Source organism: Rosettibacter firmus (genome assembly GCF_036860695.1).
Taxonomy (GTDB): domain Bacteria; phylum Bacteroidota; class Ignavibacteria; order Ignavibacteriales; family Melioribacteraceae; genus Rosettibacter; species Rosettibacter firmus.
In genome coordinates, this window is record NZ_JAYKGJ010000003.1 from 230,685 (window position 1) to 346,027 (window position 115,343).

At 30.4% G+C, this 115,343-nt stretch carries 90 protein-coding genes and 1 riboswitch (2 of these 91 cut by a window edge); of the genes, 34 read left to right on the top strand and 56 right to left on the bottom strand.

The annotated features are described in order from the left end of the window. Both VJY38_RS11400 and VJY38_RS11405 read right to left on the bottom strand, forming a co-directional pair. Positions 1 to 218, bottom strand: partial view of a cytidylyltransferase domain-containing protein gene (locus VJY38_RS11400; RefSeq protein ID WP_353680836.1) — the beginning only. Its footprint begins 604 nt before the window's first position; only the first 218 of its 822 coding nucleotides appear in the window; the start codon lies at positions 216 to 218; the stop codon falls past the left edge of the window. Positions 219 to 280: 62 nt separating this feature from the next. Next, positions 281 to 1,288 carry a CDP-glycerol glycerophosphotransferase family protein gene (locus tag VJY38_RS11405; protein ID WP_353680837.1) on the bottom strand — a complete coding sequence of 336 codons (1,008 nt, stop codon included), beginning with the start codon at positions 1,286 to 1,288 and terminating at the stop codon, positions 281 to 283. Positions 1,289 to 1,450: 162 nt separating this feature from the next. Here VJY38_RS11405 and VJY38_RS11410 point away from each other — a divergent pair, with 162 nt between their 5' ends. From VJY38_RS11410 to VJY38_RS11450, 9 genes are all read left to right on the top strand, one after another. After that, on the top strand, positions 1,451 to 2,377 hold the full coding sequence (locus tag VJY38_RS11410) for a metallophosphoesterase family protein (RefSeq protein WP_353680838.1): 927 nt from the start codon (positions 1,451 to 1,453) through the stop codon (positions 2,375 to 2,377). 186 nt (positions 2,378 to 2,563) lie between these two features. After that, complete coding sequence (gene rsxC, locus VJY38_RS11415) at positions 2,564 to 3,883, top strand: electron transport complex subunit RsxC (protein WP_353680839.1); 1,320 nt, start codon at positions 2,564 to 2,566, stop codon at positions 3,881 to 3,883. A 135-nt stretch (positions 3,884 to 4,018) separates the two neighbouring features. After that, the gene (locus VJY38_RS11420) at positions 4,019 to 4,978 is read left to right on the top strand and encodes an RnfABCDGE type electron transport complex subunit D (protein WP_353680840.1); all 960 of its coding nucleotides are present in this window, start codon (positions 4,019 to 4,021) and stop codon (positions 4,976 to 4,978) included. Then, positions 4,975 to 5,538: an RnfABCDGE type electron transport complex subunit G gene (locus VJY38_RS11425; RefSeq protein ID WP_353680841.1), complete on the top strand. Its 564-nt coding sequence runs from the start codon at positions 4,975 to 4,977 to the stop codon at positions 5,536 to 5,538. The genes VJY38_RS11420 and VJY38_RS11425 overlap by 4 nt, the downstream gene beginning before the upstream one ends. Further along, on the top strand, positions 5,535 to 6,221 hold the full coding sequence (gene rsxE, locus VJY38_RS11430) for an electron transport complex subunit RsxE (RefSeq protein ID WP_353680842.1): 687 nt from the start codon (positions 5,535 to 5,537) through the stop codon (positions 6,219 to 6,221). The genes VJY38_RS11425 and rsxE overlap by 4 nt, the downstream gene beginning before the upstream one ends. A 21-nt stretch (positions 6,222 to 6,242) precedes the next feature. Further along, the gene (gene rsxA, locus VJY38_RS11435; RefSeq protein WP_353680843.1) at positions 6,243 to 6,815 is read left to right on the top strand and encodes an electron transport complex subunit RsxA; all 573 of its coding nucleotides are present in this window, start codon (positions 6,243 to 6,245) and stop codon (positions 6,813 to 6,815) included. Position 6,816: 1 nt separating this feature from the next. Then, positions 6,817 to 7,779, top strand: a complete 963-nt coding sequence (locus VJY38_RS11440; RefSeq protein ID WP_353680844.1) for an FAD:protein FMN transferase — start codon at positions 6,817 to 6,819, stop codon at positions 7,777 to 7,779. Positions 7,780 to 7,781: 2 nt separating this feature from the next. After that, positions 7,782 to 8,594, top strand: a complete 813-nt coding sequence (locus VJY38_RS11445; protein ID WP_353680845.1) for an RnfABCDGE type electron transport complex subunit B — start codon at positions 7,782 to 7,784, stop codon at positions 8,592 to 8,594. Between the two features lie 4 nt (positions 8,595 to 8,598). After that, a complete protein-coding gene (locus VJY38_RS11450; protein ID WP_353680846.1) occupies positions 8,599 to 9,030 on the top strand; it encodes a SoxR reducing system RseC family protein in 432 nt (143 codons plus the stop codon). Positions 9,031 to 9,219: 189 nt separating this feature from the next. On the opposite strand, the gene VJY38_RS11455 is transcribed toward VJY38_RS11450, so the two are convergent. From VJY38_RS11455 to VJY38_RS11490, 8 genes are all read right to left on the bottom strand, one after another. Further along, on the bottom strand, positions 9,220 to 12,651 hold the full coding sequence (locus VJY38_RS11455) for a PAS domain S-box protein (RefSeq protein WP_353680847.1): 3,432 nt from the start codon (positions 12,649 to 12,651) through the stop codon (positions 9,220 to 9,222). Positions 12,652 to 12,877: 226 nt separating this feature from the next. Beyond that, entirely contained in the window at positions 12,878 to 14,494 is a 1,617-nt protein-coding gene (locus tag VJY38_RS11460) for an Ig-like domain-containing protein (RefSeq protein ID WP_353680848.1), read from the bottom strand. 300 nt (positions 14,495 to 14,794) lie between these two features. After that, complete coding sequence (locus VJY38_RS11465) at positions 14,795 to 17,089, bottom strand: cohesin domain-containing protein (protein WP_353680849.1); 2,295 nt, start codon at positions 17,087 to 17,089, stop codon at positions 14,795 to 14,797. A 316-nt stretch (positions 17,090 to 17,405) separates the two neighbouring features. Continuing rightward, positions 17,406 to 19,124, bottom strand: coding sequence for a cohesin domain-containing protein (locus VJY38_RS11470; protein ID WP_353680850.1), 1,719 nt, complete (start codon positions 19,122 to 19,124; stop codon positions 17,406 to 17,408). 71 nt (positions 19,125 to 19,195) lie between these two features. Continuing rightward, a complete protein-coding gene (locus VJY38_RS11475) occupies positions 19,196 to 26,227 on the bottom strand; it encodes a FlgD immunoglobulin-like domain containing protein (protein ID WP_353680851.1) in 7,032 nt (2,343 codons plus the stop codon). 894 nt (positions 26,228 to 27,121) lie between these two features. Continuing rightward, positions 27,122 to 27,502, bottom strand: coding sequence for a GxxExxY protein (locus VJY38_RS11480; protein ID WP_353680852.1), 381 nt, complete (start codon positions 27,500 to 27,502; stop codon positions 27,122 to 27,124). Between the two features lie 97 nt (positions 27,503 to 27,599). Next, complete coding sequence (gene rpiA, locus VJY38_RS11485) at positions 27,600 to 28,334, bottom strand: ribose-5-phosphate isomerase RpiA (RefSeq protein ID WP_353680853.1); 735 nt, start codon at positions 28,332 to 28,334, stop codon at positions 27,600 to 27,602. 206 nt (positions 28,335 to 28,540) lie between these two features. Next, positions 28,541 to 30,583 (bottom strand): M13 family metallopeptidase, encoded by a 2,043-nt coding sequence (locus tag VJY38_RS11490; RefSeq protein WP_353680854.1) that lies wholly within the window; start codon positions 30,581 to 30,583, stop codon positions 28,541 to 28,543. A gap of 860 nt (positions 30,584 to 31,443) precedes the next feature. Between VJY38_RS11490 and VJY38_RS11495 the strand changes: the two genes are divergently transcribed. Beyond that, positions 31,444 to 31,728, top strand: coding sequence for a GIY-YIG nuclease family protein (locus tag VJY38_RS11495; protein WP_353680855.1), 285 nt, complete (start codon positions 31,444 to 31,446; stop codon positions 31,726 to 31,728). Positions 31,729 to 32,716: 988 nt separating this feature from the next. On the opposite strand, the gene thiE is transcribed toward VJY38_RS11495, so the two are convergent. The 7 genes from thiE to VJY38_RS11530 all read right to left on the bottom strand — a co-directional run bounded on the left by thiE (position 32,717) and on the right by VJY38_RS11530 (position 41,125). Then, positions 32,717 to 33,343 carry a thiamine phosphate synthase gene (thiE, locus tag VJY38_RS11500; RefSeq protein ID WP_353680856.1) on the bottom strand — a complete coding sequence of 209 codons (627 nt, stop codon included), beginning with the start codon at positions 33,341 to 33,343 and terminating at the stop codon, positions 32,717 to 32,719. Beyond that, on the bottom strand, positions 33,331 to 34,131 hold the full coding sequence (gene thiD, locus VJY38_RS11505) for a bifunctional hydroxymethylpyrimidine kinase/phosphomethylpyrimidine kinase (protein WP_353680857.1): 801 nt from the start codon (positions 34,129 to 34,131) through the stop codon (positions 33,331 to 33,333). The genes thiE and thiD overlap by 13 nt, the downstream gene beginning before the upstream one ends. 8 nt (positions 34,132 to 34,139) lie before the next feature. Beyond that, positions 34,140 to 35,207, bottom strand: a complete 1,068-nt coding sequence (locus VJY38_RS11510) for an AIR synthase family protein (RefSeq protein ID WP_353680858.1) — start codon at positions 35,205 to 35,207, stop codon at positions 34,140 to 34,142. 2 nt (positions 35,208 to 35,209) lie between these two features. Then, positions 35,210 to 36,508 (bottom strand): phosphomethylpyrimidine synthase ThiC, encoded by a 1,299-nt coding sequence (thiC, locus tag VJY38_RS11515; RefSeq protein WP_353680859.1) that lies wholly within the window; start codon positions 36,506 to 36,508, stop codon positions 35,210 to 35,212. A gap of 69 nt (positions 36,509 to 36,577) precedes the next feature. Next, positions 36,578 to 36,693: riboswitch (TPP riboswitch) on the bottom strand. Between the two features lie 55 nt (positions 36,694 to 36,748). Then, positions 36,749 to 37,813: a glycosyltransferase family 9 protein gene (locus tag VJY38_RS11520; RefSeq protein ID WP_353680860.1), complete on the bottom strand. Its 1,065-nt coding sequence runs from the start codon at positions 37,811 to 37,813 to the stop codon at positions 36,749 to 36,751. Positions 37,814 to 37,979: 166 nt separating this feature from the next. After that, the gene (locus VJY38_RS11525; protein WP_353680861.1) at positions 37,980 to 40,856 is read right to left on the bottom strand and encodes a protein O-mannosyl-transferase family; all 2,877 of its coding nucleotides are present in this window, start codon (positions 40,854 to 40,856) and stop codon (positions 37,980 to 37,982) included. A 29-nt stretch (positions 40,857 to 40,885) separates the two neighbouring features. Continuing rightward, positions 40,886 to 41,125 carry a hypothetical protein gene (locus VJY38_RS11530; RefSeq protein WP_353680862.1) on the bottom strand — a complete coding sequence of 80 codons (240 nt, stop codon included), beginning with the start codon at positions 41,123 to 41,125 and terminating at the stop codon, positions 40,886 to 40,888. Positions 41,126 to 41,217: 92 nt separating this feature from the next. Between VJY38_RS11530 and VJY38_RS11535 the strand changes: the two genes are divergently transcribed. The 3 genes from VJY38_RS11535 to VJY38_RS11545 all read left to right on the top strand — a co-directional run bounded on the left by VJY38_RS11535 (position 41,218) and on the right by VJY38_RS11545 (position 44,463). Beyond that, complete coding sequence (locus VJY38_RS11535) at positions 41,218 to 41,868, top strand: glycosyltransferase family 2 protein (RefSeq protein ID WP_353680863.1); 651 nt, start codon at positions 41,218 to 41,220, stop codon at positions 41,866 to 41,868. 390 nt (positions 41,869 to 42,258) lie between these two features. Beyond that, entirely contained in the window at positions 42,259 to 43,188 is a 930-nt protein-coding gene (locus VJY38_RS11540) for an ABC transporter ATP-binding protein (RefSeq protein ID WP_353680864.1), read from the top strand. Positions 43,189 to 43,197: 9 nt separating this feature from the next. Further along, positions 43,198 to 44,463: an ABC transporter permease gene (locus VJY38_RS11545; protein ID WP_353680865.1), complete on the top strand. Its 1,266-nt coding sequence runs from the start codon at positions 43,198 to 43,200 to the stop codon at positions 44,461 to 44,463. 83 nt (positions 44,464 to 44,546) lie between these two features. Here VJY38_RS11545 and VJY38_RS11550 read toward each other — a convergent pair whose 3' ends face one another. Then, positions 44,547 to 45,080: a hypothetical protein gene (locus tag VJY38_RS11550; protein ID WP_353680866.1), complete on the bottom strand. Its 534-nt coding sequence runs from the start codon at positions 45,078 to 45,080 to the stop codon at positions 44,547 to 44,549. An 89-nt stretch (positions 45,081 to 45,169) separates the two neighbouring features. Between VJY38_RS11550 and VJY38_RS11555 the strand changes: the two genes are divergently transcribed. The 3 genes from VJY38_RS11555 (at position 45,170) to VJY38_RS11565 (ending at position 48,897) form a co-directional block, all read left to right on the top strand. Then, the gene (locus VJY38_RS11555) at positions 45,170 to 46,096 is read left to right on the top strand and encodes a DUF362 domain-containing protein (RefSeq protein ID WP_353680867.1); all 927 of its coding nucleotides are present in this window, start codon (positions 45,170 to 45,172) and stop codon (positions 46,094 to 46,096) included. 73 nt (positions 46,097 to 46,169) lie between these two features. Beyond that, on the top strand, positions 46,170 to 47,675 hold the full coding sequence (locus VJY38_RS11560) for a 4Fe-4S dicluster domain-containing protein (protein ID WP_353680868.1): 1,506 nt from the start codon (positions 46,170 to 46,172) through the stop codon (positions 47,673 to 47,675). Between the two features lie 73 nt (positions 47,676 to 47,748). Continuing rightward, positions 47,749 to 48,897, top strand: a complete 1,149-nt coding sequence (locus tag VJY38_RS11565; RefSeq protein ID WP_353680869.1) for an iron-containing alcohol dehydrogenase — start codon at positions 47,749 to 47,751, stop codon at positions 48,895 to 48,897. Between the two features lie 160 nt (positions 48,898 to 49,057). Here VJY38_RS11565 and VJY38_RS11570 read toward each other — a convergent pair whose 3' ends face one another. Further along, the gene (locus VJY38_RS11570; protein WP_353680870.1) at positions 49,058 to 49,435 is read right to left on the bottom strand and encodes a response regulator transcription factor; all 378 of its coding nucleotides are present in this window, start codon (positions 49,433 to 49,435) and stop codon (positions 49,058 to 49,060) included. A gap of 284 nt (positions 49,436 to 49,719) precedes the next feature. Between VJY38_RS11570 and VJY38_RS11575 the strand changes: the two genes are divergently transcribed. After that, positions 49,720 to 50,556, top strand: coding sequence for a radical SAM protein (locus VJY38_RS11575; protein WP_353680871.1), 837 nt, complete (start codon positions 49,720 to 49,722; stop codon positions 50,554 to 50,556). Between the two features lie 25 nt (positions 50,557 to 50,581). On the opposite strand, the gene VJY38_RS11580 is transcribed toward VJY38_RS11575, so the two are convergent. Further along, the gene (locus VJY38_RS11580) at positions 50,582 to 51,568 is read right to left on the bottom strand and encodes a DUF1028 domain-containing protein (protein ID WP_353680872.1); all 987 of its coding nucleotides are present in this window, start codon (positions 51,566 to 51,568) and stop codon (positions 50,582 to 50,584) included. Between the two features lie 135 nt (positions 51,569 to 51,703). On the opposite strand from VJY38_RS11580, the gene bamJ reads away from it, so the two are divergent. Beyond that, on the top strand, positions 51,704 to 52,402 hold the full coding sequence (bamJ, locus tag VJY38_RS11585) for a BamJ family beta-barrel-assembly machinery protein (RefSeq protein ID WP_353680873.1): 699 nt from the start codon (positions 51,704 to 51,706) through the stop codon (positions 52,400 to 52,402). A gap of 70 nt (positions 52,403 to 52,472) precedes the next feature. On the opposite strand, the gene hemL is transcribed toward bamJ, so the two are convergent. Further along, positions 52,473 to 53,780 (bottom strand): glutamate-1-semialdehyde 2,1-aminomutase, encoded by a 1,308-nt coding sequence (hemL, locus tag VJY38_RS11590; protein WP_353680874.1) that lies wholly within the window; start codon positions 53,778 to 53,780, stop codon positions 52,473 to 52,475. Between the two features lie 295 nt (positions 53,781 to 54,075). Between hemL and miaB the strand changes: the two genes are divergently transcribed. Both miaB and VJY38_RS11600 read left to right on the top strand, forming a co-directional pair. After that, positions 54,076 to 55,380 carry a tRNA (N6-isopentenyl adenosine(37)-C2)-methylthiotransferase MiaB gene (gene miaB, locus VJY38_RS11595; RefSeq protein WP_353680875.1) on the top strand — a complete coding sequence of 435 codons (1,305 nt, stop codon included), beginning with the start codon at positions 54,076 to 54,078 and terminating at the stop codon, positions 55,378 to 55,380. Positions 55,381 to 55,555: 175 nt separating this feature from the next. Continuing rightward, positions 55,556 to 56,062, top strand: a complete 507-nt coding sequence (locus tag VJY38_RS11600) for a PaaI family thioesterase (RefSeq protein WP_353680876.1) — start codon at positions 55,556 to 55,558, stop codon at positions 56,060 to 56,062. Here VJY38_RS11600 and VJY38_RS11605 read toward each other — a convergent pair whose 3' ends face one another. The 24 genes from VJY38_RS11605 to VJY38_RS11720 all read right to left on the bottom strand — a co-directional run bounded on the left by VJY38_RS11605 (position 56,063) and on the right by VJY38_RS11720 (position 86,011). Next, the gene (locus VJY38_RS11605; RefSeq protein WP_353680877.1) at positions 56,063 to 57,328 is read right to left on the bottom strand and encodes an MFS transporter; all 1,266 of its coding nucleotides are present in this window, start codon (positions 57,326 to 57,328) and stop codon (positions 56,063 to 56,065) included. It abuts the gene before it with no gap. Between the two features lie 74 nt (positions 57,329 to 57,402). Then, positions 57,403 to 58,389 (bottom strand): porphobilinogen synthase, encoded by a 987-nt coding sequence (hemB, locus tag VJY38_RS11610; protein ID WP_353680878.1) that lies wholly within the window; start codon positions 58,387 to 58,389, stop codon positions 57,403 to 57,405. Between the two features lie 122 nt (positions 58,390 to 58,511). Further along, the gene (gene pgl / locus VJY38_RS11615; RefSeq protein ID WP_353680879.1) at positions 58,512 to 59,267 is read right to left on the bottom strand and encodes a 6-phosphogluconolactonase; all 756 of its coding nucleotides are present in this window, start codon (positions 59,265 to 59,267) and stop codon (positions 58,512 to 58,514) included. Then, a complete protein-coding gene (zwf, locus tag VJY38_RS11620) occupies positions 59,264 to 60,778 on the bottom strand; it encodes a glucose-6-phosphate dehydrogenase (protein WP_353680880.1) in 1,515 nt (504 codons plus the stop codon). The genes pgl and zwf overlap by 4 nt, the downstream gene beginning before the upstream one ends. A gap of 95 nt (positions 60,779 to 60,873) precedes the next feature. Then, complete coding sequence (hemG, locus tag VJY38_RS11625) at positions 60,874 to 62,238, bottom strand: protoporphyrinogen oxidase (protein ID WP_353680881.1); 1,365 nt, start codon at positions 62,236 to 62,238, stop codon at positions 60,874 to 60,876. Positions 62,239 to 62,268: 30 nt separating this feature from the next. Further along, positions 62,269 to 64,365: a M3 family metallopeptidase gene (locus tag VJY38_RS11630; protein WP_434968571.1), complete on the bottom strand. Its 2,097-nt coding sequence runs from the start codon at positions 64,363 to 64,365 to the stop codon at positions 62,269 to 62,271. A gap of 300 nt (positions 64,366 to 64,665) precedes the next feature. Then, entirely contained in the window at positions 64,666 to 65,619 is a 954-nt protein-coding gene (gene hemH, locus VJY38_RS11635) for a ferrochelatase (protein ID WP_353680883.1), read from the bottom strand. 35 nt (positions 65,620 to 65,654) lie between these two features. Next, positions 65,655 to 67,031, bottom strand: a complete 1,377-nt coding sequence (gene hemN, locus VJY38_RS11640; protein ID WP_353680884.1) for an oxygen-independent coproporphyrinogen III oxidase — start codon at positions 67,029 to 67,031, stop codon at positions 65,655 to 65,657. A 20-nt stretch (positions 67,032 to 67,051) separates the two neighbouring features. Beyond that, positions 67,052 to 68,092 carry a uroporphyrinogen decarboxylase gene (hemE, locus tag VJY38_RS11645; protein WP_353680885.1) on the bottom strand — a complete coding sequence of 347 codons (1,041 nt, stop codon included), beginning with the start codon at positions 68,090 to 68,092 and terminating at the stop codon, positions 67,052 to 67,054. 17 nt (positions 68,093 to 68,109) lie between these two features. After that, on the bottom strand, positions 68,110 to 68,892 hold the full coding sequence (locus VJY38_RS11650) for a uroporphyrinogen-III synthase (protein WP_353680886.1): 783 nt from the start codon (positions 68,890 to 68,892) through the stop codon (positions 68,110 to 68,112). Between the two features lie 3 nt (positions 68,893 to 68,895). Beyond that, entirely contained in the window at positions 68,896 to 69,834 is a 939-nt protein-coding gene (hemC, locus tag VJY38_RS11655; RefSeq protein ID WP_353680887.1) for a hydroxymethylbilane synthase, read from the bottom strand. Positions 69,835 to 69,836: 2 nt separating this feature from the next. After that, entirely contained in the window at positions 69,837 to 71,132 is a 1,296-nt protein-coding gene (hemA, locus tag VJY38_RS11660) for a glutamyl-tRNA reductase (protein ID WP_353680888.1), read from the bottom strand. A 52-nt stretch (positions 71,133 to 71,184) separates the two neighbouring features. After that, positions 71,185 to 72,009 carry a cytochrome C assembly family protein gene (locus VJY38_RS11665; protein ID WP_353680889.1) on the bottom strand — a complete coding sequence of 275 codons (825 nt, stop codon included), beginning with the start codon at positions 72,007 to 72,009 and terminating at the stop codon, positions 71,185 to 71,187. Between the two features lie 121 nt (positions 72,010 to 72,130). Beyond that, positions 72,131 to 73,129 (bottom strand): CxxxxCH/CxxCH domain c-type cytochrome, encoded by a 999-nt coding sequence (locus VJY38_RS11670; protein WP_353680890.1) that lies wholly within the window; start codon positions 73,127 to 73,129, stop codon positions 72,131 to 72,133. A gap of 18 nt (positions 73,130 to 73,147) precedes the next feature. Then, positions 73,148 to 74,347: a cytochrome c3 family protein gene (locus VJY38_RS11675; RefSeq protein ID WP_353680891.1), complete on the bottom strand. Its 1,200-nt coding sequence runs from the start codon at positions 74,345 to 74,347 to the stop codon at positions 73,148 to 73,150. Between the two features lie 5 nt (positions 74,348 to 74,352). Then, positions 74,353 to 75,615 carry a hypothetical protein gene (locus VJY38_RS11680; protein ID WP_353680892.1) on the bottom strand — a complete coding sequence of 421 codons (1,263 nt, stop codon included), beginning with the start codon at positions 75,613 to 75,615 and terminating at the stop codon, positions 74,353 to 74,355. Between the two features lie 18 nt (positions 75,616 to 75,633). Then, positions 75,634 to 76,179 (bottom strand): cytochrome c family protein, encoded by a 546-nt coding sequence (locus tag VJY38_RS11685; RefSeq protein WP_353680893.1) that lies wholly within the window; start codon positions 76,177 to 76,179, stop codon positions 75,634 to 75,636. Positions 76,180 to 76,252: 73 nt separating this feature from the next. Next, positions 76,253 to 78,697 carry a cytochrome c3 family protein gene (locus VJY38_RS11690; RefSeq protein ID WP_353680894.1) on the bottom strand — a complete coding sequence of 815 codons (2,445 nt, stop codon included), beginning with the start codon at positions 78,695 to 78,697 and terminating at the stop codon, positions 76,253 to 76,255. Between the two features lie 224 nt (positions 78,698 to 78,921). Next, positions 78,922 to 80,064, bottom strand: a complete 1,143-nt coding sequence (locus VJY38_RS11695; RefSeq protein WP_353680895.1) for a response regulator — start codon at positions 80,062 to 80,064, stop codon at positions 78,922 to 78,924. A gap of 20 nt (positions 80,065 to 80,084) precedes the next feature. Then, positions 80,085 to 80,864, bottom strand: a complete 780-nt coding sequence (locus VJY38_RS11700; protein ID WP_353680896.1) for a response regulator — start codon at positions 80,862 to 80,864, stop codon at positions 80,085 to 80,087. After that, complete coding sequence (locus tag VJY38_RS11705) at positions 80,861 to 82,744, bottom strand: ATP-binding protein (protein WP_353680897.1); 1,884 nt, start codon at positions 82,742 to 82,744, stop codon at positions 80,861 to 80,863. Before VJY38_RS11705 ends, VJY38_RS11700 begins: the two co-directional genes overlap by 4 nt. Further along, the gene (locus tag VJY38_RS11710) at positions 82,741 to 83,874 is read right to left on the bottom strand and encodes a cytochrome c3 family protein (protein ID WP_353680898.1); all 1,134 of its coding nucleotides are present in this window, start codon (positions 83,872 to 83,874) and stop codon (positions 82,741 to 82,743) included. The genes VJY38_RS11705 and VJY38_RS11710 overlap by 4 nt, the downstream gene beginning before the upstream one ends. Next, positions 83,874 to 85,109, bottom strand: a complete 1,236-nt coding sequence (gene nrfD / locus VJY38_RS11715; protein WP_353680899.1) for an NrfD/PsrC family molybdoenzyme membrane anchor subunit — start codon at positions 85,107 to 85,109, stop codon at positions 83,874 to 83,876. Before nrfD ends, VJY38_RS11710 begins: the two co-directional genes overlap by 1 nt. Then, positions 85,109 to 86,011 carry a 4Fe-4S dicluster domain-containing protein gene (locus VJY38_RS11720; RefSeq protein WP_353680900.1) on the bottom strand — a complete coding sequence of 301 codons (903 nt, stop codon included), beginning with the start codon at positions 86,009 to 86,011 and terminating at the stop codon, positions 85,109 to 85,111. Before VJY38_RS11720 ends, nrfD begins: the two co-directional genes overlap by 1 nt. A 285-nt stretch (positions 86,012 to 86,296) precedes the next feature. Between VJY38_RS11720 and VJY38_RS11725 the strand changes: the two genes are divergently transcribed. Next, positions 86,297 to 88,369 (top strand): bifunctional 3-deoxy-7-phosphoheptulonate synthase/chorismate mutase, encoded by a 2,073-nt coding sequence (locus VJY38_RS11725; RefSeq protein ID WP_353680901.1) that lies wholly within the window; start codon positions 86,297 to 86,299, stop codon positions 88,367 to 88,369. A gap of 43 nt (positions 88,370 to 88,412) precedes the next feature. On the opposite strand, the gene VJY38_RS11730 is transcribed toward VJY38_RS11725, so the two are convergent. Next, positions 88,413 to 88,949: a hypothetical protein gene (locus VJY38_RS11730; protein ID WP_353680902.1), complete on the bottom strand. Its 537-nt coding sequence runs from the start codon at positions 88,947 to 88,949 to the stop codon at positions 88,413 to 88,415. A gap of 268 nt (positions 88,950 to 89,217) precedes the next feature. On the opposite strand from VJY38_RS11730, the gene VJY38_RS11735 reads away from it, so the two are divergent. Together VJY38_RS11735 and VJY38_RS11740 are read left to right on the top strand one after the other, a co-directional pair. Continuing rightward, positions 89,218 to 89,472 carry a glutaredoxin family protein gene (locus VJY38_RS11735; RefSeq protein WP_353680903.1) on the top strand — a complete coding sequence of 85 codons (255 nt, stop codon included), beginning with the start codon at positions 89,218 to 89,220 and terminating at the stop codon, positions 89,470 to 89,472. Between the two features lie 9 nt (positions 89,473 to 89,481). Further along, the gene (locus VJY38_RS11740; protein ID WP_353680904.1) at positions 89,482 to 89,754 is read left to right on the top strand and encodes a co-chaperone GroES; all 273 of its coding nucleotides are present in this window, start codon (positions 89,482 to 89,484) and stop codon (positions 89,752 to 89,754) included. Between the two features lie 55 nt (positions 89,755 to 89,809). Here the strand turns inward: VJY38_RS11740 and VJY38_RS11745 are convergent, their stop codons facing one another. Then, the gene (locus VJY38_RS11745) at positions 89,810 to 90,148 is read right to left on the bottom strand and encodes a cupin domain-containing protein (protein WP_353680905.1); all 339 of its coding nucleotides are present in this window, start codon (positions 90,146 to 90,148) and stop codon (positions 89,810 to 89,812) included. Continuing rightward, positions 90,145 to 91,305 (bottom strand): thiamine pyrophosphate-dependent enzyme, encoded by a 1,161-nt coding sequence (locus VJY38_RS11750; protein ID WP_353680906.1) that lies wholly within the window; start codon positions 91,303 to 91,305, stop codon positions 90,145 to 90,147. The genes VJY38_RS11745 and VJY38_RS11750 overlap by 4 nt, the downstream gene beginning before the upstream one ends. Before the next feature lie 192 nt (positions 91,306 to 91,497). Here VJY38_RS11750 and VJY38_RS11755 point away from each other — a divergent pair, with 192 nt between their 5' ends. The 7 genes from VJY38_RS11755 (at position 91,498) to VJY38_RS11785 (ending at position 103,285) form a co-directional block, all read left to right on the top strand. Beyond that, entirely contained in the window at positions 91,498 to 93,336 is a 1,839-nt protein-coding gene (locus VJY38_RS11755; protein WP_353680907.1) for a peptidylprolyl isomerase, read from the top strand. Positions 93,337 to 93,340: 4 nt separating this feature from the next. Beyond that, a complete protein-coding gene (locus tag VJY38_RS11760; protein ID WP_353680908.1) occupies positions 93,341 to 94,654 on the top strand; it encodes an extracellular solute-binding protein in 1,314 nt (437 codons plus the stop codon). Between the two features lie 24 nt (positions 94,655 to 94,678). Next, a complete protein-coding gene (locus VJY38_RS11765; RefSeq protein WP_353680909.1) occupies positions 94,679 to 96,148 on the top strand; it encodes an ATP-binding protein in 1,470 nt (489 codons plus the stop codon). Positions 96,149 to 96,160: 12 nt separating this feature from the next. After that, positions 96,161 to 97,621: a sigma 54-interacting transcriptional regulator gene (locus VJY38_RS11770; protein ID WP_353680910.1), complete on the top strand. Its 1,461-nt coding sequence runs from the start codon at positions 96,161 to 96,163 to the stop codon at positions 97,619 to 97,621. A 182-nt stretch (positions 97,622 to 97,803) separates the two neighbouring features. Further along, entirely contained in the window at positions 97,804 to 100,596 is a 2,793-nt protein-coding gene (gene uvrA, locus VJY38_RS11775; protein WP_353680911.1) for an excinuclease ABC subunit UvrA, read from the top strand. A gap of 62 nt (positions 100,597 to 100,658) precedes the next feature. Beyond that, positions 100,659 to 102,809 (top strand): alpha-glucuronidase family glycosyl hydrolase, encoded by a 2,151-nt coding sequence (locus VJY38_RS11780; RefSeq protein WP_353680912.1) that lies wholly within the window; start codon positions 100,659 to 100,661, stop codon positions 102,807 to 102,809. Positions 102,810 to 102,823: 14 nt separating this feature from the next. Further along, positions 102,824 to 103,285: an EVE domain-containing protein gene (locus VJY38_RS11785; RefSeq protein ID WP_353680913.1), complete on the top strand. Its 462-nt coding sequence runs from the start codon at positions 102,824 to 102,826 to the stop codon at positions 103,283 to 103,285. 119 nt (positions 103,286 to 103,404) lie between these two features. Here the strand turns inward: VJY38_RS11785 and VJY38_RS11790 are convergent, their stop codons facing one another. Both VJY38_RS11790 and VJY38_RS11795 read right to left on the bottom strand, forming a co-directional pair. Further along, positions 103,405 to 105,489: an ATP-binding protein gene (locus VJY38_RS11790; protein ID WP_353680914.1), complete on the bottom strand. Its 2,085-nt coding sequence runs from the start codon at positions 105,487 to 105,489 to the stop codon at positions 103,405 to 103,407. A gap of 1 nt (position 105,490) precedes the next feature. Then, positions 105,491 to 106,267, bottom strand: a complete 777-nt coding sequence (locus VJY38_RS11795) for a hypothetical protein (RefSeq protein WP_353680915.1) — start codon at positions 106,265 to 106,267, stop codon at positions 105,491 to 105,493. A gap of 171 nt (positions 106,268 to 106,438) precedes the next feature. Here VJY38_RS11795 and VJY38_RS11800 point away from each other — a divergent pair, with 171 nt between their 5' ends. Continuing rightward, positions 106,439 to 106,705 (top strand): deoxyribodipyrimidine photo-lyase, encoded by a 267-nt coding sequence (locus VJY38_RS11800; RefSeq protein ID WP_353680916.1) that lies wholly within the window; start codon positions 106,439 to 106,441, stop codon positions 106,703 to 106,705. 220 nt (positions 106,706 to 106,925) lie between these two features. Here VJY38_RS11800 and VJY38_RS11805 read toward each other — a convergent pair whose 3' ends face one another. The 4 genes from VJY38_RS11805 to VJY38_RS11820 form a co-directional block, all read right to left on the bottom strand. Further along, complete coding sequence (locus tag VJY38_RS11805; RefSeq protein WP_353680917.1) at positions 106,926 to 107,492, bottom strand: sirohydrochlorin chelatase; 567 nt, start codon at positions 107,490 to 107,492, stop codon at positions 106,926 to 106,928. Between the two features lie 19 nt (positions 107,493 to 107,511). Then, positions 107,512 to 108,105 carry an HmuY family protein gene (locus VJY38_RS11810; RefSeq protein ID WP_353680918.1) on the bottom strand — a complete coding sequence of 198 codons (594 nt, stop codon included), beginning with the start codon at positions 108,103 to 108,105 and terminating at the stop codon, positions 107,512 to 107,514. A 15-nt stretch (positions 108,106 to 108,120) separates the two neighbouring features. After that, positions 108,121 to 110,403 carry a TonB-dependent receptor gene (locus VJY38_RS11815; protein WP_353680919.1) on the bottom strand — a complete coding sequence of 761 codons (2,283 nt, stop codon included), beginning with the start codon at positions 110,401 to 110,403 and terminating at the stop codon, positions 108,121 to 108,123. A gap of 101 nt (positions 110,404 to 110,504) precedes the next feature. Further along, positions 110,505 to 111,146 (bottom strand): response regulator transcription factor, encoded by a 642-nt coding sequence (locus VJY38_RS11820; RefSeq protein ID WP_353680920.1) that lies wholly within the window; start codon positions 111,144 to 111,146, stop codon positions 110,505 to 110,507. 118 nt (positions 111,147 to 111,264) lie between these two features. Between VJY38_RS11820 and VJY38_RS11825 the strand changes: the two genes are divergently transcribed. Next, positions 111,265 to 112,614, top strand: coding sequence for a deoxyribodipyrimidine photo-lyase (locus VJY38_RS11825; protein WP_353680921.1), 1,350 nt, complete (start codon positions 111,265 to 111,267; stop codon positions 112,612 to 112,614). After that, complete coding sequence (locus tag VJY38_RS11830) at positions 112,611 to 113,810, top strand: purple acid phosphatase family protein (RefSeq protein WP_353680922.1); 1,200 nt, start codon at positions 112,611 to 112,613, stop codon at positions 113,808 to 113,810. Before VJY38_RS11825 ends, VJY38_RS11830 begins: the two co-directional genes overlap by 4 nt. A gap of 21 nt (positions 113,811 to 113,831) precedes the next feature. Here VJY38_RS11830 and VJY38_RS11835 read toward each other — a convergent pair whose 3' ends face one another. Together VJY38_RS11835 and VJY38_RS11840 are read right to left on the bottom strand one after the other, a co-directional pair. Further along, on the bottom strand, positions 113,832 to 114,320 hold the full coding sequence (locus VJY38_RS11835; RefSeq protein ID WP_353680923.1) for a TlpA family protein disulfide reductase: 489 nt from the start codon (positions 114,318 to 114,320) through the stop codon (positions 113,832 to 113,834). Between the two features lie 2 nt (positions 114,321 to 114,322). Then, positions 114,323 to 114,904: a thioredoxin family protein gene (locus VJY38_RS11840; protein ID WP_353680924.1), complete on the bottom strand. Its 582-nt coding sequence runs from the start codon at positions 114,902 to 114,904 to the stop codon at positions 114,323 to 114,325. 158 nt (positions 114,905 to 115,062) lie between these two features. On the opposite strand from VJY38_RS11840, the gene VJY38_RS11845 reads away from it, so the two are divergent. Beyond that, positions 115,063 to 115,343, top strand: partial view of a PQQ-dependent sugar dehydrogenase gene (locus VJY38_RS11845; protein WP_353680925.1) — the 5' portion only. It continues 1,150 nt past the right edge of the window; only the first 281 of its 1,431 coding nucleotides appear in the window; the start codon lies at positions 115,063 to 115,065; the stop codon falls past the right edge of the window.

Sequence of the window (115,343 nt, forward strand, 5' to 3'; positions counted from 1 at the left end):
CCTCTAAAGCAATTTAAATTATTTTCAAGACAGAGATTTTCAATTTTATCGTCTTCTGGATTAGTTGAAGTTGCTATAACAAGTTCACCAATAAATTTTGCTCTTTTGACTCTTTCGACCATTCTGATCAATAGTGGCTTTCCAAGAATTGGAAGCATTACCTTTCCAGGTAATCGTGTTGAAGACATCCTTGCTTGAATTACAGTTACTATTTTCATTTTTTATATTAATTTTTTTGATGTCTTCATTATTAAATATGAACTCATGATGTTTACTTTAATTATATCGCTTTCAGTTCATATTGTTCATGAATTTCTTCCAGAGAATAATTTGAAGATTCAAGAAGATGAATACCTATTCTTGCAATTCTCTCTGCAGAAGTTCCATTATTCTGAATCGGCATCAATTGTTTTAAAACGTTAATATCAAATGATGAATAAACTTCTTTCCCGAGTGCAAGTCCAATATAAACTACCGATGAATATTTAGTAATTAGTACATCACAATTAGCAATCATGTGATTCGTATTCCCATTTTGAAATACAATTGCACCTGGAGCATATTTATTTATTTCTCGAATTGCCCTATCGTATTTTTCATTTGGATGAAGCTTAAAAATTAATTGACGACCATTTGCAATTCTAACACATTCTTTAATAAACTTTTTTCGATTTTCATATTTAAATGTCTCTCGCATATCCGATGTAGCCACTAAAACAAAATTTTTATATGGAAAATCATTATTTAAATATTGTTTGGCATTATCAAAATTCGGAATTCCAGTAACAATTATTTTTTCTGGTTTTGCCCCTTTTTTTATGAATAATCTTTTATAACCTTCTGAAGCTACACAAAAAATATCATACATATTCGACATTCCCATTGCAGCTGTGCTTGCAGCCCAACGTGGAAAATTGAAATATTTAACAAGATAAAACAAAAAGTTTTCTGGGTCTGTCATTCCTTCCTGAACAAGAATTACTTTTTTGTTTCGAATATTTTTTGGCATAATTAAATCAGCACAGGTATAAACCAGATCATAATTATTACTTAATCCTTTGTAATCTACTTTCAATTCATTTTTTCTTAGATATTCTTCGGTCTGTTTTTTGAAATTCCCACCAAGAATTGTAAAATCAAGAATTCCATTTTTTGCAAGCCAGTCCAAAAATCCATCTGCATAGTATGGAGTGAAATAACAATCATAATCTTTGAAATGCAACGAAATTTTATGCATCATTGTTGTTTGATTGAGAGAACCACAGATAAATAAAACTTTCTTTTTCATAATAACTCGTTTTTAGAATACAATTTTATGAAAAAAAATATTTTTTTGATGTTATGCTATTATTACCTTTTAATTAACAAATTGTTAAGTAAAATATAATCCTTAATAATTATTTAATATACAGTTTAAATTCTCTTAACATTCAACTTGTAAATTGCATATATGGAAAAAATAAAAATAGCCCACATTTCGGATTTACATATTTGTCTAAAGCACAAAAAGCACAATATTAAGCGTGTTCGCAAGCTTATTAGATTAGCTCTTAAAGAAAATGTTGACCATTTAATCATCACTGGTGACATATCAGATAATTCTAATGAAAATGACTACCTAATACTAAAAAAGATTCTTGAAACAAACAACCTTCTTAAGAGTGAAAAAACATCCATTATAATTGGTAACCACGATATATTTGGTGGTGTTCAAACAGTAAGTGATATCACAAATTTTCCGTCTAAATGTTCAAATACAAATTATAATGAAAAGTTATTAGTATTTATTTCTCACTTTAAAGAACTATTTGATAAAACTATTACAATTTCAAAAAATGTATTCCCATATGCAAAAATATTTGGGAATATTGCATTGATAGGAATTAATTCTATTGATAAATATTCTAAAATAAAAAATCCTTTCGCTTCAAATGGAAAAGTAAACAAAGAGCAAAGAAAAGAATTAAAAAAATTATTGAACTTACCACACTTAAAAGAAAAACTGAAAATAGTATTGATTCATCATCACTTTTATAAAAATAATATTAATGCATCAAGTTCATTCAATGCTTTCTGGAATAAAATTGAAAACTATACCATGAAATTAAGGGGCAAGAAAAAATTGATAAAATTATTTAAGAAAAATAATATTAAATTAGTATTGCATGGACACAGTCACGAATTAAAAGAATATTATCGCAAAGGGATAAGATTCATTAATGCTGGTGGCTCAATTGAAAGTGATTATTATTCACAGCCTGGTTTATATATAATAGAAATACAAAATGATATTATAAATACCAGCTTAAAGTTCTTACAATCCGAAGAAATAATCTCAGAAAACAAAAAAGAAGAGCTTGAATCCATAATCGTTTAATTCTCAAAAAGTCAAATAATTTTTTCATTTCTGAAAACTAAAATCAATTCTATCTCCGATTAGCTTATTAAACATTGCATTCAATAGAATATTTCAAGAATAATTATGTTATAAAATAATTATCAAAGAAAAAAGATGGCATAGATTATGTCTTAACTCTCATTCTATAATTACTAAGGCACGGTTATGCTATTCTTTAATCAAAAGAAAACATTTAGAGGTGGAATTCATCCCAATACTTATAAAGAATTAACAGAAGATCTTTCTTTTGAAATTATGCCTCCTCCAAAACAGGTAATAATTCCTCTCTCACAACATACAGGAAAACCAGCTAAACCATTAATTAACAAAGGAACTAAAGTTAAAACTGGCGAACTTATTGCTGAACAAGATGGATACATTTCAGCAAACATTCATAGTTCTGTTACAGGGAAAGTCATAAAAATCTCTTCTGCTGTAAATGTAAATGGATTTATTAAAGAATCAATTTTTATTGAAACAGATGAAAACGAAGAATTTTGTAAAATGCCCTCTTTAAATATTGAAGCAATAACCGCAGAAGAAATTAAAACAAGAATTAAAGATGCTGGAATAGTTGGACTTGGTGGAGCAGCATTCCCAGCATATGTAAAACTTTCACCTCCAGATAAAAAAATTGATTATGTTATTCTAAATGGTTGTGAATGCGAACCTTATCTTACAAGAGATTATCGTTTAATGATAGAAAGAACGGATGATATTATATCTGGCTTAAAATTAATTATGAAAGCTGTTAATGCCAGCAAAGGAATTATTGGAATTGAAGACAATAAAATTGAAGCTATAAATAAACTAAAAAAAGCACTCTCAAATTATTCTGATATATCTATTATTCCACTTAAAACAAAATATCCTCAGGGTGCAGAAAAAATGCTAATTAAGGCAGTTATTAATCGTGAAGTTCCTCCTGGTAAACTTCCATTTGATGTTGGTTGCATTATTCATAATATCGGGACTACAATTTCTATTTACGATGCAATATCTAAAGGAGAACCACAAATAACAGCCGCTATTACTGTATCTGGCAAAGGTATTAACAAACCAAAAAATTTAATTGCAAGAGTTGGAACGCCATTAATCGATATAATAAACTTTTGCGGTGGAATAAAAAGTAATACTAAAAAAATTATCGTTGGTGGTCCAATGATGGGCATTGCTCAGTACGATTTATCTGCTCCTGTTACAAAAGCAACTTCGGGAATCCTTGTTTTAAATGATGAAGAAGTAACTAATTTCAAAGAAACAAATTGTTTAAGATGTGGAAAGTGCGTTGAAGTTTGTCCATTAAATTTAATACCAACTCGTCTTGCTCGTTTAACACAATTTAAAAAGTATGAAGATGCTAAGAATCTTGGTATAACAGTTTGTATGGAATGTGGGACCTGTACATATAATTGTCCAGCAAATATTCCACTTGTTCAATGGATTAGATTGGGTAAACAAAAAGCTATGAGTATAATTTCTTAAGTAAACCATTTTGGATAATAGTTTAATTAGATTTATAACTTATAACAGATGATCAAAAGAAGCTTTAATGCTATTAAAATAAAATTGCTTTTTATTTTTTATCCGTATAAAAATTTAAAATAAAAATAAAATATTATGATCTCACTCGAATTTTCAAACAAATTAGAATTAAGCAGCTCACCACATATTCATTCAAAATGGTCTACAAAAAAAGTAATGTGGTTTGTTGTGCTTGCTTTAATGCCTTCTTTAATTTCTGGTATAATATTTTTTGGAACTTATCAATTACTTATTGTACTTGTAAGTATTTTCTTTTGTATTACAACAGAATTCTGTATAAAAAAAATTAGAAAATCAAAAGTTACTATTGATGATGGTAGTGCTGTTGTTACAGGCATTTTACTTGGATTAATTCTTCCACCGAATTTTTCGTTAACTGCAACTGCTTTAGGAGCAATATTTTCAATTGCAATTGGGAAGGAATTATTTGGTGGACTTGGATTTAATATTTTTAATCCTGCACTTATAGGAAGAGCATTTTTACAAGCTGCTTATCCAGTAGCTATGACTACTTGGTCTAAACCAAATTTTTCCGTTGACACAATTACTTCGGCAACTCCACTTGCTGCTTATAAATTTGATAAAGTATTAACACAACTCAAGCCTATGATTATTGGTAATATCGGTGGCTCAATTGGAGAGACATCTGCTATTGCAATTTTACTGGGTGGATTTTTTTTAATTGCAGTAAAAATAGTAAACTGGAGAATTCCACTTTCTATGATATTCGGAATGATTTTATTTAGTGGAATTCTCTGGTTAATTGATCCATTAAAATATGCAAATCCATTATTTCATCTTTTCGCAGGTGGATTTTTATTTGGAGCATTTTTTATGGCAACTGACTGGGTTACTTCTCCCATCACTTCAAAAGGAATGTGGATTTTTGGTTTTGCTATTTCTTTAATAATTGTTGTAATAAGAACTTTTGGTGGTTTGCCAGAAGGTGTTATGTATGCCATCTTGATTATGAATGCTTTTGTTCCATTGATTAATCGATTAACAAAACCAAAAATCTTTGGAGAACAAAAATGAGAAAGACTTTTCAAATAATTGCTACCTTAACTATAATTGGAATATTATCAGGTGCATTATTAACAAAAGTTAATAAATGGGCTGAGCCTTTAATTGCAGCTAATAAAAAAGCTGAAACCGAAAAAGGAATTTTTCTTGTTCAACCAGAAGGAAAATTCTATGAGAAAATTAATACAACAGAAATTGATATCTACAAAGTATTTGACTCGAACAAGAAATTAATTGGCTACTCTTTAGCATACGAAGGAAATGGTTTTCAAGGAAAAATTAGATTAATTGTTGGTCTCTCTCCAGATTTAAATAAAACTACATCACTCGAAATTTTAGAGCAAGTTGAAACTCCAGGTTTAGGAACAAAAATAACTGAAGAACCTTTTAAGAATCAGTTCAAAGGATTACAAACTTTTCCAAAAATAAACTGGGTAAAAGGAAAAGAACCAGAAAATCCAAATGAAATTCAAACAATAACTGGTGCAACCATATCTTCTAAATCTGTTGTTTCAATAATAAATGAAGGTATTCAAAAAGTGCGAAGTTTAAGGGATAGAGGTTTATTATGAAAAAACAAGTAAGCTACTGGCAGGAATTTTTTAAGGGCATCTGGGAAATTAATCCAACATTTAAACAAATTTTAGGAATGTGCCCAACTCTTGCTGTTACAGTATCTGCACTTAATGGAATTGCAATGGCTCTTGCAACAACTTTTGTTCTTGTCTTTTCAAGTTTTTTAATATCATTGGTTCGCAAACTCATTCCAGATCAGGTTAGAATTGCATCATATATTGTAATTATAGCAACCTTTGTTACAATAGCAGATTTAGTAATGAAAGCTAAATTTCCTGAGCTAAGTAAAGCACTCGGTCCTTTTGTGCCTTTAATTGTTGTTAATTGCATAATACTTGGTAGAGCCGAAGCATTTGCTTCTAAAAATACACCTTTAAGATCAATTCTGGATGCACTTGGCAATGGTACAGGTTTTCTAATTGCTTTATTCATTATGGGAAGTATAAGAGAACTACTGGGTTCAAGAACAATTCTTGGTTATCAGATTCTTCCTGATTCTTTTGAACCTTTACTCATTATGATTTTACCACCAGGAGCTTTTATAACTCTGGGATTATTAATTGGTTTTGCTAATCAATTTATTGAAAGGAAGAAAAAACTCGAACATAATTCTTTAATTAAGAAATATCGAAACAAATTGACTTCAGTTCAATTGAATGAAGAAAATTTATCTGCATAAGATATCAAGCAGGAGGTTTTGATGGATTTATTAATAATCTTTATATCAGCTGCTGTTGTAAACAATTTTGTATTATCAATGTTTTTAGGAATATGTCCTTTTATAGGTGTATCAAACAAAATTTCTTCTGCACTTTCTATGGGAATGGCAACAACTTTTGTTATGACATTAACTGCTACAGTAAGCTGGATTTTATATTTCCAAATTTTGATCCCATTCAATCTTGAATTCCTTCAAATACCATCTTTTATTCTTGTAATTGCATCTTTAGTTCAGTTTGTTGAAATGGTTATTAAAAAAATAAGTCCACCGCTTTATCGTGCTCTTGGAATATTTCTACCATTAATTACAACTAATTGTGCTATACTTGGATTAGCATTAATTTTATCAATGAGAAATTATACTTTTCTACAGAGTTTATTTTTTGGAATTGGTGCAGGAACTGGTTTTACATTAGCATTATTAATAATGGCTGGAATAAGAGAAGAACTCGAACTGGCTGACGTACCTAAAGCTTTTCGTGGAGCACCTATAACTTTAATAACAGCTGGACTTTTAGCTCTTGCTTTTATGGGCTTTGCAGGAATGATTTAATATGAAAAACTTTTTCATTTACATATTACTAATAATTTTGCTTGTTTCATGCAGCAAAGAAAAAACATATAAGCGAACAATTATCGCAATGGGTAGTACTGTAGAAATTCAGGTTCGTGGAGTTAACGAAGTTACAGCAAATAATGCTATCAATGCAGGATTCGAAGAAGTAAGAAGAATTGATACATTGTTTTCTACATACTTAATTGGCAATCCCATGTGGAAACTTAACAATACAAATGCAGATGAAATTATTATTGATAGAGAAACTTTCAACGTATTAAAAAGATGCGATGAATTCTGGAGAATAACCGAAGGAGCATTCGATGTAGCACTTGGTAATTTAATTGAATTAATTGGATTCGATAAAGGTTCGCCAGAAATACCACCACCTGAAAAAATCAAAGAAGCCGTAAAAAAAATTGGATGGGAACATATTCATCTAAAAGAGCCAAATATTTTAATAAAACCTGCAAATATTAAACTAAATTTTAATGCCTGCATTCCAGGCTATGCAGCAGATAGAATTGCAAATATTCTCTCAAACTTTGGAATTAAAGAATATTTGATAAATGTTGGTGGAGAAGTTTTTGCAAGAGGAAAAAACTGGCATATTGGTATTCAACATCCAAGAAAAGAATTTGAATTGATTGCTACAATTAAAGTTGATGGCAAAGGTGTTTCTACTTCTGGAGATTATGAACAGTTTATCAAAAAAAATGGAAAAACTTTTACACATATTTTTAATCCTATTACTGGCTATCCTGCAAATGAATGTCAATCAGTTACAGTTATTGCTAACGATGCAATGACAGCCGATGCTCTCTCAACTGGAATTTTTGTATTAGGACCTAAAAAAGGAATACAATTAGCAGAATCTTTGAAAAATGTTGAGGTTATGATTATAGATTCATCTGGCACAACTTATCAATCTTCAAACTTCAGCAAATATTTAGTGAGGTAAATATGGAACTAACTTTGATCATTGCAATAGCAACTATGGGTGGACTGGGATTTTTATTTTCAAGTGGATTAGCTTATGCAGATAAAAAACTTCGTGTTGAAGAAAATCCTCTAATAGGAAAAATTAATGATTTATTACCTGGAGCAAATTGTGGTGCATGTGGAAATGCGGGATGCTATGATTTTGCTGTTAAAGTTGTTGAAAGAAAAATTCAACCAGATGGTTGCCCGGTTGGAGGTGAAGAAACTGCAAATATGATTGCAGAAATTCTTGGACTTGAAAAATCAAATAGCACAAAATTAATCCCTCGAATTTTATGTAATGGAAATAAATTTAATGCTTTCAAAAAAGATGTTGTTTATAATGGACCCGAAAGTTGTTCTGTGAAAGCTATTGTTTCTGGGGGAGACAAGTTATGTTATTATGGATGTCTCGGTGGTGGAGATTGTGTTAAAGCTTGCCCTTTTGGTGCTTTAATTATGAATGAGAATGAATTACCTGAAGTAATTGAAGAATTATGTACTGGTTGTGGTCTTTGTGCTAAAGCATGTCCACGAAATATTATAGAAATGCATCCAATCGATAGAACTGTTTTTGTATTTTGTAAAAATCAGGATGAACCTAAACGTGCAAAAGAAGTTTGTTCTGTTTCATGTATTGGTTGTGGTATATGTGCTCGTAAATCTGATGGCGGAATCGAAATGATTAATAATCTTGCTTATATCAATTACGATAAACTGGATGAAACTAAAATCCCATTCGATAAGTGCAGTACAAAAGCACTAAAAAAATTAAATTCAATATCATTTAATTAATAAAATGCTAAACGAAGAATTAATTGAAGAAGGAATTGTTATTTCATCTTCAAATGGATATGCAGAAGTTTTACTAAATAAAAATGATAATTGCAAAGAATGTGCAGCTAATATTTTGTGTAAACCTGCTGATAATAACTCTCTCACACTTAAAGTAATTGATCCATTCAATACAAAACCAGGTGATTACATTAAAATTAAACTTCGTGGTACAACGATATTAAAATATTCTTTTCTTTTATATGGTATATCATTAATACTTTTTTTACTGGGAATTATTGCTGTGGACTTTTTCTTTTATGATTATAAATATGTTGAAGTTATCTCTTTTTTTGCGGGTATAATATTAGTTTTTTTATATTCTATAATTCTAAGGAAAATTCGTGCTATCACAATTATTCCTAAAATTATTTATGTTAAAAGACAAAGCAAATAAAATTAATAATTTTAAATTCTTCCAGAGTAATTAAATCATTATCATCACATAAAAACTATAATTAAAACCTTCCTATCAAAAGTAAAACTAAGAAACTATATAACTTTGCGTTCTTTGCGGTTTTTGCTATATGAAATCCAACTTTTTAATTAACTGTTATAATCACAGAAGTAATCCAAAAATTTTAAACTACACTCTCCCTTTGCAATGAAAAATAACTTTAAAATTACTTCCAACATTCTTTTTAGATTCAACAATTATTGAAGCATTGTTCAACTCACAATATTTTTTAACTAGTGCCAGTCCAAGACCATTCCCTTCATATGGTCTGCTGTAACCCTGTTCTTCCTGTACAAATGGTTCAAACAAATGTGGCAAAAACTCTTCATTAATTCCAATACCGGTATCCTTTACCTCAACAATTTTTTCCCTGTTATTACCTTCTGAAAGAACTATCTCAACAAATCCTTCTTTTGTATATTTAATTGCATTATCTATTAAATTAGCAAATATTTGTGTTACACAATATTCGTCAGCAATTATATTAGCATCTTTTACTTTATAATTTTTTAAAAGTTTTAATCCTTTATTCTCAGCCAGGCGTACATATTCATTAAATAAATTTTCAAGTACATCATTTTTTAAATCAATTAATTTTGGATTAATCTGAAATGCACCAGCCTGAAGCTCGGACATATTCAAGATCTGATCAATTGTTCTAATAATTCTCATAGATGCTGAATCAATACTACCAAACAGTTGTCTATATTCTTGATCAACATAATCATATACAGAATCTTTAATCAAATTTGCACTGCTTACTATTATATTTATTGGGGTTCTTATTTCATGTGATACCTGAGCTAAAAATTCTGTTTTAATTTTATCTGCCTGTTCTGCTTTTTCTTTCGCCCTAATTAATGCTTCTTCAACCTGTTTTCTTTCATCAATGTCAATATGAACACCTAATGCTCTTAAAGGTTTACCATTAATATCTCTCTCTATTATTTTACCTACATTTAAAATCCATTTCCAATTTTTATCTTTTGTAAGCATTCTACATTCAACACTAAATGTTTCCATTCTCCCTTCCTCATGTTCTCTTATCTTTTCTTTCACAAGGGGCAGGTCATCAGGGTGTACTAAATTAATGAAAGCATTAACATCAGATTCAATTTCTTCAAGTCTATAACCAAGCATCTCTGCCCATTGCCTATTTCGGATTATCTTTCCAGTAACAAAATTCTGATCCCATAAACCAATATTTGCATTTTGAATTGCCATATTCAATCTTTCTTCGCTTTCCTTTAAAGCTTTTTCAGCTTTTCTTTTCTCTGTTATATCAATGTAAATTACTAAGTATTGTTTTTGATTATTCCAGATAATTTCTTTTCTGTATACATCAAGATCTCTAATTTCGCCATCTTTACGTATAATACTTATTTCATAATGTGGTGTTTCAACTCCCTGTTTTCTTAATTCTCTTCTTTTCTTAAATTCTTCATAACTTTCTTTTGTATAACGATTTGAAACAGAAGTATTCAAAAGCTCATCAATACTATTATAACCATAAATATCAAGTAATGATTTATTTGCATAAATAGTTTTTCCTTCTTCATTTACAATTCTTAAACCTACAGGGGAGTTATCAAATGAATGTCTAAAATTTTCTTCTGCCTGTTTTAACGCCATTTCTGCTTTCTTTCGCTCAGTAATATCTATTAAAGTTCCAATAACTGCTGGTTTATCTTTATATATAATTCGTACACCGTGAACTTCAACAAATATAGCTTCGCCGTTCTTCTTAAATCCCTTAAATTCATATCGAATTTCTTTAACTTCATTTTCTATTCTTTTCCTAATATTTTCAGCAACAGTTTTTCTATCTTCAGGGTGAGTAAGATCTAATGGACCTAACTTTTCAATTATTTCATCAACTTCATATCCAAAAGTTTTTGCTAAAGAAGGATTGACATATTTAAATACATTATCCTGAATAAGATATACTCCTACGAGAGCAGATTCAGAAAGTTCTCGGAATTTTTCTTCACTTTCTTTGATTGCTTTCTGGATTTTTCTTTCTTCAGTCTGATCTCTGAAAACTAAAACAACTCCAATAATATTTTTGTTATCATCAAAGATTGGAGCTCCAGAATCTGCAATTGGAAATTCTCTTCCATCCTTAGATATTAAAACTGTATGATTTGCCAGACCAACTACTATGCCTTCTCTTAAAACTCTTCTTACAGGATTTTCAACTTTATTTCTTGTTTCTTCATTTATGATATTAAAAACTTCTTCAAGTGGTAATCCTATCGCTTCATTTTCTTTCCATCCAGTTAGATTCTCAGCAACAGAATTCATCATTGTAATCATTCCGTCTGCATCAACAGCTATTACTCCATCACCTATGCTATAAAGTGTAGTCCTTAGTTGAGATTCTCTTATTCTTAATGATTCTTCGAGTAATTTCCTTTCCGTAATATCTTCGTATGTTCCAAGCACACCTTTAATATTACCTTCAGAATCAATTAATGGAACTTTACTTGTTTTAAGCCATATTGTTCTTCCATCAGGAGTTGTTTGAGGTTCTTCGTAATTCAATTTTGGTTGTCTTGTTTCAATTACAAATTTATCATCCATTCGATATAAATCAGCCTGTTCTTTCCATGCCATATCGTAATCACTTTTCCCAATTAAATCTTTAGGTGAATTCAATCCAGAATCAAGAGCAAAAGGTTTATTACATCCCAGATAATTAAGATTCACATCTTTCCAGAATACTCTTACTGGAATAGTATCTAAAATTAATCTTAGCATTTGACTTGTTTCTTTAAGTTGTTTTTCTGCTTCCAGTCTTTTCTCTTCATCATCAAAATGCTTTAATGCATAAGCTAAATCCATTACCAGTTCTTCCAGTAACTTTACCTCATCTGTATTAAAAAAATTATTCTGTGATGAAACTAAGTTAACAGTGCCAAAAAATTTATTATCAACTAAAATAGGAAAAACAGCGTACGAGATTAAGCCCAGTTCCTTTGCCACAGACTTTTTATTAATATCATTTAATGAAGCCTGAATATCGTTACAAATTATCTTTTCCCCTTTTATAAGCCTCTCAATATTTTCAAATTCTTCATTGAATTCTTTTGTAAGCCTTATTATTAAATTTTCTTTTTTCTCTTTGAAATTTTTTATGATAAATTTATTAGTATTATAATAGACACTCAACCAGCAAGCATCATAATTACCATCATAAACAACAATTTTACAGATATCATTTATAAGTTTATCTCTCTCTTTAATTCTTACTATTGCCTGATTAACATCACTCAAAACTTTATATAATCTATTTAAGCTTCTTATTGTCTCTAAACTTTTTTGTTCAATTAATTCTTCTTCCTTTTCTTTCGATTTAATTAAATAATTGACAATTATTAATATTATCGATAGTAATAAAACAATAATAACAAAAAATGATTCAGATTTAATATTCAGAGTGGATATTGTGGAATGTTCTGAAAGAAAGAAGTGAATACCCAGAATAATTAATAAAATAATAACAATTAAATAAAGTATCCCCAGATATAAGCGTTCATAAAATTTAATATTCTTAAACATGATTCATTCATACTCCACATTATCTCCATAAAAAAATTTACACATTACATTTGTAATAAAATCGCTAATAATGGGAAAAGTAGATAAATAGAATTAATTAAAAAAACTCTACCTACTATTGTCCCTTACAAAACTCTTTCTATTCATACTATTCAGTTATTATTATCGATAAAAAAGAATAATAGTTTAAAGCATCCCCTCTATGATTGAGTACAGAACAAATCACTTACTTTAAAAGTATCATTTTCTTGATTAATGTAACTTTTTCGGTTTCTATTTGATATAGATAAACACCACCGGATAAATTATTAGCATTAAAATTAACCGAATGATAACCGGCTGGTAAGATTCGATTAATTAATGTTGCAATCTCCTCACCGTAGATATTAAATATTTTCAAACTAACATGAGATTCTTCGGGCAATGCAAAACTAATTGTAGTTGTAGGGTTGAATGGATTTGGATAATTTTGATAGACTTCAAATTTCTTGGGTACTCCAGTTTCTTCTTTTACATCAACAAGTGGACTTGTTTTAACAGTAGTAGTATCATAAGTAATATTATTATGATTATCCATTACTGCAATAATTATTCTGAATGTTTTATTTGCCTGGTCCTGAGTAGGTATCCATGTAAATAATCCACTTGATGTTATACTTGCATTTGAAGGGACTTCAACCTGAGCAAATAACAATGGATCTCCTTCAGCATCAGTTGCTTGATATTGAAATGTAAAAGCTACTGGTACATTATGAACTAAAACAAGTGTGTCTTTTGGAATTTTCTTTGTAAATACTGGGGGTTGATTTGCATCTGCTACATTTATTACTAATGTTTTAGAATCTGTAGCATTATATTCATCAGTTACAGTAAATGTAATTAAATAACTACCTGCTTGTGTATAATTTGGTTTCCATGTAAATAAACCTTCTGCTGTTACTTCTGCTCCTGCTGGAAGGCCTGTAGCATAAAATAAAAGTGTTGCACCTGAGTCTGGATCTGTTGCTGTTAATTGCAAACTATAATTTTGACCTTCACTTATATTTACAGGGCTTGTTGTATTTAGATTTAATACTGGTGGTCTATTAACATTAACTACTGTAATTGTAACTGTCAAAGTAACTGTATTAACTCCATCACTTACTGTAAAAGTAACAGCATAACTCCCTTGTTGATTAAAATTTGGTGTCCAGGTAAATGTTCTTGTAGATGCATTAAAATCAGCTCCCGATGGTTTATTAATAATACCATAAGTTAAAACATCATTTTCTGGATCTGTTGCACTTACTGTAAATGTAAGTGTTTCTCCTTCATTGACTGATTTATCATTAACTGCAGTAAATACTGGTGGATTATTTGTTGTACTTACTGAAGCAGTTCCATTTATCCAGCTTACCTGTAAACCTTGTGGTCCAAACATCTTAGGATTCACATTACCATTATCATAAACAATATCGCCAAACTCTAAGTTAGTTGTACCACTACCTTTAAATTTTATTCTGATATTAAATAAAGTTCCTGAGCCGTTTAAGGGATATGCACTTGCCCACACTACTCTTAAATAACCATTGACTGTGTCTATTTTTGTACTAACACTTCCTGCACCACTTAATAATGTTCCAGTTAAACTAATGTTTGTTAGTAATGCAACATTTTTATTATAATTTATCTGAAATTGAAATGATGTTACATTTTGGTTTGTTAAATCTGATACTATAACAGGGAACAAATTTTCGCTCCCTGGTGCTCCTATTGCAGTAGGTAATGTTATTGTAACTTGTGCTAATGTTAATTTTGACCAGATAGCTAAAATTAATATGAAAAAATTGATTTTTATCTTCATGTTGTGCCCTGATATTATTATAATTTTATCAATAAATATAAAATAAAATTACAGCTTTAACAAAAGAAAATTTTCATTATAAATTAATTTGTGACTATGATCTTAGAAAGTTCAATTAAACCGCAAAGGTCGTTAAGATTTATTCTCTGTGTCCTCTGGGTTATAAATTATTACTAAACAGCCAAGAACGCTAAGAAACTGTTAAGAATTTTTCTTTGCGTCTTCCTGGCGTTCTCTGCGGTTAAATCATAAAAAAGCCCCTTATTCAGGGGCTCTTAAACTTCAAATGTAATATAATTTTTATTTTACATAGAGCATCTTCTTCATCGATACAAAATCATCTGCTTGAATTTTATAGATGTACATTCCAGTATTTAATTCTGATGCATCAAATTTAACAATATGATATCCTGCACTCATGAAACCATTAACCAATGTCATAATTTCCTGTCCAAGTATATTGTAAATTGTAAGTCTAACATTAGAATCTTTCGGTAATCCAAATTTAATTGTTGTTGATGGATTAAATGGATTTGGATAATTCTGTAAAAGAACATAATCAGAAGGTATAACTTCACTTTCTTCTACACCTGTTACAGTACCACTTACTTTAATGGTTCTTCTTGAAGTAGCTTTTAATGTACCATCTGATACTTCTACAATAAGAATAAATGTCATTCCTGCTTGAGATGGTGTAGGTGCCCATGTATAATAACCATCTGTTGAAATTTCGCCTGGACCACTTACTATTTTAAATGTTAAAGGATCACCATCCGGATCCTCTGCTTTATATATAAATTCATACGGTACAGGAACATTATGTACTGGAACAACCTGTCCATCTGGAATTTCAGCTGTAAATGAAGGTGCTCTATTAACATTATTTACAGTGATGTTAACATCGATTGATGCAGATAAACCACCTTTATCAGTTACTTTAAATGTTACAGTATAGCTTCCAGCCTGAGTAAAGCTTGGTTTCCATGTAAATACATTATTTGAGAAAGTTGCACCTTGTGGAAGATTAGTAGCAGAATAAGTTAATACATCTCCAGTATTTGGATCTGAACCAGTTACATTAATTGTAATAGTTTCATTTTCATTTACAACATAAGGACCTGCTGGTGATACTGCTATTGATGGAGCTACATTTGCTTCGCCTACAAATACTTGTGCTGGTTCAGCAGTTGATATTGGTGTACCGGTATTAAACTTAAATGATGTAAAAACAACTTCTGTAGAACCGGTTGCTTTTGCTTTACCAGTTAATTTTAATAATACACCGCTTCCTTCAATATAAGAACCTTTTGCTAATGAAAAACTAATTGTACCTGCATTATTATCAACATTAATTGCTGCTAATCCACCTTCACTCAGTGTCGAAGTTAAATCATAATTATTAATTTCAATAACATTTTTATCAAATGTTGCAGTAAAATCATACGATAAAACTTTTTTATCTGCAGTAATTTCTGTTGTTAGAATTGGAATTACAATGTTATCCCCTTCAATTGCAGAAACAGAACCACCCTGAACCAATACTTCTGTAGTTTTAATCACACCACCTGATACATTTGCTCCAGGGATACCAAGATTAAATTTAAGAGTGTTTGCTAAGTCAAGATTTGTAATTCCATAATTCTTAAATTTTATTTTCAGTTTTATTAATGAGCCTTCGCCAACAAGAGCAGGATATCCCGCCCATGCTACTGTAACCTTACCAGCTGCTACATCTGGATTTGCAGAAAATATTCCTTTACCTTCCAGTATTGTACCTTCAGTTGTAGCTTCTGTAATTTCTATGATATTATTATCATAACTTAAAACAAATTGAAATGCAGTAATATTTTTACCACTGACATCATCAACTACAATATCTGCTGTCTTTTCAGAATTTAATGTGCCTGATATGACTGGTAATTTAAAGTTTACTGGTGCATTCGATGCAGTTATTTCTGAAGTATATCCATTAATTTTTACATCCTGAACTAATAGATATTTTGATGTTGATGGTGATGATTCATACCATGGATAAACTCTAACATATAATGTATCTCCAGGATAAACATTCTTATTAATATTAAAAGTAAATTGTGTTAGAACATTATTTAGAAGAGCAACAGGTTCTGAATTTAATTTTACAGGGTAACTAAAAGATGCACGAGTATCATAATAAATATTTACTTTCATAAAACTTGTTGCACCACCACCTAAATATAGAGTGATATTATCTGCATGTAAAATTCTTCCGCTCTTTGGAGTAACACCAAATTGAACATATCGATTATTATTCTGTTCAGTTTCATTTCCCCATGAAATTGCTGCTGATCCATCATTGGGCCACCAGCGTTGTGTTGGTCCAAGTGGACCATTTGCACCTGTATAACTTCTTACTCTAAAAATTGATGTTCCTGTTTCATTAATACCTGTTACAAATTGATCTTCATAAGAAACTTTCTGGCTATCTGGTACAATACATTTCCATTGAACAAGTACCTGAGACTCTTCTTGTCTTTCCATTAAATATTCTGCATTTACAAAACTTGAAAAAACTATTACTATAAATAATATGATTAGTTGTAATATATTTTTCATTTGCACCTCCAGGGTGTTTATGTTTTTTTAATTTCTATTTTTTATCGTTTACTTAATCAAATTTATTCAACTATTTTTTGTTTTGCAATTAAAAAGTTTAAAAGTATTAAAATTATTTTTATAGCAGAATATAAAAATGGTAAAAGAATTTTTAATTACCTTATCTTTACTAAGTGTTTGAAATTAAAACCGCTAAGTACGCTAAGTTATTGATAAGAATTTTTACTTTGCGCCTTTTTTGCGTCCTCTGCGGTTAGAACATAAAAAAAGCCCCTTATTCAGGGGCTTTAAACTTATTCAGTCCTAACAAAATTTATTACTTCACATACATCATCTTTTTCATCGATACAAAATTATCTGCCTGAATTTTATAAATGTACATACCTGTATTTAATCCAGAAGCATCGAATTTAATTGTATGGTATCCTGCATTCATAAATCCATTAACAAGAGTTGCTACTTCCTGACCAAGAATATTGTAAACAGAAAGTTTAACATGTGAATCTTTTGGAAGAGCAAATTTAATTGTTGTTGATGGATTAAATGGATTTGGATAATTCTGCATAAGTGAATATTCTTTAGGCATTCCAACTTCCTCTTCAACACCAACTACAACATCACTTACTTTAACTCTTCTCGTAGAAGTAGCTATTAAAGAACCATCAGAAACCTCTACAACTATATCGAACTCTTTGCCAGCTTGTGCTGGAAGTGGAGCCCATAAATATTCACCTGTAGTTGAAATTGTACCTGGACCAATTACTAATCTAAATGTCAAAGGATCACCATCTGGATCACTTGCTTTATAAATAAATTCAAATGGAACAGGAACGTTATGTACAGGAATTACCTGATTATTTGGAATTTCTGCAGTAAAAACAGGTGCTCTGTTTACATTATTCACAACAATTGCTACTGTCTTTGAAGCAGATAATCCCCCCTTATCAGTTACTTTAAAAGTAACAGAATAAGCACCAGCCTGATCATATGTTGGTTTCCAGGTAAATACATTATTTACTAATGTTGCACCTTGTGGTAGACTTGTTACTGAATATGTTAACACATCACCAGTATTTGCATCAGCACCAACAAGTGTAATAGTTAATGTTTCATTTTCATTAACTGCAAATGAAGTTTGATTTGGATTTAATGTTAACGTTGGAGCAACATTAGCTTCTGCTACAACTATTAAAGCTGGATCAGCTGTTGCACCTGGTGTTCCTGTATTGAATCTAAAAGAATTAAATACTAATTCAGTACTTCCAGCTGCTTTTGCTTTCCCTTTTAATTTCAAGAGAGTTCCACTACCTGTAATATATGAACCACTTGCAAGTGAAAAGCTAACTGTTCCAGCATTATTATCAACATTAATAGCAGCAAGTCCACCAGCACTTAATGTTGATTCTAAGTCGTAGTTATTAATTTCAATTACATTTTTATCAAATGATGCTGTAAATTCATATGATAATACTTTTTGAGCTGCAGTAATTTCTGTTGTTAAAACTGGAATTTCAATATTATCACCAGCAGTTGCACTAACAGAGCCACCCTGAATTAGAACAGCGGCTGTTTGTAGTGAACCAGCTGTTACATTAGCTACGGGATTACCATTATTGAATTTAAAAGTACCACCATCACTTAATGTAGTAGTTCCCGAGCTAACAAATTTAACTTTTAATTTAAGTAAAGTCCCCTGTCCGCTAAGATAGGATCCACTTGCCCATGCTACGGAAAGAGTACCGTTTGCTGTATCAGCATTTACTGTAAGTATTCCTTTACCTTCTACCAGTGTACCGGCTTGTTCTACCTCGGCTATTTTTACAACATTTTTATTATATGATAGAGTAAATTGAAATGATAATACATTCTTGCCGGTTAAATCACCTACAGTAATTGCGCCTAACTTTTCAACTCCTGATGCACCACTTACGCTTGGTAATGTTACACTAACCTGTGCAAACGTACTCGTTCCTAACATAAGCATTGTTACAAGAAGACCGAGAAACTTTACAACGCTTATTTTTATTCTTCTCATTTACGACCTCATTTTTATTAACAATTTTTTAATTGGGGTAGACATTTCTGTCCACCCCTTAATTAGCGCAATTACTTCAATAAATTCATCTTCATGGTAGAAGTATACTTACCAGCAATTATTCTATAGATATAGATACCGGAAGATACTTTGCTACCAAAGTCATTTGTTCCATCCCATCTAACTGTGTAGTAACCAGCTTCCTGTTCTTGATCAACTAATGTCTTAACAACCTGACCTAACATATCATAGATAACAAGAGTTACTCTTGCATCCTGTGGAATTGCATATTTAATGCTGGTTGTTGGGTTAAATGGGTTTGGATAGTTCTGACTGATTGAGAACTCAGCAGGTATTTCTTTTACTTTTACATTCATCATACCGAATGATTGATCATTCAACTTAGCGCTTGCTGATAAGTTAACCTGAGCTTCTTTATCTTTTAATGCTAAGTTAATCATTGCAACGTTACCATCTTTCAATGGAGTTGTACCAGCCATTGCTATCTTAAGAACGCCGTTAGCAAAGTTGGAGTAAGCAACCCATCCTTCTGGTAACGAAGTAGAAACACCTTTGAATTCAATAGCATCAGTCAATTGAACTTCTGTATAAACTGAAACTACACCACTCGTTTTCTTTAATGTTATTGGCAATGAAATTATACCTTTTTCACTTGAAGCTCTATCAAATTCAACAGTACCCATAGCTGCACTAATCTTAGCTGTTGGCCAGCTACCATTAGCTACATAGTAGAGAATCCAAGCAGCATCATAAGCACCAACTTCACCATCACCATTAACATCAGCAGCATAAACTTTTTCTGGATCTGTAATTAATGCTGATCCAACAACATGTTTCAATATATCAGAAGCATCTGTTGCATCAGGCATTCCGCTACCATTTATGTCACCTTTAGCTAATGTATGAGTTACAGTAACTTCTGTTGTTGTTGTTGCTGTGCTATTAGAAGCATCTTTAGCTTCGATTGTAAATGTAATCACTTTACCAGCATCAGCAATAGCAGGAGTAAATGTTAATGTACCAGTTGAAGCTGATATATTATATGTACCTGATGGAGCTGGAGCTACACTTGCAATTGAATATGTTAATGCATCACCATCTGCATCAATTGCAGTATATGTGAATGTAAATACTTCTGTATTCTTTACAGTAGCAGTTGGTCTTGTTGCAGCACCACTTGCAGTAAAGCTTGGAGCTCTATTTACATTAACTACAGTTACACTTACAGTCTTATCTGCTGTTTGACCACCAGAATCTGTAGCTCTAACTGTAATTGTATAAGGTTGTGTTCTACCGTCTGCGTATCCTGGTTTAACCTTTATTAAACCATTAGCACCAAGTGTAGCAAATGATGGAGCTGAAACTAAACTATATGTTACTGTTTCACCAACATCCTGAGGATCAGCAGTAAATTGAATTTCTAATGAATCTGCTTCGTTAACTGAAAATGAAGCTGCTGTTGGAGCTGTAAACACTGGAGCTCTTGTTGGTACACCAATTGCAAAACGGCTACCTTGTGTTACAAGTCCACCCTGAGATGATGTTGTTCTTACTACTACTGTTGTGTCTGTACCAGATACAACTTGATAGTTAGAATAATTTGGAGCTGTACCTTGCAAGAACCATCCATTGCTTTCAGCATTTCCATCCTGTCTTCTAATTATTCTTAATTGAGCATCACTTGTATATGGATAACCAATATTATTTGCCTGTAATTCAATATCAAAGTTCTGTGTAGCTGTTAAGCTTGTTGGTGTTGTAGATATTAACCAGTAGAATTTTGCATAATTACCAACTTTAACACCATTTCCACCATCCAGTGGTAAATTAACTGTTCCCTGTGGTGAACTATTAACGTGGGAAACAACTATACTTGTTGGGTTACCTACTGGATATGATGGTGTAAAGGTAATTGCTAATGGTCTATATTGTCCATCTAATGTACCTACAGGGAATTCAAAACGTCCATTAGTGCCAGTCTGACCATCACCAGCATTAGCCTGCCTTTGTACTTTACCAACTACATGTCCTACATTTGTACCAGTAACAGCTGTTCTATCATAACCCAATCCATCTGGTATAGCACTTGGTCTTCCTAATACTAAAGTATTATTACCCATATTAAGTATACCATTAACAAATATGAGTTTACCTGTTGCTGGTATTGTTAAGTTTCCTCCAGTAACATTCAATACTGGATTTGTTCCTGGCATATCAAGTTTCATGTATGCTATTGTTTGATTACCACCTAATACTAAATTCTGGCCACTTGCACCACCAAATACTAAAGGAGCTGTAGCTGCAAATGTAACCACAGGATCTGTTGCATTTGTATAATTATCTTTTTCTATTTTAACTGCACCTTTTGCTGTAACCTGTGCAGTTGCTGTTAAATCGTTTCTTATTAATAATGAATCATTTACTGTAGTAGCTGTACTTACTGTAATAACAGCATTTCCAACATTAGCACTTCTTGTGATAATTAACTTACTTAATTCGCTTGGTAATTCTATACCTGTAACCATATCACCACCAGCAGATGCAGCAGTAGGTTGATAAACTACCGTTACATTTTTATCTGCAGGGAATGAAATTCCACCAGTCGTTTTTGTTACAGATGCATTCTCTGTTCTATAAATTTTTGTTCCACTTACTAATGTTAATGTATTTGCGCCAAGAGCAAGTGTACCCCGTTTCAAATCTAATACTTGATTAACGGTTCTGCTACCGGGCAAACCAACTGTATTACCAGCCGCTGCACTATTTACAACGAATGTATTAACCAATGTAGATGGTGAACTTGGCCAAACATTTGCTGGTATATTATTACCACTCGTTACATTAAGAGCAACCAATTTAATTGAACCAGCATATGTAGGTGCTGCACTTAAACCACCACTTGTATAATTAACTGTTGCACCATCTGCAACTGCTAACTTACCATTGGTAGTTAAAGTTTGTGCACCTAATTGCATATCTAAATTATTGGTAACTGTAACAGTACCTCTTCCTGCTGCATTACTTAACGTTAGATTATTAGCTGTGCTTGCTGTAAATCTTAAATTTGGTATTGAAAAACCATCACCTTGGTCTATTGTCCACGCAGCATTTGCATCAAAAATCATATAACCAGTTGTTGCAGTATAAGAACCAGCTGTTCTTGTAAATGCTGACTGGAATGTTAAATCTCTACTACCAAAATTCAGTACACCACCATCGTGCGTGAATGAAGTTGTAATGGTTAATCCCGTACCTGTACCAGCTAAATTAACATCATTACTGATTCTTAAATTACTTATACTTGGCGTACCTGTATAACTAAATGTCAATGGAGGATTAGCTGCATTTAATCTAAGTACACCAGCACCAGCAACTGAACCATTTGATGTTAATGTAAAATTCGAACCTGTAACAGTTAAATTTTGTCCTAATGTAAGCATTCCTTTTGTAACTGTTAAATTACCTGCAGCTATTAAATTATTGCCACCAGCAAGAGTAAATGCTGTTCCTGCTGCACCTAAATTAATATTAACATTAGCTGCAATTGTTACATCTGAAGTATTTAAGGTTAATGTCGTTGCACCTGTAGAAGTACCATTACCAAATACTAAATCACCATTAGTTGTTAACGCACCACCTGTAATAGCCGGGGTTGTTCCTAAGTGTGTTAATGTTTTTCCATTCAAATCTATGGTACCTGCTACATGGTTTAAATTACCCGACATTTGAATATCAGAACCAAGTACTAATGAATTATTAGCATTTGCTGTTGTTATACTTCCTAAATCTGTTCCATCAAATGCAACACCAGTTAATGTTAAATTTAGCCCTGCTGAACCATTTCCAAAGCTTAAGTTACCATTTGCAGAAGTTGTTGCTGGATCAAAATCATCACCACCACCACGTTCATTATCTGCACCAACTAATTGATTTATTAAAGCTTTAGGACCATTAATTACATTACCTGTTGAATTAGCAGCAATCTGAATTGGTGGTAGATAACCAGAACCTGTAATTGTTGTACCTGTAGCAGCTGCTAATACTAACTTACCAGCACCTTCATTAGCAATATCACCATTCAATACTATAGAAGCACCTTTCATTGTAAGATCAACTGCATCAATCAATAAAGTTTGATCTGTATTTACAGTAATAGTACCATTTACAGTTGTTGCTGTGCCAATAGTAACAACACCTTTTAATGCAACATTGTTTGTACCATTAGCACCTGTAGTTGTAGCAACTGTTAAATTATTTAATTTATCTGCAGCTGTTGGTACTTCATTACCAGATGATTTATCGCCACCTATATATGTAACATTAACCATCGAATTAAATGTAGGAGCTACGTCGAAAGAGCCATTATTTCTAACTATAGTAGGATAATTTGTTGAATTATCAATAGTAATTAAATTACCAGTATGTGTAACTAACCCATTAGTTAAGTAAATGTTCCCTTTTATTGTAACAGGGCTTGTTGTGCTAATACCAGAACCATTATTAAACTCAATAGTACCAAAATTACCAGCTCCACCAAAGGTCTGAGCAGCGGAGCCTGCAAGTGTCACTCTACCCTGTTCAGTAGTTTCATAACCACCTGTATTTGTAAAGCTTGCTCCTTTTACTACCAAATTAGCTACATCTGAAATCAATACTTTACCAGAAGTAAATGATAATGTACCGTTTATATTCAGTACACCACCAGTAAATTTAACTGCTTGAGCAAGACCAGTTGTATTATTAACTTGCAAATTACCTGCAATTACAGGGTTTAATGACCCAATATTCACAGTAACTAATTGTGTTGGAGTTGGATTACCAATTACAATAGGTTCACCTGAAAATGTAGGATTAGAACTAGCCCCACCAATTGTAATGGAAGCACTATTGAGTAAAATCGAATTTCTATTTGTTGTTGTTATTGTACCACCAGTAAACGATGCATTACCGGTAATTGTCAGATTTTGAGCCGCAGTTGATGATAAATTAACTGTCCCTCCTGAAATATTCACCGCACCATTAATTGTTAAAGCAGCATTATGATTGGTTAAACTAACAGTACCGCTTGACACAACCAACCCACCTAAGGTAATAGTACCAGTAGATGCTGCTCCTGCTGTAAACTGAATTTGACCAGTACCAGTGTTTTCTACTCTACCAGTTACACTTACAACATCATTATCTGAAATATTTAAAACAATATCACTTTTACCTGTATTCTGAATGTAACCGCCTACTGTAATTGTAACAGTAGTAAGTGCTACAGTATTACTTACAATATCAGCACCAGTATCTGTTCTATTACTTACTATATTTCCAGTAATATCGATTTTGTGATCACCAAAAATAATATCACCACCTTTACCTGCACTACCTTGAGTAATATTAGTACCATAAAAATCTCCAGTAGATGCACTTCTAAAATCAATTACACCATTTGTAGCTTCTGTAGAAGTTGATGTATTTACAACATTACCAGTTCTATTAGTAGATGTACCAATTTTTCCTGTTGTTCTTGCTGTAAATACAATCACTCCATTTCCACCTGTTGTAGCACCAACAGGACCTATCGATGATGAATTTGAAAATCCACCAGAAGCTACAACATCACCTGTAGTATTTGCAAATGTAATTCTCATATTATTTTGTACGGTTGTACCAGCAGTAGTTCCACTTGCAGTAGAAGTAGCTGCATTCGATACAACTCCTGAAATTGTAACAGTTGTTGTAGTGTTAGAAAATCTTATTTCACCGTTATTTGTAAAGTTAGTATTAGCAGGAGATGTAGCTACTGACCCACTTAATGAACCATTTACTGTAACATTACCGTTAATTGTTAAATTTTGATTTGGCAAAATAATTACACCAGCGTTACTAACTGCAGCACCACTTAATGCAATACCCGCACTATTTGTAACATTACCATTTATAGTTAAAGCTGCAGCTACAGTAGATAAATCAATTTGAGCAGCATTGTTAGTTGACAGATTAGTAGTATTTAATAAAACATTTCCATGTATAGTAGTTAAAGCAGTTCCTAAGCTCACTGTACCAGTACCACTCAATACAAGAGCATTCCCTGTATAGCCTGATGTACCAACAACATCAACACCATTATTCGAAGAAGTAACACTTGCAAGCTGGTTTACAGTTAGCGAGCCTGCAATTGTTATAACCCCTGTTCCTTGACCTTTAATATCCAATGTACGTGCAGTTGATGTACTAGTTGTAGCTATAACATGTGGTAATTTTACATTTGTATTATTTGTAGGTTGTAAAGCAACATTACCTCCACCCATGCTAAATGTTAGTGTACCATTTGTTACATCACCACCAAAAGTATGTGTCGGAGTCCCAGAAGCATTTGCAACTGTCCATGTATTTCCACCTAAATTAAGTGCACCTCCTGTAGTAATAGTACCATTAACCGTAATATTTGCACCACTCTTTACTGTTAATGCAACACCAGCCCCTGTAGTCAAATTATTAATACTTCCACCTGTATTAGGGAATTCATCTCCCGTTGTATAATTCGCGTTATATTGCCAATTAACACTACCACTAAAAGCTAATTGTCCAGTAACCTTTGTAGTTGTTGCTATTGCACCAACTGTTATAGTACCACCACTAACGGTTACAAGTCCATTCGGATTATCTAATGTACCCTGTGTTAATGTTAAACCACCTTTAAGTGTAAATTGTCCAGAGTTAAAAATTGCTTTTTTAGCAAGTGCTGAAGTATTGATTTGCAACAAAGAAGCAATATTAACATTTCCACCGGTAGATTGAAATGTTAGCTGTTTATTTACAACTATAGTAGCAGGTTCACCACTTACTGTACCATAATCCGTTCCGGTGTTAGCCACAACGATTATATCACCTTCATTTGATTCGGCGATAGCAACAGCGATGGTTCTCTTTGGTCCTGTTACTCCGTCATCAGGATCTGGTATCGTTGGAGATAAACCATTACGGCCGTCGTTACCGCTAAAATTATTGACGTACCAGGTTACTTGTGCAAACGCCGTAGTTCCAAGTAGAACTAAAAACGTTAGCATCAAAAATAATTTGTTTAACTTCATTTTTTTCTCCCTTATTGGTTGAGAAATTGTTTTTGATTAAAAGAAAAGTTGTAATCAAAATTAAGATTACTTTTCACACACACAAACAAACTTACTGGATTGCAAGCCCTCGTCCTTAAGTAGGTATCGGTTTTTTCATGCGTTGTTACCTCCTTATTTAGTTTGTAAATATTGTTATTACTTGTTTCGTTCATTTGTTTTTTCATTATGGTTTTCAAAATATCATTTATGTCATTCTGAACGAAGTAAAGAATCTCAGATCCTTCCTCCTGCCTAAAGCAGGACTCAGGATGACGAAGTAATTCATATTATCAAAAAACTTATATTGTCATTCTGAGCGAAGCGAAGAATCTCTTTTTAGTTCCTTCGTCCTGTCAAAAGCAGGGCTCAGGATGACTCCGTCAGATTCTTCGGTCACTTCGTTCCCTCAGAATGACAACTTCATCATTACCTGTCATTCTGAGCGAAGCGAAGAATCTCTTTTTAGTTCCTTCGTCCTGTCAAAAGCAGGACTCAGAATGACTTCGTTAGATTCTTCGGTCGCTACGCTCCCTCAGAATGACTTTGTAAATTTTCATTTGTCATTCTAAGCGAAGCGAAGAATCTCAGATTCTTCAGAAATTCTTATTTGTCATTCTGCTTCTTTTAAGTGCAAAGAAGAATTTTTTAAAAACATTAACTAAAGAACACAATGTAAATCAATAACTTACAAAAATCATATAGAGTTTTGGTTTAAAATAAGAGTTAGCCTCAAACTTGTCAACAAAAATTTTAAATAAAATTCTTTTCCTGTTAAGTAAGTTACACATTTCAAATCAACCTGTCAAATTTTTTCTCTGCGTTTTCTTTGCGACCTCTGCGGTTTAAGTATTTAACCGCCAAGAACGCAAAGAATTATAAATTATGGACAACTCGTTTAATTCCATTCTTAAGCAACTTAACATTGAAATTTATCAAGTATCCTAATTTACATCCTGATAGTTTCAAATAAGTTATTAATTGAGCCATATGGACTTCATTTAATGCTTCTACAGATTTTATTTCCACTACTACTTTATTATTAATCAGCAAATCAAGACGATAGCCAATATCAAGTTTTACATCTCTGTAAATAACAGGTAATTCTTTTTGCGATTCAACGTATAAACCTGATTTAATCAACTCATACTTCAAACATGCTTCATAAGTCGATTCTAAAAGTCCAGGTCCGAGTTCCTTGTGCACAATTAGCGCACAATCAATCAATATTTTCCCTATTTCATTTTCTGTTAACATATTTAAAATTTTTCTTTGCGCCTTCTCTGCGAACTCTGCGCCTTCCTACCGCAGGCAGGGTTAAATTATATTGAAACCGCCAAGAACGCAAAGCATGCTAAGAGACGCTGAGAATTTTTATTCCATTATGTGAAGAACAATAAACTTTATCAACAAGTTTGTTTAAGAAAATACCATGTTCAACAATTCCAGCTCTTTCATTTAGAATAGAGCTAAGCTCAGCTGGATTTTCAATTTTTCCAAAATAAACATCAAGTATAAAATTTCCTTCGTCTGTTAAAAATGGTTCATCATTATTTTTTCTTAAAACTACTTTTGCACCAAGTGATTCAAGAAAAGATTTTTCACTTTCAAGTGCAAATTGTAAAACTTCAACAGGCACAAAAAATTTTTCACCTAATTTATCTGAAAGCTTTGATTCGTCAACTACTACAAGAAAACTTTTTGTATTCTGAGCAATTACTTTTTCACGCAATAATGCCCCACCACCACCTTTAATTAAATTTAATTCCGAATCTACTTCATCAGCTCCATCAATTGTAATATCGATTGGTTTTAGATCGTTAATATTTTCACTGGACAATTTTTTATAACATTCATTAAGTGAAATTACAGGTATTCCGAGTTGAATGGCTAATTCTTTAGTTTTATTTGATGTTGGAACACCGTAAATATTTTTCAATTTACCTTCCTTAATTTTTTTTGCCAGACTTTCAATTGCGAATTTAGCAGTAGAACCAGTGCCCAGACCAACAATCATTCCGTCCTTAATTTCTTCAACTGCATTTTCTGCAGCTGACTTTTTCAATATTTGAGTTTCTGAATTTTCCATATAAAATCTCGAGCTAATTTTTAAAGAAATAATTGTGCCAGCAAAAATATCTTTGTTTTTGATAAATAAATTTAGGATTATTTTTTGAGTGATGCGAATATTTTTCGCATTCAGGTGAAAAAGTTACTAATTGTTATATTGAAACCGCCAAGAGCGCAAAGATTATGCAAAGAGTTACTGGCGTTCTTAGCGGTTTCAAAATATTATTACCAGATTTTTACAATTTTATCTTCTGGATTACGCATTGGGTCGCCAGGTTTAACATCGAATGCTTCAAAAAATTCTGGCATATTCATAAGTGGTCCATTAACTCTTTGAACAGAAGGAGAATGCACATCAGTTTTAACCTGAAGTTTTAATGCTTCCGGTCGAATATTTGTAGCCCATACCTGAGCCCATCCAAGGAAGAATCTTTGTGCAGGTGTAAATCCATCAATCAATTCACCTTTTTTATATTGCTCTGTTTTCTTAAATGCAGCAAAAGAAATTGTAAGTCCACCTAAGTCTGCAATATTTTCACCAAGTGTTAGAGCACCATTAACTCTAAATGTATCAATTACAACAAAGTTATTATAATGTTCAATCAGTTTTTGTGCACGTGCCTGAAATTTTTCGTTATCTTCTTTTGTCCACCAATCTTTTATATTTCCTTTTTCATCATATTTTCTTCCCTGATCATCAAAGCCATGAGTAATTTCGTGACCAATGACAGCTCCCATTGCACCATAATTAATTGCATCATCAGCCTGTGGATTAAAGAATGGTGGTTGAAGAATTCCAGCTGGAAATGTTATTTCATTTTTGGTTGGAGAATAAGATGCATTAACAGTTTGTGGTGTCATTCCCCATTCTGATTTATCAACTGGTTTACCAAGTTTTTTTAGATTCTCTTTTCTTGCCCATGTAGCTGCTCTTCTTAAATTTTTGAAATAAGAATCTCTTGCAATTTCGAGTTCAGAATAATCTTTCCATTTATCTGGATAACCAATTTTAACTCCAAATGTACTTAATTTAGTAAGAGCTTTTTGTTTTGTTTCATCACTCATCCAGTCGAGATTCTTTATACTTTCTTCCATTGCAACAAGAAGATTATTCACAATTGCTTTTGCTTTTTCTTTTGCTTCTGGTGGAAAAACTTTAGCAACATAAATTTGTCCAAGTAATTCACCAACAGTTCTGTTCAATACTCCAATTACTCTTTTCCATCTTGGTTCAATAACTTTTTGACCTCTTAAAAATTTACCTTCGAACTCAAATTGTTCATTTACAAAAGGAGAACTGAGTGCAGAAGCAGATGAACGCAAAACATTCCACTTAAAATAAATTTTCCAGTCGTTTAATGAAATTTCATCAATTAATTCCGATGCACCTTTAATAAATTTAGGTTGATTAACCACAACAACATCAATCTTATCAATTCCTAAATTTGTAAAGTATTTATCCCAGTCAATATTTTCAGAGATTGATTTCAAATTATCATAAGTCATTTTATTATAAGTTTTATATGGGTCACGATTTTCCAGACGAGTATTAGAAACCTTTGCTAATTTAGTTTCGATATCCATTACAATCTGGGAATAGCGATTTGCAGTTTCTTCATCAACATCAATAAGTTTAAACATATTGGTAACATGTTTTACATATCTTTCACGAATTTCTTTTGAACGGGCATCGTCTTTAGTATAATATTCAACGTCTGGCAAGCCAAGTCCACCCTGTGAAATTATACCAACATTTAAATCACTTTTCTTTGCATCTGCATTTACAAAAAAGTTAAACAATGCAGGAATTCCAGTTGAATGAAATTCTGAAATTAGTTTAAATAGATTTTTCTTATTATCAAGATTATCAATCTGTTGTAAGTAAGGTTTAATTGGATTGTAACCAGCTTTTTCAATACGAATAGAATCCATTCCAGTTGCGTAGAAGTCACCAATTTTTTGTTGTGGTGTTCCTTTATTTAAATTTTTATTTGCTGCAAGTTCTTCTACAATTTCTTTAAGTATTTTATTATTCTGCTCTTCGAGTATAGAAAAAGAAGCCCAGCGAGTTTTGTCATCCGGGATGGGATGATTCTTTGACCAGTTGCCCACAGCAAACTGATAAAAATTTTGTGCGGGAGATACACTTCGATCCAGACTATTTAAATCAAAGGCTTTTGATTTATTATTGTCTTCACCAAATGCAAAGACATTAAAAGAAAAAATTGAAGTAAAAATTAATAGCAGGAATAGAAATCTTTTTTTCATAAAAACTCCTATAAAATTTTTTGAACATTAATTAAGACGATTTTTACTTACAATCGTTTTACTTTTAAGTAAAATTAATACAATTATTTTTTGTTAAAAAATTATTTATTAGGTAATGAATTGTTATTTTGAGTTTGGGAAAGTATGATTGCCAGAGAATCTGACAAAGTCATTAAATGATTTAACAAATATTTAGTAAGAGATACTTCATGCCGCTTTTTGCGTAATTCAGGATGAGACATAATGAACCTACACTGTAATTCTGAGAAAGTGAAACGATTAAAGAATTTTAGATTCTTCACTTCGTTCAGAATGACAAATGAGAATTTATAAAGTCATTCTGAGTCCTGCTGTAGAAAGGATGAAGGGTCTCAAGAAAGAAAAATAAACTTTGAGATTCTTCGCTTCGCTCAGAATGACAGGTAATGATGAAGTTGTCATTCTGAAGGAGTTTAGTGACTGAAGAATCTGACGAAGCAAACATAAGCCTGAGTGAAATAAAGATAAAGAAACAAAAAAGAGATTCTTCACTTCGTTCAGAATGACAATTGTAATGATGAAGTTGTCATCCTGAGTCCTGCTATAAGCAGGACGAAGGATCTATTGAAAGATTCTTCACTTCGTTCAGAATGACAGATGAGAATTTATGAAATCATTCTAAGCTTTGCTTAAAGTTAGGGCTTTGTGTTATTGATTATTAATGTGGCTAAAGCAGGATTATTCTTTGTAATTTTTTTGACTAAACGCATTTGAAGCAGCAAGGTTCAAGTGGAATTTTTTATTCACATATTCTATTTTTTCATTGTCATTCTGACCCCGCTGAAGGCGGGGGAAGAATCTAAATATACAACAAGTAAAACATGAAATCATATTACGTATATATAATGGCAAGCAAAAGTAAGGTTATATATACAGGTGTAACGAATGATATAAAAAGAAGAGTATATGAACATAAGAAAAAAATAATTCCCGGTTTCACAAGCAAATATAACACAACAAAATTAGTATATTATGAAGAGACTAAAGATATAAAAACAGCACTTGCAAGAGAGAAACAAATAAAAGGTTGGTTAAGAAGAAAGAAAATAGAATTAATAGAAAAAGAAAATCCTTTATGGGAAGACCTTAGTAAAGATTGGTATTAAAAAATTTTCTTTGAGAAAAAATAGAATAACAAATAGAAACCGACACTGTAATTCTGAGAAAGTGAAACGACTGAAATATTTTAGATTCTTCACCTCGCTCAGAATGACAATTGTAATGATGAAGTTGTCATCCTGAGTCCTGTTGTAGATGAAGGAGCTAAAAAGAGATTCTTCGCTACGCTCAGAATGACAGGTAATAATTAGTAAATGAATGATTGATAAAATAAAATTGAGCTTTAATCCCATTGATTGTTAATGTGGCTAAAGCCTTTTTTATTTCTTTCTTTTCTTCTCGGTTCACTAAAATGAACTGCAATTTTTAATATTAAATAATTTTTTTATTGCGGTTTGCTTTAGCAAACTGTTCATTGATTTAAATTGGAATCTCAGGCTTAAGTCTCATTTATTCTCAATTATAACTAAAGCAAATTAATTATGATAATTTTAGATTCTTCGCTACGCTCAGAATGACAGATGAGAATTTATAAAGTCATTCTGAGTCCTGCTGTAGATGAAGGAGCTAAAAAGAGATTCTTCGCTACGCTCAGAATGACAATGGTAATATTCATAATGCTATAAATTGATAATGTCACTCTGCGGGAGTGAAACAAATGAATAATCTTAGATTCTTCCCCTGCTAAAGCGGGATTCAGAATGACACGATAATGTCGATAAAATGATATGATAAAGTTGACGCAGTCATCCTGAGGGAATCCGACGAAGTCGGATGACGAAGGATCTGACAAAGTTATTAAAAGTATTATAAGAATTAACAAAGTTAAAATGAAATGCATAGTAAGAGATCCTTCACTCCGTTCAGGATGACAGACGAGTACTTGCGAAGTCATTCTTAGGGAATTCGATAAAGTTGGATGATCGAAGAATCTAATAAAAGAAATAAAGAGATCCTACCTCCTGCTAAAGCGGGATTCAGAATGACATGGTAGAATTGATAAAGTAGAAACAAAGTGATTGAAGATTCTAACGATCATTCCAAACAAAATTTTTTTGCATTAATATATGGATTGCCATTAAACAAAGCAGAGACTACTGCAATAGCATCAACATAATCAATTATTAATTTATAATTATTTTCATTAATACCACCAATTGCAACAACTGGAATTTTTAATTTCTTTTTTGCTTTCTTAAAAAAATCGATTGAGTTTAATACTGGTTCTGATGGTTTAGTTGGAGAAGCAAATACAGCTCCAAAAGCCACATAATCTGCACCTAATTTTTCAAACATTATAGCTCTTTCAAGATCATCGTAACAGGAGATACCTATAATTTTATTCTTTAATATTTTTCTAATTTTATTAAAGCTATCGAATTCATTATTACCAAGATCTTCTTTACCAAGATGAACACCATCTGCATTACTCTCAAGTGCAACATAAGGATCATCGTTAATAATTAATGGAATTTTATATTTATCTGTAATAGATTTAATTCGCTTTGCTCTTTCTAATCTTTTTTCGAAGCCAAAATATTTATCTCTTAATTGAACTAAATTTACTCCTCCTAATATCGCCTGCTCAATCATTTCTTCGAGTTTATCATCAGGAATTAGATTTTCATCTGTTATTGCATAAAGACCTTTTATTCTTTCCATAACCACCTGTGATTTAATGGACCAAAACCTTTTCCAATTTTAATTTCGTTTTGAAGAGCAGATTGAATATAATTTCTTGCATTTTTAATTGAAGAAATAACATCATAGCCTTTAGCTATAAAAGCTGTGATAGCTGCAGAAAAAGTGCAACCAATACCATGAGTGTTGATGGTATTGATTCTTGGATATTCTAAAAATTCAATTGTATTTTCTGAAAAAATCAAATCGAAAACTTTTTCATTTATTAAAAGATGACCACCTTTGATCACAATATATTCTGGACCAAGTTTTATAAGTTTCTCTGCAACTTTTATCATATCATCTTTTGTTGAAATTTCTATTCCAGAAAGTAATTGTGCTTCAGAAATATTTGGAGTAATAACTAAAGCAAGTGGTAAGATTTTTTCTTTAAAATCATTTAATGAATTTCTTTTCAATAATTCAGAATTATCTTTTGAATGAAGGACTGGATCAACAATTAGTTTGTCCAAATGAAAATCTTTAATTGCCAATGCAACATTATCAATTATCTCAGCATTTGAAAGCATACCAGTTTTTACAGCATCAATTTTAATATCATCGGCAATTGATTTAATTTGCCTGTAAACGAGAAAACCAGGCAGGTCATATATTTCATTTATGCCAGTGGTGTTTTGAGCAGTAATGGAAGTGATAGCAGATACACCATAAACATTTAGAGCCATAAAAGTTTTTAAATCTGCCTGAATACCAGCACCAGCACTGCTATCACTTCCAGCTATTGTTAATGCAACAGGTAATGAATTCAATTTTTTACCTAATTTAATTTCATTTCAAAAGCTTTTGCAATTGCCTGCCAGAATGGATCTACTCTTGGATGTTCTAATTTTTTTGTTTCATTATTTTCAACAATCCATCTACCTTTTTCTTCTGGAAGAATTTCTCCAACTACAGCAGACTCAATTCCTTTATTTTTTAATTCATTAATTAACAGATCAACTTTGTGAGGTCGAACTGTTATGACCAAAGTTCCTTCGCTAATTGAAATGTAAGGATCCATATCAAATAAATTGCAAACGGCATTAACTTCGGGAAGTACAGGAATTTTATCTTTATAAATAATGATTCCTTTTTTACTTGCTTGAGCCACTTCGTAAACACCACCTATCACACCGCATTCAGTTGCATCGTGCATTGAAGTAACGCCATCATCTTTAACACCAATTTTAACAGCTGTTAAAGCATCATCTACAGTACTCATTTTATAGAATAAATTTTCGGCTTTAGAAAAAATTTCTTCTCCTAATTTTTCTTTAATATAATTTTTGAAAGTATTAGAAAAAATGCCAACAGCTTCTATTGCTGCTCCTTTAGTAATAACAACGTAATCACCTTCCTGTGCAAATTGTGGTGTTAAATATTTATCTTTTGGTCCAATAGCAATAAAAGTAGCACCACCAACCATAGGATAATCTGTTCCGGTATAACGAGCTGTGTGACCGGTTATTACAGATGTTCCATATTTTTCACATTCCTGATGAATAACTTTCCAAACTTTTTCAAATTCATCTTCTTGAATACTCATTGGAAGATTAAAATCAAAAATAGCATAAGCTGGAGGGAATCCACTTGTTGTAACATCACTTGCTAAAATATGCCATGCAAACCATGCAGCTTTTTCCCATCCATATTGTGGTACAATATAAATTGGATCGGTTGTAACTGCCATTACTGTATTATCTGCTACCTGAACAATTCCAATATCAACTCCATGATTTGGAGGTACCAGCACATCATTTCTTTTTGCACCAAGTTGTGGATAAATATAGTGATTAAAAAATTCTGGACTAATTTTTCCAATTGCAGGAAATTGAGCTTTATTCATATTTACACCTCAATTAATTTGTTATTACGAATTGTGTGTTCAACAAGATTCATCGGGCAGAATGGACCGCACATTGAGCAGGCTTCTGTTTTAGAAGCTCTTTTTTCAAAAATCTTTTTTGCTTCGTTACCATAGAGAGCCAGTTCAAATTGTTTATCCCAATCAAGTTTATATCGAGCTTCACTCATTTTTTTATTTCTTTCAATAGCATTTTTATTTCCTCTTGCTATATCTGCAATGTGAGCTGCAATCTTAAAAGCAATAACTCCATCTTTTACATCATCAACGGTTGGAAGTCCTACATGTTCAGCTGGAGTAATATAACAGAGCATATCGGCACCATACCAGCCTGCAAGTGCACCACCAATTGCTCCAGCAATATGATCAAATCCAGCAGCAATATCCGTAGGAAGCATTCCAAGAATATAAAATGGAGCTCCTTTTGTAAGCTTTTTCTGAATCTGAACATTTGTTTGAATTTCATTAAGAGGTATATGACCCGGACCTTCGACCATTACCTGAACACCAGCTTTACGTGCTCTTTCTACCAGTTCGCCAATAATCATCAATTCTGCAATCTGTGCTCTATCTGTCGAATCGTTAATACTGCCCGGCCTTAAACCATCACCCAGTGATAAAGTTATATCATATTCGTGGGCTATTTCGAGAAGGCGATCGTAATATTTATACAAAGGATTTTCTTCTTTATTTTTTAATATCCATGCAGCAATTAGTCCACCACCACGAGAAACAATTCCAGTGGTTCTATTTTCATTCTGATATCTTCGCAGGGTTTCTATTGTAATTCCACAATGAACAGTTATGTAATCGACTCCCTGTTTTCCATGTTCTTCAATTACATTAAAAATATCATCTGGAGTCATATCATAAATTGAAGATCTCTTAGCCACTTCAAATTCTGCTTCGTAAATTGGAACAGTACCGAGTGGAACTGTGCAAACATCAAGAATTGCATTACGTATAAATTTCAAATCGCCACCTGTTGATAAATCCATAAGAGTATCGGTTCCATATTGAATTGCGACTTTTGCTTTTTCAATTTCTTCTTCAACATTGATATAATCATAAGAAGTACCAATGTTTGTATTGACTTTTACAGAAAGGGATTCACCAATTCCTGTAAAGTTTGTAAGATTTGTATGATTTATATTAGCTGGAATTATTACTCTGCCAAGTTTTACAAGTTCAAGGATTTCAGCTGGAGATTTATTTTCCTTTTCGGCAACATATGCCATAGCATCTGTAATTTTACCAGCACGTGCAAATTCTAATTGAGTCATACTACCTCCATTGTTAATGATTTAATAAATCACCGAAGGAAGTATGGGGAGGGTTAACAGGCTATATGAAAGGATTTAATTTAACCTTCCCTACGCCGGTATTACCCGGATCAGGTTCAAAAGGCCGAAGTCGCATTCTAGACTTCCTCTCAGCCGGGTTGTCCCCAACTTCCTCGGTTTTTACAAATATTAATAATTTTTTTTACAGAATCAAATCAATTAACAAATTTTCTTTTTCAACTAATCAACATGTATAAACTTTACTACCTGACTATAAACATGTTCCACTCCAAGTTCTTTTATGCATTTAAATTTAATATCTTTTCTTGTACAGGTTAATGGTTTGGGTGAATAATAGAAACATGGAGAACATTCAAGTTCTAGTGAAGCAATTTTATAGTTTGTTTTCCATGGATGAATATAATTTTTATTTGTTGGACCAATTATCGCAACAACATTCAATCCCAGTGCAGATGCAATGTGCATTAGACTTGAATCGTTCGTAACAAAAATGTTACATCTTTTCATTACTGTTGCTGTGTGAATTAATGATGATGTATCTACACTTATTGCTGAAGTGGAGTTGATTTTATTTACAACTTCTTCTTTTATGATTTTTTCTTCTGGTCCACCAAATATTAAAATTTTTGCTTTGTGTTCTTCGATTAATTTTTTACCAAGTTCAGCAAACTTATAAGTTTCCCATCTTCTTTTGTCATGATTTTTTAATGTTGAACATCCAGGATGAAAACCAATTATTAATTCATTTTCACTGATATGATTTTCCTTTAGAAAATTTTCACCAAACTCTAAATCTTCGTTTTTGAAATTCAGGATTAATTCAGGTATATCACTAAATTTTTTATTTGTAACTAATTCACATAATCTTATATTTTCTTCGACATTGTGAAGACTATCATCTTCTTGAACTCGGAGATTATTAAGAAAGCCAAGATTCTGAAAATCTTTTCTAAGATATTTAATAGCTACTCTTTCTTGTGCTCCAATTAAAAAATTAATCAGGTTATATTCTTTTCTGTTTGATGGATAAACATTAATGGAAATATCATATTTATTTCTTAAACTCAATACAAAGAGTAATGATTTTAATTTTTTTTCTTTCAAGAATTCCCAGTAATGAATCTTAGATATTTCAGGAAGTCTTTCATAAATTTCCTTTACACCTTTATACATTACAAGGGCATCAATTTGAGAATCGGGGTAATCTTCTTTGAGTTTTTTTAATGCAGGAGTAAACATTAATGCATCGCCAATGCCAGATAAAGCATTAATTAGAATTTTCATAAAATGATTTTTCAACTTAAGATTTATGTTTTATTGAAACTATAGAGATCTGTGCGATTAAAGTAAATTAAAACCGCAAAGGGCTCAAAGAGAGCAAAGTTTTATTTCTTTGCATCCTCTCTGAGTTCTTTGCGACTGCCAGCAGCAGGCAGGGTTTCAATATATCTTAATTACCTTTATTTCCTTCTGCAAGTCTTTTGAACTTATCAATTAAACTTTTTACAGTTACATCATTAGGCAAATAAGTTGACAATTGATTTAATACTTCGAGAGCTTCTTTATACATTTTCAAATTTTCATAATGAGTAAGAAGAACATCATATGGATTATTCCAGCTCGAAAAATCCTGTGGATTTATCTTAAGCATTTGCTTTGCAGTTTTAATTACATCTTTTGCATAAATTGTATATTGTTTCATATCACCTGCAGCATAATAAAGTCGAGCAACATCATGTTCAATTCTATAATCTAAAGGAATAACATCACGTGGAATTTTTTTCTCCATCATATTAAGAGTTTCAATTGCTTTAGAGCTATCTTTCAGATGGTACAAATAATGAATTGCAAGTCTTAAGAAAGTATTTCTATAATTTTGAGTAAGTCTTTCATGATTTTCATCAAAGAAAATAGTTTTATCATTTAAGCCTCTGAACTTAAATCCAGGTCTATAAGTTTTACTAAAGCCTTCAGGTTCATCAAATAATTGTTTTCTTACAATAGGTTCATTAATATATTCAAATGATTGTGCATCAAATTTTTTTGGAACAACTCTTAAAGCAACACCTTCCATCTGTAAATAATCTTCCAGACTCAATTTACTATCTTCAGAGCATGTCATAGCAAAATAAACCGGTCGTTTCCATTTACTTTGCATAATAATATCGAGCACAGCAAGATCCTGAACACGGATTGCTTTAATATTTCCGTATTGAACCGGATTCTTCATTATCCAGGAAATTTTTTTATGTTTTATAACGGCTGTATCGGTAATTCCCCATTCTTTAATTACATCATCAGTTACTGGAATAGATACTTCAACCGGTTCCCATCTTTGCACTGTAAGCTGGTCAATTTCTTCGTCTGTAAAACTCATTGCAACTTTTTCTGCACCATAAGGGGATGTATTCTTAAGTTGTTTAATATACCATGGTGTATTCAAGAGACTCAAATTAGCAATTCTAACATCTCGCCTTACACCTTCGACATCCTGTAAATACCATAATGGGAATGTATCGTTATCGCCATTAGTGAATAATATAGCATTAGGAGCAACACTTTGTAAAAGATTATATGCATAATCCCATGGCACATAATTTTTAGAGCGATCATGTTCAAAATAATTTGCACGATACATATTAGCAGGAACAACAATAAAACCTGCAAGCAAAAGAATAATTGTAGCAGGTTTAAGATTTTTTATTTTATCAAATTTTTCATGAAGTAATTCAATTAAACCACGCATTCCAAGAGCAATCCATAAAGAAAACACAAAGAAAGCTCCAACATAGAAATAATCTCTTTCTCGTGGTTGTGGTTCCTGCTGATTTTGATAAAATGCAGTTAAATAGCCAAGAAAAATAAACATCACCAGAAAGACCGAAGCCATCTTCCAGTCTCTTCTAAAATGAAAATACAAACCAAATAAACCAATAAAAAATGGGATTCCATATAAGTCCTTCCAATCAACTCCACTATCCTGATAAGTCGATACTCTTCCAATATAATTCCAGAATAAATATCTATTAAACATATGATCCATTTGATATCGAAGTAGAAAATCTAAATCACTCGAATAGTTAGTATAAATTAATTGCTGATGTGGTTCGTTTGAATATCTTCTTTTGAAAATTGGGAAATCGCCATATTGTTCACGATTTAAATAAGATTCTAATTCTGTAAATGTTTTTGGACTATTCATATTTATCGGAGTTTCTTGATTGGCACGGATTATAATCATTGCATAAGTTGTAATTCCAATCATTGCATAGAAAATACATTTAAAGATCAGGTTAAAAGTTGGTTTATTATTTTTTGATGACCAATAAATTGCTCCTCCTAAAACTGCAAATAATAATACAGAAACAATTATGTTCATTGTAAAATCGTTCCCGGATAAAATTGTTATAAGTTTAGGTACATATTTAACTATTCCGGGATAAACACCAATTAAAGCAATTCCACCAATGATAATTGGGATATAAAATGAACTTCTTTGAAATATTTTTTTATACAAAGCTCCCATAAATAAAATACTGATCACAATAAACACCATCCAGAATCTTGAATCAATCTGACGAAATTCTTCGTATGAAGGTGGAGTAGATTCATTTTGAGAAGCCCACATTGCAAAAGCAACAAGAATAATAATCACAGAATGGATTATAAAAATTATCCCGGTTTTTTTAAGTACTTCCTCATCGGTTACATATTTTCTAAAGACAACAACCATTACAATAGGAACAATTGCAAGAACAGACATCAGATGAACACCGGTAGAAAGTCCAATTAAATAAGCAATTAGAATAAGATATTTTTCGTTATCTGGTTTATCTGCTTTTTCGTTCCATAAAATCATTAACCAAATTACAAAAGCAATAAAGAAAGTTGAAAATGCATAAACTTCTGCTTCAACAGCATTAAACCAGAAAGTATCGCTAAAAGATAAAGAAAGGGCACCAATTGCTGCGGAAAAATATATTGCTAAAGCATCAATTAAATTATCTGGTTCTTTCTTTCTATAATTTTGAATCAATTTAACAGCAATTAAATAAAGGAGCATCACAGTAAAAGCACTCGATAAAACAGAAATCATATTTACACGAAGACCAATATTCTCAGCAATTGGAAGCATAGAAAATAATCGTCCAAGAATTAAAAAGAATGGAGTGCCCGGCGGATGTGGAACCTGCATTGCATAAGATGATGCAATAAATTCACCACAATCCCAGAAAGATACCGATGGTTGTACTGTAGATATAAAAACTAATAGGCTAATAAAAAATACAATAGCAGCAATTATGCGATTTAATATTTTATAACTCATTTTTACCACCACAAAATTTTTTTGGAAGATTAACTGTTTGAGTCATTATCAGCTGGTTTTTTAAAAAGATTATCGTAATTCTTTTTTTCTCTATTGACATGATATTTAGTATAAAGTGCTTTTAATTTTTCCATCGATAATCTATCGAGATCTTCATCGTCTTTGTGTCTCTTAAGTAGCATCTTGTACTCTTCTAATTCTTTCGAATCGAATTTTCTTTCGTATCTTTTTAATATTTCAAAGTAATTCTTTTGCTCTTTAGAGCTCATTTGTATTTCCTGTAATTAAATTAATTAGTTAAATTAAGTAAAAATTTAGTTTAATAAAAAGTTATATTTGAAGAAAAGTTTATTATTTTTTTATGATACAGGTTTACAATAATTTTAATCCAGTTGTTTCAATTATTCTTCCAACATTCAACAGAATAAATTATCTCGAAAGAGCAATTAATTCTGTACTCAAACAAACATTTAAAGACTGGGAATTAATAATAGTTGATGATGGTAGCACAGATAATTCAATAAAACTTATTGATAATTTTATTTTAAAGCATGAAAACATTAGATACTTAAGACATTCTAATAGAAAAACACCTCTTTCGACTAATGCTGGCATTTTAGCATCAACAGGTAAATTTATAACTTTTCTAGGAAGCGATGATGAATATAAATCCGAACACTTAAAACTTAGAGTTGATTTTATGAACAATAATACTGATGTTGATTTAATTCATGGTGGCGTTGAAATTATTGGTTTCCCTTATGTAAAAGACAAAAATGATTTAAAAAAATTAATTCACTTATCTGAATGTGTAATTGGGGGAACATTCTTTGGAAAAAGGAATGTCTTTTTTGAACTTGGTGGTTTCAGAAATTTAAGATACAGCGATGATTCAGATTTTTTTGAAAGAGCTCAGGAAAGATTTAAAATTATTAAAGTTGATTATCCAACTTATATTTATTACCGTGATACGCCAGATAGTATTTGTACAACAATTGATGATAATACATAATTAGTTTATTGATAAAAATATTTTTCTTATAAAGTCTAATAAAACACTTCCTCTATTACCTTTGAACCCCAAAAAATTTTAAGAAGAATTTGTTAAGTATTCTTGATAGCATTGTAACTCCCGAAGAATCTAACGAAGTGACCGAAGAACTTCTTATAGTGAAGTAACCGAAAACTCTGAGATTCTTCGCTTCGCTCAGAATGACAGATGAAGACTTATGAAGTCATTCTGAGTCCTGCGTGAAACAAGACGATCTCAAAAGAGATTCTTCACCTCCCCTTTAGTGGATTTCAGAATAACAAAAGAATAAACAGAGATTATTTAAAATGACATAATAATTTTTATATTGCCATATCTTCTTTAATTAACTTTGTAAAAAAGAGGGAGAATATGAACCATTCACTTGAAGTAAAAAATCTAACAAAAAGCTTTAACGGCTTAGTAGCTGTTAATAATGTTTCTTTTGAAGTTCCCGATGGTTCAATCTTTGGACTTATTGGAAGAAATGGTGCAGGCAAAACTACAACTATTAGAATGATGATGGGAATTTATTTACCAGACAATGGAGAAGTAATTCTTCGTGGTACTAAAGTAGGACAGGAATTTAAGAACAATGTAGGTTATCTGCCAGAAGAAAGAGGACTTTATAAAAAAATGAAAGTGCTCGATACACTTCTTTACTTTGCAGAACTTAAAGGAAAAACTGGACGAGAGGTTACAAAAAAGGCTGAAGATTATCTAAAAAAATTTGAGCTGTATGACAGAAGATTTTCTAAAATTGAAGATCTTTCCAAAGGGAATCAACAAAAAGTACAATTCATTGCTACAATACTTCATGACCCGGAATTTATAATACTTGATGAACCATTCGCAGGACTTGATCCGGTTAACACAAATATCTTAAAAAATATCATTCTTGAAATGAAAGAAAAAGGGAAAGTTATAATTCTATCAACACATCTAATTGACTATGCAGAAAAAATGTGCGACTACATTGCAATAATTGATTCTGGTAAACTTATACTCAAAGGTTCTCTATCAGAAATTAAATCGAAGTATGCACAAAGAAATGTAAGCTTATCTTACGAAGGAGATATTTCTTTTCTAAAAGAACATCCCTTTGTAGAAAAAATAGAAGATTTTGGAAATACCACCGGCATTAGAGTAAAAGATTCAAATCAAATACAGCAACTCTTAAGATTGCTAATAGAAAGAAATGTATTAATAAAAAAATTTGATGCTAATGATATCTCTCTACACGAGATTTTTATAGAACTTGTTGGCAAATATGATGACAATAATATTAATATTATTAATTAAGGGGGCATTATGTTTAATTACAGAGTATTAGCAGTAATTAAAAGAGAATTAAAAGAAAGATTATTTTCCAGAGCTTTTATTACAATGACATTATTAATTCCAGGTTTAATAATAGTTTTTCTTGGAGTTCAAGCTTTATTATACTCAACAGAAAGTAAAAATCTAAAATTTGAGTTGATTACAGAAGATCAAGATATGCTAGATAATTTTATGAATGAATTTAATAATTATGATTTTGTAACAAAAAGAAATTATGTGTTTACATATAAAACAATGCAAAGAGAAGAATTTACAAAATACTTGAATGATAAAAGACAGGAAATAATGGAAGAAAGACTAACAGGAATAATTTTTATTCCAGCTTCTGCTCTTGTGAATAAAAAAATTGAATATTACTCAAAATCACCTATGAATATTTCATTATCAAAAGAATTAGAAAACCCGATTAACAAAGTCTTAATAGATTCACATTTTATGAATAGAGCACTCTCACCAGAAGAATTAAATTTTGTACGGCGGGGAGTAGAATTTGCTGGTTTTAAAGTTTCTAAAGATGAAGACATCAAAAAAGAAGGTTATGGAAATCTAATCTTAGCTTATGCATTTACAATTTTACTTTATATGAGTTTATTGTTAATAGGACAGATGACAATGCAATCTGTAATAGAAGAAAAAAGCAATAGAATTGTAGAAATAATTCTATCGTCTGTAAGTCCAGTAGAATTAATGACAGGTAAAATACTCGGTGCATCAATAACTGGTGTTGTTCAGATGGGAATATGGTTATTAACAATTATAGCTGTTACATCTTCAACCTGGCTTGCTCTACCAGAAGATATTCTAATAAGTATTAATCCAAATATAGTTTTGTATGTTTTAATTAATTTCTTTATTGGATTAATTCTGTTTATTTCATTATTTGCAACAGTTGGTGCAATATTCGATAATCCACAGGATGCATCTTCTGGAACCATGCCTGTTATGATGTTAATCATTATTCCCTTTTTCATTTCTCTGTCAATAATGGAAAACCCAAATAAGCCTTATGCAGAAATAGCTTCGTTGTTTCCTTTCTCATCAATAATTGTAATGCCTGCAAGAATGACATTGATTGATGTTCCTTTCTGGCAGCTAATTTTAGCATTAACATTAAATGTATTAACGATATCTGCAATATTTCCTGTTGCTGGCAGAATTTATCGAGTTGGGATTCTAAGAACAGGAAAAAAACCCAGATGGTTGGAAGTAATTAAATGGTTAAGATATAAATACTGATTAATGATGCAATAAAATTAAAGGCTTGCAATTGCAAGCCTTTTTTATTCCAGATCTATTATTAACTCAAAATACTTGTGTAACTATAAATCATAATGTATTGAATCAGCCAATTCTCTCTTCCTTAAAACCCAGAAGGTATAGATAGATAAAATAAATGCAATTAATAACTGAATATATAATGGTGTGTTAACAAGATCTTCTTTCATTAATCCAGACGAAATGAGAATAAATTTTACTGTATAATAAAAAATCTTACTTAATAGGATACTGATAAAAGTCGCAATAAGTTTATTATTAATTTTTGTAATTAACAGAAAAAACAAATAAACATTAAGAGATAATTCAGCAGCAATAAGAATAGTTTTTATTAAAGATGGATGATTGGATATTAACAACGAAAATAATGGCAACACAAAAGCAAGAACATATGCATTTTTTCTTGAAGTGTGAAGTAGTGTAATAATCAACATTATTCTCATCGGTTCGAGTAAATATAGTGGTATACTGGTCAAATGTGATAATGCTGGAGTTAAAGTAATTACCGATAATGATATTAGATCAAATATAATGTTGGTGATTTTACTTTCACTGAGAACTAATACTTTTGAATTCATTTTTTTAATCCACAGTTGTTTTTAATCTTGAATACAATATAATATATATATATCTTATATTAAAAAAAATTTTATCAACAGGGAATAAAATGAAAAGAAGAGAATTCATCAAAAAAGGACTACAGGCAGGCACAATCATTGGTGCTTCTTTATCTTTTCCAGGCTTTGTAAGTAATTATATTTTTAAAGAAAATTATTCATTATCAGGAAATTATGATTTAGTTGCTATCAAAGGTGGCGAACCAGATAAAATGTTCGATGAGGGAATAAAATCACTTGGTGGTATGAAAGCATTTGTAAAGAAAAATCAAACTGTTGTAATTAAACCAAATATTGGATGGGACGCAAACCCGGAACGTGCAGCAAATACCAACCCAAAACTTGTTGCAAGAGTAATAGAACATTGTTACGAAGCTGGTGCAAAAAAAGTTTATGTGTTTGACCATACCTGTGATGACTGGAAAAGATGCTATTCAAACAGTGGCATTGAAAAGGCTGTAAAAGATGCTGGTGGAGAAATTGTTCCGGGAAATAGTGAAAGTTATTATCAAGATGTAGAAATAAAAAAAGGTGTAAAACTTAAAAGAGATAAAGTACATGAGCTTATACTTGATTGTGATGTATTTATAAATATACCGATTCTCAAACATCATGGTTCAACAAGATTAACCATTTCAATGAAAAACTTAATGGGAACTGTATGGGATAGAGGTTACTGGCATCGAACCGATTTACATCAATGTATAGCTGATTTCAGTACATTTAGAAAACCAGATTTAAATATTGTTGATGCTTACTATGTGATGAAAAAAAATGGACCTCGTGGAGTATCTCTTGCTGATGTTGTAATTATGAAATCTCAAATTATTTCTACAGACATTGTCGCAGCAGATGTAGCCGCAACAAAACTTTTTGGAATGAATCCTGATGATATTCAATATATCTCTTTAGCTCATAAACTTGGTGTTGGAACAAAAAATCTGGAATCACTTAGAATAAATAGAATCATTCTCTAATATGAAATCTTCACACTTGCGAAAAATTCGAATTGTTCTTTCAATTTTGTTTTTTATCCCATTAACAGTAATATTGATAGATTTTACTGAACAAATTCCACCTGCTTTTACAAAATATGTTCTTTATTTTCAATTTATTCCTTCATTGCTTAAGTCGTTAGCAGCATTTACTATTTTATCAACAGGATTTCTTTTAGTTTTATTATTAACAGCTTTATTTGGAAGAATTTACTGTTCTACAATTTGTCCACTCGGTTTTTTACAGGATATTATAAACTATATCACAAAAAAAATTAAAAAGAGAAAAAGAAGATTCGAATACTTAAAAGAACAGAAAATTTTAAGATGGTCATTCCTTGCTTTTTGTGTGGTGTTATTTTTATTTGGATTTGCAATAGGAATAAATTTACTTGATCCTTATAGCATTTATGGAAGAATTGCTGGAAATATTTTTAGACCCACTGTCATTGGTCTTAACAATTTTATTTCATCGATTCTAACTAATTTTAAGATTTATTCCTTATATCCTTACGAAATAAAATCTTTTAATCTAATCCCGTTTCTTATAACAATTTCTTTTCTAATACTTATTGCTTACTTATCAGTAAAAAAAGGAAGATTATATTGCAATACTGTTTGTCCAGTTGGCACATTACTCGGATATATTTCAAAATATTCTTTCTTTAAGATAATCATTAAAGATGAAGAATGTTTAAGTTGTGGTCTCTGTGAACGAGATTGTAAAGCAAATTGCATAGATAGCGATTCCAAAATTGTAGATATGAGCAGATGTGTAATGTGTTTTGATTGCATATCACTATGTCCTACAAATGGAATAACATTCGATTATAAAAAATCAATAAAAACACCTGAACCTGAACTTGTAGAGGTTGATGAATCAAAAAGAAATTTTTTAATCTCAACTGGAGTATATTTAACATCTTTATCCACAATATTAGCCCAGGTTAAAAAGCAAATTGTAGTAACCAAACCAAGTACTGTACCAATATTTAGAAAGTATGCAATTTCTCCACCTGGTTCACAAAGTATAAAAAGATTTAATTCAATATGCACTGCATGTCACCTGTGTGTTAGCTCATGTCCTACACAGGTATTACAACCTTCATTTCTCGAATATGGTTTTACAGGAATGTTGCAACCAAGATTAAACAATAAATCTGGATATTGTAATTTTGATTGCAATATTTGCAGTGAAGTTTGCCCAACAGGAGCAATTCTTCCTATTGATATAGAAAAGAAAAAATTAACGCAACTTGGTGTTGCAAAATTTATTAAAGAAAATTGTATTGTTTATACTCAGAGAACAGAATGCGGTGCTTGTTCTGAACATTGTCCAACAAAAGCAGTTCATATGATTCCATTCGAAAATAATTTAGTAATACCAGAAGTAAGAGAGGAATATTGCATAGGCTGTGGTGCTTGCGAATATGCCTGCCCAGTAAAACCATATAAAGCAATTTATGTAGAAGGAAATCCTATTCATAAAACTGCCAAAAAGAATATTGAAGAAGAAAAGCCACAACAAAAAGTAGATTACAAAGAAGAATTTCCTTTCTAATTAAATTTGTATTTTTGTAAATAATTATTCCCAAAATTTTTAAAATCATTATTAAACAAAAGAAGAGGTAAGTATGAATAACTTCATATATCATAATCCAGTAAAAATTGTATTTGGTAAAGGTTCGATAAAAGAATTATCAGAGCTTATTCCGAAAGAATCAAAAATATTAATGACATATGGAGGTGGCTCTATTAAAAAGAATGGTGTTTATGAACAGGTAAAATCTGCTTTAAAAGATTTTAATGTACTTGAATTTGGAGGTATTGAACCAAATCCCAGATACGAAACATTAATGAAAGCTGTAGATATTTGTAAAAATGAAAAAATAGATTTCTTATTAAGTGTTGGTGGTGGCTCTGTATTAGATGGTACAAAATTTATTTCAGCAGCTGCAAAATATGAAAATGGTGATCCATGGGATATTTTATCTAAAGATGCAGAAATAAAAGATGCAATACCACTGGGAGATGTTTTAACACTTTCAGCTACAGGTTCAGAAATGAATATGTGGGCAGTAATTTCACGTGAGTCAACAAAAGAAAAATTAGCATTTGGTCATCCGCTTGTTTATCCAAAATTTTCAATACTCGATCCAGAAACAACATTTTCTCTTTCTGAATGGCAAACCGCCAATGGAATAGTTGATGCTTTTGTTCATGTTCTGGAACAATATATGACATATCCAGTTAATGCACTTGTTCAGGATAGATTTGCAGAAGCTCTACTAAAAATATTAATCGAAGAAGGACCTAAAGCAATTAAAAATCCAAAAGATTATGATACTCGTGCAAATATAATGTGGGCTGCAACTCAAGCTCTTAATGGTAATATTGGAGTTGGAGTTCCTCAGGATTGGGCTACTCACTCAATTGGTCACGAATTAACTGCATTCTATGGACTTGATCATGCAAGAACTTTAGCTATTGTATTGCCTGGAGTGTGGAAACATCAAAAAGCAGCTAAAGAAGAAAAGCTAAAACAATATGCAAAACAAGTCTGGAATTACGAAGGCTCAGATTCTGTGGACAAAGCAATTGAATTTACTGAACAATTTTTCCGTTCACTTGGTATGAAAACTAAACTAAAAGAAAATGGCATTGGAGAAGAAAAATTCGAAGAAATTGCAAATAGATTTGAAATTAGAAACCAGAAACTTGGTGAACACCAGAACATTGGTAAGAAAGAAGTAATTGAAATCCTGAAATTGTGCCTCGAATAAAACTCAAAATTATACTGGCTGTAAGTTATTTGTGCTTACAGCCTATCTTCTCTTTTAATCTAATTAATTAACAATTTTCATTGAATAATTATTTGATTTAGAAATTATAACGACTTTAGAATCAAAAAAGTTAAGAATTGAATTATAATAAGTCATCCAATCAATTAGGATTTCCAAATTTTTGAAATATTTTCTCTAAATGGTCTGCTAACTGAGATGTATAAGCAGTCTTCAATAAATAACCAGAAATATTATACTGAATAATTTTTTCAACAAATTCTTTTTCGTTGTGTGATGTTATAACAACTATTGGTACATTACTACCAGTTTCCCTAATCTTTTGTAAAAATTCCAGTCCATTTAATCCAGGCATATCTATATCAAGAAATATAAGTCCTGGACTTGTTTTATATAGTAATTCCAGACCAGCATTTCCATCTTCTGCTTCAGTCACTTTAATCAGGAACTTTCTTTCTATAAGTCTTTTAAATAAAGTCCTGAATTTACTATCATCATCGATAAGTAAAACCTGGTTCATTTTTATTTAATAAAATATTATTTACAATTTATTATCGAAGTTTTAACTAATTATTTTATTATTAATTGGTATTGAAAAGCTCTTAAATTAATTCCACAAGTTTTATTAAATTAGTTATAGTCTAATTATTTATTGCAATGAAATTCAAACCTTCCTATATAAAATTATTAGAAAGCGGGGAACTTAAAGAGAGAGCAGAAAAAGCTCTCAAAATTTTAGAATCCTGTAGAAGTTGCCCGAGGAATTGTGAAGTTAACAGATTTAAGAACGAATATGGATTCTGCATGAGCGGTTATCTCCCAATTGTATCATCATTTACACCACATTATGGAGAAGAACCTGGATTATCTGGAACTCGTGGTGCAGGAAATATCTTTTTTGGTAATTGTAATTTGAGATGTATTTTTTGTCAGAATTATGAAATAAGTCAAAACTGGAGAAATGAAATTAAACACGAAGTAAGTCACGAAAGATTAGCTGAAATAATGTTGAGACTTCAGTCAATGAATTGCCATAACATTGGATTGGTCTCTCCCACTCATTTTTCTGCAACAATTTTAAAATCCATTTACATAGCAGCTGAGCGTGGCTTGCAACTTCCAATTATTTATAATACTAACGGATACGATTCAGTTGAAATCTTAAAACTTTATGATGGAGTAATTGATATTTACTTGCCAGATTTTAAATATGGCAATGATGAATACGCAAAAAAATACTCACTTGCAGATAATTATTTTGAAATCACAAAAGCTGCAATCAAAGAAATGTTCAGACAAGTAGGTGATGAGCTTATCTATGAGAATAATGTTGTTGTAAGGGGCTTGATTATTCGTCATTTAGTTCTTCCAAATGGTTTAGCAGAATCTGAAAAAGTTTTTAAATTTATTGCAGAAGAACTAAGTCCAAAAGTTCATATTTCGTTAATGTCTCAATACTATCCAGCAAATAAAGCTTATAAAGAAATTTTACTGAATCGTACAATTAGAGAAATCGAATATGAAAGAACACTTGAATTAATGGATAAATATGGTTTACACAATGGTTGGATTCAGGAACTTGATAGTTTTCATAATTACAGACCACACTTCTTAGAAGATCGAGAAAATCCTTTTAGATAATTACAAAAGTCATTTTATCATAAAATTAATATTTCATAATCTCTTCAAGTTCTTCACTTTTTATTTTAAGTAAACCATTTGGAATTAATCTTGGTGTTAAAGTTTTCCAGTTTTTATCTTTTGAAAAAATTTCTTTAAATATTGGTAATGCTTCATTTAATTTCCCATTATTTGCAAGAGCAACTGCAGTCCAGTATTTCATTTCAAGATTATCTGGAAACATTTCCATTGCAGCATTATATTCTTTCATAGCTTCTTCCATATTATTTTTTTCTACAGCCAGATCTCCCTTGTTCATATGTTCATAAGCACTATGAATCTTTAATAATCTTCTTAGTTCTTTCAAAGGTTCAGGATTATCATCAACTCTTAAATCTACAATTTTATCTTCCCAGATTTTACCAGTAGGTTTTCCAGAAAAGACAAGCAAAGCAGCTGATTGTTTTCCTCTAATATCTCCTCCTGCATTTTCTGCTGCTTCGAGTGCAATTAATAATCTTTCTGCAAGTGTTCCTTTAGACAATTCAAAAGCTTTAGCCATTGCAGGCCATACATTATCATTTGCCATCAAATTTGCCTGAACAGAAAATCCTTTTCCAGTAATATGTCCTGCAGATTGAATACAATTTTTTCCAGTATATGCAGCTACATTTCCTTTTGCATCAAGTACTGCAAGTTGACGATAATCTCTTCCTTCGTCATTTTCAATTAATACATTTACTACCTGCTGTGGTGTTAATCCATTTTTTAAAAGTTCCAATCCTCTTGGACCAAAAGAAGGATTTACAAAAGATTGCGTTGCAATAACTCCAACTCCAGCTTCGCCCCAGCTAACAACTGTGCCCACAGAAAACCAGTGCGATTGAACTGCAACTCCAATTTCACCAGTTGTTGAATCATAAGCTACAATTGAATATGTATTAACAAGTGGATTTGCTTTTTCAAAAACTTGAGAATAAGTAATTGATACTAAAATCAAAAAGTTCACGAAAATCACTTTAAATGTTTTCATAACTTTCTCCTTATGTAATCAAAACTAAAATAAAACTTTTTCTTATATATAAAAACAATAAATTTGCTATTGATTATTAATTGCTTTTATTTTCGTTTATCTAATTAACTAATTAAAATTTATTCTGGAGTTACAATGAAGTATCTAAAAATATTTTTGCTTTCTACAATACTTACTTCAATAATATTTGCACAAAATACAAAAGAACAAAAGATAGAATTAAAAACACAGGATGATTCTATCAGTTATAGCATTGGGCAGAACATCGGTAAAAATTTGAAAGACGCTGATCTGAATATCAATTTTGAACTTTTATATCAGGGAATGAAAGATCAGGTTAAAGGCAGTTCATTATTAACAGATACTGATATTCAGAGAGTTATGATAGCTTTTAATCAAAAATTAATTGCTAAAAGAAATGCACAGTTAAAAGCTCAAAAAGAAAAAAATAAAAAAGAAGCCGAAGCTTTCTTAGAAGAAAATAAAAAGAAAGAAGGTGTTGTTACTTTACCAAGTGGTTTGCAATATAAAAAATTAGTTAGTGGCAATGGACCTTCGCCAAAAGAAACGAGCATAGTTAAAGTTCATTATGTAGGTAAATTAATTGATGGTCGTGAATTTGATAATTCATACAAAAGAGGCGAGCCAGCAGAATTTCCATTAAATCAGGTTATAAAAGGATGGACTGAAGCTTTGCAGTTAATGCATGTTGGTGATAAATGGATTTTATATGTACCACCAGAATTAGGTTATGGAGAAAATGGGGCTGGAAATACAATTGAACCCAATTCACTTTTAATTTTTGAAGTAGAATTACTTGATATATTAAATTAACATAAACCATATATAAAAACGCAGATGAGAAGGAACAGTGAAATTAATAAATCATCTCATCTGCGTTTTTTTAATTCGCTAAAACTTTTCTTAATGCTTCATTACTTGCATTTATAGTTTTCTCGAGATCTTCAATTGAATGTGCAGTCGAAACAAACATCGCTTCAAACTGGGAAGGTGGTAAATAAATACCTCTATTCAGCATTTCGTGAAAATATCTGGCAAATAGTTGTGTGTCTGATTTCAATGCAGATTTATAATCCATAACAGGTTCTTCAGTAAAAAATAATGTCATCATAGAACCAATTCGATTTAACTGATAATTTTTACCCAATGATTTAATTCCTTCACGAATTCCATTTTCAAGATAAGCTGAATTCTTTTCAAGTGTATCATAAATTTCAGGATGATTCTTAATGTAAGAGAGAGCAGCATAACCAGCACTCATAGCAATTGGATTACCACTTAATGTTCCAGCCTGATAAATTGGTCCACTTGGTGATATCATCTCCATAATATCTCTTCTTCCACCATATGCTCCAACTGGCAATCCACCACCAATTATTTTTCCAAATGTTGTTAAATCTGGTTTAACGTTGAATAATTCCTGTGCCCCTCCTTTAGAAAGGCGGAAACCTGTCATCACTTCATCAAATATTAAAATAATTCCTTCTTCACTACAGATATCTCGTAACTCTTTCAAAAAATTTTCTTTGGGAATTACTGTTCCCATATTTCCAACAACAGGTTCAATTATAACTGCTGCAATTGTATTTCCATATGATGATTTATTTTCTTTAATCAACTTTTTAAATGAATCGATATTATTAAATTCAGCTATTAAAGTATCTGCTGCATTTCCTTTTGTTACACCCGGTGAAGTTGGAACACCAAAAGTTAAAGCACCACTCCCTGCTTTAATTAAAAAGAAATCTCCGTGACCGTGATAACAACCTTCAAATTTTATAATCTTATCTTTACCTGTAAAACCTCTTGCAGCACGAATTGCACTCATTGTTGCTTCGGTACCACTATTTACCATTCTAATCATCTCTATAGAAGGTACAAGTTCAGTTATAAGTTGAGCAATTTTTACTTCGAGTTCTGTAGGAGCACCAAAACTTGTTCCATTTTCCAGTGCGTTCAATATCGCCTGTTTAATAAATGGTGGATTATGACCAAAAAGGTGTGGACCCCAGCTACCAATAAAATCGATAAATTCATTACCATCTACATCAATCATCTTGGAACCATATCCCTTTGAAATAAAAAGTGGGGTACCGCCTACTGATTTAAATGCTCTCACAGGTGAATTTACACCACCAGGAATATATTTTTTTGCTTCTTCAAATAGCTTTTCACTTAATTGCGTATTCATCTATTCTCCTGATTAATGAATTAAAAATATCTAAAATTATTTGCTAAAATAATTAATTTAATTTACTTATAAGCTAAAAAGAAAAGTAAGTTATTATTACAATCTGTATTATAAAAACACGACTTTAATTTATTAGAATATTATTAATCGTGATAATTTTTTATAATTCTTACTATATCCTGATTCTCTGTCTATTTTTTTATTTTGAATTGAAATAGTTATTCAGCCATAATATCTTGTTAATGAACGATATAATTTATAGTTTTGAAACCCCGGATAAAAATTAATTTATAGTATGAACAACAAAGTATACATTGAAACATACGGTTGCCAGATGAATTTAGCTGATTCAGAATTGGTAATGGGCATATTAAAAAGAAAAGGCTATGAAATCACAAAAGAACTCGATTCAGCCAATGTAATTCTTTTAAATACATGCAGTGTAAGAGAAAATGCAGAAGAAAAAATTTTTCATCGTTTAGATCATCTAAAAAGTATTAAAAGAGGGAAGCCTTCTACAGTTATTGGTATATTGGGCTGTATGGCAGAACGACTTCGCAAAAATTTGATAGAAGAAAAGAAAATTGTTGATGTTGTAGTTGGACCTGATGAATATAGAAGATTACCAGAATATCTTGATATGGCTTTTGGAGGTGAAAAAGGAATAGGTGTAAAACTTTCGAGAACTGAAACATACGAAGACATAGAGCCTTATCGAGAAGAAGGAATTAGTGCATGGATTGCAGTAATGAGAGGTTGTGACAAATTCTGTTCATTTTGTGTTGTACCATTTACTCGAGGCCGCGAAAGAAGTCGTTCGCTCCATTCAATAGTTGAAGAAATCAAAAAACTTTCTGATCGTGGATTTAAAGAGGTTACTTTATTAGGACAAAATGTTAATTCTTACAGAGATGATGGTCATGATTTTGCTGATTTACTTGCAGCTGCAGCCAGGGTCGATAAAAATATGAGAATTAGATTTACTACATCACATCCACAGGATTTATCTGATAAACTTTTATATACAATTGCCGAACATGATAATATTTGTAACTATATACATCTTCCTGTACAATCTGGTTCAAACAGAATTTTAGAATTAATGAATCGTTCTTACACTATTGAACATTATCTTAATTTGATTGAAAAAGCTCGTAAGATTATTCCAGGATTAAGTTTATCTACAGATATAATTGCTGGTTTCCCAACTGAAACAGAAGAAGATCATCAGATGACACTTAATGTAATGAAAGAAATTCGCTACGATGGAGCATTTATGTTTAAATATTCTCCAAGAGAAGGAACAAAAGCATATAATATGGTAGACGATGTTCCCGAAGAAATTAAATTGAGAAGATTGAATGAAATTATTGAATTACAACAGGAAATTTCTTTTGAAATTAATCAGCAATTAATTAACAAAGAAGAAATTATATTAGTTGAAGGATTGAGTAAAAAATCAGATCAATTTTATTCTGGCAGAACCGATACAAACAAAGTTGTTATCATCCCTCGATATGATAGCATAAAAATTGGTGACTATGTTAAAGTAAAAATCACTCGCGTTACTTCTGCAACTTTATTTGGTGAAGTAGTTTAAATTTCCCAATCTCAGCACATTATACAATAGAACCATTATTTATTTACTACATTTTCTTATCAAAAAACTTCAAATTGCTTTATCTTTGTTATCAAATTATTTTATTTTTTTAAACATATGCGCATTTAAGGATTCTATTATTTTTAATAAATGACAAACTAAATACGGATTTAAAATGCTTCACAAAATTATTGGTAAACAACACAATTCAAAATTGTGTTTTGTATGTGGTTTAAAAAACAAATTTGGAATTAAGGCTCATTTCTACATTACAGAGAACAAGGAATTAATTGCAATTTTCAAACCACTTGAAGAACATCAAAGTTATCCCGGAAGATTACATGGTGGAATAGCATCTGCAATTTTAGATGAAACAATCGGTAGAGCAATTTTAAATCATCATCAAGAAGAAATTTGGGGCGTCACAATTGAGTTGAATGTAAAATTCAAAAAGCCAATACCATTAAATGAAGAATTAAAAGTAGTAGGAAGAATTACATCTGAGAATAATCGTCTTTTTGAAGGAAGTGGTGAAATTATTCTGGCTAATGGAGATATTGCTGTAACAGCAACCGGTAAATACTTAAAAGTACCATTAGAAAAAATTACAGAATTCGACAAAGAAGAAAATGAATGGAAAATTGTTAAGCTGGAGAATGATCCAGAAGAAATTGAAATATAATTATTCAATATCGATTAATTTAGGATAATTATATAAAACAATTCCCGATAATATTAACAAAATTACTCCATTAATCATTACTGCTAAATGAGCACCAAAATGTTCTGCAAGTGTACCAATTAATAATGAACCTATTGGCATTAAAGCAAAAAAACTAAAACTATAAATACCCATAATTCTTCCTCTAAACTCTTCTGTTACTAATGTCTGAGTTAGTCCATTTGATAAATTATTAATTGCAAGAATAGCAGCTCCAATAAGTATCAATAAAGTAGATGATATTACAAAGGTTCTATTAAAAGAAAATAGTATCATTAAGATTGGAAGTGAAATCATACTAAAGCTCAGAACTTTTCCTCTGATTAAATATTTACTTGTAGAAGCAATCATTAAAGCACAGAGTACAGCTCCAATACCTCTTGCAGTTTGTAAGAATCCATTAGTTGCTGCATTACCATGTAATATTTTTACTGCCCAGTCAGGGAATATAGTTACAATACTAATTCCAAACATGCTTGTAAAAGCTACAATTAACATAATTAACAATAATAATTTTTGTGTCCTCAAATATTTAATGCCATCTAAAAATTCCTTTGGTGCAGATTTATTTTCCAATTTTTTATTTATTGCATTTAATTTCATACGTAAAAGATTATAAATAACTGCAATAAATGAAATTCCATTTATAGTAAAACACCAGGCAGGACCCAAAATTGCATAAACAATTCCTGCGACAGCTGGACCAATTGCAGCTGCAGTATGAAACATAGTTGAGTTCAAAGCAATAGCATTTATTAATGCATCTTTTTCAACCAGTTCATTAACAAATGCCTGACGTGCAGGAGCATCAAAAGCATTTATAACACCAAGTAAAAAAGCTAAAAGAATTATATGCCATGGTTGAATTAGTTTTGAAAAAGTTAGAAATGCAAGTATAAATGCAAATATCATCATTAATATTTGAGTTACAATAATAATATTTTTTCTCGGGAATCTATCTGCAATTACTCCACCATAAAGCATAAATAACCAGGTAGGAATTCCACTTGCAAAACCAACATATCCAAGAAATGCAGGTGAATGTGTCAATTCATAAATAAAAAATGCCTGTGCAGTTGTTTGCATCCAAGAACCAAAGAGAGAAACAATTTGTCCCTGAAACCATAATTTATAATTCGGATATTTTAAGGCTGCAAAAGTATTCTTAATTGTAAATTTAGGTTTTAAATCGAATGTTTCTGAATTCTCTTTCTTAAATAAATTCATTTTAATAATAAAACAGAAATTATATCATTCTCAAATAAAATTATTAAAGCCAGTAATTTGAAATAAGCATTGTTTTATTTTTTCTTATTATCAAGATATTTAGCCACATCTTTTGCGAAATATGTTAAAATCATATCTGCTCCTGCACGTTTAATTGCAGTAAGAGATTCAATCATAACTCTTTCTTCGTCAATCCATCCTAATTTTGATGCAGCTTTTATCATCGAATATTCACCACTTACCTGATATGCTGCTGTTGGCATTCCAAATTTTTCTTTAACACGCCAGATTATATCAAGATAAGCACCTGCAGGTTTAACCATTATAATATCTGCACCTTCTTCTATATCAGATTCTGCTTCTCTTAAAGCTTCGAGTGCATTTGCAATATCCATTTGATGAGAGCGTCTATCTCCAAAAGCTGGAGCTGATTCTGCTGCATCTCTAAATGGCCCATAGAATCCAGATGCATACTTAACAGCATAACTGAGAATCGGTATTTCAATAAATCCATTTTCATCAAGTATCTTTCTTATTGCTAAAACTCTTCCATCCATCATATCAGATGGAGCAACTATATCTGCTCCTGCCTGTACATGTGTTAATGCTTCTTTAGCAAGTAATTCTACAGTCTTATCATTTAATATTTTTTCTCCATCTAAAATACCACAATGACCATGAGATGTATATTCACACATACATACATCTGTTATAACTAATAAATTCGATGTGTTCTTTTTAATTTCTCTTACTGCACGTTGAACTATTCCTTCAGGATTATAAGCTTCTGAACCCATTTCATCTTTATGTTCAGGAATTCCAAATAAAATAATAGCAGGAATTCCAAGTTGTTCAACTTCTTTACATTCTTCAACAAGCACATCTATTGACATCTGATAAACACCTGGCATAGATCGAACTTCTTTTTTCACATTTGTTCCAGGTACAACGAATAGCGGATAAATTAAATCATTCTTACTAATTTGTGTCTCGCGTACCATATCGCGGACTACTGGATTATATCTTAATCTTCTTAATCTTTTAATTGGAAAGGTTGCCATTTTTATTCTCACTTTTTTAAAATTATTTAATATTCAGAAAGTTATTCATTAATTTACTTACAAATATATTAACAAATACAGCATTAATTAAAATACAGGATCAGCTTTATACAAAAACATTGTCATATAAATAAATTTATTTTCGATTTATCAAGTAACTGGGAAGATTCTTTATCTAATAACCAGATTAATTTTCCTGAATCTGGTTGAACATAACTGGCAGGATATTTTTCAGAAATGCTGTTTTCATTTACAATTTCATAAACTTTTTCTGATTTATTTTTTCCTGTTACAAGAAAAATTACCTTAGCAGCATTATTAATAACTTTTCCAGTAAGAGTTATTCTTTTCTGTTTTGTTTGTGGATGAATAGAAGTAACACAAAATTGATCTGAAAAGAAAAGTTCTAATTGTTCAGGAAAAATAGATGCTGTATGTCCATCTTCTCCCAATCCAAGCATAATCAAATCGAATGATGGGACTCCATTAATAATTTTTAATTCATCTAAAAGTAATTTCGAATATCGAGGAGCTTCTACTTCAGGAATCTCTTCTCCTTTCATTCTAAATATGTTTTCTTCTGGAATATTCACATACTTCAATAAATTATTATAAGCCATGTTATAATTACTCTGTTCATCTTCTGGATTTACACATCTTTCATCACTCCAGAATATTTTTATTTTACTCCAATCAATTTCATCTTTATAATCTTTAGAAATAGACAAAAATAAATTTTTAGGCGTTGCACCACCTGAAAGTGCAATTGTAAAATAATCATCTTTTCTAACATCATTAATTTCTCTTTTCAAATATTCAATAGAGTATTTAGCTAAGGAATCTATGTTATCAAATACTATTATTTTATCATTTCTCATAATTCACAATAAGTATTATTATTAGAAAGATTACGACAAGGATAATGCCATGAAATATTTTTTTCGTCGAATAATTTATTTGCTTCCAGTGGTCCCCATGTACCAGCAGGATATCCATATAATGGTATGGAGTGATTATTTTTCCATGCATCAATTACTGGTGTAAGAAATTTCCATGCTGCAATTACTTCTTCTGTTCTTGCAAAGAGTGTATTATCTCCCTTAATTGTATCATATAGAAGTCTTTCATATGCTTCTGGTAATCTTTGTGAAGCAAGCTCAGCGTATTTGAAATCAAGATCTATATTCTGTACATCAAAACCCTGTCCAGGAGTTTTAATTCCTATTTCAAGTAACATTCCTTCATCTGGTTGAATTCTAATAATTAATTTATTACAAGCTTCATAAATATTATTTCTTGAAAAAAGAAAATGAGGAGTTGGTTTAAAGTGAATTACAACCTCAGTCACCTGAACTGGAAGTCGTTTTCCTGTTCTGATATAAAATGGGACACCACCCCATCTCCAGTTATCAATAAAAAATTTAATAGCAGCATAAGTTTCTGTCCGCGATTCTGGATTAATATGATTTTCTTCTCTATAACCTTTAATATATTCATTGTTTATTGTAGATGAAGTATATTGCCCTCTTACAGCAATAGAAGAAACTTCTTCAATTTTAATCGGTCGAAGTGATTGAAAAACTTTTAAGATTTCATTACGAATTGAAAGAGGTTCAAGTGATGAAGGTGGTTCCATTGCAACTAATCCAACAACCTGCAATAGATGATTCTGAATCATATCTCGCAAAGCACCAATATTATCATAATATCCACCACGGTTTTCAACACCAATATTTTCTGCTGCAGTAATTTCAATGTGATGAATATAATTTCTATTCCAGAGAGGTTCGAAAATACCATTGGAAAACCGTGTAACCAATAAGTTTTGAACAGTCTCTTTTCCAAGGTAATGGTCAATACGAAAGATTTGTTCTTCTTTCCAGTGTTTTAATAATATTTCTTTTAATTGTAATGCAGAATCAAGATCATATCCAAAAGGTTTCTCAACAATTATTCTTTTCCATCCATTATCTTCTCTATTTAATCCCACAAGAGCTAAGTTTTCAGGAATTTTATAATATAAATCAGGTGGTGTAGATAAATAAAATATTGTATTTCCATTTATATTACTTCGAGTTCTTAATTCTTCGAGTCGTTGATTTAAATAGTTATATGAGTTTAGATCATCATATTGAATTTGTTCATAGAGTAGATGATCAGCAAATTCTTTTAGGCGAGAAAAATCACCAGATTTATAATATTTTTTTATAGACTCAATCATTAATTCTCTAAAACTTGCACTTGAAATCTCTGTACGGGCAGCCCCCACAATTAAAAATTTTTCTGGAAGCATTTTATTAAGATAAAGTGAATAAAGTGCTGGAATTAACTTTCTTTTTGTAAGATCTCCAGAAGCTCCAAAAATTACATGTATATGATTGTTATCCATAATTTCATTAATTATTTATTAAATACAAATTTGATGCTGGAAATTTCTGAAGGTATCAGAATTAGTTAAGAAAATTATACGAAATAAAAATCAAATTAATTATCAATGTTCTGAGTTCTTATTTCAGAATTTTTTACACAATCTCCAACAGAAATTCCACCCCTGTAATTGCCACTTAAAAATATACCTGGATTATTGCTTTCAAATTTTTCAAAATAAAGTTCATGTTCAATATAACCGAGATTATATTGTGGGATTGCTTTTTCCCAGAATTTATCTTTTAGAATGAGAGGATCACTTTTTATCTTCATAATTTCTTTGAATTCTTTAAGAACTATATCTATAAGTTTTTCTTTCTCAATATCAAATAAATGTGGTGAACGTGCACCACCAATAAATAAAGTAAATGCAGCTTTATCTTCATCACATCGATTTGGAAAGATTGCAGAACTCCAGATTGCACCAAGAAAATGTTTTTGTTCTTTCGAGGGAATTAAAAATCCAAAACCATCTAAAGGTGTTTGGACACTTTCTTTTTTAAATCCAAGATATAAAACCATTACAGGTGGATAATAAATTTCATTCAAATGATTTGACAGTTCAGAATCTAATTCATCAAAGATCTTTGATGCCACATAAGCAGGAACTGTGGAGAAAACTATATCAGAATATATCTTATTTAATTGCCCACTTTTTTCATAAGTTATTTCCCATTTATCATCAACTTTTTTTACTTTTTTAACAATGCATTCATATAAAATATTTTGTTCTAATTTTTTAGCAATTGCTTGTGGAAAAGATTGCATCCCATTTATAAATGAAAACATCTTTGCACTTTGTTTTGATTGTTCAGCTCTTTGCTTTCTTTCTTTTGCACCTTTTATCATTCCTTTAATCAAACCACCATAGACTTCTTCCAGTCGATATAATTTGGGAAAAGCAGATTTAACACTTAACTTTTCAGGATCACCAGCAAATACACCACTAACAAATGGATCGATTGCATAATCAAGAAATTCACCGCCCAATCTTCTTCTTACAAATTCAGCAACACTTTGATAATATCCATCTACGGATTTCCCAACAAATGGTTCTGCAAGTAATCTTAGTTTGGCTTTTGTAGAAAATAATTTTGTCTTAATAAAAAGGAGAGGATTCATCGGTAGAGCATGAAGTTCATTATTTTTTAAGATGTATCTATTTTTTGATGATTCATTTGCATAAACAAATTCATCTACCAATCCTACTTCTTCAACAATTTGACGAATTAAAGGTGTTGTTTCAAGTCCACTATTTGGACCATAATCGATCAAAAAATTATCAATAATTTCAGTTTGCATAGAGCCACCAGATTTGCTGGCAGCTTCCAGTATTTTTATATCAAAACCTTTTTTAAAGAGCCAATAAGCAGAAGTAAGACCCGATATCCCTGCACCAAGAATTACAATTTTCTTACTCATACAGTTCTCCAGAATAATATTTCATTTTACCTAATTCAAACCTCTTCTTTTTAAAAGAGCATTAACTTTTGGTTCGCGACCTCTAAATTTTATGTATAGAACCATTGGATCTTCAGTTCCACCTTTTGATAGAATAAAATTCCTGAATGAATTTGCTGTTTCTGGATCGAACAAATTACCTTTTTCTTTAAATGCTTCAAAAGCATCGGCATCGAGAACTGCAGCCCATATATAACTGTAATATCCTGCTGAATAGCCACCAACAATATGAGCAAAATTTGTTGTTTGATAACGAGATTCTATTTCTGGAATTTTTCCAATTTTATCAAAACATTCTTTTTCAAATTGAATAACATCTCTTTCTACAGTGTCTGTAATTGTGTGCCAGTCCATATCCAAGAAAGATGCTGCAAGATATTCAACAGTTTCAAATCCCTGATTAAACAATTTTGAATTTTCGAGTTTATCAATTAATTCTTGAGGAATTACTTCTCCAGTTTGATAATGTTTAGCATACATTTTAAGAACTTCTGGTTCTAAAGCCCAATTCTCCATTATTTGTGAAGGAAGCTCAACAAAATCTCTTGGTACCCATTTAGTACCATGATAAACAGTGTTTGAAAATAAAGAATGAAGAGCATGACCTAATTCGTGAAACAAAGTATTTACTTCATCAATGCTCATCAGTGCAGGTTTATCGGATGTAGGTTTTGAAAAATTGCCAACATTATAAACTAATGGCGTAATAAATTTCCCTTTAATATTCGATTGACTTCTAAAACTGCTTGACCATGCACCACTTCTTTTTCCATCACGTGGAAAATAATCTGCATAAAAAATTCCAATATGTTTTCCATTTTGTTCCTGAACTTCAAAGACTTTAACATCGGGATGATAAACTTGAATATCATTTCGTTCAATAAATTTTATTCCATAAAGTTTTGATGCAACTTCAAAAGCTCCTTTCAATACATTTTCCATTTTGAAATATGGACGTAACATTTCTTCATCAAGTGCATATTTTTCCTGTTTTACTTTTTCTGCATAATACCACCAGTCCCACGGCTGTAATTTAAAATTACCTCCTTCTCTATCAATAATTCTTTGCATTTCTTCTACTTCCATTTTAGCTCTTTTAATTGCTGGTTCCCACAATTGATGTAAGAATTTATAAACATTTTCAGGATTCTTTGCCATATTTCTTTCAAGAACAAAATCTGCATGTGTTTTATAACCAAGAAGATTTGCTTTTTTAACTCTTAGAGAAATAATTCTTGAAATTATTTTCTTATTATCAAATTCATTATTGTTATTGCCACGATTAATATATGCTTTAAATAATTTTTCTCTTAATTCTCTTTTAGGTGAATATTGAAGGAAAGGAATCCAGCTTGGTTTTTGTAATGTAAAAACCCATTTGCCAGGATAACCTTTTTCATTTGCAAGTTCTGCAGCAAATTTAATTACATTTTCGGGCAAGCCAGCAAGATCTTCTTTTTTATCTATTACTAAAGCAACAGCATTTGTTTCTTTAAGTAAGTTTTCGTTGAATTTGAGTGACAAAACTGATAGTTCTTCATTAATTTTTCTTAATTCATCTTTTTCTTGTTTATTTAAATTAGCACCACTTCTTACAAAATCGATATAATAAAATTCAAGTAATCTTTTCTGTTCCTGCGTTAAATTTAATTTATCTCGTTGATCGTATAATACTTTTATTCTCTGGAATAATTTTTCATTCAAATAAATATCATCACGATGTTTTGAAAGCATTGGTGTGACTTTTCTTGCAATTGCTTGAAGTTCATCGTTTGTATTTGCCCCCTGTAATCCATAAAAAACACTTGTAACTTTATCAAGTAGTTCACCACTTAATTCCATTGCTTCGATTGTATTTTCGAATGTTGGTGGTTCAGAATTGTTTGCTATTTTTTGAATTTCTTCCTCTTCAATTTTTATTGCTTCTTCAATAGCAGGTAAAAAGTGTTCGGTTTTTATTTCATTAAATGGTGGTGTCTGGAATGGTGTATCCCATGTTTTAAAAAATGGATTATTCATAAGTTTACTCTCTTGTGCTTTTGAGGTTGATAATAAAATTAATAATAAGAATAAAAGTTTTGATTTCATTTTTATACCATGATTTTTGTTTTATAAATCGAGTTAATAGTTATTTCTTTCAATGTATTTTTTTTGTGGACTTATGTTTACGGTAATAATTTTCAATCATGTCTTTTATTCAAGAGAATGCAAGGAATTACTGTTATGTCATTTTAAGAATATTTATAATCAATTTTGAATAACATTTAGTTTTATACTCTTTGTAAAATATTATATAGAATCTTATAAACTCAAAACCACTTAATCCTTTCAATCTCAGCGTGCTCTGTGGTTAATTTAAATATCTTGCAGAAATATCATTGAATAATTTTATACATTACTCATTACTAAATCTAACAATGCATCTACAAATAAATCAGAGTCGTTCAAGCCTGTCATAACATAATAATTTTCTATACCCGATTCTTTTGCAACATGTCTATATTCAATATCCAGTTCGTATAAAGTTTCTATATGGTCAGAGACAAAGCTTATTGGTACAATCAATAAGTTTTTAATTCCATTTTGACTGAGTTCCTCAATCATTTTATCTGTTGCAGGTTCAAGCCATTTCATTGGTCCAACTTTACTTTGAAAACAAAGGTGATATGGATGAGAATAATTTCTTGCCTTCATTACTGCTTCCATAGTTTCTTTAATTTGATGACTATATGGATCGCCATTCTTAACCAAGCTTACTGGAGTTCCGTGTGCACTAAATACAATATGAATTTTATCTTTAACATCTTCAGGAAATTTTGAAATTGTCTCATCAATTCTTTGATTAATTGCTGCAATATACTTTTCGTTAAGATAATAACTCTTTATAAAAATTAATTTATCACTTTCATTTTTATAATATCGATTCCATTCATTAAAAGAAGAGCCAGTGGTTGTAATTGAATAATGTGGATAAAGTGGCAACAAAATTACTTTCGAATAATTTTCTTTTTCAATTTTATCGACTACTTCTTTAGTAAAAGGTTTCCAGTATCTCATTGCAACATAAACATCTGCTTGAAGATTCTTTTTTCTTAATTTTTCTTCAAGTTTAGATCTCTGAATTTCTGTCCAATGACCAATTGGTGATTTACCACCAATGAGTTTATATTCTTCGATTACTTTAGGTGCTCTAAAATGTGATATGAGTTTAGCAAAGAGTTTTTGTCCAACTGGAATTTTGAAAATATCAGGGTCACAAAATAAATTATAAAGGAATGGTTCAACTGCATCGAGTGAATCGGGACCTCCAAGATTTAATAATACTACTGCAAATTTACTCAATATAATTTCCTTTCATTTATTAGAAAAATATACTTTCAAATTGTTCTTGAATATTTTGCTTTATCAATTTTTTGTTCGATATACCAGTCAAAATTCATAGCTATATTTCTTATTAAATATCTTCCCATTTCAGTAACAATCAATTTTCTATTTTTCAATTCAACCAGTCCATCTAAAATAAATTCATTCAGATTTTCAAGTGAGCGTTTGAAATAATTTTCAAACTCTATATTAAATTGTGTTTCGACAGAAGAAAAATCAAGTTCAAAGTCGCACATAATTTTTGTTATTACATGTCTTCTTAACAAATCATCATCGCTTAAGTATATACCTCTTTCTGTAGGAATAATCTCATCATTTAATTTATTGTAATATTCTTTTTCTTTTTTCACATTTTGAGCATAGCATCTACCCACCTGACTTATACTTGTAATTCCAAATCCATAAAGGTCACAACCTGCATGAGTACTATATCCCTGAAAATTTCGATATAACTTTTTTTCTTTGAGAGCTTTTGCAAGTTCGTCATCTGGTTTGGCAAAATGATCCATCCCAATAAAAACATAACCAGCATGAGTAAGTTTTTCTGTAGTAGTTTTTAGGATTTGCAACTTTTCTTCCGGTCTGGGTAAATCTTCTGGTTTTATCAATGCTTGATGTTTTTTAAGCCATGGCACATGAGCAAAATTAAAGACAGCAATTCTATCCGGTGATATATCAATAATTTTATCAACAGTTTCTGAGAAAGATTCTACAGTTTGAAAAGGGAGTCCATAGATTAAATCAATATTAATACTATGAAATTTTAATTCTCTTATCCATTGGATTACCTGTCTAGTCATATCTTCTGGTTGAATTCTATTAACAGCTTTTTGAACTTTTTCATTGAAATCCTGAACTCCCATACTAATTCTATTAAATCCATTATTTCTAAGAGCTTCGAGATGTTCTTTTGTTAGACCTCTTGGATCAATTTCACAACCCTGTTCGGCATTCAAATCAATAATAAAACTTTTTTTGATATAAGAAATTAAATCAACTATTTCATCTGGAGTAAGATGAGTGGGTGTTCCACCGCCCCAGTGAAGTTGTACAACTTTTCTTCCTTCAATAATATATGAGCGTAATAAATCAATTTCATTTTTTAAATAACTAAGGTATTCCTTAATTCTATCTCGATTTCTTGTTATTATCATATTACAACCGCAGAAATAACAAAGTGTATCACAATATGGAATATGAAAATAGAGAGAAAGATCCGGCGGATTTTCTGCGTTATTAGTTCTTATAATTTCATCAAGATAATGTTCAGATGTAAATGATTCATTAAATTGTGGTGCTGTTGGATAACTTGTATATCGCGGTCCCGGCTTATCATATTTTTTAATAAGATTTAAATCTATTTCAAACATATATTTTCCCTTCCCATATTTTAATGAAATAATTTACTTTCTTCTTTTACTACTTCAACTAAATATTTTGCATGTTCTGGATTAACATCTGGTAATATTCCATGACCAAGATTAAAAACATGTCCACTTCCATTACCAAAAGAATTCAAAATCATCAATGCTTCTTCTCTAATTTTTTCTTTTGATGCATACAATATAGCTGGATCTAAATTCCCCTGCAGTGCTACTTTTTTCCCAATTTCATTTTTTGCTTTTCCTAAATTAATTGTCCAATCGAGACCAAGTACATCTGCTCCGCAATTTGCTAATTTGTCCAGGCAATGAACTCCTTTAGCAAATACAATTACAGGTTGATTATCTCTTTTAATTTCTCCAATAACTTTAGAAATATATTGAAGAGAAAATTCTTCATAATCTTTTTCTGAGAGTAAACCTCCCCATGTATCAAAAATTTGAACTGCATCTGCACCAGCTTGAATTTGTGCAGTGAGATAATCTGCTACAACTTCGGATATTAGATTTAATAATTTATGTGCAAAATCTGGTTTATTAAAAATAAACTTTTTTATTTCAGAAAAATTTTTCGATCCACCACCTTCTACCATGTAAGTCATTAAAGTCCAGGGAGAACCAGAAAATCCAATAAGTGGAACTCTTCCATTCAATTCTTTTTTTGTAAGATTTATAGCATCAAGAACATATTTTAGTTTATGTGATGGATCAGGTTTAATTAATTTATTAATATCATTTTCATTTCTAATAGGTTCATAAAGTTGTGGACCTTTACTCTCAACTATTTCGAGTTTCATTCCCATTGCTTCTGGTACAACAAGTATATCAGAAAAAATTATTGCTGCATCAACTCCAAGAAAATCCACTGGTTGAATTGTAACCTCTGCAGCAAGTTCAGGTGTTTTACACATTGTAAGAAAATCATACTTTTCTCTTACTTTTCTATATTCAGGTAAATATCTACCTGCCTGACGCATAATCCAAATTGGTGTTCTTTCTACTGGTTGCTTTTTACATGCTCTTAAGAACAAATCATTTTTTAATTGCAAAATTCCTCCATTAATTATCAAACAAGATTTTTCGTTAGATTAAAATATTCAATTATTGCATCTGCTACTCCTTCAAGAGTATAAATTTTAGGAACAATATTAACATTTATTTGATTACTTTTTATCTCACTTTCTGTTGTTGGTCCAATAGCACATATAGTTACATTAGTAAAATAATCCACAGGATCATTTATATTCATTAACTTCAAATAATTTTCGAATGAAGATGGACTTGTAAAAATAAAAACATCAGGCTTTCTTGAAGTTATTATTTTATACTCATCTTCTAATTCACTCAAATCGTTTACGACAACATCATAAATTGGAAGATTAATCACTTCTGCTCCAAGTTCAGTTAATCCTAATTTTAATTCTTCTCTTGAGAGTGCTGAACCAGGAATTAATATTTTTTTATTATCAATTCCAAATTGCGAAAACTTTTTTATCAAACCTTTAGCACTAAATTCTTCGGGTATTATGTGTATATAAATTCCATTTGCTCTACATTCTTCTGCAGTTGTTTTTCCTACAACAGCAATTTTTGTACGAGATAGATCAAGTTTATAGTCAGCTAAAATTTTTGCAAAAATTTTAACTGCATTAGCAGAAGTAAATACAATAAAATCATATTTAAGAGATTCGCTCATTAATTCATCAATAACTTCAGTTCCATAAATAGGCTTTATTTTTATTGTTGGAAAGAATATTAATTCTGCTCCTTCATTAATTAACTTCATAAGTGAATTTTTAACTTCTAATCTGGATTTAGTAACTAATATTAAATGATTTTTCAACTTCAATGTTTACCTTCTTTGTTGTAATATTTCTTTTAATACTTCAAAAGCTCCTGCTTTCAGCAAATCTTTTGCAAGTTGTTCTCCTAATTTTTCGGGATTATTTTTAGAACCACGAATTTTTTTTCTAAAAGTAACAGAGCCATCAATAGAAGCAATTATTGCATCAATATAAAGTCCATTTTGTTTAACCTGAGCAAAAGCTCCAATTGGAATCTGACATCCACCTTCTAAATATTTTAATAAAGCTCGTTCTGCTCTAATAGCAATAAATGTATTTTCATCATTAATATTTTTTAAAATTTCTTCTGCTAAAATATTCTTTTCATTAATTTCGATGCCTAAAGCTCCCTGTCCAACTGCAGGTAATATTTCATCTGTTGAAATAATTGATGATATATATTTATTCATTTTTAATCTTTCAATTCCAGCTCTTGCAAGAATAATTGCATCCCAATCAGATTTTAAGAATTTATCTATTCTTGTAGGAACATTTCCGCGAAGTTCAACAACTTTTAAATCTGGTCTTAAATGTAAAAGTTGTGCTTTTCTTCTTAGAGAACCTGTTGCTACGATTGCTCCTTCTTTAAGATCATTAATGCTAATTCCTTTCTTTCTTGCAATTAAAACATCTTCAACGTTGTGACGTTTTGTTACAGCAGCCAATTTTAATCCAGCAGGAATTTCTGTTTGCAAATCTTTTAAACTATGAACTGCAATATCTATTGTTCCTTTAAGTAATTCTTTTTCGAGTTCTTTAGTAAATAAACCTTTATCCCCAATTTTTGAAAGAGCCACATCAAGAATTTTATCTCCTTTTGTTTTAATGATTTTTATATCAACAGAGAGATTTTTGTTTTTTCTTTCAAGTTCTTTTTTTACAAAATTTGCTTGCCATAGAGCAAGCTGGCTACCACGACTTCCAATTATTAATTTTTGTTTTTTCAAAACTATTCCCTTTTATTAGTTTCTTTTCCATCAGATTTATTTATATCGAGCAAAAACAATTCTTTAATTATTGCAGTACGAGCTGCTACATCTTCTATGTTAATTCCAGATTCTGCTATTTCACGCAGTTTAACAGTAGGATTATGAAGTAATCTTCCTATTAATCTTCTTGTCATATCTTCAATTTTAGTATAATCTTCTGCACTCACCTTATTTTTAATTTTTTCAAGTTCATCATTTTTTATTTCGTCAAAAAATTCTCTTAGAGATTTAATAACTGGAACAACTTCAAGTGTATTGTACCAGCTAAAAAATTCTACCATCTCTTCCATAATAATTTTTTCAACTTTTGGAATCTCATTTTTTCTTTTTGCAATATTCTGATCAACAATAACTTTCAAAGAATCCATATCGTGATAAAAAACATTTTCAATATTTTTTACTTCGGGATCGATGTCACGTGGTACTGCAATATCCATTAGAACCATTGGAGTTCCTTTTCTTTTCTTCATTGCATTATAAATATCATCTTTCGAAAGAATATAATCTGGAGCACTTGTAGCACTAATTATCACATCAAAATTATGAATGGATTCTTTTAAAGATTCAAAAGGAATAATATTGCCATTAATTTTATTTGCAAGATCTTCGGCTCGTTTTAGTGTTCGATTAGAAATAGAAATTTTTCCAATTCCTTTATCTTTCAGATGAATAGCTGCAAGTTCACCTGTTTCGCCTGCTCCAATTACGAGTGCCGATTTTTTATCCAGTCCAGCAAATATTTTTTCGAGCACCTGAACTGCGGCATAACTTACAGTTACAGCTCCTTCGCCAATTGTTGTTTCTTTAATTGCTCTTTTACCTACCTTTAAGGCAGTATTGAATATTTTTCTTATAATAGTTCCAGTAAAGTTTAAGTCTTCTGATAATTCAAAAGCTTCTTTAACCTGTCCAAGAATCTGACTATCACCAATTACAAGAGAATCGATTCCAGATGCAACGGAAAAAATATGCTTAATAGCTCCGCAAGAAAAATATTTTGTAAAATTTTCTTCTTTAATATTCTCAACAGGTTTAAACTCGAGTAGTTTTGTTATAATCCGATTTGAATCCAGACTCTGATTTTTAGATATGCAGAAAATTTCTGTACGGTTACAGGTTGAAATAACAACACCTTCACTAAAATCATTTTTAAGAACTGGAATAAGTTCTATAATTTCATCTCGTGAAAGATGTAGTGCTTCCAGCAATTCAATTGGAGCTGTTTTATGATTTATTGAAATTCCTATCAAATTCATATTAGTTTTCTAAATTAATCCATTAATACAAACACTTAATCATTTTCATTAATCAATAAAAAGAGTGGAATGTTTTTGAATATGTACTTGTAACAATTAATGAAATTAAAGTCAATAAAAATCCACACAAAGAAAAGATAATAACTTTCTTACCATACCATTTAGCTAAAATTTTACTAATTATTCCTGTTCCATAAGCCAGCCATACAAATGCAGTACCAACTAACTTGGGATCAAAATAACTAAAATTCGGGAATGCTTCTGGAAGCCAGATTGCACCAATTACTATTGCAACAGATAAAAGAGCAAAACCAATTACAACTGAGTAAAAGCTTAACTTTTCCAGAATTTCTAAACTTGGTAATCGGTTAAATATCAAACCGAATTTATTATTCCTTAAATTTTTATAAAGAATTAAAAATAACAAACCATAAACAGCAGATATTGTAAATCCTGAATAACCAAGAATAGCACTAACTACATGAAGACCCAGCATTCGATTTCTTAAAACTTCCGGGACTACATAATTATTTTCCAGTGATAGTGAAGAAATGGTTTGAAATATTAAAGAAAACAGTACAATAAATGAACCGGTAGCTCGAATATCTGTTAGTAATTCAAGTATGAAATAAGAAAATGAAACAGAAAAAGCCAGCAACGAAAATATCTCGAATTTATTTGTAATAGGTGGATGATCAAATTCGACTGTTCTAATCATCAAATAAAATGCATGAATAAAAAGTGTAATAAATAGAAAAATCCTTTTAGAATTTTTAAATAAATTCTTTTCAGTAAAAAAATCATAAGTGTAAATTAAAAATACAATCAAATACAAAAATGGAATTAAAATATTTAAACCATTTATTGTAGATATCATAATTATCTCTTTTTGTTTTATAAACCTAAAATAAGCTCCAATAATTCAAAATGAAAATTACGTAAAAATAAAAAAGCCGTCCCTTAAAAAGCAGAGACGGCCTATGTTATAGATATTTTTATTAAAATAAATCAACTTTTCCATTTATATGTTTTGTTTTATCTACAATTTTACCATACTTATCAACTACGCCAACATGGCATGTACCGCATGATTTTAATTGAGATTCAATATGACCCTTAGGTGGTAAATCGTGACAGGTTCCACAAGCAGCTTGAGATCCATCAACTTTATTCCATACCGGCTGAAAGTTATTGCCAGTAATTTTATCTTCAACATATGCAAACTGATAAGTAGAATTTTCCTTTTTGAATTCAAAATTTCCATGACAATAAGTATTACTGCATTTATAATCATTAAAATTATAAACTGGATTATCACCTAAAGAACTAAAACTACCAAATACTACTTCTGCTCTTGGAGTATTATCAATATGACCACTTGAATTAAATTCAGATGGAATTGTATGACATTCATTACACTGAACTGCTTTTGCAATATCAGAATCTTTCAAATGAATTTCATGAGCACCCACACGAAAATCATCTGTAAGTATTGAACCATTTGTTGCTCTTGGTGGTGCTATTTTTGAAGCATTATTAAAATCTCCGTGACAAGTATTGCATGCTTCTGGTCCTTTTGATTGCTTATGACAGCTATTACAGGTTGGGCTTGTAACTCCACCTGAATAATCTTTTCCGTGACACTGAGAGCATTTTGACAAATCCCAATTAATATTAGCTATAAATTTTCCATGAAACTTTTCTGATTCTAAATTATTAATTTCATTAGTATGTACAATAATAGATGAATGGCAATCAAGGCAACTTACTTTTGCAGTTCCACCAGAGAAATTTGCATCATGACATAGTTTACAGCCATCGAGTTTACCATCAATTAATTTTTTACCATGAAACTCTTGAGAAGTTTTTACCAGAGCATCTTTTCCATGAACACTAAATTTTTCCGGTGGAGTAATATCATCCTGAATATCACTACACGAAATGAAAATTAAATTCAATGCTGTAAACAAAATGAAATAAAATTTTATGTATTTCATATTCAACCCAAAATTTTATTATTTATGACAATAACCGCAAAAACCTACACCTTTAATTCCATTAGGTCTTGCATTGGCATCACGATGACATGTATAGCATACTGAATTTGCATCACTATGCCAATCTCCATCCTGATCACTCATAAAGCTTCTTATATGAGTTTTGGGATTTGTACCTTTTATTCCATCATTATCAACATGGCATAAAATACAACTTGGGTCAGCACCTTGAATATCATGGCAGGAAGTACACGATTCAATATCTCTTCTTGCAAGTTCTGCATGAAGTCCACCACCTGTTCCAACACCTATAGTAACAAAGTTCGATTTTCGATGAGATGCAGGCATTGTTCCTTCCATCGAAAAATCTCCAGATGCAGAGTTGTGGCATTCAGCACAAAATGTTTCAACCTGATGACATGTCTGGCATTCACTGGATTTATTATTAGCATCAACACCGTGTGTAAATCGATAATTTAAATCATGTACTCTGCTTAATTGTTGCTGTTTTGTATTATCAATAAACTTATGTGGTGAATAAGGAACATAAAAATCTTTTGCGGTATTGCTTTCTGTAATCATTGTTGTAGAGACATGACAGGTTTCGCAAAAATCATTATCGTGACACATCTGGCACTCTGCATTTTCAGCATTAGCACTGAACTTATGAGATTTCATGAAATTAACCTGTTGATGATCCTGTGGAATTAAATTAACAGTAGAGATATGACACGTTTCACAATTATTTGTAGCAACACTTTGATTATTATGACAGGAAGCACATTGATTCATTTTTGGAAAAGCTGCTGCTGATTGAAAAGCATAATCAACTTCTTCTATTCCTTTGTGGCATACAATGCAATCCATCTTTTGATCGATAACATGCTTCTTATGATTAAATATTAACTCAGATTCTTTTTGAATAAGTTTTTCATTAACATCTTCGTAATGGCATGTATTACACTTATCTGTATCTTCAACATCGTGACAGGTTGCACATGCATCTTTTTCAGGTAATAATCGATCCTTTAAAGATATACTTTCAGCAGCTTTTGTGTGACATGTTGTGCACTCTGCAATTTCTTTATGCAATGAATGTGAAAATTTAATTATGTTCTTATTGGTTTTCTGTGGTTCTACTCTTTCATTTACCGCAGCAATTGTAAGAAAGATTGTAATTGAAAGAGCTATGGCTGCATAAAATATTTTTATTTTCATAATCTTTAAATGTTTGTATTAAACAAATAATTTATTTTGAACATTAATCTCAGATCGTTTTTATAAATCTTATTATTAAAATATTGTGTCTGGAAATCGAAAGAAAATGTTCTCCATGGTCTTAAGTTTAATCCACCAATAAATGAAGTTACTGAGTTAATATTATCATACTTTGATAATTTATAATTAGAATAAGTAATACCAATTGAAGGAGTGATAAAACCTTCAAAAAATGATCTGGCAGCAAATACAGAAATAGCATCGAGTTCACCAATATCTCCAAATGTTTTTCTGTAACTTAAGCTACCAAAGTTTGTATTTGCTCCCATTGTAATTCGAGATGAATGTTCGCTTCCAAATTTCACATCACCGAATTTCAACACAAATGTATATAGATTAGAAACATTATAATCAATACCACCTTCTATTTCCTGGCTATTTCCATAATCAAAAACAGAAAAAATAGAATTGTATCTTACCTTTGGTTCTCTCAAATTATAATAAAAGTTAATTCCCATATCTTTTGTAGCTTTTAATCTTCCATCAAATTCAATTCTCGATGTTTCTTTATAATTCAAATCATATTCATAACGAGTATTAACATCCAGAATTTGATTGTAATTATAAGTAGCATCTGCAGAAAGATATTTATACTGATTAGATTTTGTTTGTATCAATACTGTAACTAAATCCAGATTTTCGTTTAATCTTTCAGCATAGTAATCAAGTGGTTTAAAATTCTTATCGAAATATGAAATTCCAATTCTAAAATTTTTCAAAGCATATGCTTCAAATCTTCCGCCCAAAACATAATTATTTGAAATATCGTCAATTAATTCAAATTTTTGATAAGCTGGAACATTTCCACCATAGAATCCCATTAGAGAAAAACCAGAGTATTTAATTTTCAAATTAATTCCATCAAATAAACCACCAGCTACTGGAGTTATTAAAGGTTGTCTTCCAATCTTAATAGAAACAAGGTTGAATAAATCTCTTGCTTCCAGATAAAGATTATAAAATCTCGTTCTTGGGTCTGCATCAAGAACATTTCCAATATTGCTTTCAAAATTGAATCTGGTTCGCAAAGAAAATTTGTTGTAATTGACATTGAGATTCAGTGTTTGATAAGTTCTGAAAAATGTTTCTGAGTTGTTTACATCGTTAAATCTTTCAAATGAATAAACAGAAGAAGTAAATCTGCCATTGATATTCTGGGCAGAAATAATCAATGGCATTAAAATTATTAATGAAATTAATTTTTTCATTTTAGTCCTGCTAAGATTTTAGTTTTTTGGTACTTTGTGTTCAATCTTAGACCACATTTCATCAAATTTAAATTCTTTATAAGTTGGACTTTCAGGATTATGGCATGTTTTGCAATATTTTTCAATTTCTTCTTTATTTTTCCAAATAATTAATCCATTTTTAACAGATTCTTCTCTGCTTTTCATTACTTTAAGTGATTTATAAGCAGAACCAGGTCCATGACATGTTTCGCATTGTACACCATCTTCAACTTTAAATTTTGCACCAATTAATTTTTTATCTACATCGTAACCAGAAGCATGACATTTCAAACACTTTGGATTTTCAACTGCTTTTACATCACCAGAAAGTTTATTAGCTTCTTCTGTTAAAAGTGCTTTGTAAGCATTTGCATGTTTACTTTCCTGCCATATTTTTAACTGCTGTCCCTGTTTTTCTGTTTTGTGACATGTTCCGCAAACCTGAACACCTTCATAACTAAATTGTTGAGAGTATCCTTGAGCTGGTAAAATAAAATAAATTAATACTGCAAAAAATATTAATGTGCTTGTTTTCTTTAGCATTGTAAAATCCTCCTGATAGTTAATAAACAATTTATTCTGTAAGGAAAATAGCTTAATCATTTTTTATTGGCAATCATTTATTTTCATTTTGTGATTGTGTATCCCGTCCTTTATTTTTTTCTTTTTCTTCTGAATTTAATTTTTCTTCGAGCCATGTTTTTAATTCTGGATCGTTATCAATTTCTGAATCAATAATTATATCGGGATTTAAGCCATGCTTTTTAAGTGTTGAAGTAAATAGCAATGTTGAATTACTTAATCTTTTATAATCTCTTTTTCCAAGTTGATATTCTTTCCATTCAAGAACAACTCTACGAAAATGTTTTTCGTGATGATGACGATAATTATGTAATGTCATTTTCCCATCTATCCAGGTTAAACTCATCGGGTATTCATGTGGATGAAAGATTACAAAAAACCAGTGCCATACAAGAATTGCAAGAGTTGCTAATATTGCTTCGTAAAAATGGATTAATTCACATACTTTAATTAACCAGACTGGAGCCCAATCGCCTACTATTGTTGGGAACCACAAAATAAATCCAGTTAATCCCATTACAATTGTTCCCCAAATTAAAGCCCAGTATTCAGCTTTTTCGGTGTAATCAAATTTGTCGTATTGTGGTTTTTGTTTTCTTAATCCCAGATAATAAAGTATTGTCTCTTTTGCATCCAGTACATCATTAAATGTTGGAATTAAATTTTTAAGGACTTCTCTACCACGAGCTGTAAAAATCAAATATCCTACATGATAAATTCCAGTACCAATTAAAACTATTGCTGCCCCCCTATGAATATACTGACGAGCAGTTTCAGTCATTCCAAACATCTTCAACAATTCGCCCCACCAGGTTTGACTATATTTTAATGCAAATCCTGTAATTGCAAGTGTAATAAATGATATTAACAGTAAAAGATGTTGAATAACTTCGCTTTTGGTAAATCTTGGAATTGTAATTTCATTTTCAATTCTTCTTTTCTTTTTGCGAATTTCATAGATATAAATCAACAAGTTGTGTAAAATCATTCCACCTATTACTGAAATTATAAGCCAGAAATAAATATTAGCAATTAAGTTTTCAATTTTTGAAGCTGTTCCATTCTGAGTTTTATGTGAATAACTTTGAGCAAATACTGGAGTTGCATTTGTATGGCATTTTTGACAGGTTTTAGTAACATTATTAATATTTACACTTGATTCTGGATGTTCACTTGGTAAAATTTTATGAACACTATGACAATCCACACACATTGCAGCATCTTTATCTCCACGCATTACTGCAAGACCATGATAGCTATCCTGATATTGTTTAGCCTGTCCCCCACTTATTCCAAACCTTTCTGCAATACGTGGATTTTCATGACAAACCATACAGGTTTTTTCTTGAAGTTTCTTTGATTCTTCTCTTTTGTCGATTGTAGTAATTGATTGTATACTGTGTTCACTATGGCAATCGTTACAAACAGGTGATTCTCTAAATCCTTTTTTTGCTCTTATCCAGTGAATTGATTTTTGATATTCTTCTGATTCCTTCGGATGACATTGACCACAGGTAGAAGGAATATTAAACGAAGAAATTTTTGAAGTTGGCTGAACTTTATTTTTAATATCATGTACGCCATGACACATTGTGCAGGTTGCTGCATCAAGCCTGCCTTTTTCTACTAATTTACCATGAACAGAATTTTTATAAGTTTTGCCAGGTGTAGGAATTCCAATATCATATTTTTTAGCTAATTCTGGATTGTCGTGACATTTTCCACAGGTTTCTGCTAAATTTGTTGGATAAACTGAACTTGATGGATGTTTTACTTTTTTAATATCATGCGAACCATGACAATCCCAGCACTTGGCTGCATCATCAATCCCTTCGCTTAATGCAATTCCATGTATACTTTCACTATGTTCTTTAGCAATTTCTCCATGACATACATAACAATCTGCTTTCTTTGTCGATTTCAAATTTTCAGGATGATCTTTAAGATTATTTGCAATAAAGCTATGACAATCAGAACATTCAAGATTTTTATGAACTGAGCTTGGGAGTGTGAGTTTTACATCAACTTTTTTATGACAGGCAAGACAATTACTTTTGTCAACAGCTGTTGAATGATATGCTTTTAAAATAGGTTTTGCTTCGTGACATTTAGCACAATACAGCTTTGATTTCAAAGAATTTTCTAACGGAGGCTTAACTATTTCATGATTTCCATGGCACGAAACACAATTTGGTGCATTTTTTATTTTTAATCTATGATGGATATCTGCTTTTACAGATTTTTCTTTATCATCGTGACAGTTAATACAATTAACCTTTTTTACACCTTTATCAATATGTTCTTCATCAGTTACATCTTCATGGCATCCCTGACAATCAATTGCATCTTTATGAACAGACTTATCAATAGAAACTTCGTGGCAATCGGCACAATTAAATTCTTGAGCATTTATATAATTCAATAAAATAGTAAATAAAAAAGCAGTAATGAAGAGAAACCTTATCTGAATAGAACTCACTTAATTCTCCTTATTAATGGAACAGCAAATTACATCAAAAATTGTGCTTGAATTTTAATTTTTTATTAATCAAAAAATACTTTTAGATAATAATTGAATGAATTCTATAAAATATTCTCCCAATAAAATTATTATTTATAAGAAAAAATTTTATTAAAAATAAGATAAAAGACTTACATATCCTATCAAATTATAAACATATTTTCAATAGGAGATCAATTTTTTTACTTTCTAAAAAATTCTCCTGTGATTATATACCACTCCTTCTCGCCAAGATTTTCAAGCTGTCCCCAGTAAAGTTCTTCAGAGGATTCTTCTTTGACAAATTCTTTAATCTTATTAATATATTTTTCAATTTCTTCTTGATAAAAAGTAACAGCACTTTTACCAATTTTGAGTAATTGCAATTCTGTATCTAATTTATCTGCATCAATTATGCAGATCCAGTTTTTATCGTAAGGAGTAAAATCAAGTGATTCAAGATTTTCTGCTAATTCGTGGTTAATCGACTTAACCAATCCACTGACAGGAGATAAAAATTGAATTGTTTTTTTATTTTGTCTTACACTAAAAAGAGGTTGTCCTTTTTGCACATTCATACCAAGATTTGGAAATTCAATACTATCAATTTTACCAATTAATTTTTTTGCAAAGTCGTCCAGTCCAACTTTAACACTTCCATCCTGACTAACAGCCGCCCAGCAATGTCCTTCTGAAATAAATACTCCACCTGGAATTGCAAATTCACTTTTACCAACTTTTTCAATCTCTGGAATATGAGCAATATGAACACGTGGTTTCAATTGTTTTTGAATTCTATCGTGTCGTTTAATTAAGCATTTCTTGGTGAATTCAAGCAGTTCATCTTCTGTAAATGGTTTTTGGACATAATCCATTGCACCAAGTTTCATACATTCAACTGCAGTTTCAACTGTTGCATATCCAGTAATTATAATTACATCAATATCTGGACGGAGATATTTAATAGTTTTTGTAACTTCAACACCGTCCATTTCTGGCATTTTTAAATCAGTAAATACAAAATCATAATGATGAGATTTAACAAGGTTAATTGCTTCTGCACCAGAGTTTACAGTGTCAACAGAATAGCCATCCAGTACAAGAATTTTTCTAAAGCTATCTAAAATTATATCTTCGTCATCAACACAAAGAATCCTTGCTTTTGGATTTGGGACTTCAGCCCTTTTAAGTGATTTTACTTCTTTACCAAAATCAACTTGAACAACTTCTTTAAGAATTGCTTCGCGTTCTTTTCTTATTTTCTTTTCGTTTACTTTCTTAATAGCATATCTTATAATCACATCTGCAATAATTACTATGATAAGTAATAAAATAAATAATAGCATAAATTTTCTCCTTATTAAAATTATCTATCTGAACAACACGGTATTAATAATTTTTTTTCATATTCAAAGTTGTTTGGAATTATTCTATAAATCCAACCTTCGAAATAAGGATCTTTTTCAATAATCGAAATATTAGTTAATAACTTTTCATTTCTATCAATAATCCTGCCACTTAAAGCAGAGTATAGATTGTGGATATCTCCTTCTTCATCTTCAAATTTTGCAAGTAATCCAGCCTGATTAATTTTTTCATCCAAATCTAACAATTCTATTCTTTTTAGATTATCAATAGTTTTCAGATATAAATTTGTTGCTCCAAGTAATACTGTCCCATTAAAATCTTCTAAAGCCCAGCATGAGTAACCAAACCTAAAATATTTTGATGGACAGGATACATACACCACAGTACTACTTTTGTTATTTAATAATTCATAATAATGAAGTCCACGTTTTATAGTACTTGACATTTCATCAAATGTAAATGGTTTGGGAATAAAATCAATAGCTCCTTTATAAAGAGATTGTACAGCATTTTCTAATGTTGAATATCCAGTAGTCATGATAACTGGAATATTTACCTTCAAATTTTGTAGCTCTTCTAAAAATTGAAATCCATTCATAACAGGCAACATTATATCGCAAATAATTAATCTGTAATTATTTTCTTTAACTTTTTCGATGGCAATCAAAGCATCGTTTGACGAATCAATTTTATAATTATTAATTCTGCCAACTTTAATCACAGAATCAATAACAACCTGTTCATCATCGATTACTAATATGTCAAATTTGTTTTTCATTCTACTGGAAGTTTAATTGAAAATGTTGTTCCTTTTCCAACTTCACTTTGAACTGTTATAGTACCATTATGATTATCAATAATTCCCCACACAACAGATAAGCCCAAGCCAGTTCCTTTCTGTCCTTTAGTTGTAAAAAATGGTTCAAATATTTTATGAATATATTCTTGAGGAATTCCACAACCTGAATCTGTAAATTGAATTTCAACAAATTTTTTATCACCTTCTTCATCAACTTCTTTCCATCTTTGCCAATCATCTTTAAAAGAGGCACAACCTTCAAGATAACCTTGAGTTGGAATCTCTATTTTATAAACTGCTCCACCACAAACAGGACATTTTTCATTTTTGTCGATTAGAGACAAATCACATACTGGGCATGAAAGTTTTATAGCTTCATTTTTTTCTACAGGAATTCCAAAATAATGTTTAGCTCTGCCATAAATTGGATCTAAGAACAAGAAGCCTTCGTTGCCATCGGTTTTCATTTTTATTTTGATAGACGGTAAACCACCTATTTTATGATCATTATCAATCAGGTTATGATTCTTTGGACATAAAGCTGCTTTAATATGAACAATTCCTTTTGGTGGCAATGTGGTTTGAGATGTTTTAATCGTAATTGTTCCCCCATCCGTACCAATTGCATCAATAGCATTTAGAAATAAATTAAGAATAACTTGCTGTATCTGATTTGCATCTGCAGTAATTTTTGGTAATGTTTCATCAAATTCTTTTATCAATTTAATTTTATTAATACTCAGTTGATTACTGACAACCGTGTGAGCACGATTGATTACTTCATTCACATCAATTAAATTTTTCTTTGGTGTTGATTGTCTTGCAAAATCCAATAAACTTTTGACAATCTCTCTGCTTCTTAATGTTTCTCTTACAATTACATTAAGGTCTTCCTGCAATTCAGGATTATCTTTTGTTCTTTTCAATAAATAACTGCTATAAGTTAATACTCCAGTCAATGGATTATTAATTTCGTGAGCCACACCAGCTGCAAGTTTGCCAAGTAACGCCATTTTATCTGATTGAAGTAATTGCTGTTGAGTTTCGTGTAATTTTTTTGTCATATTATTAAAAGATTTTGCCAGGTAACCCAGTTCATCATTTCCTAAATCTTTTATTTCATAATTTAGATTTCCTGCAGCTATTTGATTTGTAGCTTTAACCAATTCTTTAACTGGTTTATCAACCCATCTTTTTACAAATAATCCAATAATAATTCCAATTGATGCTATTGATATAATAGCAAACAAAAATTCTTCAATTTCATTTTTTCGAATTTGTTTATCAACTTCTGCAAGTGAAATTGTTACATCCAGAACACCAAGAACCGAAGCATTTTCTGGATGAGCATGACAATCTGCTTCGTAGCAAGATTTTTCATTATAGATGGGATTAATAATTCCCATTACTCGAGGTAAATTCTCCTGAGGCTTAAAAATGCGTGTTCTATCTTTAGTTGATAATTTTTCCAGAGGTTTATTTTCTGTATGACAGGCATAACAACTTTCAGCTTTTTTATCAAGCATCTTTCCAACATCAGCTGGATTTGTCGAATAAATTATTTCACCTTCTTTATTATAAATTCTGATGTTATCAATTGCAGGATCTTTTCCTATTGTTTTAATAATCTCATCCACATATTCTCTTTGATTCAGTAGCATTCCATAACGAGTACTATTTTTCACAGTTTCACTCAACTGATTTGCGTGTCTTTCAACTTCTGCAAGTAATGCATCACTCTGTGATTTTATTTTAAAATAAGAATACACACCAATAATTATAACAACAGTTAGACTTACAACCAGTATAAGTTTAAGTCCAATTTTCTTAAAAAATCCTATTTCATTAAATCCATTCATAATTTTTTAGTTAACTTTCCTGGTTTATCTTTAGGATAAAATTTATCATCATGACAATCTGAACAATCAGGTTTTGAATATGTAGATTCTTTATGACAATTACTGCATTCAAGTTCTCTATGTGTTTCATCAAGAATTAAGCCTGTAATGTTATGTTTAAAATTCTCATTACTCCATTGTCCATGACATGAACTACAATCACTTTTCAATCCAGTAAATTTATTTTTTGTTGTGTGACATCTATTGCAAGCTAATTTAGAATGATATTTTGAAATATCAAAACCTGTTCTTTTGAAATGATTAAATGGCATTTTCTCTTTTTCTGAATGGCAGGAAGTGCAACTATATTTTGCATCTGTATTATGGCAGTTAGAGCATTTTTTATGAATTTCTTTCAAAGACTTTTTAACTGTCGAAACAGTTTTATTTTTATTATGACATTTCACACAATTATCATTTTTATGGCAATCTCCACATTCATATTTAAATAAGTCTACATGGTCACTATGATAAAAAGTAACAATTTTCCCCGATGTACTTGATGTGGTATAGACAATTTTTGCAGGTGTTTTAATTTCTGGATGAATTCTTTTAGCTGCTAATTTTTTTGAATCGCTCGCAGTTGAAATTTCTTTTTTCTCATTGGATTGATGACAGAAAAGACAATCTAAACTTCCACTCCATGCTCTATGACAATTCATGCATTGTCGATGATATGCCCCTTTCAAATCAGGTTTACTTACATCTTCTCTTTTTCTTTGAGTTTCATGGCATTCGGAACAACCAATAACATTACCAGGAGGATTATAATGATGACAGGTTCTGCAACCACCTGAAATTTCAGCCATTTCTGCATGTGCCAGATGAGAAAACTTTACAGGTTTATAAATATCTGTTTCTTTAATTTTATTTATTATTAATACTTTTGGTCCTTCCTCTGGTTTTTGATCAATCCTTACCATACTTTCTCTTGGACAGGCTTTAAGACATGGATTTTCTTTTGTAGGAATTTCGCATGAATGACATGTAGAACAATTCAATACCTGAGATGAATGACTTTTACTAATTTTTGTTTGTGCATTAATTAAAAAAGATATAGCAAGAAAGAAAAACAAAATTTTATTTTTCATTATGCACCTCTTACAGTAAATTTTGTTTGAGGTGTAACATATTGCGGTACACTAACAATTGGAAAGATCATAACAAAAGCTCTAAACAATAAAACCTCTAATGCAATAAAACCTAATGTAACACCAATTTCTCCAATTGATGGGAAGTAAGGTGTAAATTTATAAGGTGGATTATAGGCTACTATGAAATTGTTAATTCTATTAAGAAGAACGCCAAAAATTACTAATGCAGAACCAATAAATAATCCAAAAGGAGTTTTTGTTAACTTGGGCGATAGAAAAATTCTTAATGGAACAACTATTCCAATCACAACTTCAATTGCAAAGAGAATACTTGTAGTATTTATTTCATTTAAATAAATAAATGTCTTTCGAATCACCATATCACCAATTTTGAAAGAAAGATAAATTCCAAGCATTGGTGCAACCATACTACCAAGATTTGACAGGAGATTCATTTCTGGTTTTAATCCAAAAGATCTCGAAGTAATAAGTGATTCGAATATTACCATTGGAAAACCGACAGAAATAGCAGAAAGTAGAAAAAGTAAAGGTAAAATTGGAGTTTGCCATAATGGATGCATTTTAGGTCCTGCTATTACCATCAACGTTCCTAAAGAGGATTGGTGAAGACATGAAAGTACAACGCCAGCAATAATAAAAATGAACATTACTTTATTTAGAGTCCTGTCGAGCAATCTTAAAAGTTTATCAACTGGATTATTCAAAACTTTTAAGAAGCCAGGGAAATTTACTCTTCCAATAAATCTTTCCGTAACAATAGGTAAGAATTCAATGTAAAGAACAAATAAATAGATCATAACACACATACCAACTTCGAACAAAACAGAATTTCCATTCCACATTATTAATGGATGCCAGATGTAATAATATCTACCTAAATCGAGAGCAACACTTAAAGCAACAAATGTATAACCGAGCATTGCTGTTAATAAAGCTGGACGTACCAATATATGATATTCTTCTTTACGCATAATATGACCAAGAGCTGCAGTTGTAAAGCCCCCGGCTGCCAGTGCTACTCCTGCAGCAACATCAATCCCAATCCAGATTCCCCATGGATATTGATTACTCAAATTTGTAACAGCTCCCAGTCCAAAAAGTAATCTTAGAATAACAAAGACAATTCCAATAAATGCAAATATTGATAATACAATTACACCTGGTGTAAAAAATTTTTTTGATATTGGAGTAGGCTTCATTAAATTTTCCATTATTCAGTCTCCGAAGTTTTCTTTCTATTTTTATTAATCCACATTACTCCACCAAGTAAAGCATAGAGTGCAATTGGAGGTACGAAATAAGCAAATATTCCATGTTGAATTGCTTCTGTAACTCCAGGTGCAGGATTTCTACCAAGTTTTGGAAATTGAAGCTCTGTAAAATCCCGGCTTGCTAAATATAGCCAGCTGGTACCTCCAACTTCATATTCACCATAAACATGATTAACATATCTTTCTGGATAAAGCCTGATTTTTTCATGAGCAATTTTAACAAGCTCTTCTCGTTTTCCATAAGTTAATGCTTCCATTGGACATATTTCTACACAGGCAGGTAGTTTTCCTTCTTTTGTGCGATTAAAACAGAAATCACATTTTCTAATTTCAGGATGAAATGCTTTTCCAAATTCAAATGCTGGAATTTGAAATGGACAGGCTACCATACAATATCTGCAACCAATACACTTATTGGTATCCCATATAACCGAGCCATTTTCTTCTTTAGAAAATGCACCAACAATACAAGCAGAAACACATGCTGGATGATCACAATGCATACATTGAACTTTTACATCAACTGGAAATTCATCTGAACTTTTAGGTGGATATTCATTTACAACGGTCAAAGCTTTATCATCTGGTCTTCTCATTTGCTTAAATACTGTTCTATCATCGTATGCTTCAATTGGGGGAGTTGGAAGATTATGTGCAACTTTGCATGCCCATTCACATTTTCTACAACCAATACATACTGTAGTATCAACTAAAACTCCCATGCGATTTTCATCAAGAATATTTTTAGGTGCTGCTTTTAAGTTCTTTGAACTTATTCCTGTAATACCAGCTCCAATTAGAGCTGTAGTTTTTAGGAATTGACGGCGGGACTGATTTGCCATAAGTTAGCCTCCGAAATCGATATGCTTATTTAGGATTAAAAGACATATTGCTAATTGGAGTTAATTGTCCAATTCAAAATTAATGTATTAATTATCAGATGTCAATTCAATAATTACATTCTAATTTCTGATTTTAAATTAGTAATCATATTAAGTTCATCAGATATTTAATTATTCGAAGCATATTTTCAGGTATTAATTTTAAGATATAAGATTAGTAGACTTTTTTTATGCGAATAATTTTTTTAGATTCGCAAAAATGTTAAATAAAATAGATAATAAAAGATGGGAAAAGATAAATTGAATGAACTTAAAAAGTTAAGAGAGAAAATCAATCAAATCGATGAAAAAATTATTGAGCTCCTTTCTGAAAGAAGAAAATTGAGTCGTGAAGTTGCTCTTGCAAAAGAAACCAATAAATCTCCCATCAGAGACCAGAAAAGAGAAGAAGAAGTTTTAAGAAGATTAATAAAATTAGGTAAAAAATTTGGACTCGATTCAAATTTTCTATCAAGAGTATTTTATGAAATAATTGAAGATTCTGTAAGACTACAACAAAATTTTATTCAATCTGTTCTAAATCAAAAAGGCGAAAAGAAAAAAATTGTAACAATTGCTATTCAGGGAATTGAAGGTTCTTACAGTTATTTAGCTTCGCAAAAGTTTTTTGCTCATTCTGGCTATAAATTAAATTTTCTTTTTAAAAGAAGATTTGATGAAGTTGTAGAAGCTGTCGAAAAAGGGGAAGCAGATTTTGCAGTTCTCCCTATTGAAAATACAACATCAGGTGGGATCAATGAAGTTTATGATTTATTACTTCATACGACACTTTCAATTATTGGAGAAGAAAAATTTCAGGTAAGACATTGTCTTGTAGCACTTGATGAAATTCCATTCCAGAAAATAAAAAAAGTTTATGCACACTATCAGGCTGCAGCTCAATGTAGCAAATTTCTTGAATCACTTCCGCAAGCATCAATTGAATACTTTGATGATACAGCAATGTCTGTTCAAAAAATAAAAGAAGAAGGAAATATTTCACACACAGCAATAGCAAGTGAAGAAGCTGCAAAACTTTTTAAAGTCAAAATCTTAAAGAAAGATATTGCCAATCAACCAGAAAATTTTACCAGATTTTTAATTGCATCAAGAAAATCACAAACTATTGATGAAAGAATTCCATGCAAAACATCTATTGTAATGGCAACATCTCATACTCCTGGTTCTCTCGTAGAAGCATTAAATGTTTTTAGAAAATACAATGTTAATCTTACTAAACTGGAATCAAGACCAATAATTGGTAATCCATGGGAAGAAATGTTTTATCTTGATTTTGAAGGAAATATTGCTAACGAAACAATTCAAAAAGTACTCGATGAGCTTGGACAATATACTCGTTTTATGAAGGTGCTCGGTAGCTATCCATCACAAGAACTTGAAAGAACCAAACTTCAGTTTTCAAAAATTCTTGGTGAAGAAGAAAAACCAACTCAAACAAAGAAAGATGAAAATAAATTATCTCAGCCAGAAACTTCGAAAGCTCCTGCTATTATCAAATCAAAATCAAAAAGCTATAGACTTGCAAGTAGAGAATACAAAAGTGAAGACACAATTATTAAAGTGAAAAATGTATACATCGGTGGAGATAACTTTGTAGTTATAGCTGGACCATGTTCAGTTGAAAATGAAGAAATGATAATGAAATGTGCTCTCGAAGTAAAAGAAAATGGAGCTCATATATTACGAGGAGGATGTTTTAAACCAAGAACTTCTCCTTATAGCTTTCAAGGTTTAGGTTACGAAGGATTAAAATTTTTAGCAGAAGCTGGAAAGTATTACGATCTTCCAATTATAACAGAAGTTATGGATACAGATCAGGTAGAAGAAGTAGCAAAAAGTTCTGATATACTTCAAATTGGTGCACGCAACATGCAAAACTTTGCTCTCTTAAAAGAAGTTGGAAAAACACATCGTCCAGTCATGTTAAAACGAGGTTTAAGTGCATCTATAGATGAATGGCTAAATGCTGCTGAATATATTTTATCGCAGGGCAATCGTCAGGTAATTTTATGTGAAAGAGGAATTAGAACATTTGAAACTGCAACAAGAAATACACTAGATTTAAGTGCAATACCTGTTCTCAAAGAATTAACTCATCTTCCAGTAATTGTAGATCCATCACATGCAATTGGAGAAAGAAATAAGGTGATTCCACTTGCAAAGGCAGCAAAGGTTGTTGGAGCTCATGGAATAATGGTAGAATTTCATCCAGATCCACCTAATGCATTAAGCGATCCAGAGCAGGCTTTGTATTTCAATCAATTCGAAGAATTAATGAAAGAGTTGTATAAATTGTAAAATTGATAAATAAACGCAAAATTTTATTTACCAATGTAAATTTCTAAAGTATTAGTTTAGTACTCAAATAAAATAAATAATAACTTGCATTTGTTTTGTTTAAGCCATAACCATAATCTAATCCTATACTCAACTTTAAGTTCGACTTTTTCATTTTAGCTAAATCCAATCCAGTTGCTAAATTAAAAGCAATTCCATATTGCCAGTTATTTGTATCACTTAAAGTTCTATCGTTCAAATAAATTATTCCAATCCCTTCTTCTACAAAAAAATATTCAGGTATTTCCTGCTGCAATATTGATTTCAAATAAAATAATTTTATAAATGGATAATATCTTCCCATTCGTTCTTCTGGAATAAAATATTCTATCTTTCTAAAGTAAGAGTATCCAGTTCTGAAAGAAACATTTTCTGTAAACCAGAGATTAAAATCAAAATATACCGAGACACCAAAACTTGTTACTGATGACGAATTCCCTTTAATTTCTCCAATACCAGTATTAATCCCGACTCCCATATTACTCAACTGAGCAAAATTACTTATCGATGTAAACAAGAGATAGAATAAAATTCTTTTCATATGCTAATCTCGATTTATTTAAGTACATTAAATACTGTTTTACAAAATGATATTCATATTAAAAAAATTTTCATGTCTGCAATATTCTGTTGTCTCAAATCGATTTTTCAAAATTAGATGGATTGAATATCTATAACAAAATTTAATTTTTCACAATTCTATTTAATAAAACAAGCAATCTTTCACTAACCATTTTTCAAATTCATTAAACAATTTTTTGAATCTCTTATTTAACTTTTTCATCTAATCAATCAAAAAAAGGTTAAATATGGCATTAAATCCACAACCAAAAGTTATAATTTTTTCAACGCCAACATGTAGCTTTTGTAATGCTGCTAAAAGATATTTTAGAGAAAAAAATATCAAGTTTACAGATGTCGATGTTTCAAGAGATGAAGCTGCTGCTCGAGATATGGTGCGTAGAACTGGTCAAACAGGCGTGCCTGTAATTTTAATTAATAATCGTCCAATAATTGGTTTTGACAAAGCAAAGATTAATCAAATTTTAAACATAAAAGATTAGGAGACAACCATGAAAATTAAACCACTTGACGACAGAGTACTTGTAGAACCAATTGAAGAAGAATCTAAAACTTCATCTGGAATAATCATTCCAGATACAGCAAAAGAAAAACCAAGAGTGGGAAAAGTAATTGCTGTTGGTACTGATGAAGATCTTCGTGAAAAAATTAAAGAAGGAGATAGAATTTTATTTGCTAAATACGGTGGTGAAGAAGTAAGCTCGAATGGTAAAGAATTAAAAATTGTTCAACGTTCAGATATTCTTGCAGTAATAGAAGATTAATCGATTGGTGCCCCCTTAGTAAAGCGGTATGAATTTTATAATTCGTGCCGCTTTTTTAATAAAATATTGTAAGCCAGAAAGTCTTTTGAAATGAATCTGTTTTTTCAACTCGATGTTTAACATGAGCAGGTATAATTATATAATCACCTTCTTTCATTTTAATTAAATTATTATCTTCAAAAAGAATTTCTGCACTTCCTTTTAGTAACAGAACAAACTCATTCTTATCCTGATCATACCAGAATCCTTCTGGAGATGAATGACATTCTGAAATAATCCTTTCTACACGAAAATGTTCAGTAACAAGAATATTTTGAAAAAACTCATCTATAAGTTTTTCTTCGTTTGAAGAGACAATCCCTTTTAAATCATAAATATTTTTTAGTTCTATCATTCTGGAAAATCAACTATAATAATTTTCATTTCATTAGAATTTGCTGCTTCATTAAGTACTGTATCTATTTCAAAAAGATCGGCTGGATTAGAAATATTAAGCAAATATTTTTCATAACCAGCAATTAAATGTCTAAGCAATTTTTTGTGAATTGGTTGTCCACCAGTAGCTGCAGATTTCTTATTATAAAATATCACTATTTTTAATGGAATATTTCGATTAATTGCTTCAATTAAACCCAGATGACCAGCAGCAATAAAACTAAAGTCGCCAGTAATAGCCCAGACATTTCTTTTCCCTGCAAGATAAGCACCAATTGCAAGGGGTATACTACCCCCCATGTAAGTAACTATATCTATACAATTATAAGGTGGAAATGCAAATGAACTTGACGATCCTGTATCGCCTGTAACAATATCACGTTTAATATTTTTAAATACCTGAAAGAATGGTATGTATCCAACCGTACCTTTTTTAACATTTTCGGTTAGACTATCTGGTATAGTAGGAAGAACTGGACGAATAACAGTTTCCAAATTACCTTCTAATTTTTTTGCAACAAATAGTTTATACTGATAATCAGAAATTAATGGTGAAACAACATGTGCATATACATTCCTTTCATAATTAAAATTTTTTCTGAGATTTTGTTTTGGTTGAAACTCTGTTTCTAATTTAAAACTCATTGCATCTACAATTACAGCCAGAGGTATTTTTCTTTTTTCTGATTCTAAAAATGCATTTATTATATCTTCATAAATATTATCATTTTCTGCAACTATAAAAGGCATGCTCATTCCTTCAAGTACAGGCATTATCTCGAGTATATTATCTGAGTGTTTTCCTGTTTTATCATCAAAAATTATTGTTACAAATCCAGCTGTTAGTTCTGTGTAAAGTGAATCCATCACACTATTTGCAGCTTTCAGTATACCATGTGTTTTCATTAATGATGCAGCTCTCTTTCCTGCGATACTTGCTCCATGAGCAATAGTAAATGCAACTTCTTCATGAAAAGAAATGCTCAAGTTTTTCATTGTTAATTCATTATAACATTGAAAAGTCTCAGCTGCCCCAAAACCTGGAACATATGTAATGATTTCTACTCCTAAATCATTTAAAGCATGAGCTATTGCATAAGGTATTGATGTTTTCATTTTCCATTAAATCCTTTATTCTTATTCAAAAATAATTATAAAATATATTTAAAGTTGTGTTTTATGTTGCCATTTAAAAACATACTCAAAATTCCAAAATTAATGTGTTTTCCGTTATGACTTTTATTTTATATAAGCTTTAGATATTATTGTAAGCACCTAAAAACAAAATTGTTCTTTTTTGAGTCTTCTATGAAAATAATTTCAAATAGATTAAAATTTTCATGTTTCATTTTCTTTCTTTTATTAATTCACTCAATATCATTTTGTCAAAAAGTAAATATTGAAAATGAAATAATAGCCAGAGTTCAAAACACTCCCATTACTAAAAAAGAATTTATTGAACGTTTTGAATTTTCCCCCCATGCTCAAACAGAAACTGCTTTCGACACATCAACAATGAAAAAAGAATTTCTATATACATTGATTGCAGAAAAATTACTTGCACAAAATGCTTTGAAAGAAAAACTTGATAAGACAGAAGAATTCGAATATTTAATGCAATATCTTCAAAATATTTATCTTCGTGATGCATTGTATAAAAAAGAAATAAAAGATAAAGTTGTAATAACCGATTCTTCTTTTTCAGTTGGCAAAAACAAAATGCTCAAAACTCTTAAAATAAAATTTATCTTTTCAGTTGATGAAAATGAAATTAAAGATATTTACTCATCACTACAGAAAGGGGCACAGTTCGATTCAATTTTATCATTACGTCCTGAAAATTTAGAGCAGTTAAATTATGCAGAAGTTTCTTTTGGAAATTTAGCACCAGAAATTGAAGAACAAATATTTGATTTACTACCAGGTGAATTCACAAAACCAGTAAAGCTAAAAGAAGGCTGGTATATTTGTAAAGTTTATGATGTAACATTAAAAAGCGAACTTACTTCTAAGGATATCTCTAAAATAAAAAAGATAATAGAAGAAAGAGCTGAAAATAAACTTTATGAAGAATTTTATAATAAGTTTTTCAAAGGTGTAGTTGTAAATGTAGATAGACAATTATTCGATAAATTAATTAAACATATATTAGAATTTATAAATAACAATCAAAAATATTTTTCAGAACAGAAGAATAACAAATTGCGATTTGCCGAAGTTGAATTTAATCAAATCCAGAAATTCTTTTCAGAAGAAGAATTAAATCTTCCATTTATAAAATTTGATATCTCACCCGTAACATTAAAAACTTTTCTTAAATATTCAGGTTATACAGGAATCGAATTCGATTCACCTGAAAAATCTAAAATTCAAAAAAGATTGAATGCCTACATAAGCAACTTTATTAGAAATGAACTTTACTCACGTGAAGCAAAAAAAAGAGGTTATGATAAGTTGCCCGAAGTTTCAGAAGAACTTCAAATGTGGAGAGATTATTATCTTTCTCGTGCAATGATGAAAAGTATTTTTAAAAATCAGAATGTAAGTGATAAAGAAGCAGAAGAATTTTATTTAAAAATGAATAGAACTATCAATTACCCGGATAGTGTTAACATTGCCGAAATTACTTCAATAAGTCTCGATACAATTGAAAATATTTTTGATGAATTAAAAACTGGTTCTACATTTGAAGAACTTCAGAAGAAATACAGAAGTGAAAAATTTACAGGATTAAAACCAATTAATGAATTAGGAGAAATAGGAAAAATTGCTGCTGATATGAAAATTGGTGACATTTATGGACCAATAAAAACTCAAGAAGGATATTCAATCATAAAAATACTTGATAAAAAAGAAGGGCAGAGAAAAAGAATTGAAAATTTTGAAGAAGCTAAAGATGATATTAAAAACATAATTCAAACAAAAAAAATGTATCAGGAACTTGATAAAGTTACTGCTAAACTTGCTATAGAAAATGGAGTTGAAATAAATGAAAGTGCATTGAAATCAATTAAAGTGTCAAATATAAATATGTTAGTTTTTAGAAGATTTGGTTTTGGTGGTCAATTAATTGCTGTTCCCTATGCTCCTATTTACTCAAGCTGGTTTAAAGTTTATCAACAATTAAGAAAAGAACTAACTTTTTAATTAAATGAATAATTTAAAACCAAACATAAAAACTTTCTACTTTTCAGTTACAGCCATAACAATTCTTGTACTCTCAGTTTTTATTTTTATGTATTTATTCGGAAATTTAGTTGACACTAAAACTCAAACACCTAAAAAAATTTATTTTGCAGATAATATTTCCAATAGCCACAAATATGCTATCGAAAAATTCAATGAATTACACAAAGGTAAAATTGAAGTAGTACCAATTGATTTATCATTCGAAAAGTTTCAAACAAATGAACGAAAAGAATTATTGATGAGATATTTACGCAGTAGAAGTGACAGATTGGATATTTTTTCAGTCGATCAAATATGGACACCCCGATTTGCAAAATTTGTAGAACCACTCAGCAATTACATTTCGACAAATGAACGGGATAATATAATCCCCTATGCACTCGAATCCTGTTTCTACAAAGGTCAACTTGTTGCTCTACCCTTATATATTGATATAAGTATTATGTATTATCGAAAAGATTTACTGGAGAAACTTCATAATTACAAAGAAATAAAAAAACAAATTGATAGTTCAATTACTTGGGAAAATTTTATTAAGTTAGGCTTGCAAATGAAAAACACCGAAATGCCATTTTATTTATTTCAAGCAGAAGCTTTTGAAGGATTGATGTGTAGTTTTGTAGAACTAATCGAATCACAAAATTCAAAAATACTTGAAGGTGAACCATTAAAACTCAATACACCAGAAGCAAACAAAGCTTTACAATTACTCGTTGATCTTGTTAACAAATATAAATTATCTCCCCAAGATATTACTAATTACAAAGAATATGATACTTACTATTATTTCATTGATAGTGGAGCTATCTTTTTAAGGGGCTGGCCTGGTTTTCATAAATGGTATGAATTAAAATATAACGACAAAAGTTTCCCTCAAAAAGTTGGAATCGCACCACTACCTCACTTTTCATATGGTTCAAGAAAAAGTATTGTAGGTGGTTGGAATTTGATGATTTCAAAATATTCAACTAAAAAGAACGAAGCAGTTGAATTTATTAAATTTCTCATTCAAGAAGATATTCAAAAAAAATTTTATGAATTAGGTGGTTATCTTCCAATCAATAAAAAAATCTATGAAGATAAAAATTACTTAAGTCGTAACCGTGAATTGAATTTCTATAAATCTATATTTAAAACTTATGCAAGAAGACCATTTCTGGAAAAATACACTCGTTATTCTGATATAATTTCTTATTATCTTAATCGTGCAATAAAAAATGAAATTTCAGTAAAGGATGCATTAAGTTTAGCCGAAAAGAATATTAATACAGAATAAAAGATTTTGATAATGAGAGAAAACATGGGAAATTTTTTAGATAATCTTAAGAAATATCACTTTGAATTTAAGCACCTTACAGTATTGTTCGTTGGACTGATTATCTTTCAATTAATTCTCTCTTTTGTACATAAAGCTTCGTTGCGTAATTTTGTTGACAATGCACAGGAATGGTATCAAAAAAATTCTGCAGAAAGACTTGCAAACTTAACCACAACAACTCTTGAATTATTTTATGAAACTGTTAAAATGAGAAAAACTATCGACCAGAATGAAAAACGAAGAATAATTCAATTCTTCGATATAATTCTAAATCAACAAATACTACAACAAAATATAGAAGAAATCTGTTTACTTGTGGGTGTAGGGGGAAAAATTAAAGCTATCGATAATGGTAACGAACTATATTCAGTAATGTTTGAACATCAATATGATAATAATAATTCTAATACTCACAAATATGCAATTCAACTTTATAAAAAAGTAAAAAACGAATTAATAGGGACAGAACAAATTGTAAATGTTTTGAATAATAATACATATCATATTTTTGTACCCTTTGTTCCTAATGGTGAATATGCAGGTGCACTTTATATTCGTAATACTCCCGATTTTTCATTTATTCAACGTGAAATGGTTTCGAGTTATGAAGAAACATCCATAATTTATTCAGCACTATTTTTACTTGGACTTTTAGCAATGTACTATATTTCAACTTATACAGTTAAAGAACGAGATGAAGCTCAAAAGCTATTAATGGAAGAACACGAAAGAAATATCAAACAACAAATTGAACACGAAAAAGAATCTATGTTTACAAAAAGGATTTATCATACACATCACAAAGCAGAAAAAGTAATGGGATTCATCAAGGAAGATTTAAGAACACTTTCGACAGAAAATATAGATGAAATAAAATATCGTGCTACAAAGTATTCAAATTTTATATCTCGTGTTATTTATGATATGAAATGGTATGAACCACCAATTCAAACAATTAGAAATCCTTCGTTTTCAACTGATTTAAACGAAGTAATTAAATTTATGGTAGAAAATATTTTCAATAGAACATCACGAAAATCAAAATCTTTTGAAATAAAATTAAATCTTGATGAAAGAGTTCCAAAGGTTAATATAAATGAGTTTGTAGTATGGGAAATTCTTGAACCTTTAATTCAAAATAGTATCGATCATGGTGGAGATTCTGGTTTATTAATAACAATTTCAACAAAGTATAATCCAGAAACTCGCATTTCAAATATTATAATTGAAGATAATGGAAAAGGTATTAAACCCGAACTATTAGAAAAAAATGAAAAAGGCATTAAAAAAATTTTTCTTGAAAATGTATCAACTAAAAATATATCTCATGCTAATAGTGGTTATGGTTGTTATATTGCTTATGAAATCTCCACACAAAGATGTGGCTGGGAAATTGATGCGGAAAATTTACCTGAACATGGTTGTAGATTTACAATAACTATCAAAAATTAAAATGGTATTAAAATGAACAAGCAAGAAATAATAAAAATATTACTAATTGAAGATGAAGATTTTGATGTAAGACGTGTTGAAAACACAATTAAACCTTTTTCGGATAGAATTAAAATTTGTGAAGTTGTATCCGATGGGAAATCAGCACTGGAAATTTTAGAATCAAATAAGAATAATTATGATGTTGTAATTATGGATTATCAGATTGCTGGTGGATTGCATGGAGAATATCTCATCAAAAAAATTAAAGATATCGATCAAACTTTGCAGATAATTGTTATCACTAAAATGACTATTAATATAACAGATTACGAATTTGCTCGAAGTTTAATAGAAGCAGGTGCTTTCTGGTATTGTACAAAATATCCTGGAGATATAGAAGAACATATTTATCAACCCACAGATTTTTTAATGTCAATCTTTAATGCATATGAAAAGAAAAAGTTACTCAAAGAAAAACTAAAATCCACACAAAAATTAAGAAAGAATGTCGACGACATATTAACTTCCAAACAAATTATTGGTGTATCCCAAACAGTTCAAAATCTAAAAGAACAAATAAAAAAATATTCGAATAGTAATGTGCCCATTCTAATTACTGGATTATCTGGAACAGGAAAAGAACTTGTTGCTTACAATATTCATTACAATAGTCCAAGAAAATATGAAAACTTTGTTCCAATAAATTGTGGTGGAATACCAGATCAATTAATTGAAAGTGAATTATTTGGTTACGAAAAAGGGGCTTTCACAGGTGCAGATAAAAGTAAACCAGGTCTCTTCGAAATTGCAAATAATGGAACAATATTTTTAGATGAAATTTCAGAGCTTCCTCTTTCCTCTCAAGTAAAATTACTTCGTGTTCTTCAAGATGGAGAAGTTGAAAAACTCGGTAGAACCGATAAAATCAAAGTTGATGTAAGAATTATTTCTGCTACAAATAAAAATCTTGAAGAAGAAGTTAGAGAAAAAAGATTTAGAGAAGATTTATATTATCGTCTTAATGTTATTAACATATATATTCCACCACTGAAAGAAAGAAGAGAAGATATTATTTATCTGATTGATTATTACATGAATCAATTTGCATTAGAAATAGGAAGAGAAGTTCCAGTAATTTCTCAGGATGCAATGAAATTACTGGTTGATTATGATTGGCCTGGAAATGTGCGTGAACTAAAAAATCTTGTTCAACGACTTTTATTTTTTGACGATAAAATAATTAATCCAAAACTTGTTGAAACTGCACTTGGCAAAAAAATATACGAATTAGATAACTACTTTGGAAATGAAGGAGTAAGTTTTAAATCCCCCAATGGTCCTCTCCCCTTAAAACAAATGGAAAGAATATTTCGTGAAAAATATTTTAAATATGTCCGCAGCAAAGTCAATTCAGATCAAGAAGCAGCAACTATACTTGGTTTAGCACCACCCAATTATCACAGAATGTGTAAAGAACTTGGATTGAAATAAATTTTCATATTCCTGTAAATTTTAATCCCAGTAATGGTAAGCTATTATTTGAACTTTTTTCTAAAAAATTAATTTATACAGATCAATAATCTTTCCATCAGCAATTTTCATAACTCACAGATAAAATTATTTCCAAAAAGTTTTAGTAATTTATAGGTTACGATTTTATAATTTCATTTAAAATGAAAGCAGAAAAAGAAGAACATAAAATAATTATTAAAGGGGCTCGTCAGCATAATCTTAAAAATATATCTCTTGAAATTCCCAAAAATAAACTGGTTGTATTTACTGGAGTAAGTGGAAGTGGTAAATCCTCTCTTGTATTCGATACAATTTATGCTGAAGGTCAACGTAGATATGTTGAAAGCTTATCGGCATATGCAAGACAATTTCTTGAAAGAATGAACAAGCCAGATGTCGATTTTATTTATGGAATTTCACCCGCAGTTGCAATTGAACAAAAAACTGGGGCACGCAATCCACGTTCAACTGTAGCAACAAGCACAGAAATTTATGACTATTTAAGATTATTATTTTCAAGGATTGGTAAAACAATATGCTTTAATTGTGGTAACGAAGTTAAACGAGATAATGTAGGAACAGTAACTCAATGGCTCGAAAATCAAAACGAAGAAAATAAATTTTATATTGGATTTCCAATTCACTATCACGAAGGAAGGACTTTAGAAGAAGAAATTGACTTACTCAAAAAGAAAGGTTACTTCAGAATTTTTTATAAAGATGAATTAATTGATATAAACTCGCAATCAATAGAAGAGATATCTGCCAAAATAAATAACAATTCCAGAAAAGAGATTATTATTGTTCTCGATCGTTTCAAAATTAAAAAAGGAAAAGTACGAGAAACACTTGCAGAATCTATCGAAATAAGTTTCAAAGAAGGAGAAGGAAGATTAGCAATTATAAATGCAGATACAAACGAAATAAAACACTTTACCAGATTTTATGAGTGTTGCGGAATAAAATACGAAGAACCAGAACCAAGATTCTTTTCTTTCAATAATCCATTTGGAGCCTGTCCTGTTTGTCAGGGCTTTGGAAAATCAATGGATTATGATATGAATCTTATTGTTCCCGATCCAAATTTAAGTATTAGTGAAGGTGCAATTGCACCATGGCGTAGTGTTAAATATAGTTCATATTTACGCGATCTAATTCGCAATAACAATGGTAGAATACCACTTAATGTTCCTTTCAAAAATTTAAATCAAGAACAGATTAATTTATTAAAAGAAGGTTTTGGTAGTTTTGTTGGAATAAATGGATTCTTCAAGCATCTCGAAGAAAAAACTTATAAGATGCACATAAGAGTTTTGCTGAGTAAATACAGAGCTTATACAACATGTTCTGCCTGTCGTGGTTCCAGATTAAGAAGAGAAGCTTTACAAGTTAAAATTTCTGGCAAATCAATTTTCGATATTGTTCAAATGTCAATTGAACAGGCTCTCCAGTTTTTTAAGCAATTAGAATTAACAGAATACGAAAAAGCAATAGCAAAAAGAATTCACGATGAAATTGTAAAAAGGTTAACTTTTTTAAATGATGTTGGACTTGGATATCTAACACTTGATAGATTAAGCAGTACACTTTCTGGAGGCGAAACTCAGCGAATAAATTTAGCTACATCATTAGGCTCTGCATTAATGGGAACTCTTTATGTTCTCGATGAACCATCAATTGGACTCCATCCTCGAGATAATTCTCGATTAATAAAAATTTTGAAATCACTTAGAGATTTAGGAAATACAGTTCTTGTAGTTGAACATGATCCCGAAATGATGCGAGCTGCAGATTTAATTTTTGATATGGGTCCTCGTGCTGGAATTCATGGTGGAGAAATAATTGCACACGGCACTTATGATGAGATAATAAAAAATGAAAAATCACTTACAGGAAAATATTTATCAAACAAATTAAAAATTCCAGTTCCACAAACAAGAAATACAAAAAAGACAGAATCAATAAAAATTATTGGGGCAAGAGAAAATAATCTTAAAAATATTACTGTTGAAATTCCACTTAGAAAATTTGTTGTTGTTACTGGAGTAAGTGGTTCAGGCAAAAGTACTCTTGTTCACGACGTGCTTTATGGAGGCTTAGTAAAATATTTAGGTGGGAATCCTCCCAAATTAGGCAAATTCGATTCTATTGAAGGTACAAAATACATTGATGATGTTGTAATAGTTGATCAATCACCAATTGGAAAATCACCTCGTTCTAATCCAATCAGTTATGTTAAAGGTTTTGAACTAATAAGAGAACTTTTTGCTTCCACTCCTCAAGCAAGAGCAAGAGGATACAAACCCGGGTTTTTTTCTTTCAATGTTCCAGGCGGAAGATGCGAAACATGTGAGGGAGAAGGCTTTGTAAAAATTGAAATGCAATTTCTTGCAGATCTTTATCTTGAATGCGACGATTGTAAAGGAACTCGCTTTAAAAAAGAAGTAAGAGAAATTACTTATAAAGGGAAAAATATTGTTGATGTTTTAGAAATGACAGTTGATGAAGCACTTGAATTTTTTGTAAATCAAGATAAAATTGTATCTGTGTTGAAAGTATTATCAGATGTTGGATTGGGTTATATAAAACTTGGACAACCTTCAACTACCTTATCGGGTGGAGAAGCTCAAAGAGTTAAATTAGCTTATTATCTTACTCAACAACGTAAAAATCAACATATTCTCTTTATCTTTGATGAGCCTACAACTGGATTGCATTTTGATGATATAAATAAATTATTAAAATGTTTTCATGTATTAATTGCAAACAAAAATTCTGTTTTAATAATTGAGCATAATCTGGATGTAATTAAATGTGCTGATTATATAATTGATCTGGGACCTGAAGCCGGCGATAAAGGAGGCGAAATTGTAGCAACTGGCACTCCAGAAGAAATTGCAAAAAATCCTAAATCGTACACCGGACAATTTTTAAAAAAGATTTTAGAGAATTAAACTTATTTTACTTTCTTTTTCCAGTTTAACTTTTCATATTTACTAAAAAATAAATTTATGTTATGAAAAAAGTATACTTATTTTTCTTTCTAACACTTTTTATCAATACTAATATTTTTTCTGATGATGGTTACCGTTTATGGTTGAAATACGATAAAATAAAAGATAAAAAAATTTTAGACTCCTACACGTCTCAAATAAAAGGCTGGATAGTTGAAGGTAATTCTCCTACCATTCTTGTTGCTAAAGAAGAACTTCAAAAAGGTCTGAACGGTTTACTTGGTAAAAAAATCAAAGAATTAAGTCAGATTAAAAACAATATAATTATTGCTGGAGTTTATTCTCAATCACATTATTTGAAAAATATTAATCTATCTGAATCTCTCGTTGAAATTTCTAATGAAGGCTTTGTGATAAAATCAATAAAAATTGATAGTAAAAATGTTATTATTATTACTGGTAAAAGTGATACAGGAATTTTATATGGCATATTTCATTTTCTTAGATTATTACAAACAAATAGTAATATAAAAAACATTAACATTGTATCTTCTCCAAAGATAAAACTTCGTTTATTAAACCACTGGGACAATCTCAATAGAACTGTAGAAAGAGGTTATGCTGGTTTTTCAATATGGGACTGGCATAAACTACCTGATTATATCTCGCCTCAATACAAAGATTATGCTCGTGCAAATGCATCAATTGGAATTAATGGCACTGTTTTAACAAATGTAAATGCAAATGCATGGGTTCTAACACATCAATATTTAATTAAAGTAGCTGCTCTCGCAAATGTATTTCGTCCTTATGGAATAAAAGTTTATTTAACCGCTCGATTTAGTGCTCCAATTGAAATTGGGAATTTAAAAACAGCTGACCCATTAAACGAAGAAGTAAAGCAGTGGTGGAAAAATAAAGTTGATGAGATTTATAAATTAATTCCCGATTTCGGTGGTTTTCTTGTAAAAGCAAATTCAGAAGGACAACCTGGACCTCAAAATTATGGCAGAACACATGTTGATGGAGCTAATATGCTCGCCGAAGCTCTTGAACCTTATGGTGGAGTGGTAATGTGGCGTGCTTTTGTTTATGATAGTAATATTAAAGAAGATCGAGCCAAGCAATCATACAATGAATTCAAACCACTTGATGGTAAATTTAGAAAAAATGTATTAATACAGGTAAAAAATGGTCCAATCGATTTTCAACCACGTGAACCATTTCATCCACTTTTTGGTGCAATGCCAGATACTCCATTAATGATGGAATTTCAAATTACTCAAGAATATCTTGGTCAGGGAACTCATCTTGTTTATCTCGCTCCACTTTTCAAAGAATGTCTTGATTCCGATACTTATTCGAAAGGACCTGGTTCTACTGTTGCAAAAATTATTGATGGTAGTTTAGAAAATCATTCAATCTCTGGAATTGCTGGAGTATCAAACATTGGAACCGATAGAAACTGGACAGGACATTTATTCGGTCAGGCAAACTGGTATGCATTTGGAAGATTAGCATGGGACCACAATTTATCTTCTGATGAAATTGCAGAAGAATGGATTCGAATGACAATTTCAAACGATAATGAAATTGTTTCAAAAATAAAATCAATTATGCTTAAATCACGAGAAGATTGTGTAAACTATATGACACCACTTGGTCTTCATCATATTATGGGATGGAATCATCACTATGGTCCAGCTCCCTGGATTAAAGATAAACATAGAGATGATTGGACTTCCGTTTATTATCATCGAGCAGATACAAACGGAATTGGTTTCGATAGAACAGCAACAGGAAGTAATGCTGTATCACAATATTTTCCTGAAGTTGCAGAAATATTCTCATCTGTTGAAAAATGTCCTGAAGAATATCTTTTATGGTTTCATCATCTACCATGGGATTACAAAATGAAATCTGGAAAAACATTATGGGAAGAAATTTGTTATCATTATTATAATGGAGTTGAAGGTGTAAAAGAGACAATTAAAATCTGGGATTCTCTAAAAAATAAAATTGATAATGAACAATATAACCATGTAAAGATGTTATTAAATATTCAATTAAAAGAAGCTATATGGTGGCGTGATGCATGTGTATTATATTTTCAAACATTTTCAAAAAGACCAATTCCAGATGAACTTGAGAAACCAGAAAAAAGTTTAGATTACTACATGAACTTAAATTTCCCTTATGCACCTGGAATTTAATTTGGAGAGTAAAAATGAAATACTGGCTAATGAAATCTGAACCTTCAGTTTTTTCAATAGATGATTTAGCAAAATCAAAAAATCAAACTACTTACTGGGATGGTGTTCGTAATTATCAAGCAAGAAATTACATGCGAGATGAAATGAAAGCAGGTGATAAAGTAATTTTTTATCACAGTAATTGCGAACAACCTTCTGCAGTTGGAATTTGTGAAGTTGTAAAAGAAGCATATCCAGATTTTACAGCTTTTGATCCTGAAAGTAAATATTACGATCCCAAAAGTAAAAAAGAAAATCCAACCTGGTTCATGGTGGATATAAAATTGATTAAAAAATTTAAAAATCCTGTACCGCTAACAGAAATTAAGAAAAACTCAAAATTAAAAAACATTAAACTTGTGCAGCGTGGGAATAGATTATCTGTTATGCCACTAAAAAAAGAAGAGTTTAACGAAATAGTAAGAATGGGAGAATAAAACTGGAGTACAATCTATCATAGTAAATTAAATAAATAATGTTGTTATTAATTTATAAATTCGCTTTTTGAATCTGTATTAAATACTAATCTTGTAATCAAAGTAGACAAAAAAATTTATTATACAGGTATTTTAACAATAAAGTTAGTACCCTTATTTATTTCACTTTCTACTTCAATTGTTCCATTTAATAAATCAACATATTTTTTCACAATTGTGAGTCCCAATCCTGTCCCCTGATATTCTCTTGTATAACCTTCGCTAACCTGCCTAAACTCATCAAATATGATTGAGAGTTTTTCTTTAGGTATTCCAATTCCAGTATCTTTAACTTTTAAGATCAAGCATTCATCTTTTATTTCGGCAATTATTTCAACAAAGCCTTCTTTAGTAAATTTAATTGCATTGTTAACAAGATTATACAATATACCCACTAATATTCTTTCATCTGTGTTTATAACTTCATTGTCAACATTAAAAGATTTTATAAGCTTTAAATTCTTCGTCTCAGCAGAAGGTAAGAAATTCCCATAAACTTCTTCCAGAATATCTCTAATGTTTATTGGAACAATATTAACTTCTGTTTGATCAAACTCAAGTTTTGTAATTGTTAAAATATTTGTAAGAGTTTCCAGCATTCGTTTTGAACTACGCAATATACCATCAGCCATTTCTTTAATACTTGTATCAGAAGTTGTTTCTTTTATTAAATCTGCATAACCCATTAAGCCCATAAATGGTGTGCGTAATTCATGGCTCATATAAGCAAAAAATTGTGATTTCAATTTATTAACTTCTTCTGCTTTTTCTTTAGCCTCTATCAATTCTTTAATCATGGTTTTCTTTTCGGTTATGTCTTCCAATAAACCTATTAAATTTGTAACCATATTATCGTTCACTATGGGAGCTATTATTAAAGAGCACCAGAATAAACTTCCATCTTTTCTTTTATTCAATATTTCCCCTTTCCATATTTCCCCTCTCAAAATAGTATCCCACATATTTTTATAAAACTCGTTATCATGAAATCCAGATTTCAAAATATTTGGCTTTCTGTTAATTGCATCTTCATAAGTATAGCCAGTCATATTAGTAAATTGGGGATTAACAAATTCTATTTTACCTGATACATCTGTAATAATTATACTAATTGGATTTTGTTTAACTGCATTCGATAATTTCAGAAGTTCTTTTTCTACCATTTTTCGCTTATTAATTTCGTCTATTATTAATTGTTTTTGTTTAATAAACTCAATTAATGCTTTTGACAATAATCTAAATTCTGTAGAATATTTTGATGCTGCACTTAATTTTTCTACATCATCGTTTAGAATACTTTTTGTAATCTCCCGTAAAGGTTTTAAAACCCATATAATTAAAAAAGAAGTAACAACAAAAATAATTATTATGCCGATAACACTAACATATTTAAATTGATTGATATATGATTGCCTTGTTAATTTTATTCCTTTATTAACATAGTACATATAAAGGTAAGAAATCACAACATTATTATAATCTCTTAAAGGAACATAACTCCTGATAATTTCTGGAATTGTTGATTTAATTCTTTTTAGCTTATTATATTCATCAACCGAAATAATATTAACACTCGAAGCTGTAACCGAATTTATTCTATCTATGAATTCATTTCCAAGTTCTCTTGCAGCTAAGAAATAACCATTTGGTTTACCCTTTCTTTCCAGATCATCACTATGCTGTATTGGTGCTCCGCTTATTTCATAAACTTTATTTCCAATACTTTGAAAAAAATGTGGAAATTTATTATTCGTGAAAATTTTAATAACAGTATCTTTTGGCAAAAAGAATTTAAAATTTCTCTGATTAGTTTCAACATCATAAGAATAGAATTGATTGAATTTATCATCAAACACCCAGGCAAGTTTAGCATGAAATTGTGGAAGTACAGCATCTATGTTAACTTCTGCCCAAACTCTATCGTGTGTTTTAACAAAATCCACCATTTCATCCCAGTATGTATAATCATAAACAAAAGACAACAATGTTTGACTCATCATCGAAAAGCTATTGTTTAAGATAATGTATGACCTTTTGGTTTCTTCGGATGATAATCTATCTAAGTGTAATTTATACCTCGAGTTCACAAAATATAAAACCAGTACATATATTATTACTAATAATGAAACGAGAAGTATAATTTTGGTAAGAAGTCTTTTTAACATACTATAACTCAAATTGCACTTTTATACCTGAGTTGATCAGGTTTTCTTTATATAAGCTTCTTAGTTTATGATCGCTTTCAAGATAATAATCTATAAATGGAACAACACTAAAATTTTCTGATATATGATAAAGAATTTCTAAATATAACTGGAAATGGCTAATATTTAAATCTTTGCTAATCTCAAAATTTGTATCGAAAAATTTTTTATTTCCCCAAATTATTCCAGCAGTAGATTTAATTTGTAAATAATTATTTAATTCCTTAAAAAATTCTAACAAATGAGCTCCATAAGATATCCCTTTATAATTTAGAACATCAGCATATATTTCATTTTTTATAGTCAGATAATCATTAATTTTATAATCGAGAGATAGAGATAACTCCATAGTAGAGGGTGTAAATTCTTCATAAAGGTATTTATAATAATTTAATTTAGGTTGAATAGAAATATTTTCGGTAAGAGAAAAATCATAGTAAAGATAGATATCAAACTCATGATTTCGAGTGGAATCAAATGAGCTTTTATCATTGACAACATAATTTCCCCAAAATTCTATTGTGAAATTATCATATGAAAACCACAAATCTGGTTGCATAACAAATCCATTATCTAAAGGTAAACCATGCCAGAGATATTTAGTTTGGGATGCTATTTCGAATCCAAATGCAAGTTCAGGATTATTTATTAAATCATCATTCTGACTATAAAGTTTTTTATTTAATAAGATAAAAAATATTATAGTAATATAAAGTAATTGTTTCCATAATTTTTTCATACATTAACCAGATTACAAACCAAATTGGTTTTATAATAATATTATTATAAAGCATAACAGCATATATATTATCGCAATATATTATTATTTTTTAACACTAAAAATGAAGTAACTCACATTAATAGTATTGTCAATATCTGTAATTAAATTTTTGATTATAATTCTTGCAGTATGCTCAATCTTAAAAGAGTTCGATACCTTAAAGATGGAATAACAAAAAGCGGTCCTGTAATTTACTGGATGCAAAGAGATCAAAGAGTAAATGATAACTGGGCTTTAATTTATGCCTACTCCAAAGCTCTCGAAAATGATGTACCATTAATTGTTACATTCAATTTAGTTCCATCTTTCTTAGGAGCAACAATACGTCAATATTCTTTTATGATAGAAGGCTTAAAAAAAGTTATTATTCTATTGACAGAGCTAAACACTCATTAATGTTTGATCAGCTTACAAGATAGGGTTATTATTTATTGTTGAAAAAAATTATATTGCAAATAAATCGATATTTTGAATATTCCTACTTAGATTAAAAATTTTGTGGAAAGTTTATAGTCTAATAATTTATGTATATTTTTTAATCTTAGCATAAAAATACTTGTAATAATTAAAAAATAACCTAATATATTGGAGCCAGAAAATACTGGCTCCTAAAATTTTATTTAACTATAAAATTCAACAAGTGTGAATAGATAAAATCAGCAATAGCTTCTTTAGAGTAAGGCCATGCATACACAATTTTAACGTCAGGGTGTTCTTCTTGAAATAATTCAATAGTTGCAGGGATATCCTTTTCTGAATGTCCACCACCAGGGGTGAACATTATACTCGTTACTATGATTAAATCAGGCTTTTTAGACAAAGCTTCTTCAAGTGCTTCTCTTACTGAAGGAGCACACATCTCATTAAATGCATAATGAACAGAATGAAATTCTTTAAATTTATTTTTGAATATCTCAATAATTTTTACAAAGCCTGCCCAATACGGATCATTTTTTTCATTTCGGGGCCATCTACGTAATTCATTTTCTATTTCATCTGCTTCAAGAGTGTGGTTATCGTGTAATTTAAAATATTCATTCAATTTTGGAAAATCATTAGCTGGAGCACCATGCCCAACAATTATTACTGAAACTCTTTTAATATCTTTAACCATACCCAAAATATTTGAATAAAAAAAAATACCTATTATTAAATAGTAAACTAGTATATTGTTATTTTTCATTTTTTACTCCAATTTAATGTTAATCAAATTTAGTTGAACCGTTTGGTTGATATACATATCTAAAAGAATAAAATTTCGATTTGTCAGAAAGGGTAGGATTAGCAGGTGAACCATAATAATAGCTTATAATTTGAACTTTAGCATATTTACCATTTCCTGTTTTAATTGCAAGTACAATTCCTGGTATAGGTGTAATTATATGAGTTTCGGAATTATATAGGTACCATCCATTTCCAGAGCCTGTTGGTATAGCAGGGGAGTTTTCGGCATCAACTCGATAACCTTCGGCTGGTAATTCTTTTAAGTCATAAAAGTCTGTATTCTTAAGAAGAATTGCTCCTCCTTTACCAGGTCCGCTTACGCCGCTATTAGTATAAATTGTAGTATTTTTAAATGCAATATCCCATTTATCAGACAATGTATCAGCACCAGTTACAATAGTACTATCTGAAAATCGAAAGTAAGTTTTACCGGGACCTAATGCAGGTATATTTTTAACTTCTACAACTTTAATATCTTGTTGTTTATCGATAGGCTCAGTACTACTTGTTCCATTACAGCCTGCAATTAAAATGTTCAAAAAAAGCATAATAGTTAAATGTATTTTTTTCATATCTCCTCCATTTAATTAATAATTTATTGAAATCCCTGCATAAATTATTCTTCCAGGTAGATTTAAATTCTGCCCACTAAGTTTTTTATTTAAAATATTCTCTATTCTTAACTGTATAGCAAAATGACTATTAATCACTTTATTAAAAACAAAATTCCAGAGTGAAAAACCGGGAGCATATTCACTTTTATCATCAAGAATACCATTACCATTTCTGTCATAGTAACCATATTTCCCTTTAACTATACATGTTAATCTTGCAAACAAACCTAATGTTTCATTTTCATAGTTAAGTTTAATATTACCAGTGTGTTTAGAACGATTAAACAAGCCTCCATAATCTGACTCTGTAATTTTTTTCAATCGTCCAGAATCAGTTAACTTAAAATAATCACCTGCTCTTATTCTTTCGAGAACTACCTGGTCGATTGCATCAAGAAATTGATATCCAAAGCTTATATTAATATTATTAAAAAATTTAATTTTAATTTCAGATTCTATACCTTGAGTATATATTTTATTTAAATTTACATATGTATATACTCCCTGTCCATTTTTTTTAAGAGCAACTGGTATAGCATCGATCAAATCTCTTATATTGTTTCTGAAAAAATTTAATGATATCAAATAACTACTTGAAGGTTCATATTCTATAGAAAAATTTAATGACAAGGAACTTTCTGCATTAAGTTTACTTATATTAGATGGATTAAGTAGAATTTTATCTATCTGTCCTTCATTAATTAGTTTATTTAAGTAATTAGAAAATTTAGCAGCACCGAAAACAGAATATCCAACTTGAGGGTTTGTAAAATTCAAATAAAGTTGTTGTAAAGTTGGTGCTTTGAAGCCACTACCAATTGATAAATTTAATGTCAAGAAACCACATGGTTTTAAGAGAGTCGTAATTTTTGGACTTAAACGCGAAGAATATTTATTATTATAATCATACCTAAAACCTCCTACGATATCAATATAGCGGGAAGGAATCCATTCATGCTGAAGAAAAACAAAGCTAGAATTTATTTCGTCTATATCTTTATCTACTCTATCTGCATGTACAACCTCTTTAACATAACCAGCACCAAATGAAATCAAATTCTTTCTATCGATAATAAAATTAGCAGAGTACTCACCTTTATAATAATATTGGTCAAATTGGCTGTACTCGTACGGTTCACCTCCTGTTTGATAACTTAGTAAACTCTCTGTATAATAATTTGTAACATAAAATCTTAGTTGATGTTTGTATAAATTACTTATTGAGCCTGAATATAATATAGAGAAATTAACATCTCGTAATCTATCTTTAACTTTTAATTTTACTATTTGATTATTTTCTGTTATCTCTGCAAAGTTATTTTGATTCTCATTAGAATATCTCATATTAAATCTCACAAAATTTGATTCGTTAAATCGATACTCAAATTTTGGATTAATTAGAAAATTGTGGTATTCGGGAATAGTTTTCGAAATAGTTTCTGGCACAATATCAAATCCATCACTCCCTCTAATATTTGAAAATAATGCTAATTTAATTTTTTTATTAGATTTGAATATATCTGCATTAATTTGATATGAATCATGAGTCCCTATACGACCAAAGAGTGCAAATCGTTGAGATTCATCGGGGAAAGCAGTAATAAGATTAACTACTCCTGCAAGAGCTTCACTTCCATAAAGTGATGAAGATGGCCCTTTAACAATTTCAATTTGTTTTAAATTAGCTACATCGAATCGTGATAAATCAATAGTACCGGCAGTTCTTCCTATCACAGGGTCACCATCTATTAAAATAAGTGTATAATCTGGGTCAAGACCCTGAATCTGTAAGCCACTACCATGATTGTCTATAATACCAATACCTGTCTGTTCAAATAAAGCTTCCTTCAGACTTAAATAACCACAATTTTTAATCTCTTTCTCACTAATTAACTCTGTCTTAACAGGTGTATCTTTCAATTTTTTAATGCTTCTTGTCCCTGTCACTACTACAGTTTCAGAAATATAAGATAATTCATTTAAATTAATTATTAAAAAATTTAAAGATGATTCATATTTAATAGTTTTTGTTTGATAGCCAATACAAGAAATAGAAATTAAATCCCCAGTTTTTAAAGGATAATTAAGCTTAAATATCCCATTTTCATCGGATGTAGTTCCATAAGGTTTACCTACAACTGTAATATTTGCATTAAAAATTGGTCTGCCATCTTTAGTAACTACTTTTCCTTGAAAATATGTTTGTGCAATTGCCTCAGTAATTAGAATAAATATTATTAAAATTAATTTTTTCATATCTTATCCATATTAAGACTAAATCTTAATAATAAAACTAACACAACATAATTATAGTATCAATACTAATTTTTAGGTAAATTAATACTATTCATTTAGTATTAATTGTCTTTTATTAAAATTACCAATTCTCTTTTTATACTTTCGATGATAAGCTGTGATGTGTTTTTTACATTAAGTTTCCGCATTATATTCCTTCGGTGAGTCATTACAGTAAACTCGCTAATATTAAGTAACCTTGCAATCTCCTTATTACTCATTCCATCTACGATATAAAAGAGAATTTCATGCTCACGTCGACTTAAATTTTCTGATAACTTTTTCTTTAATATAAAGTCATATATAACTAGCTTTATATCCTTACTTAAGTATTTTTCGTTATTATTAATTTTTATTAAAGCTATTTGCAATTCTTCTTTTGTAATATATTTTGAAATATAACCATTTAGCTCCATATCATAAAGGATTGGTAATTTAATTATATCAGAAGCATCAACTAAAACTATTATTTTAAGTTTCGGAAATTCTTTTTTTATTTCTCGTAATAATTTAATAATATCATAACTAATAACAATTTCAACAATAATCATATCTGGTTTTTTAGAACGAATTTTATCAATTAGTGTATTATCATTATTTGGAATGAATTCTATTTTAATTTTTTCCAATTCTTGCAATACGTAATTTATTGCATAGTAGGTTAGTAAGAATTTACTAACGACAAAAATATATATTGGTTTCATAATTTATTTATTTAGACTAAATAAAAATAATAATTTGCTTTAAATTTTTCTAATATTTAGATGATTTTCTGTCTATTTAATTTTTTTATCTTTATTTTTCAATCTTACGTGACTAATTATGGCTCTTACCGGAAGAATTAGAAAATTAAAAGACAATACATTTAAAAGCGGTCCTGTAATTTACTGGATGCAAAGAGATCAAAGAGTAAATGATAACTGGGCTTTAATTTATGCCTACTCCAAAGCTCTCGAAAATGATGTACCATTAATTGTTACATTTAATTTAGTTTCATCTTTCTTAGGAGCAACAATACGTCAATATTCTTTTATGATAGAAGGCTTAAAAAAAGTTAAGAAATACTGTGATGAACTTAATATAAACTTTCAGTTATTAGTTGGTAATCCAGAAGAAACAATTCCAGAATTTATTAAAGAATCTGATGCTTCGTTACTAATTGCAGATTTTAATCCTTTAAAGATTGTCAGACGCTGGAAAAAGCATGTTGCAGAAAAAATTAATATACCATTTCATGAAGTTGATGCACATAATATAGTGCCATGTTTAATTGTTTCTAACAAACAAGAATTCTCTGCTTATACCATACGACCTAAAATTCATAAACTTTTACCAGAATTTCTTGATGAATTTCCCACCATAAAAAAAATGAAAACAAATTATTTTGATAATAAAATTAATTGGAATGAACTTTATTCAAAATTAAATGTTGATAAAAATGTAAAAGAAGTAAATTGGCTTTTACCAGGAGAAGATGAAGCATTTAATATGCTTGATTTATTTATCGAAGAAAAACTTCCTTATTATGCAGAGAAAAGAAATGATCCTAACGAAGATGTTCTATCAAATCTATCACCATATTTACATTTTGGTCAAATTTCTGCTCAACGTGTAGCACTTGAAATTTTAAAACGAACACAACATTCTAAATCTAAAGAATCTTTTCTCGAAGAGTTAATAGTAAGAAGAGAATTAGCAGATAATTTTTGTTACTTCAATAAAAAATATGATTCATTCGAAGGTTTTCCTTATTGGGCAAAACAAACATTAAATGAACATCGTAAAGATAAAAGAGAATATATTTACTCACTCAAAGAACTCGAAAATGCTCAAACACATGATGATCTCTGGAATGCTGCACAAATGGAAATTTTAAAAAAAGGAAAAATGCACAGTTACCTTAGAATGTACTGGGCAAAAAAAATTTTACAATGGACAGATTCACCAGAAACTGCTTTAAAATATGCAATATATTTAAATGACAAATATGAGCTTGATGGAAGAGATCCAAATGGATATACTGGCATTGCCTGGTCAATTGGTGGAGTACACGATAGAGCCTGGGACGAAAAACCAATTTTTGGAAAAATTCGTTACATGAATTATAATGGATGTAAAAAAAAGTTTGACATTCTTAAATACACAAATAAAATTATGAAAGGTGAATTATGAAATACGCAATTCATAAAATCATTTTTTTATTCTTTGTACTTAATATTATTATTAATGCTAAAACTAACTTACCTGAAAAAATTATTCTTAATTTAACAGACACTCCTTATAATAGCATTGCTATAACCTGGCAATCAAAACAAAAATATTCTAATCCACAGGTTCAATTTGCTATTTCAACAAAATGGATCGAATTCAAGAAGAATCTTTATTCTGTAAGTGCATCAATAGATTCATTAATTTCTGAAGATGGTAAAATCACATACTTCTATTCGTCCATATTACAAAATTTATATGAGAACACACTTTATGTTTATCGTGTTGGTTCGGACACAATTTGGAGTGAATGGAATCAATTTATTACAGCAAGTAAATCGAACCAGCCTTTTAAATTCGTTTACTTTGGCGATCCACAAAATGATATAAGAGAAGATGTATCAAGAATATTTCGCGAAGCTTTTCGTAGATGTCCAGATGCTTCATTCTGGCTCTTTGCAGGAGATTTAACTGATGAACCTGAACAGAGTCAATGGGATGAATGGTTCGAAGCTTCAGGTTTTATTCATAAAATGATTCCTTCAATAATGACTGTTGGCAATCACGATTTAACAATTGAATTAGTTGATGGCAAAAAGAAAAGAATTAATGATTATATACTCTGGAAAAAAATGTTTACTCTTCCAGAAAATGGACTGGAAAATATGAAAGAGTCGGTCTATTATGTTGATTATCAGGGAGTTCGATTTATTGTTCTAAATTCAAATTATAATTTAGAAGAACAAGCACAGTGGTTAGATAAAATTTTATCTTCAAATAAAAATAAATGGACAATTGTAACATTTCATCATCCAGTTTATTCAACAGGTAGCGGTAGAGACAATTCAAAAACTCGTGATTCTTTTATGCCAATCTTCGATAAATATAAAGTTGATCTGGTTTTGCAGGGACACGATCATACTTATGCAAGAACACATAAAATCAGAAATGGGAAAGTTAGTTCCAGTGGTACAGTCTATGTAACTTCTGTATCAGGTCCAAAACAGTACGACACTAATCCAAACTATAAAGACTTACTGGCAAAATTGAATTCTTATGTTCAGCTCTATCAAGTAATATCTATTAATAATAATAAATTAAGTTACAAATCATATACTGTAAATGGTAAATTATTCGATGAGTTTGAATTAATAAAATGATCAAAATAGAAAGCAAGACAATTACTGCCTTGCTTTCTCTAAATACTTTTTAAATTCCCCGTAAGATTTTTTACCCTCAATAAAATAAATCTGTTTTCCTTTTTTATCATAAATAAAAGTAGCTGGTATTGCACCACTCCATTTTTCATTCAATGTATTTATTAATTCTTCATCATTACTAAAAGAATTAACATAATTCTGAAAATTAGCATTATTTCTTTTAAGGAAAGGTTTTATCTTTGTTTCAATCTCTTCAGGAAAATCTACACTTATACCAACAAACTCAACATCTTTAAATTCATTTGATAATTTTACGATTGATGGAAATTCTTCACGGCATGGTACACACCATGTAGCCCAAACATTTAGAAACAAAATTTTCCCTTTTCTTTCTTTAATTAACTTTTGCAACTTAGGTTTATCTATTTTGTCAATCAGTATATCATTATCAATTAGATTAAACCCAATAACAAAAAAAATTGAAATCAAAAGAGCCAGAATTTTTTTCATTATCAGTTAACCCTTTTTATTGTACAACCAAATGCTTTTGTTTCAGTTGTTGATACTTTTTTTCCTGCTAATATTTCATTTAGAGCATTTCTTAAGTCTTCACTTTTTACTTCTTCTTCCTTTCTTGAATCATCAATTCTACCATGATAGAGAATTTCGAATTCAGGATTCAGAACAAAAACTTCTGGGGTAACTTTAGCATTAAGTTTATCTGCTATTATATTGTTTACATCTTTTAGAATAACAAAATTCAAATTATTCTCTTTTGCATGCTCTTTAATTTCATCGATGCTTTCCTGTTTATTTGAGTTAATTCCAATAAATGCTACTCCTTTGTTTTTAAATTCTTCATACAATTTTTCCATTCTTGAATTATATGCATTTGAAACAGGACATTGAGTTGCAACAAAAATAATTACAATGGCTTTTGAGTTTTTAAAATCATTTAATTGATACTCTTTCCCGTTATAGTCTTTCAACTTGAAATTTTCTACTTTCGTAACTGTATCGTCCGAAGCTTTTAAAAATGAATTTATAAGTAAGAATAAAATTAATAGTGCGAAATTTTTATTTAATAATCTCATAGTTCCACCTCCAGTTGTTTATGAATGTTTTACAAAGATATAAATGTAATAAGATAGATGCTAAATATTATCAAAAAATAATTTGATATAATTTCATTAAAAGTAGAACTTTTATTTTAGAAAATTGTTTTTTATAAAAAATATGTAACGGGGAAAACATGAAATCTTATATCATTTTTTTTCTCGCTATAATCTCTGGTTGTAATTCTATTCCTGCACAATTAAAAATTGAAAATGCTTTCCCAAATTTAGTATTCGAACAAGCAGTTGATATCCAGAGTTCAAATGATGGCACCAATAGATTATTTATAGTAACTCAGCGTGGTAAAATATTTGTCATAGAAAATAATCCAAATACTTCAACTGCAAATTTATTTCTTGATATTTCCGAAAAAGTTTTATATGGTGGAGAACAGGGTTTACTCGGTTTAGCATTTCA

Excerpts from the sequence above, each read along its gene's own strand:
- VJY38_RS11405 (WP_353680837.1), bottom strand. The coding sequence starts at position 1,288 with ATGAAAAAGAAAGTTTTATTTATCTGTGGTTCTCTCAATCAAACAACA.
- VJY38_RS11410 (WP_353680838.1), top strand. The coding sequence starts at position 1,451 with ATGGAAAAAATAAAAATAGCCCACATTTCGGATTTACATATTTGTCTA.
- rsxC (WP_353680839.1), top strand. The coding sequence starts at position 2,564 with ATGCTATTCTTTAATCAAAAGAAAACATTTAGAGGTGGAATTCATCCC.
- VJY38_RS11420 (WP_353680840.1), top strand. The coding sequence starts at position 4,019 with ATGATCTCACTCGAATTTTCAAACAAATTAGAATTAAGCAGCTCACCA.
- VJY38_RS11425 (WP_353680841.1), top strand. The coding sequence starts at position 4,975 with ATGAGAAAGACTTTTCAAATAATTGCTACCTTAACTATAATTGGAATA.
- rsxE (WP_353680842.1), top strand. The coding sequence starts at position 5,535 with ATGAAAAAACAAGTAAGCTACTGGCAGGAATTTTTTAAGGGCATCTGG.
- rsxA (WP_353680843.1), top strand. The coding sequence starts at position 6,243 with ATGGATTTATTAATAATCTTTATATCAGCTGCTGTTGTAAACAATTTT.
- VJY38_RS11440 (WP_353680844.1), top strand. The coding sequence starts at position 6,817 with ATGAAAAACTTTTTCATTTACATATTACTAATAATTTTGCTTGTTTCA.
- VJY38_RS11445 (WP_353680845.1), top strand. The coding sequence starts at position 7,782 with ATGGAACTAACTTTGATCATTGCAATAGCAACTATGGGTGGACTGGGA.
- VJY38_RS11450 (WP_353680846.1), top strand. The coding sequence starts at position 8,599 with ATGCTAAACGAAGAATTAATTGAAGAAGGAATTGTTATTTCATCTTCA.
- VJY38_RS11455 (WP_353680847.1), bottom strand. The coding sequence starts at position 12,651 with ATGTTTAAGAATATTAAATTTTATGAACGCTTATATCTGGGGATACTT.
- VJY38_RS11460 (WP_353680848.1), bottom strand. The coding sequence starts at position 14,494 with ATGAAGATAAAAATCAATTTTTTCATATTAATTTTAGCTATCTGGTCA.
- VJY38_RS11465 (WP_353680849.1), bottom strand. The coding sequence starts at position 17,089 with ATGAAAAATATATTACAACTAATCATATTATTTATAGTAATAGTTTTT.
- VJY38_RS11470 (WP_353680850.1), bottom strand. The coding sequence starts at position 19,124 with ATGAGAAGAATAAAAATAAGCGTTGTAAAGTTTCTCGGTCTTCTTGTA.
- VJY38_RS11475 (WP_353680851.1), bottom strand. The coding sequence starts at position 26,227 with ATGAAGTTAAACAAATTATTTTTGATGCTAACGTTTTTAGTTCTACTT.
- VJY38_RS11480 (WP_353680852.1), bottom strand. The coding sequence starts at position 27,502 with ATGTTAACAGAAAATGAAATAGGGAAAATATTGATTGATTGTGCGCTA.
- rpiA (WP_353680853.1), bottom strand. The coding sequence starts at position 28,334 with ATGGAAAATTCAGAAACTCAAATATTGAAAAAGTCAGCTGCAGAAAAT.
- VJY38_RS11490 (WP_353680854.1), bottom strand. The coding sequence starts at position 30,583 with ATGAAAAAAAGATTTCTATTCCTGCTATTAATTTTTACTTCAATTTTT.
- VJY38_RS11495 (WP_353680855.1), top strand. The coding sequence starts at position 31,444 with ATGAAATCATATTACGTATATATAATGGCAAGCAAAAGTAAGGTTATA.
- thiE (WP_353680856.1), bottom strand. The coding sequence starts at position 33,343 with ATGGAAAGAATAAAAGGTCTTTATGCAATAACAGATGAAAATCTAATT.
- VJY38_RS11510 (WP_353680858.1), bottom strand. The coding sequence starts at position 35,207 with ATGAATAAAGCTCAATTTCCTGCAATTGGAAAAATTAGTCCAGAATTT.
- thiC (WP_353680859.1), bottom strand. The coding sequence starts at position 36,508 with ATGACTCAATTAGAATTTGCACGTGCTGGTAAAATTACAGATGCTATG.
- VJY38_RS11520 (WP_353680860.1), bottom strand. The coding sequence starts at position 37,813 with ATGAAAATTCTAATTAATGCTTTATCTGGCATTGGCGATGCATTAATG.
- VJY38_RS11525 (WP_353680861.1), bottom strand. The coding sequence starts at position 40,856 with ATGAGTTATAAAATATTAAATCGCATAATTGCTGCTATTGTATTTTTT.
- VJY38_RS11530 (WP_353680862.1), bottom strand. The coding sequence starts at position 41,125 with ATGAGCTCTAAAGAGCAAAAGAATTACTTTGAAATATTAAAAAGATAC.
- VJY38_RS11535 (WP_353680863.1), top strand. The coding sequence starts at position 41,218 with ATGATACAGGTTTACAATAATTTTAATCCAGTTGTTTCAATTATTCTT.
- VJY38_RS11540 (WP_353680864.1), top strand. The coding sequence starts at position 42,259 with ATGAACCATTCACTTGAAGTAAAAAATCTAACAAAAAGCTTTAACGGC.
- VJY38_RS11545 (WP_353680865.1), top strand. The coding sequence starts at position 43,198 with ATGTTTAATTACAGAGTATTAGCAGTAATTAAAAGAGAATTAAAAGAA.
- VJY38_RS11550 (WP_353680866.1), bottom strand. The coding sequence starts at position 45,080 with ATGAATTCAAAAGTATTAGTTCTCAGTGAAAGTAAAATCACCAACATT.
- VJY38_RS11555 (WP_353680867.1), top strand. The coding sequence starts at position 45,170 with ATGAAAAGAAGAGAATTCATCAAAAAAGGACTACAGGCAGGCACAATC.
- VJY38_RS11565 (WP_353680869.1), top strand. The coding sequence starts at position 47,749 with ATGAATAACTTCATATATCATAATCCAGTAAAAATTGTATTTGGTAAA.
- VJY38_RS11570 (WP_353680870.1), bottom strand. The coding sequence starts at position 49,435 with ATGAACCAGGTTTTACTTATCGATGATGATAGTAAATTCAGGACTTTA.
- VJY38_RS11575 (WP_353680871.1), top strand. The coding sequence starts at position 49,720 with ATGAGCGGTTATCTCCCAATTGTATCATCATTTACACCACATTATGGA.
- VJY38_RS11580 (WP_353680872.1), bottom strand. The coding sequence starts at position 51,568 with ATGAAAACATTTAAAGTGATTTTCGTGAACTTTTTGATTTTAGTATCA.
- bamJ (WP_353680873.1), top strand. The coding sequence starts at position 51,704 with ATGAAGTATCTAAAAATATTTTTGCTTTCTACAATACTTACTTCAATA.
- hemL (WP_353680874.1), bottom strand. The coding sequence starts at position 53,780 with ATGAATACGCAATTAAGTGAAAAGCTATTTGAAGAAGCAAAAAAATAT.
- miaB (WP_353680875.1), top strand. The coding sequence starts at position 54,076 with ATGAACAACAAAGTATACATTGAAACATACGGTTGCCAGATGAATTTA.
- VJY38_RS11600 (WP_353680876.1), top strand. The coding sequence starts at position 55,556 with ATGCTTCACAAAATTATTGGTAAACAACACAATTCAAAATTGTGTTTT.
- VJY38_RS11605 (WP_353680877.1), bottom strand. The coding sequence starts at position 57,328 with ATGAATTTATTTAAGAAAGAGAATTCAGAAACATTCGATTTAAAACCT.
- hemB (WP_353680878.1), bottom strand. The coding sequence starts at position 58,389 with ATGGCAACCTTTCCAATTAAAAGATTAAGAAGATTAAGATATAATCCA.
- pgl (WP_353680879.1), bottom strand. The coding sequence starts at position 59,267 with ATGAGAAATGATAAAATAATAGTATTTGATAACATAGATTCCTTAGCT.
- zwf (WP_353680880.1), bottom strand. The coding sequence starts at position 60,778 with ATGGATAACAATCATATACATGTAATTTTTGGAGCTTCTGGAGATCTT.
- hemG (WP_353680881.1), bottom strand. The coding sequence starts at position 62,238 with ATGAGTAAGAAAATTGTAATTCTTGGTGCAGGGATATCGGGTCTTACT.
- VJY38_RS11630 (WP_434968571.1), bottom strand. The coding sequence starts at position 64,365 with ATGAAATCAAAACTTTTATTCTTATTATTAATTTTATTATCAACCTCA.
- hemN (WP_353680884.1), bottom strand. The coding sequence starts at position 67,031 with ATGTTTGAAATAGATTTAAATCTTATTAAAAAATATGATAAGCCGGGA.
- hemA (WP_353680888.1), bottom strand. The coding sequence starts at position 71,132 with ATGAATTTGATAGGAATTTCAATAAATCATAAAACAGCTCCAATTGAA.
- VJY38_RS11665 (WP_353680889.1), bottom strand. The coding sequence starts at position 72,009 with ATGATATCTACAATAAATGGTTTAAATATTTTAATTCCATTTTTGTAT.
- VJY38_RS11670 (WP_353680890.1), bottom strand. The coding sequence starts at position 73,129 with ATGAAATACATAAAATTTTATTTCATTTTGTTTACAGCATTGAATTTA.
- VJY38_RS11675 (WP_353680891.1), bottom strand. The coding sequence starts at position 74,347 with ATGAAAATAAAAATATTTTATGCAGCCATAGCTCTTTCAATTACAATC.
- VJY38_RS11680 (WP_353680892.1), bottom strand. The coding sequence starts at position 75,615 with ATGAAAAAATTAATTTCATTAATAATTTTAATGCCATTGATTATTTCT.
- VJY38_RS11685 (WP_353680893.1), bottom strand. The coding sequence starts at position 76,179 with ATGCTAAAGAAAACAAGCACATTAATATTTTTTGCAGTATTAATTTAT.
- VJY38_RS11695 (WP_353680895.1), bottom strand. The coding sequence starts at position 80,064 with ATGCTATTATTTATTTTATTACTTATCATAGTAATTATTGCAGATGTG.
- VJY38_RS11700 (WP_353680896.1), bottom strand. The coding sequence starts at position 80,864 with ATGAAAAACAAATTTGACATATTAGTAATCGATGATGAACAGGTTGTT.
- VJY38_RS11705 (WP_353680897.1), bottom strand. The coding sequence starts at position 82,744 with ATGAATGGATTTAATGAAATAGGATTTTTTAAGAAAATTGGACTTAAA.
- VJY38_RS11710 (WP_353680898.1), bottom strand. The coding sequence starts at position 83,874 with ATGAAAAATAAAATTTTGTTTTTCTTTCTTGCTATATCTTTTTTAATT.
- nrfD (WP_353680899.1), bottom strand. The coding sequence starts at position 85,109 with ATGGAAAATTTAATGAAGCCTACTCCAATATCAAAAAAATTTTTTACA.
- VJY38_RS11720 (WP_353680900.1), bottom strand. The coding sequence starts at position 86,011 with ATGGCAAATCAGTCCCGCCGTCAATTCCTAAAAACTACAGCTCTAATT.
- VJY38_RS11725 (WP_353680901.1), top strand. The coding sequence starts at position 86,297 with ATGGGAAAAGATAAATTGAATGAACTTAAAAAGTTAAGAGAGAAAATC.
- VJY38_RS11730 (WP_353680902.1), bottom strand. The coding sequence starts at position 88,949 with ATGAAAAGAATTTTATTCTATCTCTTGTTTACATCGATAAGTAATTTT.
- VJY38_RS11735 (WP_353680903.1), top strand. The coding sequence starts at position 89,218 with ATGGCATTAAATCCACAACCAAAAGTTATAATTTTTTCAACGCCAACA.
- VJY38_RS11740 (WP_353680904.1), top strand. The coding sequence starts at position 89,482 with ATGAAAATTAAACCACTTGACGACAGAGTACTTGTAGAACCAATTGAA.
- VJY38_RS11745 (WP_353680905.1), bottom strand. The coding sequence starts at position 90,148 with ATGATAGAACTAAAAAATATTTATGATTTAAAAGGGATTGTCTCTTCA.
- VJY38_RS11750 (WP_353680906.1), bottom strand. The coding sequence starts at position 91,305 with ATGAAAACATCAATACCTTATGCAATAGCTCATGCTTTAAATGATTTA.
- VJY38_RS11755 (WP_353680907.1), top strand. The coding sequence starts at position 91,498 with ATGAAAATAATTTCAAATAGATTAAAATTTTCATGTTTCATTTTCTTT.
- VJY38_RS11760 (WP_353680908.1), top strand. The coding sequence starts at position 93,341 with ATGAATAATTTAAAACCAAACATAAAAACTTTCTACTTTTCAGTTACA.
- VJY38_RS11765 (WP_353680909.1), top strand. The coding sequence starts at position 94,679 with ATGGGAAATTTTTTAGATAATCTTAAGAAATATCACTTTGAATTTAAG.
- VJY38_RS11770 (WP_353680910.1), top strand. The coding sequence starts at position 96,161 with ATGAACAAGCAAGAAATAATAAAAATATTACTAATTGAAGATGAAGAT.
- uvrA (WP_353680911.1), top strand. The coding sequence starts at position 97,804 with ATGAAAGCAGAAAAAGAAGAACATAAAATAATTATTAAAGGGGCTCGT.
- VJY38_RS11780 (WP_353680912.1), top strand. The coding sequence starts at position 100,659 with ATGAAAAAAGTATACTTATTTTTCTTTCTAACACTTTTTATCAATACT.
- VJY38_RS11785 (WP_353680913.1), top strand. The coding sequence starts at position 102,824 with ATGAAATACTGGCTAATGAAATCTGAACCTTCAGTTTTTTCAATAGAT.
- VJY38_RS11790 (WP_353680914.1), bottom strand. The coding sequence starts at position 105,489 with ATGTTAAAAAGACTTCTTACCAAAATTATACTTCTCGTTTCATTATTA.
- VJY38_RS11795 (WP_353680915.1), bottom strand. The coding sequence starts at position 106,267 with ATGAAAAAATTATGGAAACAATTACTTTATATTACTATAATATTTTTT.
- VJY38_RS11800 (WP_353680916.1), top strand. The coding sequence starts at position 106,439 with ATGCTCAATCTTAAAAGAGTTCGATACCTTAAAGATGGAATAACAAAA.
- VJY38_RS11805 (WP_353680917.1), bottom strand. The coding sequence starts at position 107,492 with ATGAAAAATAACAATATACTAGTTTACTATTTAATAATAGGTATTTTT.
- VJY38_RS11810 (WP_353680918.1), bottom strand. The coding sequence starts at position 108,105 with ATGAAAAAAATACATTTAACTATTATGCTTTTTTTGAACATTTTAATT.
- VJY38_RS11815 (WP_353680919.1), bottom strand. The coding sequence starts at position 110,403 with ATGAAAAAATTAATTTTAATAATATTTATTCTAATTACTGAGGCAATT.
- VJY38_RS11820 (WP_353680920.1), bottom strand. The coding sequence starts at position 111,146 with ATGAAACCAATATATATTTTTGTCGTTAGTAAATTCTTACTAACCTAC.
- VJY38_RS11825 (WP_353680921.1), top strand. The coding sequence starts at position 111,265 with ATGGCTCTTACCGGAAGAATTAGAAAATTAAAAGACAATACATTTAAA.
- VJY38_RS11830 (WP_353680922.1), top strand. The coding sequence starts at position 112,611 with ATGAAATACGCAATTCATAAAATCATTTTTTTATTCTTTGTACTTAAT.
- VJY38_RS11835 (WP_353680923.1), bottom strand. The coding sequence starts at position 114,320 with ATGAAAAAAATTCTGGCTCTTTTGATTTCAATTTTTTTTGTTATTGGG.
- VJY38_RS11840 (WP_353680924.1), bottom strand. The coding sequence starts at position 114,904 with ATGAGATTATTAAATAAAAATTTCGCACTATTAATTTTATTCTTACTT.